The sequence below is a fragment of the Curtobacterium sp. VKM Ac-1393 genome, from assembly GCF_015350995.1.
Classification (GTDB): domain Bacteria; phylum Actinomycetota; class Actinomycetes; order Actinomycetales; family Microbacteriaceae; genus Curtobacterium.
Window position 1 is genome coordinate 112,865 of sequence record NZ_JADKRW010000007.1, and the last position, 114,198, is coordinate 227,062.

A 114,198-nucleotide genomic window follows, 5' to 3' on the forward strand; every position below is an offset into this window, starting at 1 on the left:
TCGCGCGCCTCCGCGTTCGATCGTGTGCTCCGCGCCGCGCCTCGTGACGCCGACTTCTCGGTCGTCGACGGCCTGCGGGTCCCGCTGCTCGGAGCGCTGATCGCCGAGCGCAACGGGCCCCAGTGCGTGCTCGTGATCACCGCGACGGGGCGCGAGGCCGAAGCCGTCCGCGACGCCCTCGGCAGCTACGTCCCCGACGCCGACGTCCTCGAGTTCCCGGCGTGGGAGACCCTGCCGCACGAGCGCCTCAGCCCCAGCGCGCAGACCGTCGGCACCCGCATCGCGACCCTGCGCCGGCTCGCGTCGTGGTCCGCTGCCGATGTGGCCGACCGCCGCACCACCATCGTCGTGGCGAGCGTCCGGGCCGCGCTGCAGCCGATCGCGGCGAACCTGACGTCGCTCGCGCCCGTGCTGCTCCGCACCGACTCGCGCGGCAACGACCTCGCCGCGATCGCCGCGAAGCTCGTCGACATGGCGTACGCCCGCGTCGACCTGGTCACCCGCCGCGGAGAGTTCGCGGTGCGCGGCGGCATCCTCGACGTCTTCCCACCGACGGCCGACCACCCCGTCCGCGTCGACTTCTTCGGCGACGAGATCGAGGCGATCAAGGCGTTCTCGGTCGCCGACCAGCGCACGACCGAGGACGACCTCGGCTCGGTCGAGCTCACCGCCTCGCGCGAGCTCCTGCTGAGCGACGACGTCCGGCAGCGGGCACGCGAGATGCTCCACGAGTTCCCGAACCTGTCCCAGATGCTCGCGAAGATCGCCGAGGGGATCCCGGTGGAGGGCATGGAGTCGCTCGCCCCCGCGCTCGTGCAGGACCTCGTCCCGATGACCTCGTACCTGCCCGAGGACGCCACCATCGCGGTGTTCTCGCCCGAGCGGGTGAACGGTCGTGCCAACAGCCTGGCCGAGACGAACACCGAGTTCCTGCAGGCTGCCTGGAGTGCGGCGGTGGCCGGAGCCCAAGCCCCGATCGACCTCGACGCCGGCAACTTCCTGACGGTCCAGCAGCTCAAGAACACCCGTGGGCAGCGCACGTGGTGGACGGTGTCGCCGTTCGATTCCGGCCTCGACGAGGGCGACGGCGCCCGTGTCCTCACCGACGCCGAGGCGGCGAACGAGGCCGGCGAGTACATCCGCGTCCGCGCCGAGGCCGTGCCGAGCTTCGCGGGCAGCGCCGACGGTGCGATCGCGCACGTCAAGGCGCTCACCGATGACGGGTGGGCGGTCGTGGTGACCGCCCAGGGCCAGGGCCTGGTCGAACGGGCGGTGCAGGTCCTCGCCGACGCCGGGGTCGCAGCCCGTGCCGAAGCCCTGCCAGCGCCTCCCGAACCGGGTGTCGCCATCGTCACGACCGCCACCGTCGAGCACGGCTTCGCCATCCCGGATCCGCGCATCGTGGTGCTCAGCGAAGCGGAGTTCTACGGCCGCAGCGTCCAGCAGGGCGCGCGCACCGTCAAGAAGCTGGCGAGCCGTCGCAAGAACGTCGTCGACCCGCTGCAGCTCAAGCCGGGCGACGTCGTCGTCCACGCGACGCACGGCATCGGCAAGTTCGTGGAACTGGTGAGCCGCGAGGTCAGCTCCGGCGGCCGCAACGCGGTGAAGACGCAGCGCGAGTACCTCGTGCTCGAGTACGCGCCGTCCAAGCGGAACTACCCCGGTGACAAGCTCTTCGTGCCGACCGACCAGCTCGACCAGCTCTCGCGGTACGTCGGTGGCGAGTCCCCGACCCTGTCGAAGATGGGCGGCTCGGACTGGTCCGCCGCCAAGTCGAAGGCCCGCAAGGCCGTCCGCGACATCGCCGTCGACCTGGTGAAGCTGTACTCGGCGCGGATGGCGTCGAAGGGGCACGCGTTCGGCCCGGACACCCCGTGGCAGCGCGAGCTGGAAGAGGCGTTCCCGTTCGCCGAGACCGCCGACCAGCTCACCACCATCGACGAGATCAAACGCGACATGGAGCGGCCCATCCCGATGGACCGCCTGTTGTCCGGCGACGTCGGCTACGGCAAGACCGAGGTCGCGATCCGTGCGGCGTTCAAGGCCGTGCAGGACGGCAAGCAGGTCGTGATGCTCGTGCCGACGACGCTGCTGGTCCGCCAGCACATGGAGACGTTCCAGGAGCGCTTCGCCGGGTTCCCCGTGCACCTGCGCGCCCTGAGCCGGTTCCAGTCCGAGAAGGAGTCGAAGGAGACCATCGCCGGGCTCGCCGACGGCACCGTCGACATCGTCATCGCGACGCACCGGATCCTGTCGCAGGGCATCACCTTCAAGGACGTCGGGCTCGTCATCATCGACGAGGAGCAGCGGTTCGGTGTCGAGCACAAGGACCAGCTGAAGAAGTTCAAGACGAACGTCGACGTCCTGGCGATGTCGGCGACACCGATCCCGCGGTCGCTCGAGATGGCGGTCACGGGCATCCGCGAGATGTCGACCCTGGCCACCCCGCCCGAGGACCGCCACCCCATCCTGACGTTCGTCGGGCCGCAGTCCGATCTGCAGGTCGCCGCCGCGATCCGCCGCGAGCTCCTGCGCGAGGGCCAGGTGTTCTACGTGCACAACCGCGTGCGGGACATCCAGGGTGTCGCCGCGCACCTGGCCGAGATCGTGCCGGACGCCCGCATCGCCGTGGCGCACGGGCAGATGTCGGAGAGCACCCTCGAGCAGGTCATGGTCGACTTCTGGGAACGCCGGTTCGACGTCCTGGTGTCGACGACGATCATCGAGACCGGCCTGGACATCGCGAACGCGAACACGCTCATCATCGACAAGGCCGACAAGTACGGGCTGTCGCAGCTGCACCAGCTGCGTGGCCGTGTCGGACGCGGGCGGGAGCGCGGGTACGCGTACTTCCTGTACGACTCCGAGAAGCCCCTGTCCGAGACCGCACAGGACCGCCTCGAGACCATCGCGGCGAACAACGAGCTCGGCGCGGGCATGCAGGTCGCCATGAAGGACCTCGAGATCCGCGGCGCCGGCAACCTGCTCGGTGGCGAGCAGTCCGGGCACATCGCGGGCGTCGGGTTCGACCTGTACCTCCGGATGATCGGCGAGGCCGTGTCGCAGTTCCGGGGTGACGTGGCCGAGGGGCAGACCGAGCTCCGGCTCGAGATCCCCGTCGACGCCCACATCCCCGAGGACTACGTCGAGTCCGAGCGGCTCCGGCTCGAGGCGTACCAGAAGCTGTCGGCGGCCTCGGCCCCGACGGCGCAGCAGGACGCCATCGACATGGTGCTCGACGAGCTCACCGACCGCTACGGGCAGCCGCCGCAGGCCGTGCAGACGCTGGTCGAGGTCTCCCGCCTGCGTCGGATGGCGCAGCAGGTCGGCCTGTCCGACGTCGTGGTCATGGGCTCGAACCTGCGCGTGGCGGGCAAGGAGCTCGCCGACTCGTCGCAGGTGCGGCTCAAGCGGATGTTCCCGGGCGCGAAGTGGTTCCCGCAGCAGAACGCGGCGAGCATCCCGATGCCGCGCCCGAACGACCAGGCGCTGCCGGACGACGCACTGATCCGGTGGGTGGAGAGCATCCTCACCGCCGTGTACGGCGCGACGACGCCGGCGGAGGCGCCGGCCGCGTAGACGGCGGTGGTCGCGAGCGGCGACGGACGGGAGGCACGGTGCGGGCTGGCACCGTGCCTCCCGTCCGTCATCGGCCGCGTGCACGGGCACGGTGCGTCGGGTGCTGACCCCATACGACGTCCTCGCTGTCGTACGACGTCGACTTTGTCGTTTCGGGTCGTCAGTGGTGCGCGCGCGGCCCGCGAGCCGCTACTCGGTCGCCTCGGCCTCGGACAGCTCGCGCCGTGCGCGGTACGACCGGGCCCGCAGCGTGACCACGACGGCGGACGCGACGATGGCGATGCCCGAGCCGACGAGGACGGCGAGCACGCCCTCGTCGAGGATCTCCTCGTTGCGCGCGAACGCGAGCTCGTTCATGAGCAGTGACACCGTGAAGCCGATCCCGCCGAGCACCCCGACGGTGATGATCGAGAAGAACGACAGCGACGAGCGGCCCGGCGAGCGGAACATCCGTGTGGCGACGACGCCGAACAGCGTGATCCCGATGACCTTGCCGACCGGCAGCGCGATGACGACCGCCCAGAACGTGGGGGAGAGCTCGCTGATGCCGACGGCGGGGATGACCACGGCCGCCGAGGCGAACGCGAACACCGGCAGGACGATCGCGTTCGACCACGGCTCGACGTTCTCGTGCAGGGTGTGGCCCGGACGGCGGGGGAGCACGAGCCCCAGCGCGACGCCGGCGATCGTGGCGTGCACGCCGGAGTGGTAGACGAGCCACCAGGTCAGGAGCCCGACGACGACCATCGCCACGATGACGAGCGTCTGCCCCGTGCGCCCCGGACGCAGCATCCGGCCGAGCAGCCAGAACGCCGCCAGCGCGACGACGGCACCGGCGAGGGCCAGGAAGTCGGTGTCGTGCGCGAACACGACGGCGATGATGATGATCGCGATGAGGTCGTCGAGCACGGCCAAGGCGAGCAGGAACACCCGGATGCCGGACGGCAGCCCGCGACCGAACATCGCGAGGACACCGAGCGCGAAGGCGATGTCGGTCGCCGTCGGGATCGGCCAGCCGTGCGTGTACGGCGTGCCCGCGGTGACGAGCAGGAAGACGCCCGCGGGGACGAGCACGCCGCCGACCGCCGCGATGGCCGGCACCACGGCGGTCTTCGGGTTCGACAGCTCGCCGTCGACGAGTTCCTGCTTCAGCTCGATCGCGACGAGCAGGAAGAAGACCGCGAGCAGCCCGTCGCTGATCCAGTGTGCGATCGACAGGTCGAGGCCGACGGCGCCGAGCGGCAGGTGGGCGTCGAGCAGGCGTTCGAGGCCGGGGCCGACCGGGGAGTTCGCCACCACCAGGCCGAGCACGGCGGCGGTGAGGAGCGCGATGGCGCTGAAGCGGGGGGAGCGGACGAGGGACGACATGGATCTCCGTCTCGAGGGGTCGGGTGAGTGTCCGTCGACCAGACTTCCCGACACGCCACCGCCAGTGTACGTGAGTGGGACGATGACCCGATGACCGCCGTACCCGACCTCGTGACCGTCGTCGACCGCCTGCTCGCCGAGGACGGCGGATGCGTCTGGAACCGGGCGCAGTCCCACGCCACCCTCGCCCGGTACGCCGTCGAGGAGTCCTACGAGCTCGTCGACGCCATCGACGACGGCGACCCGGCCGACGTCCGCGAAGAACTCGGCGACGTGCTCTACCAGGTCGTCCTGCACGCCGGGATCGCCGAGCGGGCGGGGGAGTTCACGCTCGAGGACGTCGCAGCCGGGGTCCGCGACAAGATGATCCGTCGGCACCCGCACGTCTTCGGCGACGAGACCGCCGACACCGTCGACGAGGTCGTCCGGGTTTGGCGTGCGGCGAAGGCGGCGGAGAAGTCGGCCAGGACGAGCGCCCTCGACGGTGTCCCGCGCGCGATGCCGCCCCTGGAACGGGCCGTCAAACTGCTGGAACGCCTCGACGAGCGCGGTGCGGCCGACACTGCGGTCGCGTCCGTGGTGGCGGCCGACCGGGAGGCCCGTGGTGCGTCGTCCGCGCCCGCTGCGGTCGACGGCGCGGGTGGCGTCGACGGCGCGGGTGCGGTCGACGGCGCGGGAGCGGTGGACGCCGCGTGGGGGATCGCCTTGCTCGAAGAGGTCGCGGGAGCCGTGCACGACGGCATCGACCCGGTCGCGAGTCTGCGTGCCGCGGTGGCCGCGCTCGAGGAGGCCGGCCGCGCTGCGGAGTGATCGCGTGCGTGCAGCTCAGGACGAGAGAAGGGCGCCCTCCTAACCCGAAAAAGGAGGGCGCCCGTGAGCGGGTGGCCGCACCCCCAGGGAGAGGTGCGGACGCAGAACCCGCTCGAGCCGCGGGGCACACTGCAGCACGGTGCCCACGCGATCGGTTCGGAGAGTGGATCAGGCACGCTCCGAACCGAGGTACTGCATCCAGTATGCCAGTGCAACGCATGCCGCGCAACCCGAACACCTGCGTCTGTCAGAATCGACCACATGGCAACGACCGTGACGGCACCCCGTGGCATGCGTGACTTCCTCCCGGCGGACAAGGCCCGGCGCGAGCACGTGCTCGGTGTCGTCCGCGACGTCTACTCCCGGCACGGGTTCGACGAGATCGAGACCCCGGTGGTCGAGGATGCCGCGCGGCTCCACTCCGGCCTCGGTGGCGACAACGAGAAGCTCGCGTTCGCGGTCATGAAGCGTGGGCTCGGTGCCGAGGACCTGCAGGCCGCCCAGGCGCCGCTCGACCTCGCCGACCTCGGGCTCCGGTTCGACCTGACCGTGCCGCTGGCCCGGTTCTACGCCTCGCACCGCGCGGAGCTGCCCTCGGTGTTCCGATCGGTGCAGATCGCGCCGGTCTGGCGTGCCGAGCGTCCGCAGAAGGGGCGCTACCGCCAGTTCGTGCAGTGCGACATCGACATCCTCGGCGAGCCCGGGCAGCTCGCCGAGATCGAGCTCATCCGCGCCACGACCGCGGCCCTGGACGCCCTCGGGGTGACCGGCACGACGATCCGCATCAACGACCGGCGCATCCTGCTGGCCCTGCTGGGGTCGTGGGGGATCACCGACCCGACGACGGCCGACCGCGCGCTGATCACGATCGACAAGCTCGACAAGATCGGCCCGGACGGCGTCGCGGCCGAACTCCGCACCACCGTCGGACAGGAACTGCCCGGGCTCGAGGACACCATCCGCGCACTCGAGGCCGCTGACTGGACCTCGGCAGCGGGCTCGGCGTGGCTCGACGCCGAGGCGTTCGCCGACCTGCTGCGCCTGCGCGAAGCCCTGCCGGGCGTCGACCTGCGCTTCGACCCGACACTCGTGCGCGGCATGGGGTACTACACGGGCACGATCTTCGAGGTCGCGCACCCCGACTTCGGCTACAGCCTGGGCGGCGGCGGCCGGTACGACGGCATGATCGGCCGGTTCCTCGGGCAGGACGTCCCCGCGGTGGGCTTCTCGCTCGGCTTCGAACGGCTCGTCGACCTCGTGACACTCCCGGAGTCCGCCGAGTCCGACGCCGTGGTGCTCGTCTACGACAAGGACGTCGACCCGGTCCGTCTCGCGGCGCTGAAGACCGAGGCGCTCGGCTCCCACCGTCGGGTGCGGCTCGAACGGCGAACCAAGAACACGAAGAACCTGCTCGCCGGGCTCGCGGCGCAGGGGTTCTCGGCCTTCGCGACCGTCGGCGCCGACACGACGTCGCTCGAGGGTGTGGAGTTCCGCCCGCTCGACTGAGTCGTCGACGGAGTCGTCCACACCCGGCGTCACGGTCGACGTCGTGTTCACCTCGGCTCGCTAGGATCGGACCCGCAAACACCACAACCAATGTGTAGGGAGTACCCCGTGGCCCTGATCGATGCCGTAGGCGCACGCGAAGTCCTCGATTCCCGAGGCAACCCGACGGTCGAGGTCGAGGTCCTCCTCGACGACGGCGTCGTGTCCCGCGCGCTCGTCCCCTCCGGTGCCTCCACCGGTGCGTTCGAGGCGTACGAACTCCGCGACGGCGATGCCTCGCGCTACGGCGGCAAGGGCGTGCTCAAGGCCGTCGACGCCGTCCTCGACGAGATCGGCCCGGCGCTCGAGGGCTTCGACGCCACCGACCAGCGCCTCGTCGACGCCGCGCTCATCGAGCTCGACGGAACCGAGAACAAGTCCCGCCTGGGCGCGAACGCGATCCTCGGTGCCTCGCTCGCCGTGGCCCGTGCAGCGGCCGATTCGGTCGACCTGCCGCTCTTCCGCTACCTCGGCGGCCCGAACGCGCACACGCTGCCCGTCCCGCTCATGAACGTCGTCAACGGCGGTGCCCACGCGGACACCAACGTCGACATCCAGGAGTTCTTCCTCGTGCCGTACGGCGCCGAGTCGTTCTCCGAGGCACTCCGCTGGGGCGTCGAGACCTACCACGCCCTCAAGGGCGAGCTGAAGAAGCAGGGCCTGGCGACCGGCCTCGGTGACGAGGGCGGCTTCGCGCCGGAGCTCGCGTCGAACCGTGCGGCGCTCGACTTCCTGCTGACCGCGATCGAGAAGGCCGGTTACACCCCGGGCAAGGACATCGCCGTCGGCCTCGACGTGGCGTCGACCGAGTTCTTCCACGACGGCAAGTACTCGTTCGAGGGCAAGCAGCTCTCGAGCCAGGAGTTCACCGCGTACTTCGCCGACCTCGTCGCGAACTACCCGCTCGTCACCATCGAGGACCCGCTGGCCGAGGACGACTGGCAGGGCTGGTCGCACCTGACCGCCGAGCTCGGCGACAAGGTCCAGATCGTCGGCGACGACCTGTTCGTCACCAACCCGAAGCGTCTGCAGCGGGGCATCGACGAGAAGGCCGCGAACTCCATCCTGGTGAAGGTCAACCAGATCGGCACGCTCACCGAGACGCTCGACGCGGTCTCGCTCGCACACCGTCACGGCCTGACCTCGATCCTGTCGCACCGCTCCGGTGAGACCGAGGACACCACGATCGCGGACATCGCGGTCGCGGTCGACGGTGGCCAGATCAAGACCGGCGCCCCGGCTCGCTCGGACCGCGTCGCGAAGTACAACCAGCTGCTCCGCATCGAGGAAGAGCTCGGCGACGCCGCGGTGTACGCCGGTCGCTCGGCCTTCCCGCGCGCTGCTGCTCTGTAACCAGCACCTCCGAGGTACCGAGACGCCGTCCTCCTCCGGGAGGGCGGCGTCTCGTCGTGTGCGCACCGCGATCGCGTCCCTCCGTGCCCCTCCGTGCCGGGGTCAGGACCCGCCGCGCGCGCTGCGTCGAGTGGTCACGAGTCGTCGGCTGGCCCGGGTCTGGCCGACAGGACGTGACCGCCGGACGCACGCCGGGCGGTGTGTCGTGACCACTCCGTGTGCAGGCCGGACGGTGCGGACTTGCACAGCGCCTCCCGGTCGAGCGACACCCCGCGGAACCGGAAGCCGTCGTGTGACGCCGTCGTGTCCGCCTGACGCCGCGAAGTCGTCGAGACGCCGCCGAATTCGGGGGGCGTGTCGACGAGACGCCGGCGTCTTCGTGGTGGCACGCAACCTCGAAGACGCCGGCGTCTTCGTGGTGGCACGCGACCACGCGCCGGGCGCGAGACGCTGAGAGGGCGCCGAACGGCCGCGTGCCGGGCGCACGCACCGCGCGACCCGGGTTATCGTCGGGACGTGCCCAGCCAGAAGCCCCGCGTCCGCCGCGTCCCCGTGGCGATGCCCGACGGCAGCACCGCCGAGCAGCCCTGGTACCGCTCGATCCACTTCTCCGGCTTCAGCCTGCTCATGCTCGCGATCATCGTGCTCTTCGTCGTGGTGCTCGCCCCGTCGCTCCGCACGCTCATCCAGCAGCAGGAGCAGATCGCCCAGCAGCAGCGCGAGGTCGCGAGCCAGAAGGCCGACGTCACGCAGAAGAAGAAGGACGTCGCACGCTGGGACGACCCCGCGTACATCGAGGCGCAGGCGCGCGACCGGCTGCTCTACGTGTACCCGGGCGAGGAGAGCTACCTCGTGATGGGCGCCGAGGACCGGGCGACCGAGTCCACGCCGACGACGGACTCCGGCACCCCGGTCAGCGCGAAGGTGCAGACGCCCAAGGTCGACTGGGTGCAGGCGATGCTGTCGTCGGTGCTGCAGTCCGGGCTCACCGACGAGACCGCTGCCGACCTGGTGGCACCGGACGTCTCCGGCACCGGCGAGAGCAAGTAGTCCCGAGCCCCGGCACCCGTCCGGCACGACGGTGCGAGGGATGCCGGGTCTCCGGTAGGCTCACGTTCCCGTGACGACCCCTCCCTTCGACCCGCCCTCCGACCGCGACGTCCAGGTCGTGTCGGCGCAGCTCGGCCGACCGGCGCGCGACGTCATCGGGATCGCGGCACGGTGCGTCTGTGGCAACCCCACGGTCGTCTCCACGAAGCCCCGGCTGTCGAACGGCACCCCGTTCCCGACGTTCTACTACCTGTGCCACCCCGCGGCCACCGCTGCGGTCAGCACCCTCGAGGCCAACCAGGTGATGCCGGAGCTGGCAGCACTGCTCGAGGACGACACCACCGCGGCCGCGTACCTCGCGGCCCACGAGTCCTACCTGGCCGATCGCGAGTCGATCGAGCACGTCGACGAGATCGTCGGCATCAGCGCCGGTGGCATGCCCACCCGTGTGAAGTGCCTGCACGCCCTCGTCGGTCACGCCCTCGCCGCCGGACCCGGCGTCAACCCCATCGGCGACCTCGCGCTCGAGCGCGCGGACTGGTCGCCCTCCCGGTGTGAGTGCCGGGCGTATGATGACGGTGCAGACGCTGGAGTCGGGGCGGGTGGCGGCGAAGTCTGACTCGACTCCGAAACCCCCATCCAAGGAGATCATCCCCCGTGCCCAAGATCCTCGTCGTCGGCGGCGGTTACGCCGGTTTCTACACCGCATGGAAGCTCGAGAAGCACCTTCGCCAGGGCGAAGCCGAGGTCGTCATGGTGGACCCGCTGCCGTACATGACGTACCAGCCGTTCCTGCCCGAGGTCGCCGCCGGTTCGATCGAGCCGCGTCACGCGGTCGTCTCGCACCGTCGTCACCTCAAGAACACCCGCGTCGTCACCGCGAAGGTCACCAAGGTCGACCACGCGACGAAGACCGCGACCATCACCCCGACCGAGGGCGAGGCGTGGGAGGAGTCCTACGACCAGATCGTCATGACCGCCGGCGCGGTGTCCCGCACGTTCCCGATCCCGGGTGTCGCGGACGAGGCCATCGGCCTCAAGACGATCGAGGAAGCCGCGGCGATCCGAGACAAGATCCTCACGAACTTCCACAAGGCGGCGAACCTGCCGGCCGGTCCCGAGCGTGACCGCCTGCTGACGGTCGTCGTCGTCGGTGGTGGCTTCGCCGGCATCGAGGTGTTCGCCGAACTCCGCTCGTTCGCCACGGACCTGCTGAAGAGCTACCCGCAGCTGTCCTTCGACGAGACCCGCTTCCACCTGGTCGAGGCGATGGGCCGCATCATGCCCGAGGTCTCGCTCGAGACCTCGCACTGGGTGCTCGAGAACCTGGCGCAGCGCGGTGCGAACGTGCACCTCGAGACCCAGCTGGCCTCGGCCGTCGGTGGCGTCTGCGAGCTCAAGACGAGCGACGGCGCGATCGAGAAGATCGAGTCCGACCTCATCATCTGGACCGCCGGCGTCATGGCGAACCCGATGGTCAAGGGCACCGACTTCCCGCTCGAGCAGCGTGGGCGCATCCGCGTACAGCCCGACCTGCGCGTCGTCGACGACAACGGCGTGATCGCGGACGCCTGGGCCTGCGGCGACGTCGCAGCCGTGCCCGACCTGACCGGTGGCGGCGTCGGCGGCTTCTGCGTGCCGAACGCCCAGCACGCCGTCCGCCAGGCGAAGCAGCTCGCGAAGAACCTCGTCGCGACCATCCGTGGCGAGGCGACGACCGACTACAAGCACGAGAACCTCGGCGCCGTCGCGGGCCTCGGTCTCGGCATCGGCGTGTTCCAGTCCGGCAAGTTCGCCATGAAGGGCTTCCTGGCGTGGGGCGCGCACCGCGGCTACCACGGCCTGGCGATGCCGTCGTGGGAGCGCAAGCTGCGCGTCGTCGGCGACTGGGTCGGCGGCTTCTTCCTCGGCCGTGACATCGCGTCGCTCGACGACCGTGAGACCCCGCGCGCCGCGTTCGAGGCCTTCGCGTCCCGTCCGAAGCCCGCGGCCGAGTCCCCGGCTGCCCCGGTCGAGGCGGCGAAGCCTGCGACCGCTCCGGAAGCGGGCAAGCCCGCCGGTGCCGCAGGCCCCGCGTACGGCGAGCCCGCCAAGGACGTCTCGAACGAGGCCGAGCCCGTGAAGGCCGAAGCCGCAGCGGACGCCAAGTAGCACCAGCAGCACCACGCAGAGGCGGTCACCCTTCGGGGCGGCCGCCTCTCGTCGTCGAGCGCATCGGTAGGCTGTTGCGGCCCGCCCCCGTGGCCCAATCGGTAGAGGCATGCGACTTAAAATCGCCGAGTTGTGGGTTCGAGTCCCACCGGGGGTACTGACGACCGGGAAGACCGGGCTGCCGTCTCGCAAGACTTAGGTTTGCCTAACCTAACTTCTGTCCATATGCTCAGAGAGTTAGGTAAGGCTACCCAAACTTGGAGACCACCCGAATGCACCTGTCCTCTCCTCGCACCCGGCGGTTCGCTGCCGGCGCGACCGCCGTTGCCCTCGGCGCCACGATCGCCGCGGCCGCCGCGCTCGGCGCCACCCCCGCGAACGCCGCCTCGGCCGATGTCACCGACGCCGCGCTGTCCTGGAGCCTCAGCAACGAGGCCAACGCCGGCGCCTACTTCGGCGGCTGCAACTTCCTGTCCGCCGGCGTCGCTGGCGACACGGGAGCCTCGGCGCCGTGGACCGCGACGAACCCGACGCCCGGGTACGCCGCCTCGGCCGGCAACGTCTCGATCGCCTACCCGACGGGCGCGGGCGGCACGTCGACCCCGACCTTCGCGACGAAGTGCCAGACCGGCGACGGCGTCACGGTCCGACCGGGCACCACGACCGCCGGTGTGTTGACGCTCGCCGCCGGCACCGGGACCGTCGACGCTGCTGCCGGCACCGCCGACATCGCCTGGGACGGCGGCTTCACCGTCGGGTTCTACGGCGGCATGACCTACTGGTCCGCCGAGGACCCCGAACTGCACGTCGCGGCCGACGGCACGGGAGCGCTCACCGCGACGGTGTCCGGGTACGCCGCGTCGCGCGACGGCGGCAGCTGGGCGCCGCTCACCCCGCGCACCGTGCACCTCGCCACGCTGACCGACGTCGACGTCACGAGCTCGGGCATCACGGTGAGCCCGGACTGGCAGGGCGTCGAGCCCGCGTCGGCGACGAGCCTGAACAAGACGAACGCCGACTGGGGCTCGTGGCCGGCCGACTTCGTCGACTTCCAGAACGAGACCGGGCAGAGCTCGTACTGGTACACCTCGGGCACGAACGACGCGGCGGCCAAGAAGCCGCAGCCGATCTCGATCGCCTGGACGGCGGCCGAGGCGCCCACGCCGGAACCCACCACACCGGTCACGACCGAGCCGGCCGAGCCCGGCACGCCGGAGCCGACGGCCGAGCCCGGCACGCCGGAGCCCACCACCGAGCCCGGCACGCCGGAGCCGACGACCGAGCCCGGTACGCCGGAGCCCACCACCGCACCCACCACGCCGGCTCCGTCGATCAGCACCGGCAGCAGCACCACGTTCACCGTCGGCGACGCGGTGCCGCTGCGCGCCGATGGCCTGCCGGCAGCGACGGAGTACTCGATCGTCCTGCACAGCGACCCCGTCGTCCTCGGTACCGTGACCACCGACGCGGACGGTGCCTTCGCGACCTCGGTCGTGATCCCGGCGGACACCCCGGCCGGCGCCCACACCATCGCGGTGGAGTCCTCCGACGGCACCGCCGTGGTCTCGCTCGCCATCACGGTCACCGCTGACGGCGCCGTCGTCATCGACCCGGTCGACACCACCACGGCCGTCACCACCGGCGCAGCCGTGAACACCGGCGGCACCGTCTCCGGCGGCAACGCCGCCGCCTCGGCCCTGCCCTGGATCGGGCTGTCCGCCGTCGGCGTCGTCGCCCTCGGCTCGGTCGCGTTCATCGCCTACCGCCGCCGCGTCACCCAACAGGACTGACGCACCGGGATCCGTGGGGTGGTCGACCCGGCCACGCGGATCCCGGCACCCACCTGTCGGTCGGGAGGCGCGCCTCCCGTCCGACAGGTCCGTCACCACCCCGGGAACGGAAGATGGCCACCCCACGCACCCGACCGCGCACCGCGCTGCTCTGGACGATCGCCGTGCTCGCCGCGGCGACCGTCGTCGTCGGCGTGGTGGGCGTCGTCACGGCGACGACCGGTTCCGCATCATCGACGGCGATCACGGGCACGTCGCTCGACGGCAAGCAGGTCACGCTCGACCCGGGGGAGTCGGGCGCTGCGGCGGCCGCCTCGAACGCGGTCGCGGACACCGGCGAGCAGCTCGTGGTGCCGGCCGTCGGACTCGACGTCCCGCTCGGCGAACTCGATGCGGTCGACGGCCAGATCACCCCGCCGGGGTTCCGCGAGGCCTACCGGGTCCGCAACCTCGGAGTACCGCTCGCGGACCGCGCGGACGGCACCGTGTTCGTGGTCATGCACTCGTTGCGGAACGGCGCGATCGGACCGGGCAACCTGCTCATCGACGTCGACGGGCAGCGTTCCCGGGTCGCGGTCGGCAGCACGGTCCGGGTCGGCGACGCGCGGTACACGGTGACCGGGTCCGAGCGGATCACGAAGGCGACCGTGGCCGCCGATGCCGACGTCTGGGCGGACGAGCCCGGGCGGCTCCTGCTCATCACCTGCCTGCAACGGCCGGACGGTTCTGCCTCGGTCGACAACGTGGTCATCGAAGCCACGCTCGATCGCTAACATCGCCTGCGTGGTCGGACTCGGAAGCGCACTCGCGAACCTGCGGAACGCCCTCCGCCAACCCGAGGCGCACGTCGAGGTCGTGGACGGCGAGACGGTGCCGGTCGGCATGCTCCTCGGCACGCTCGGGGCACTGCTGCTCGACGCCGGCAGTTCCGTCACCGACGTCCGTTCTGCGCTCGAGAAGGCCCGCGACGCCGCCGGGGTCGGGCCGACCCTGGCGATCGGGGTGCTGCCCGCACTCGTGATGGTGAGCGAGACCTCGACGGGTGCGGCGACGATCGTGAACGCCGAGGGTGTCGAGTTGTCGTCACGGCAGGCGGCACGGGCCAACCGGGTGGTGCTCGGGCTCGAGAGCGGCTCCATCGCCCTCGCCGAGATCCCCGCACGCGTCCGGGCCATCCGCGCCGGCACGGTCCCGCCCCCCGCGCTGCCGTGGATCCTCGGCAACGCGCTGACGTCCGCCGGGCTCGCTGTCGTCTTCCGCTGCCCGTGGTGGGCCATCGTCCTCGCACTCCTGGTGGGTGCCCTCGTCGGCGTCATCGGTCTGCTGCTCCGCCGCTTCCGCGAGGCCGTGGCGATCATCCCGTTCCTGGCGGCCTTCGTGTCGACGGCCATCGTCGGGCTCGTCGCCGCCGGCACCGGGTTCGAGCAGGTACCGCTCTTCGCCGTGTGCGCCCCCGTGGCCGTGTTCGTCCCCGGCGCCCTGATCACCAACGCGCTGCTCGAGCTCACCGCTGCCGACATCGTCACCGGGTCGTCGCGGCTGGTCCAGGGGCTCATCATGCTCGGCTTCATGGCAGCCGGCATCGCCTCGGGCAGTGCCTTGACCGGGCTGCACGTCGATCCGTCCTCAGCAGCGCTCGTCGGCGAGGTCGCGGCCGTCGGCACGGACCTGGCCGGATGGGAGTCGGTGCCGTCGTACTGGGTGTCGTGGTTCGCCGTCGTCGTCCTGGCCGTCGGCCTCGGCCTGGTGTTCCGCTCGGGGTGGCGGCTGACGCTCGTGTCCGTCGCGGTCATGGTCACCGCCTACGCCCTGGTGAGCGGGACGACGCCGGTGTGGGGCAGCGTCGTCGCGACCGGTGCGACGGCGGCGCTGCTGTTCGTCGCCACACGGTTGCTCGAGCGGCTCGTGCCGGCGATCCCGGCGACGGTGTCGTTCTTCCCGGCGTTCCTGCTGCTCGTGCCGGGGACTGTCGGCCTGGTGGCGGTCGCGACGTTCGACCCCGAGTCGCTCGCGACGCCCCTGGCGACCTTCGTCAGCCTGTGCATCGGGACGAAGATCGGCGGGCTGCTGCCGGGCCTGTTCGCCCGGAACGCGCCGAGCCGCGGGGTGGACGCGACCGGCTGACGGCCTGGAGGCGCGGGGCGGGGCCGCCACGGGCCTCCCGTCCGACGCCGCGCACCTGCAGAGCCCGCTACGGCTCGATCAGCCGGTCCGCCGCCTGGTCTGCCGCCGCCGTCGCCTTCGCGAGGTAGTGCACCTTCTTGCCCGTCGCGTTGTAGGGCACCTCGTCGACGAAGCGGTACCGCCGTGGCCGCTTGTACCGGGCGAGCCCGGGGTGCGAGGCGGTCCACTCCTCGAGCGCGGCGGCAGCGGCGACGTCGTCGTCCGGCAGCCGCGACGGCGCGCGCACGACGTAGGCCGTGACGACCTCGCCCCACCGCTCGTCCGCGATCCCCACCACGATCGAGTCGGCGACGCCCGGGTGCTCCTGCAGCGCGGCCTCGACCTGCACGGGGTGCACGTTCTCGCCGCCGGAGATGATCATGTCGTCTTTGCGACCGACGATCGTCACGCGTTCGTGCTCGTCCCACGTGGCGAGGTCGCCGGGGTAGAACCATCCGTTCGCGAACTTCTCCGCCTCGAGGCCCGGGTTGCGGTACGAGTAGCCGGACTTGACGGTGCGGACCGCGAACTCGCCGATCTCGGAGCCGTCCTTCGGCACGGTGTCACTCGGTTCGGCCAGGCGGTCCTCGTAGACGCGCACCACCGCGACGTCGTCGTCGGTCGACGCGCGGCCCGTCGACCCGGCGCCGTCGGGGAAGTCCTCTGGGCGCAGGAACGTGTTCCAGAAGGTCTCGGTCGTGCCGTAGCCGTTGAAGATCCGTGGGGACAGGAGCTCCTGGTAGCGGAGCGCCGCGGCTCGGTCGAGCGGGGCGCCCATGGTGACGATGCCGTGCAGGGACGACAGGTCGCGGGGTCGTCGTTCCTGCGCGTCCGCGAGCTGGACGAGGTTCGGCGGTGCACCGATCAGGAACGTCAGGCGTTCGGACTCGACCAGGTCGAGCACCCGCTCGGCGTCGAAGTGCCGCAGCGTCGTGAGCTCGGCACCGACGTAGAACACCGGGTTCGGGCCGCCCGAGTACAGGCCGCCGCGGTGGAACAGCGGCGACATGTTGAGGGTCTTGTCGAACGGGCTGAGCGGGAAGTGCATCACGACGTCGTGGGCGCTGAGCACCTCGACCAGGCTCGGCAGGGGTACCGGCTTCGGCCGCCCGGTCGTGCCGGAGGTGTAGAGCCGGGTGGTCTCGTCGTACGTGCTGCGTGGCTCGGTCGCAGCGAGTTCGGCGGGCGTGACCGGGTCGGCGGCGAGGAGGGCGGTGAACGCGACCCGCGCATCGCGTGCGGGCTGGTCGCCGTGCGTGTCGTGCGTGTCTTGGTCGTCGCGTGCGGCGTGCTCGTCGCCACCGACGACGACCAGGTGGTCGGGACGGTGCGGCGAGGTCTCGAGCGCGCGGGCGATCTCGGCAGTGCGGCTGACGTCGTGCACCAGCACGACCGGTGCGGAGTCCTCGATGATGAACGCGACCTCGTCCGGGGCGAGCCGGAAGTTCGTCGGCGAGAACACTGCGCCGATCCGGTGGCACGCCAGGTACAGCATCGCGAACTCGGGGGAGTTGAACAGCTCGACCATGACCACCGACCCACGGCCTGCGCCGTGCCGCACGAGCCACCCGCCGAGGCGGTCGACCGCGTCGCCGAGCTCCGCGTAGGTCCACGACCGTCCGGTGTCCGGCTCACGCAGTGCCGGTCGGTCCGCGAAGCGGTGGGTGTTCCGCGCGAAGCCGTTCGCGTACGTGAAGCTGCCCTCGAACACCTCGCGGAACCGTGTCGCGTCGTAGTCGGATCGAGTCTCGGTCATCGTCGCTCCCTGGGCGGTCGAGCAGTGCGTCACGCACCGTTCGTCACTGTATCCGCCGTGTGGGGCGTGCGGACGGGAGGCTCGGTGGGCGGCCCCGTGGGTGGCGCGGAACGGCTGACGGGAGGCCCGGTGCGGGTCAGGCGCGCGCGTCCGGCCGCGCGGTGCGCGCCCAGAACCAGGCCCCGACCGCCCCCGCGACGCAGGTCGCCCCGATCGCGCCGAGCAGGAGCGGCGAGGCGTGCGTGCCGGACGGACCCGAGTAGACGGCGGCCGTCAGGGTGACCGCGACGACGGCCAGGCCCACGTACCGGCCGCGTGATGCCGCGAGCAGTGCGCTGCCGGCCGACCCGGCGAACGGCAGGAGCGTCGCGACGACCGCACCGACACCACCGACGCACAGGGTGATCGCGAACTCCGAGGTCAACGAGGTCCAGAACCCACCGCCGGCGGTCACACTGTGCAGCACCCAGCCGGTGGCGGCGAGTCCGAGCAGGGCGATCGTCCGCCAGGTCGCGCTCCGGGCACCGCCGATGATCCCGGACCCGAGTCGCAACGCGGCGGTGTCGAGGTCGGGACGAGCCGACGGGACGAGCAGCACGCCGACGATCAGGGCTGGGGAGAGGTCAGCAGCCCGCGTGACACCGCAGGCCACGAGGGCTGCGAGCACGAGCCACGACGACACCCGGAACCCCACCGCGCGGTGGTCGGGGCCGGCCGCCCACCGCGTGGCGATGACGACAGCGGCGGTCAGCACGGCCGTGCCGAGCAGGACGGCGATGGCGAGACGGACGTACCGCGCCTCGAGGGAGACACCGACACCGAGGAGTGTGCACACCGTGGTGGCGCCGATCGCGATCGCGACGGAGGCCCAGGTCGGCAGGACGTCGTCCGTGCGCGTGCGCTCCGTACGAGCGCGGTTCCGGCCGAGCAGCCCGGCGAACGGCGACCGGATCCGGCCACGGGCCGCGGCGGCGACCAGCGCGAGCGGTGCGGCGATCAGCACCAGGAAGCCGGCGGCGACGGCCGAGGCCACGAGCACGGTCCGCCACGAGAACGCGGCCTGGATCGTCGGGACGGTGCGGTCGTAGGTGGTCGCCGCGGTCCAGTCGCCCGCGGAGCCGGACCAGTCGCGGTGCCCGCCGCCTGCCGCTCCGGGGGTGCCGGTGCCGGTGCTGGTGCCGTGCGAGCCGGAGCCGGCGCTGCCGGATCCGGCTGCCGTGCCGGAACCGTCGTCCGGGCCACCGGTGCCCGTTCCCGTCCCGGCTCCGCTGGTGGGGTCGTCGGACTGGTGGGTGCCGTCATTGCCGTGGCTGCCGGACGGGTCGGCGGCGCCGGTGGGCGGTGTCCCCGACGCGCTGCCGTCGCTTCCATCGCTGCCGGAGCCCGTGCCGTTCGTGCCCGGGGTGCCGGTCGGGGTGGTCGAGGTGGACCACACGGTGACCTCCACGGCGGCGGACGACCGCGAGTAGTTGCCGGCGGCGTCGTGCTGCGTGGCGGTGAGGTCGTGCGCACCGGCGCGGAGCAGCGACCCGGCCGTCGAACACGACCACGACCCGTTCGCGGCGACCTCGGCACGGCAGACCGGAGCACGGTCGACGTAGACGGTCACAGCGGCCCCGGGCTCCCCGGACCCACGGACGACCGTCGCCCGCGATCCGATCCGGTCGCCGTCGTCGGGGGCGGTGATCCGCGGTGCCGCCGGAGCCGAACGGTCCACCGCGATCCGGACCGGGGCCGACGAGGCGCTGCGGAGGTCCGAGCGGTACCCGCGTGCGGTGCTCGCGGTCTGCGAGGCGGTGACGGTGACCGTCGCGTCGGACCGCAGCGCGAGCGAGGCCACCCATCGGCCGTCCGGACCGACCGGGGCGGTCTGCTGCGTCGACGACCCGGAGACCGTCAGCGTCACGGTGGACCCGGGGAACCCGGTGCCGGAGAGCGCTCCGCTCGTCGGGTGGTCGGACGCGATGGTCGGCGGCACGATGACGTCGGACGCCGGAGCGCTGGCCGAGGGCTGGCCCGCAGCGGTGAGGTCACGGACCGTGAACACCTGCCCGGGCCCGGAGCGCACTGTGCCGAGGCAGGACCACGACCCGTTCGCCAGCACGCCGGTCGAGCAGCCGGTCGAGCCGGTGGACGCGGGGCCGGTGACACGGACTCCGTGTCCCGGGGTGCCGGTGCCGTGGAAGCGCGCCGTGCTGCTCGTGACGTCGCCCGGGTCGGCGATGGTCGTGGGGACCGACGGGCGGCCCGTGGACGCGGGCGGCGGTGTGGGGGTGCCGGGGCGCCCGCTGCTCGGCGGGCCGACGAGTTCGCTCGGCGCGGGGGTCGCCGTGGCTGCGGTGCTCGTCGTGCGCGCTGCGCTCGAGGTGCTCGCGAGTGCGGGGGCTGCGGCGGCGGCCAGCAGCGCGGCGGCGAGGACCGCCGTGGCCGAGGCGACCGCGACGAACCGGGTACGACGACGAGGGCCGTCGCCCCCGACGGCCCGCTCGTCCCCGTTGTCCCCGCGCGTGCTCACTGCACCCCATCCCACGTGATCCGGGCCGCTGGGTCAATACACCTCGCGGATGATGTCCCGCATCCGGTCGTCTCGGGCCGGCAGCCCGAGCGCCCGGTGTGCGTGACTCGGGAATCGCCCGTGAACCCCGGCCCCGGGCGAGAGCAGCACGTCGGCGTCGGTAGACTTCTCGACGGCCGTTCAGGCCACGCAGTACCGCGGATCCGACGCGAAAAGGAGTACCCCCACATGGACACCGGACTCGTCACGACGCTCATCGTCGTCGGAGTGGTGGTGGTGATCCTGGTCATCATCGGGATCTACCTCTGGGTGACGTACAACTCGCTCGTCACGCTCAAGGTCCGGGTGGACGAGGCCTGGAGCGACATCTCCGTGCAGCTCAAACGGCGGGCAGACCTCATCCCGACGATCGTGGACACGGTCAAGGGGTACGCCACCCATGAGAAGGCCGTCTTCGACGACGTCACCAAGGCGCGCTCCGAGACGCTCACCGCGGGGGACGCCGGCACCGCCTCGGCCGCCGAAGGACACATGCAGAAGGCGCTGAAGAGCGTGTTCGCCGTCGCCGAGGGGTACCCGCAGCTGCAGTCAAGCCAGAACTTCCTGCAGCTGCAGTCCGAGCTCGTCGACACCGAGGACAAGATCCAGGCCTCGCGACGGTTCTACAACGGCGGCGTGCGCGAGCTCAACACGAAGATCCGGGTGTTCCCGAACTCCACCTTCGCGAAGCGCCGCGGCTTCGACGAGGCGACCTTCTTCGAGACGGCCGAACCCTCGGCGATCGCCGAGCCGCCGCGCGTCCAGTTCTGAACGATCCGATGCGCCGTGGCCTGACGGACCGGCTGTTCTCGACGCACCCGCCGCTGCCGGACCACATCGCCCGGCTCCGCGCCAACGCCGAACGCTTCTGAGGCGTCAGGCCGACGCCGCGTCCAGCTGCTCCGCGGCCGTGGCGGCGGTCTCCGGGGCATCGGCGTCGTCGACGGCTCCGTGCGGCACGAGCAGAGTGCCGAGCGCACCGGCGACCGCGGCCGCTGCCGTCCCGCGGTCGGTGACCTCGATCGTGTCGAGCCCCTGCCAGGCTGCTGTCCGACGGAGTGTGTCGGCCAGGCGCTCGGGGTCCAGGTGCTCGCCGGGCTCCTGCCACGCCGTCCGGACCCGCAGGACGCCGCGCTGCCGATCGCTCTTCAGGTCCACCCGCCCGACGAGCCGGTCGTCCTGCAACACGGGCAGGACGTAGTAGCCGAACACCCGCTTCGGGGCCGGCGTGTAGATCTCGATCCGGTAGTGGAACCCGTACATCCGCTCGGCCCGCCGTCGGAACCACACGACCGGGTCGAACGGACTGAGCACCGCGTCGGCGACGAGCTGCCGGGGCACCCGCGCCTCGGGGTGGAGCCACGCGCGCTCCGCCCAGCCCTCGACGCGCACGGGCAGGAGTTCGCCGGCGGCGGTGAGCTCGGCGATGGCGGTCGCGGTGTCGTCCGACCGCAGCCGGTAGTAGTCGGCGATGTCCGCACGGGTGCCGACCCCGAGCGCGCGGGTGGCGTGCCGCACGAGTTCGAGCACGGCGGCGGCGCGTGGCGGAGCGGTCTCGAGGAACCCTGCCGGCAGCACGTGCTCGGGCAGTGCGTAGACGCGCTCGAACCCCGATCGACCGGCGCTGACCACCTCGCCCCAGCGGAACATCTGCTCGAGGCCGAGCTTCACGTCGCTCCATCCCCACCACGGCCCGCGTCGCACGTTCGACTCGTGCTCGACCGCGCTGGCCCGCATCGGCCCCTCGGCCCGGAGCAGTGCGTGCAGCTCCCGCCGGACCCCCGCGGTGCGGGTGACCCCGTCGATCCGGGTCGGACCGGCGTCGCGCTCTCGGAGCGCGTCCATCCGCCACCGGAACAGCCGGAGGTCGTCGCGGGGGATGAGTGCCGCCTCGTGCGCCCAGTACTCGGTGTACGGGCCGGTGCGCTCGAGGGTCAGGCGGTCGAGCGTCGACCGGTCGTACGCACCGAGGCGTGCGAAGAGGGGCAGGTAGTGGCTGCGCTCGAACACGTTGACCGAGTCGATCTGCAGCAACCCGAGGCGTGCGAACGCAGCGTTCACCGCGCGCGTCGAGGCCTCCGTCGCCGGTGGCCGACCGAAGCCCTGCGCGGCGAGTGCGACGCGGCGGGCTTCGGCGGCGGAGAGCGATGACCTGACCATGCGGCGACGCTACCGAACCCCGCCGACAGCGGGGCGTCCGAACGTATGCCGTATCTGGAACGCGAGGACGTGTGGATCGCTAGGATCGGCCCATGGCCTGGGGAAAGAAGACACCACACACGGATCCCGTCGTCGTCGATGACGCGGTCCCGCCCGGCATGCGGATCGCCGGCGCGTGGTCGTGGCGCATCCTCGTCGTGCTCGGGGTCGTCGCGGTCTTCATCTACCTCGTCACGCTGTTCAGCGAGATCCTCATCCCGTTCCTCATCGGCATCGTCGTCGCCGCGCTCCTGGTCCCGCTGTCGAACTGGATGCAGCGCCACCACGTGCCGAAGTGGGTCGCCGTCATCGTCAGCCTGGTCGGCGGGCTCGCCGCGGTCGGCGCGCTCATCTGGCTCGTCGTCGACCAGATCGCCGCCTCGTACCCGTCGCTCCGCGACCGCACCCTGTCGCAGTACGACAACATCCGCGACTTCGTGCTCGGGTCCGGCCTCGGGATCAGCCAGAAGGACCTGAACTCGTACCTCAACCAGGCGACTGACTGGCTGCAGAGCAACTCCGGATCGATCCTGTCGGGTGTCGCCAGCGCGGGGTCGTCGCTCACGCACATCCTCACCGGCCTGTTCGTCGTCATCTTCACCGTGATCTTCCTGCTCATCGACGGCAAGAACGTCTGGCGCTGGACGGTCCGGCTCTTCCCGAAGAACGCCCGGAGCGCGATCGACGGTGCGGGTGTCGCCGGTTGGACGACCCTGACGAGCTTCATCCGCGTGCAGATCTTCGTCGCGTTCGTCGACGCCGTCGGCATCGGCCTCGGGGCGGCCATCCTGCAGCTCCCGCTCGTGGTGCCGATCGCCGTCTTCGTGTTCCTCGGGTCGTTCATCCCGGTCGTCGGCGCCATCGTCACCGGGTTCCTGGCGGTGTTCGTCGCCCTGGTGTTCAACGGGTGGGTCGCCGCGGTCTGGATGCTCGTCGTCATCCTCATCGTGCAGCAGGTCGAGGGCCACATCCTGCAGCCGCTCGTCATGGGCAGCGCCGTCAAGGTGCACCCGCTCGCCGTGGTCCTCGGGGTCACCGCGGCCTCGGGGCTCGCCGGCATCGCGGGCGCGTTCTTCGCGGTCCCGCTCATCGCCACCGTGAACTCGATGGTCACCGCGATCGCGAGCGGCCGGTGGAAGACCATGGACTCCGACCACATCCGCGAGGCCAAGCAAGAGGCGCACGACGCCACCGTCCGGTCGAAGCGCCGTCGGAAGATCCTCAAGCTGCGGAACCGTCGCGGCGACGTCCCGAAGCCGGGCACCGACGAACAGCCGACCGCGGTCAAGGGAACGGCAGGCTGAGGCTGAACGATCCCTCGTGTCACGGGTTCGCTGCGGACGCCCGGAGCGACGATGATGGGGGAGTGACCGACACCAGCGCCTCCCAGCACACGCTCGCCGCGATCCCCACCCTCGCGGACATCGAGACGGCGCGCGAGACCATCGCGGGTGTCGCGCGCGTCACCCCGATGGAGACCTCGCAGTTCCTGGCCGAGCTGCTGGGGTCGCCCGTGCACCTGAAGTGTGAGAACCTGCAGCGCACCGGCGCGTACAAGGTGCGCGGCGCGTACAACCGCCTGTCGACCCTGTCGGAAGAGCAGCGCGCCAAGGGCGTCGTGGCGGCCAGTGCCGGCAACCACGCCCAGGGCGTCGCCCTCGCGGCCCGCGAGCTCGGCATCCCCGCAACGATCTTCACCCCGGTCGGCGTCGCGTTGCCGAAGCTCCAGGCGACCCGCCACTACGGCGCCGAGGTCGTCCTGCGCGGTCACTCCGTCGAAGAGGCCCTGAGCGCCGCCAAGGACTTCGCCGCGCACACCGGAGCCGTCTTCATCCCGCCGTTCGACCACCCCGCCGTGATCGCCGGTCAGGGCACCCTCGGCCTCGAGATCATCGACCAGGTGCCCGACGTCGACACCGTGGTCGTGCCGATCGGCGGCGGTGGCGTGATCTCCGGCATCGCCCTGGCCGTGAAGGGCATGGCCGAGCGGCTCGGACGCCCGATCAGGGTCATCGGAGTGCAGGCCGAGAACGCTGCGGCCTACCCGTCGTCCATCCGCGCCGGTGAGCCCGTGACCATCACGACCAAGCCCACCATCTCCGACGGCATCGCGGTCGCTCGACCCGGCGACCTCAACTTCCCGATCATCCGCGACCTGGTCGACGAGATCGTCACGGTCTCCGACGACGACACCGCTCGTGCCCTGCTCGTCCTGCTCGAGCGCGCGAAGCTCGTGGTCGAGGCCGCCGGCGCCGTCGGGGTCGCCGCGATCATGTCCGGTGCCGTGCGCGACACCGGCCGCACCGTGGTGCTGCTGAGCGGGGGCAACATCGACCCCCTCATGATGGAGCGCGTGATCACCCGCGGTCTCGTCGCCGCCTCGCGCTACATCGGCATCCGCATCATGCTGCCGGACCGTCCCGGTCAGCTCGCCCGGGTCGCCCAGGTGATCTCGGACGCCGGCGCGAACGTCGTCGAGGTCCTGCACACCCGCCACGGCCAAGGCCTGGTCATCAACGAGGTCGCCCTCGACCTGTCGATCGAGGCACGCGGTCCCGAGCACGCCCAAGAGGTCATCCAGCGCCTGCACGAGGTCGGCTTCCGCCCCGAGCTGCTCGAGCACTAGCTCCGCGACGATCCACGAGTCGTTCGACGCGTGTCGCGTCGCAACCGTGGTGCGCGGCGGCGGGCGGGGCCGTGGGCGCGACCAGCAGACGGACAGGAGGCCCGTGGCGGTGTCGCCCCGGGCCTCCTGTCCGTCAGTGGTGCTGCCTACGGCTCGTAGCGCTCGATCTTGACGACCTCGACCGCGATCTCCTTGCCGTTCGGCGCGGTGTACGTGGCCTTGTCGCCGGCCTTGAGGCCGACGATCGCCGCGCCCACCGGGCTGACCGGGCTGTAGACCGTCAGGTCGGAACCCTCGGCCACGATCTCGCGGCTGCCGACCAGGAACGTCGACTCGTCACCCGCGATGACGGCGGTGACGACCGTGCCGGGCTCGACCGTGCCGTCGAAGACGGCCTCGCTGACGGTGGCGTGCTTGAGGAGGTTCGTGAGGACGCGGATGCGGGCCTCGATCTTGCCCTGCTCGTCCTTGGCGGCGTGGTAGCCGCCGTTCTCCTTGAGGTCGCCCTCTTCGCGAGCGGCCTCGATGCGGCGCGCGATCTCGGCACGGCCCTCGCCGCTCAGCTCGTCGAGCTCCGCCTGGAGGCGGTCGTGCGCCTCTTGGGTCAGCCAGGTGACCTGCGTGTCGTTGCTCATGTTCTGTCCCTTCGACCATGAAAAAACGAGACCGGCCGAGTGGTCGGTCTCGAGAGGCGAATCAGGACAGTCTAGGGAACCCAGCAGTCGTGGATCAAGCCGGTCACACCACGCGTCGTGGTGGTGACCTCGGTGCTGATGCTGCGGGTGCGCTGCTCGGACGGGGCGAGGGTGATCTCCTTCCAGCCCACGATCGAGTAGCTCTTGTCGAGGACCTGCACGGCGCACTTCGCCCGCACACCCGGGTCGACGGAGACCTGCGAGTGCACGACGGTGCTGTGCTGGGACAGGACCTCGTAGCCCACGACGTCGTCGGTCAGCCCGCGGTCGGACTGGTCGAGCCCCGCCCAGATCACCCATGCGGCGAAGACCACGACGACGGCGATCGCCGCGGTGATCGCGACGACCTTGCTGCGGCGCGCGCGGGCCGGGGTACGGCCGTAGCGGTCGTCGAGGGTGGCGGCGTGGTGCTGTTCGGACAGTTCGGGGCTCCCGGGGTGATTATCCTGATCCCAGGGTAGTTCACGTCTCGCTGTGCACTCCCCGCCCCTGTTCGTCCTCCGCTCGCCCACGCTCACCCCACGTGAGGAAGTCCTGTGCCGTACCGCCTGCTGGCCGTCCACGCCCACCCCGACGACGAGTCGAGCAAGGGGGCGGCGACCGCGGCGAAGTACGTGGCCGACGGGCACCAGGTGCTCGTCGTCTCGTGCACCGGGGGCGAGGCCGGCGACATCCTCAACGAGCAGCTCGGCGAGCCCGCGACGAGCCGTGCGCACCGCGACATGGCCGGGTACCGCCGCGGTGAGATGGCCGCCGCGCAGGCCGCGCTCGGCATCGACCACCTGTGGCTCGGGTACCACGACTCCGGTCTGCCCGACCCCGAGAAGGGCGAGACGGTCCGTCCCGGCACCTTCTCGACCGTGCCGCTCGAGTACAGCACCGAGGCGCTCGTCCGCGTCATCCGTCGGTTCCGCCCGCACGTGCTCGTCACCTACGACGAGAACGGCGGGTACCCGCACCCCGACCACATCCGCACGCACGAGGTCTCGATGGCGGCGTGGTCCGCTGCCGCAGACCCGTCGGCGTACCCGTCGGCCGGCGCACCGTGGTCCATCGCGAAGCTCTACTACGAGCGCACCATGAACCCGCGGCGGTTCCGGACGATCTTCGAGGCGCTGCAGGACCGCGACCCGGACAGCCCCGCGATCGAGCAGCTGCGCGAATGGGTCGAGCGGTTCGCCGACCGACCCGACCTGGCCACCACGCACGTCGACGTGCACGAGTACTTCGACCAGCGCGATGCCGCGCTCCGTGCCCACGCCAGCCAGGTGGCGCCGGACAGTGCGTTCTTCTACTGGCCGAACGACCTCTTGGCCACGGTGTGGCCGACCGAGGACTACCAGCTCGTCGAGGCCCGCGTGCCCACCGAGCTCCCGGAGACCGATCTGTTCGCCGGGATCCCTGCCGACAAGGAACCGACCCCGTGAGCACCATCGCGGCGGCACTCGCCGCCACCCCCAGTCCCAGCCCCAGCGTCGTGCCGGACGTCAACGTCACGCCCGGTGTCGTCGGGTTCATCGCGATCGCCCTCGTGGCCATCGCGACGATCTTCCTCGTCGTCGACATGACGCGGCGCATCCGGCGGACCCGCTACCGCTCCGAGATCCGCGAGCGTCTCGAGGCGGAAGCGGACGGCACCGCGGTGGACGAGCCGGCGACGGACGAGCCGGGACGGCGTGCGGCCGAGGACGGCCGAGCCGACGTCGGGGACGACACCGAGCGCGGTTGACGCGACCGCACGGCGGACTGGAGGCCCGGTGCCAGCTGGCACCGGGCCTCCCGTCCGTCAGCGCACCGGGTCCAGGGCGACGATGAGCACGCCGACCCACTGCGCGCCGAAGGCCACGACCGTCAGGGCGTGGAACACCTCGTGGAAGCCGAACTGGGTGGGCACCGGGTTCGGCCGCTTGAACCCGTAGACCAGCGCGCCGACGATGTAGGCCACGCCACCGGACAGGATGAGCACCGTCATCGGGACGCTCGCGGCGAAGAACTGCGGCAGCAGTCCGAGCGCCGCGCACCCGAGCACGAGGTAAATCGGCACGTACAGCCACCGGGGTGCGTTGATCCACAGCACACGGAACGCGATGCCGAGCGCCGCGCCGGACCACATCACCCAGAGCACGACCACCATCAGGGTGTGCGGCAGCGCGCAGATCGCGATCGGTGTGTAGGTGCCGGCGATGAGCAGCAGGATGTTCGTGTGGTCGATGCGCTTGAGCACCGCCTTGACCGTCGGGCCCCAGGGGAACCGGTGGTAGGTCGCGGAGACCCCGAACATCGCCAGGGACGTCGCCATGAACACCGCGCTGCCGACCTTCGCCGCGGTGCTGTCGGCGAGTGCGATCAGGACGATGCCCATCGCGACGGCGAACGGGAACGCGCCCAGGTGGATCCAGCCGCGCCAGGCGGGGCGGGAGTCCTCGGTGGTCGTCGCGGCCTCTTCGGTGAACGGGACGTGGGGGAGGGTGGCGGTCTCGTGCTCGTCCTGCATGTGCCGACTGTAAGCCCCGTGCCCGAACGGATGCCACGAGTTCTGGGGGAGCCGCACTCGGGTCGCTCCGACCGACGGTGCACTACGCTCGGTGCGTGACCGGCAGGGTGGGATGGGCAGGACGTGGGATCCTCTACCGCGCCTACCAGAGCCGCATCCGCCGCCAGATCGAGGGCAGCGCGAAGCCGAAGCACGTCGCCATGATCGTCGACGGCAACCGTCGGTGGGCGAAGCAGCTCGGCCTCGAGTCCGCCGCGCACGGCCACCGCGCCGGTGCCGCGAAGATCCCCGAGTTCCTGACCTGGTGCGACGAGCTCGGCATCGAGGTCGTGACGCTCTACCTGCTCTCCGCCGACAACCTGACCGGGCGTGCCGGAGCGGAACTCAGCGAGCTCGTCGGGATCATCGGCGACCTGGCCGGCGTGCTCGCGGACACCACGGACTGGCGCGTGCAGCACGTCGGCTCGAACGAGGGGCTGCCCGAGTCGCTCGTGTCCGCCCTCGCGCAGGCCGAGGAGCGCACCGCCGGCCGGAGCGGACTCCACATCAACCTGGCCGTCGGGTACGGCGGGCGCCGCGAGATCGCCGATGCCATGCGCAGCATCGTGGAGTCGCACGGCGCGGACGGCGGCACGATCGACACCCTGGCCGAGGTCCTGACCCCCGAGCTCATCGGCGACCACCTGTACACCCAGGGGCAGCCCGACCCCGACCTGGTGATCCGGACCTCGGGCGAGCAGCGGCTGTCCGACTTCATGCTGTGGCAGAGCGCGCACAGCGAGTTCTACTTCGTCGAGGCGCTCTACCCCGACCTGCGCGAGGTCGACTTCCTGCGGGCGGTCCGCGACTTCGGGTTGCGGTCGCGACGCTTCGGCGGCTGACCCGGCTGACGCGGCTGATCCGGCCGACCCGGCTGGCCACGGCCCGCGTCGCGTCGGCGGAGAGACCGGCGTCCCAGTAGGCTCTCAGGGTTCGACACTGTGAAAGGTGCACCCCTGTGAACATCGACGAGTACGCCGCCGGCTTCTCCGAAGACCCCGGCTACCTCGACCACGCTGCGTTCGGCCCCGTGCAGACCGCCGTGCTCGAGGAGCAGCGCGTGCTCGGCACGATCCAGGCGCACATGCGCTTCGGCGCGATGGAGACCCTCGACGAGCAGGACGCCCGCGTCCGCACGATCGCCGCGCGGCTGGTCGGCCGCCGCGAGGACCAGGTCGTCTCGCAGACCGCGACGACGCCCGGTCTGCTGCACACCGCCTTCGGTCTGACCGGCGGCGTGCTCGTGTCCGCCGACGAGTACCCGTCACTGCCGCTCGCGCTCGCCAGCGCCGCCTCGGCCACCGGCGGCCGGGTCCAGCCCGTCGTCATCGAGTCCGGTGCCGGGTGGATGACGCCGTCGCTGATCCGGGAGCGCCTCACCGACGACGTCACCGCCGTCGCGGTCTCCCTCGTCGATTGGCGCACCGGGTACCTGGCCGACCTCGCCGGCATCCGCGAGGTCATCGGCGACCGCCTGCTGGTCCTCGACGCGATCCAGGGCTTCGGCGTGGTCGACGCCCCGTACGAGATCGCCGACGTCGTCGCGACCGGCGGCCAGAAGTGGTTGCACGCCGGCTGGGGCACGGGCTTCACCGCCTTCAGCGACCGTGCCCTGAACCGTCTGCGTCCGGCCCTGTCCGGTCCGCACGGCACGACCGGCTGGCCCGTGGACGTCCCCGCCGTCCGCCCCGGTGCCGCCGGCTACCAGATGACCCGCATCGACCCGATCGCACAGGCCCGCCTGGCCGTGTCGCTGGACCGGCTGGTCGAGGTGGGTGTCGGGGCCGTCCAGGAGCGCGTCTCGGAGCGGGTCGAGCGCGTGTTCGCGATCGCGGACGAGTTCGGCCTCGAGGTCGAGTCCAGCCGCGACCCGCGCGAGCGCGCCGGCATCGTCGTGCTCCGTCCGGCCGAGGGGCGCCTGACTGCGCTGTCCGCGGCCCTGCACAACCACGGCGTGACCGCGACGACGCGCCTCGGCGTCGCACGGGTGTCGGTCTTCGCGTCGACGACGGACGAGACGCTCGACATGTTCCGGGACGCCTGCGTCTCGTACGCGACGCTGCAGTAGCCGCGCGCCACCGCCGGACGGGAGGCGCGGGGCGGGTGCGCCACGGGCCTCCAGTCCGGCGGTCGGCCACGTCGACTGCCGGAGTCACGTTGTTCACGTGACCGTAACGCCGGAAACCGCGTGTCGGTGGCGGGGTGTCGGAGGGCGGACGTACGTTGTCCCCATCGGGCACCGCGCCCGATCGAAGCGGCCACAGTCGGTGCTTCGGGACCCGCTCCACGGCCGCGTTCGAGGACATGGACCGGGCTGCTCGCGGCCCGGGGATGGAGTGGTCGTGACCTCTCAGAACGTCTCTCGCGGAACCCAGCACCAGCACACCGCGGACTCGTCCACGTCGGTCGCCCAGCGCACGTACGTGCTCGACACATCGGTGCTCCTCAGCGATCCGCGGGCGTTGTTCCGCTTCGCCGAGCACGCGGTGGTCCTGCCCGTGGTGGTCGTCAGCGAACTCGAGTCGAAGCGCAACGACCCGGAGATCGGGTACTTCGCGCGGCAGGCCCTGCGGCTGCTCGACGAACTGCGCATCGAACACGAACGGCTCGACTTCCCGATCGCGATCGGGGACGGCGGTTCGTTCCGCGTCGAGCTGAACCACTCCAACCAGTCCGTTCTGCCGTCCGGGCTGCAGCTCGGCGACAACGACTCCCGGATCCTCGCCGTCGCCTCGAACCTCAAGAACGACGGGCTCGACGTCGTCGTCGTGTCGAAGGACCTGCCCCTGCGCGTCAAGGCCTCGTCGATCGGCATGGCGGCCGAGGAGTACCGGGCCGAGCTCGCGGTCGACTCCGGCTACACCGGCATCGCCGACCTGCAGGTCTCCGGCGAGCAGATGTCCGACCTGTACGAGAAAGAGGAGATCCGGTCCGTCCAGCTTGACGGCGTGCCGGTCAACACCGGTGTCGTCATCCACTCCGAGCGCGGATCGGCCCTCGGCCGCGTGCACACCGCCGGTTCCGTCGCCCTGGTCCGTGGCGATCGCGAGGTCTTCGGGCTGCGCGGCCGGTCCGCCGAGCAGCGGCTCGCGATCGACGCCCTGCTCGACTCCGAGATCGGCATCGTGTCCCTGGGCGGCAGTGCGGGAACGGGCAAGTCCGCGTTGGCCCTGTGCGCCGGGCTCGAAGCGGTCCTCGAACGGCAGCAGCACAAGAAGATCATGGTGTTCCGGCCGCTGTACGCGGTGGGTGGCCAGGACCTCGGGTTCCTGCCCGGTGACGCCGGCGAGAAGATGAACCCGTGGGCGCAGGCCGTCTACGACACCCTCGGTTCGGTGGTGTCGGACAACGTCCTCGACGAGGTCGTCGAACGCGGACTGATCGAGGTGCTGCCGCTCACCCACATCCGCGGTCGGTCCCTGCACGACGCGTTCGTGATCGTGGACGAGGCCCAGTCGCTCGAACGGAACGTGCTGCTCACGATGCTCTCCCGCATCGGGCAGAACTCCCGAGTCGTGCTCACCCACGACGTCGCACAGCGCGACAACCTGCGGGTCGGACGCCACGACGGCATCGCGAGCGTCATCGAGCGGCTGAAGGGCCACCCGCTGTTCGCCCACGTGACGCTCACGCGGTCGGAGCGGTCCGCTATCGCCGCGCTCGTGACGGACCTGCTGGACTCGCCCGACCTGGTGTGACGCCCGGCTGTTCCCCACCCGCGAAAGCGACAGATCTCCGCAAACAGTTCGTGGAGATCTGTCGCTTTGGCGGAGGGGCAGCGCTGAGGGCTCAGTGCGGAGAGCTCAGTTCGGGTGGGTCATGGACAGGACGTCCAGTGCCGCGTCGAGCTGCTCCTCGGTGACCTCGCCCCGCTCGACGTGTCCGAGCGCCACGACGGCCTGGCGGACGGTGATGCCCTCGGCGACGGCGTACTTCGCGACCTTGGCGGCGGCCTCGTAGCCGATGACGCGGTTGAGTGGGGTGACGATCGACGGCGACGACTCGGCGAAGGCCCGCGCGCGCTCGAGGTTCGCCTGCAGGCCGTCGATCGTCTTGTCGGCCAGCACCCGCGAGCTGTTCGCCAGCAGCCGGATCGACTCGAGCAGGGCCGTGCCCATGACCGGGATCGCCACGTTCAGCTCGAACGCACCGGATGCTCCGGCCCACGCGATGGTGGCGTCGTTGCCGATCACCCGCGCGCCGACCATCAGGGTGGCCTCGGGGATGACCGGGTTGACCTTGCCGGGCATGATCGAGGAGCCCGGCTGCAGGTCGGGGATGTGCAGCTCGCCGAGCCCGGTGTTCGGACCCGACCCCATCCAGCGCAGGTCGTTGTTGATCTTCGTCAGGCTGACCGCGAGCACCTTGAGCGCCCCGGAGGCCTCGACCAGCGCGTCGCGCGCCCCCTGGGCCTCGAAGTGGTCGACGGCCTCGGTGATCGGCAGGTCCGTGTCCGCCGCGAGCTGGGCGATGACCCGCTGCGGGAAGCCCTTCGGCGTGTTGATGCCCGTGCCGACGGCCGTGCCGCCGAGCGGGACCTCGGCGACGCGGGGGAGCGTCGCGGTGACCCGCTCGATGCCCAGGCGGATCTGGCGTGCGTAGCCGCCGAACTCCTGCCCGAGGGTGACCGGGGTGGCGTCCATCAGGTGCGTGCGGCCGGACTTCACGGCGTCGGCCCACAGGGTCGCCTTCGCCTCGAGGGACTCGGCCAGGTGCTCGAGCGCCGGCACGAGCGACCGGAGCAGGGCTTCGGTCACGGCGACGTGCACCGAGGTCGGGAACACGTCGTTCGACGACTGCGACGCGTTGACGTGGTCGTTCGGGTGCACCGCGGTGCCGCCGATGTCCGATGCCAGGGTGGCCAGGACCTCGTTCATGTTCATGTTCGACGAGGTGCCGCTGCCGGTCTGGTAGACGTCGACGGGGAACTGGTCGTGGTGCTGGCCACCGATGATCAGGTCGGCTGCCTTCGCGACGGCCTCGGCCACGGCGGGCTCGACGATGCCGAGTTCACCGTTCACGATCGCCGCTGCCCGCTTGATGCGGGCGAGCGCCACGATCTGCGCCGGCTCGAGCCCGGTGCCCGAGATGGGGAAGTTCTCGACCGCGCGCTGGGTCTGGGCGCGGTACAACGCCGACTTCGGCACCCGCACCTCGCCCATGGTGTCGTGCTCGATGCGGAACTCGGTCTCGGTGGTGTCGGTCACGTCGTCGTGGTCCTTCCTGGGGTGCTCGCCGGACGCGGTCGCGTCGGGGGACTGCGGCGGCGCACGAGGGCTCCGTGGGTCACGGACCCGGCGCCGGGCGTCGCGTTCGACTGTACCGGTGCGACGGATGTGGGACGTGCGGGTGGGGTGCCGACCGGGCGGGGTGCCGACGGGGCGTCAGGCGTTGCCGACCACCGTGTCGATCGTGACCTCGCCCGTGCCGAGGTCGTAGGTCGCGCCGACCACGGCCAGCCGGCCCTCGGCGATCGCGTCGGAGACCGCACCGGAGCGCTCGAGCACCTGGCGGAGCGAGGCCTCGAGGTGGGCGGCGCCGATCGCTTCCTGCGGGAGCTCGGCATCGGTGGCGCGGACCTTCTCGACGCTCGGGGCGATGGCGTCCACCAGGACCTGCAGGTGCGGCGCGGGGACCGGCTCACCGGAGCGTGCGGCCGCGACGGCACCGCACCGGGTGTGGCGCAGGACGACGACGAGCGGGGTGCCGAGTGCGACGACCGCGAACTCGATCGACCCGAGGACGACGTCGTCGACGATCTGCCCGGCGTTGCGGATGGCGAACAGGTCGCCGATGCCCGCGTCGAACACGTGCTCGAACGGCACGCGCGAGTCGGAGCAGCCGAGGACGGTCGCGAACGGCGACTGCGACCCCTGGAGCTCGGTGCGGCGATCGGGGTCCGTGCGGCCCATGCGGCGCTTGTCAGCGGCGAAGCGGGCGTTGCCGTCGACCAGCAGGCGCAGGGCGTCGGAGGGGGTGGCGGCGGCGCGGTCGGGCATGGGGCTCCTCGGATCGGGTCGGATCAGGTCGAGTGGTCGGGCTGCGGGGCGTCCGGCAGTGGGGTGTCCCAGTGGACGCTACTGCGAGAACTGCTTCGCGACCGCCGTGGCGACGGTCCGGTACGACGCGTCGTCGGCGGTGCCGGAGAGCACGATCGTGTTGGTGCCGAACGTCGAGACGAGCGAGTACGCGTGGTTGCCGGCGTCGGACCCCTCGGAGCGTCGGTCGTACACGGTCCACTTCGTGTCGCCGATGACCCGGGTGCCGGTGGACGGCCGCTGATCGAGCTGGTTCGACACCCACGAGCCGTTGGCGTCCACACCCTGCTGCAGGCTGAGGTACTGCTTGTCCGGTGTCACGAACCCGACGGTCCAGACGTCGACGTCGTCCGCGGTCTTGTCGGAGAAGTCGGCCCGGTTCGACGTGAAGCCGCTGGGCAGGTCGGGGGCGGCCAGCGTGACGTCACCGACGTGGGCGTCGGCCGCGATCTGCTGGTAGTCGACGGTGCGGTCGACCGTGGTGTTCGGCCGCACGACCACGGCGACGAGGAACAGGACGATGCCGAGGGACGCGATGAGCGCGATGACCAGGTTGAAGGCCGTCTGGTGCTGCCGACGAGCGGTCCGTGCGGCGTCCTTGCGCGCCCAGGTCTCCTCGGCCGTCTCGGGGCGACCGAGTTCGGCGACGATCGGGCGACCGTTCGCGTCGGTCATCGGGAGGAGCCGTCCTCGGCACTGCTGGCGGCGCGGGCAGCGTCGAGCCGTGCACGTGCGCCGACGAGCCACTCTTCGCAGCGGGCGGCCAGGGCCTCGCCGCGTTCCCAGAGCGACAGGGAGCGCTCGAGGGTGGCGGAGCCCTGTTCGAGCTCGCTGACGACGCGCACGAGTTCGTCGCGGGCTGCTTCGTAGCTCAGCGACTGGACGTCGGTCTGCTCGGGTTCCTGCTGGGATGGCACGACTCGATCCTACCGAGGGTCCACCGACGCACGGTCGCGCCCGCTGCGCCTGGGGAGAACACCGCCCGGTAGGGTCGCGCCATGACGGATCTCCCCGAGGGCGTGGACTGGTACCCGGCACCGCAGCGGACCGGTGCGGACGACGGCGGGCCGCTGAACCGGCCGCCGCTCGCGCTCGTGTTGCCCGGCGGCGGGTACGGCATGCACGCTCCGCACGAGGGCGAGGGGTACGCCCGCTGGCTCAACGGGATCGGCGTCGACGCGGTCGTGTTCGCGTACCCGCTCGCCCCGCATCGGCACCCGGACGCCGTGGTGGCGACCCGTGCGCTCGTCCGCGACCTGCGTGCCGGACGCTGGGCGGGCCTCCCGTCCGATCCGCGGATCGTCGTGATCGGTTCGTCCGCGGGTGGGCACCTGGCGGCCCTCGTGTCGAACGCCCCGACGCCGGCCGAGCGCGCCGTGTCGGACGTCGACGACCGTCCCGACCTGGCGCTCCTCTGCTACCCGGTGACCTCGATGACGGACCACCCGCACGGCGGCAGCGCCGACAACCTGCTCGGGCCGGACGCGAGCGTGCGCGAGCGGTCCGCGGTGGACACGGATCTGCTCGTCGACGACCGGACACCACCGACGTTCCTGTGGCACACCGCCGAGGACGCCGACGTCTCCGTCACCCACTCGCTGTCGTACGGACGCGCGCTGGCGCGGCACGGGGTGCCCTTCGAACTGCACGTGTTCGAGCGTGGTTCGCACGGGATCGGGCTCGCTGCGGGCCTCGGACCGGCCGAGGCGTGGAGCACGCTGGCGACGACCTGGCTGCGCGACCGCGGCTGGTGAGCACGCGTCCGGCAGACGGCCGGACCGGTCGGACCGTCAGACGTCGTCAGGACCCGACCCCGAACCGTCCGGACCCGGCCCGTCCGGCTCGAGCGTGCCGGTCGCGGTGCCCGCGCCGAGCGTGACGTGCACCGGGGTCTGCCCGGCCAGGTCGGTGGACGACCGCACCACGCCGCCGTCGGCCCGCTGCACGATCGCGTAGCCGCGCCGCAGGGTGTCGCGCGGCGACAGCGCCCGGAGCCTGGCCGTCAGGTGGCCGACCTCGGAGTGCCCCCGCTCGAGACGACGGTCGAGCAGTTCGCGCGAACGGGAGAGGTCACGGGCGACCTCTTCCGCACGGGTGTCGACCAGCCAGGCCGTGGACGCGAGCGCCGGGCGCGACCGGAGCGCCGCGATGCGGTCGGCCTCGACCGCGAGGGTCTGCGACAACCGCAGGCCGATGCGCGCGCGGGCCTGCCGGACGTTCGCGAGTTCCTCCGCGACGTCGGGGACGACCCGCTTGGCGGCGTCGGTCGGGGTGGAGGCGCGGAGGTCGGCGACCTCGTCGAGGATGGGGCGGTCGGCCTCGTGCCCGATGGCCGAGACGATCGGCGTGCTCGCCGCTGCTGCTGCGCGGACGAGCCCTTCGTCGCTGAAGCCGAGCAGGTTCTGGAAGTCGCCGCCACCGCGGGCGATGATGATGACGTCGACCGTCGGGTCGGCATCGAGCTCGAGGATCGCCGCCGTGACCTCGCCGACGGTGCGCTCGCCCTGCACGGCGGTGTGGACGGTGCGGAACTCGACCTGCGGCCAGCGGAGCTGCGCGTTGCGCTTGACGTCCTTCTCGGCGTCGGAGTCCTTGCCGGTGATCAGGCCGATGCGGTGCGGCAGGAACGGCAGCCGCTTCTTGCGCGCCGGGTCGAACAGGCCCTCTTCGCCCAGGGTCCGGTGCAACCGTTCGAGCCGTTCGAGCAGGTCACCGAGGCCGACGTGCTTCATCTCGACGACCTGCATGGTCAGCGAGCCGCCCTTGACCCAGTAGTTCGGCTTGACGGCCGCGACCACCCGGTCGCCCTGCTTGATGTCCGCCGGCACCCGGGAGCGGACGCTCGACCAGATGGAGAACGACACCGTGGCGTCGACCTCGACGTCCTTGAGCTTGCCGTAGACGTTGCCGCCCGCGACGTTCCACTGCGTGATCTCGCCCTCGATCCACGCGGTACCGAGCCGGTCGATCCAGTCGCGGAGCTTCGCGCCGAGGAGCGCGACCGGCCACGGGTTGTCGGCCGTCGGCGGGCCCTGTTCGATCGCCATGTCGCTCCTTCTCGTGCTGGACGTCCATCGTGCCCGACACCGGTGACAGCGGGCGAGCGGCGGGTTCTCCACAGACGGCGCCCGTGCCCAGGTCGCGTGCGTCCCGCTCACCTATCATCGGGGACGTGACGATCACCAACGGCCACACGGTCCCGCTCGCCCCACCGCGGGTGCACGCGGCGCGCGGACGACTGCGCGACGAGCCGGTCGCCGGCCCGAAGAAGGTGCTGCTGGCTGCGCCCCGTGGCTACTGCGCCGGGGTCGACCGCGCGGTCGTCGCCGTCGAGAAGGCGCTCGAGCAGTACGGCGAGCCCGTCTACGTCCGCAAGCAGATCGTCCACAACGTCCACGTCGTGTCCACCCTCGAGCAGCGCGGTGCGGTGTTCGTCGACGACGTCGCCGAGGTCCCGCGCGGTTCGCACGTCGTCTTCAGTGCCCACGGCGTCTCACCCGCCGTCGTCGCCGGTGCCGCCGACCGCGACCTGCACGCCATCGACGCCACCTGCCCCCTGGTCACCAAGGTCCACCGCGAGGCCACCCGGTTCGCCAAGGCCGAGCGCACCATCATCCTCATCGGACACACCGGCCACGAAGAGGTCGAGGGCACGATGGGCCACGCCCCCGACCGCACGATCCTGGTCAACGGACCGGACGACGTCGCCGCGCTCGACGTCCCCGATCCCGACAACCTCGTCTGGCTGTCGCAGACCACGCTGAGCGTCGACGAGACGATGGAGACCGTCCGCCTGCTGCGCGAGAAGTACCCGACCATCCAGGATCCGCCGTCGGACGACATCTGCTACGCCACCCAGAACCGCCAGGTCGCGATCAAGAAGGTCGCCCCGGGCACCGACCTGGTGATCGTCGTCGGTTCCGCCAACTCGTCGAACAGCGTCCGACTGGTCGAGGTCGCGTTGGAGCACGGCGCGAAGGCCGCACACCGCGTCGACTACGCCGAGGAGATCCGCCAGGAGTGGCTCGACGGCGTCGCCACCGTCGGCGTGACGAGCGGTGCCTCGGTGCCCGAGGAGCTCGTCGCCGAGGTCCTCGAGCAGCTCGCCGACGCCGGGTACGGCGCCGTGGAAGAAGTCGTGACCGCACACGAAGACCTGATGTTCTCGCTCCCCAAGGAGCTCCGCACCGACGCGTCGGGCAACCCGACGCGCGCGCTCGGCGGGCGTCGGGCATGAGCGGCTCGGACGGCTGGGGCTCGGTACCGCAGCGTGAGCCGGGTCACGTCGACGACACGGCAGCTGCCGGCCAGGAGGCCCGGGGCACGTCCTCGACGACGGCCGCCGGTGCCGCGAGCGGCCGGGTCCACGGCCGCCCCGCCCCCGCGTACGGCGAGTACGCACCCGAGGGCTGGGTCAACCCGGTCCTGGTCGAACAGGAACGTCAGGAGCGCGAGCAGCAGGAGCGCGACCGCCGCCAGCAGGCGGCGAGCCAGGCCGGGCGGGACGGCGCGACCGCGTACAAGTCCGGTGCCGGCGCGCCGACCGGCACCCTGCCTGCCGGTCGACCCGGCGCAGCCGGTGACCCGGCCACGGGTGGGCAGCAGCGTCCAGCGACGGCGAGCCGGTTCGGCCGGACGCCCGCCGACTTCGTGCTGACCGTGGGGCTGCTCGCCTTCGGGCTGATCTCGGTCGTGCAGTCACTCGCGGTGACCAACGTCGCGTCCACGGTCCGTCGGACCCTCGAGACGCAGTACACGGCGCTGGACGACCCGAGTGCGCTGAGCGGTGCAGCGATCATCGGCGCGATCACGAACGTCGTGGTCTTCGCGCTGGTGGCGTGGTGGTCGATCCGGCGGCTCCGGGCACGCAAGCGGACGTTCTGGGTGCCGATCGTGGGCGCGGTCGTCGCGACGTTCGTGAGCACCATCGCGTTCGTCGTCGTGGTGTTCCAGGACCCGCAGTTCGTCGACTTCATGATGCGCCAGGCCGGCGCCTGACCCCAGCCGGGCTGGCTCAGCCTGCCAGGGCTCAGCCGGCCAGGGCTCAGCCTGCCAGGAACGCCGCGACGGCGCCGTGCAGTGACGCCAGGTCCTCGACGTGCACGAGCTCGCGGATCGAGTGCATCGACAGCAGCCCGACGCCGATGTCGATCGTCGGGATCCCGAGCCGGGTGGCCGCGATCGGGCCGATGGTCGAGCCGCCGGGGATCGTGTTCACGTTGACGAACGGCTGCCACGGCACGCCGGCGGTGTCGCACGCGGCGGCCCAGACGGCCTCGCCCTTGGCCTCGGTCATGTAGCGCTGGTTCGCGCTGATCTTCAGCAGCGGACCGGCACCGGGGCGCGGACGGTTCGTCGGGTCGTGCTTCTCCGGCTGGTTCGGGTGTACCAGGTGGCCGGCGTCGCTCGACAGCAGCCACGAAGCGCGGAACGCCCGGGCGGCCTCGGAGCGCGTGGCGCCGAGGCCCTCCTGCACGCGGCCGAGGACGTCCTCGAGGAACGGGCCACCGGCACCGGACGGCGTCGAGGAACCGATCTCCTCGTGGTCGAACGCGGCGAACACGGGGATGTGGTCGCCGTCGACCGGGGCGTCCACGATGCCGCGGAGCCCGGCGTGCACGCTCGTCAGGTTGTCCATCCGGCCCGAGGCCAGGAATTCGCGGTCGATGCCGATGCGCGCGGGCGTCTGGGTGTCGGCGAGGAAGAGGTCCCACGACACGGCTTCGTCTCCGAGTCGAGCGCGCAGCCACTCCACGACCGAGGTCCCACCGGCGTCGCCGTCGACCCCGACGATCGGCAGGGTGTGGCGTTGCCGGTCGATCTCCTTGCCGTCGTTCACCCCGCGGTCGAGGTGGATCGCGAGGTTCGGGATGCGGGCGACGGCGTCGGTGCTGACGAGCCGCACGCTGCCGTCGGCGTCGACGACCCGGCCGGCGATCCGCAGGTCGCGGTCGAACCACGTCGACAGGAGGGCGCCGCCGTAGACCTCGACGTTCAGCTGCTCCCACCCACCGGTGCGGACACCGGGGTTCGGCTTGATGCGGAACCCGGGGGAGTCGGTGTGTGCGCCGAGGATCCGGAACGGGGTGGTGCCGGTCGCGCCCTCCGGCAGCCGCCACGCGATGACCGCACCGTCGCGGACCACCACGTACGCGCCGGGATCGGTCGGCCAGGCGTCGAGCTCGGACAGCTCGGTGAACCCGGCTGCGACGAGGCGGTCGCGGGAGGCCGCTGCCGCGTGGAACGCGGTGGGCGACTCGGTGACGAACTGGGCGAACTCGGAGGCGATGGCGTCGACGGTCACCCGACCATCGTGGCACGTGACGAGCACGGCGGAGGTGAACCGTGCCTCCCGGCCGACCGTCGAGACGCCGGCGTCAACGCAGGACGCCCCCGGAAACGCGAGACGCCGCCGGAATCCGCGGTGTTGTGCGGACACGACGGCGTCTTGCGACGGGCGCGACGGGCGCGACGGGCGCGACGGGTCGGACCCGATCAGCCCTTGGTGTGACCGGCGGAGCCGAGCACCTTCGCGGCCTCGGCCACGCGAGCCGCCATGGCGGACTCGGCGACCTTGCCCCAGGCGCGGGGGTCGTACTGCTTCTTGTTGCCGACCTCGCCGTCGATCTTCAGGACGCCCTCGTAGTTCCGGAACATCGAGTCGGCGATCGAGCGCGTGAACGCGTACTGCGTGTCCGTGTCGATGTTCATCTTGATGACGCCGTTGCGGACGGCCTCGTGGATCTCGTCGTCGGTCGAGCCGGAGCCGCCGTGGAAGACGAGGTCGAGGGGGTTCTCGCCCGTGCCGTGCTTGGCCGCGACCGAGGCCTGGATCTCACCGAGGAGCTCGGGCCGGAGCTTGACGTTACCGGGCTTGTAGACGCCGTGCACGTTGCCGAAGGTCAGCGCGGCGATCCAGCGGCCCTTGTCGCCCAGACCGAGCGCATCGACGACCTTCTCGACGTCGTTCGGGGTCGTGTACAGGGCGTCGTTCGTGCCCTCGTGCTCGACGCCGTCCTCTTCGCCGCCGACGACGCCGATCTCGACCTCGAGGATCGCGTTGATGTTCCGCGTCTTCTCGAGCATGGTCTTCGCGATCTCGATGTTCTCGTCGAGCGGCACTGCCGAGCCGTCCCACATGTGCGACTGGAAGATCGGGTTGCGCCCGGCGCGGACCTCTTCCTCGCTCGCCGCGATGAGCGGCAGGACGAAGCCGTCGAGGGCGTCCTTCGGGCAGTGGTCGGTGTGCAGCGCGACCGTGATGTCGTAGTTCTTCGCGACCTCGTGGGCGAACTTCGCCATCGCGAGGGCACCGGCGGCGCGGTTCTTGATCGTCTGGCCGGCGAAGTAGTCGGCGCCGCCCGTGGTGACCTGGAGGATGCCGTCCGAGCCGGACTCCTGCAGGCCCTGGAGGACGGCGTTGATGGTCTGCGACGAGGACACGTTGACCGCGGGGTACGCGAACTTGCCCGCCTTCGCGCGTTCGATCATCTCGGCGTACTGTTCCGGCGTTGCGATGGGCACGTGGATCTCCTTCGACTTCGGTGATGTCCCAGCCGATCGTAGTCAGCCGGACTGGAGGGACGGTGCGGGTTACGCGGTCGACTCACGTCCGTCGTGCACATGCGTGCACGGGCCCGGTGTCCGGACCGCGGGTCGGCCGCCGGTCGGTAGGCTCGGGTCGTGACTCCCTCTACGGAAACCGGCTCCCTGTTCCTCCAGCCCGACCGCAACCTGGCCCTCGAGCTCGTGCGTGCGACGGAGGCCGCCGCGATCCGTGCGCAGCCGTGGGTCGGGCGCGGTGAGAAGAACCTCGCCGACGGCGCCGCGGTCGACGCGATGCGCAAGTTCCTCGGCACCGTGAACTTCGACGGCGTCGTCGTCATCGGTGAGGGCGAGAAGGACAACGCCCCGATGCTCTACAACGGCGAGCACGTCGGCAACGGACACGGCCCGGCCTGCGACATCGCGGTCGACCCGATCGACGGCACCTCGCTCACCGCCGCCGGCCGCCAGAACGCCATCTCCGTCATGGCCGTCTCCGACCGTGGTTCGATGTACGACCCCTCCGCCGTGTTCTACATGGACAAGATCGCCGCCGGCCCCGAGGGTCGCGGTGTCCTGGACCTCGAGAAGCCGATCGGCGACAACATCCGCGCGCTGGCGAAGGCCAAGGGCAAGGACCTCGAGGACATGGTCGTCGCCGTGCTCGACCGACCCCGCCACGACGAGCTCATCCGTGCGATCCGCGCGACCGGCGCCGGCACGCGGCTGCTGCTCGACGGTGACGTCGCCGGTGGCATCGCCGCCGCCCTGCCCGGCTCGACGATCGACATGTGCGTCGGCGTCGGCGGCACCCCCGAGGGCATCATCACGGCGTGCGCGATCAAGGCGCTCGGCGGCGTGATCCTCGGCAAGCTCCAGCCGAAGGACGACGAGGAGCGCGAGCGCGCCATCGCCGCCGGCCACGACCTGGACAAGGTCCTCGACCAGGACGACCTGGTCACCGGCGACAACACGTTCTTCGTCGCCACCGGCGTCACCGACGGCGTGCTGGTCGACGGTGTCCGTCGCTCGCGCGGGGTCATCCACACCGACTCGCTCGTGCTGCGGTCGCGCTCGAACACGATCCGCCGCATCCAGGCGGACCACCGTGCGGAGAAGTGGTTCTAGGCAGAACGCCCATCCGCCGTCTGGGGGCGTCGCCGGTCCGCCGGCGGCGCCCCGTTGCATAGGCTCGACGCATGACTGTCACCACGGCACGGATCGTCGGACTGGACACCGCGGGCATCCGCACCCTGCGTGCGCAGGCGGACGGAACGACCGACCGACTGCCGCACGTCGTGCCCGTGGCGCCTGACCTCGGGGTGATCCTCGCCGACGACGAGGGCTCGATCCTCACCGCGCCGGCGCTCGCCGAGATGGGGTGGACGGACGACGACGTCCTGCGTGCGGCCGTCGCCGCCGCGCAGGAGCAGGCCGGCGGTGACGTCGCGGTGATCCAGCCGGGCACGATCGTCATCCAGGACCCTGACCTCGCCGTCGTGCTCGTGCTCGCACCGCAGACGTTCCAGGGCATCGAGTTCCGAGGCAGCGCTGTGGTCTTCCCGGTGGCGCCGACGACGTTCATCGTGACGGGAGACCAGGACGAGGACGGGCTCCAGGTCGCGGCCGGTGTCGCCCAGCAGATCCTGGCCGACGACGAGGGCGACGTCCTGAGCGGACCACCCATGGTGCTGCGCGCTGACGGGTGGGTACGGTTCGAGCACCCGTCGCTCGACGGGGAACTGCGGACCATCCGCGCGCTGTGGACGTCGACGGCCGCGAACCTGCAGCAGGACGACCTGCAGGCGTCGTTCGATCTCCGGGGTGAGCAGGTCCACGTCGCTGCGGTGTCGGTTGCGCGGCTCGCCGAGGACTCCCCGGCTTTCTCGTACTCGTCGTGGACCCAGGACGTCGAGACGATCGTCGCCGCGGTCGACACCGTGGTGCTCGTCACGCTCGACGGCCAGACGCAGCCCGTGCCCTTCGGTCGGCTCCGGGAGTTGGCGTCCGACCTGATCGACGAGCTCGACGTCCGCCCCGCCCGGTACCGGCTCCGAGGGTTCCCCGACCTCGGTGCCATCCGCGCAGCCCTCTGACGCCGCGGCCGCGTCGGGGGCACGCGTCCACGTCGATGTCCCCTGATATGGTCACATTCGCGCGCCTGTGGAGAACAGGGCGAGAGATCAGACCTGGGGAGGGATGATGGGGCGGCCGTCGGGGTGGGACGTGGTCGATCAGGGTGATGATCCGGTCAAGGGTGATCCGTCGACGTTGCGGATGATGTCGCGGGAGTACCAGCGCATCTCCGACGCAGCGGATGACGCCTCGACCCGGCTGAAGTCGGTGAAGGGGTCGGGGTGGCTGACCGACTGGGAGGGTGAAGCGGCGGACGTGTTCGTCGACGCGATCGAGGACACCCCGTCGGACCTGACCAAGCTCGTCGATTCGTACGAACTCGCCGCGACGGCCCTGTCGGGGTGGGCGGACTCGGTCGATGACACCCAGTACCGGGCTGATGGTGCGTTGGCGGATGCGAAGGACGCCTCCGGGGACCTCGCCGCGGCGCAGGACCGGCTCGCCGACGCGCAGTCGACGTTGTCGCACTACCAGTCGGCGTCGTCCGACCTGTCGAAGGTCGCGGACGAGTACCCGGCCGGGTCCGAGGTGCCGGACGGGGTGGACGTGCCGACGCCGGCGCAGTTGCGGGCGGCGTCCGACAACGCCTCCGTCGCGCAGGGCTCCGTGTCGTCCGCGCAGGGCGACATCGCGGCGGCGCAGTCGCGGATCGACGCGGCGAAGCGGCTCGTCGCGGATGCCAAGGGTGACTGGCAGGACGCGGAGCAGCGGACCGCGACGAAGATCGGTGAAGCGGCTGACGCGGGGCTCGGGAAGCAGTCCACGTGGGACAAGATCTTCGGGTCCGAGGCGTGGGAGACCATCGTGTCGGTGGCGAAGGTCGTCGTGGCGGTGGGTGGGATCATCGCGATGATCATCCCGGGGCCGTGGACGTTGATCATCGCGGCGATCGCGCTCGTGGTGTTGGCGGACACGTTGTACAAGATGAGCAAGGGCGAAGCCGACGGGTGGGACCTCGCGTTCTCGCTGCTCGACTGCGTCCCCGCGGCTGGCGCCCTGGGGCGGTTGGCGAGCATGGGCAAGTACGCGCGCGGCATGGGCGGCATCTCGCGCGCCGGCGGACGGGTCCTCGCCGCGGGGCGCTCGGTCGTCGGGAAGGTCACTTCTGCGATCCCGTTCGGGCGTCGCGTCGAACTGCCCCTCGGCGTCAAGGTCAAGCCGAACGGGCGGACCCTTGCGAAGACCGCGACCAAGGACGAGAAAGCAGCCTTCGGAGAGCAGCAGATGCACGACCTCTACGCTCGTTCCGGCTTCGAACGGATCGACACGAAGGGCAGCACCAATGCCAACGGGCTTGACGGTGTGTACTTCAACAAGAAGACCGGCGACTACGAGATCGGCGAGGCGAAGTTCTCGAAGCACGATGACGCTGCTCCGAACGGCCTGTTGAAGAACACCAAACTGAGCGGTCGTCAGCTAAGTGATCAGTGGATCGACTCTCCAGCGGGGCGGGATGCCTTGACTCGATTGGAACGAGCCGTGGACGAGCGCCACTTCGACGCGATCCAGAAGCTGCTCGACGAGGGAAAGCTCCCCCGAAGTGTCGTCGTCGTCGGACATGATGGAGGTTCAACACGATTCATGGTCGATACGGGTGGAAAGGTGATCCCCTGATGCCGCTTTTCCGGCGCAAGACTGCATTCCGGCAGCGGGCCGCCGAGTTCGATGCGCGATACTGGCAGAGCGCCATCGAGGTGACCTCGACCAATTGGGAAGGGCGCAAGGCTGCCGCGCAGCGAGCAACCGATCCCACGAAGCGATTGAGCGCCGTTCGTGGCGAGTGGCACATGGGCCTCCGTTACCTGGCCGCGCAGTACTCCGCGGGCGTCGGCTTGGACGTCATCGGGGATGTCGCTGAATCGGTGGCAGATGCGTACTGCACGTGGGTCGACCTAGCGTCCTCCGACCAGAAGCCGTCGCCCAGCCTCGGCGACGGAAACGAGTACTACATCAGCGTGCTGCGGCTTCTCGGCATCACGATGGGCTGTGGCCGGACGACTCGTGCGCGGACGGTCCTCGAGACGGTGGTTCGGCAGGGGGTGGACCCGCTGTTCTCGGCGCTTGCGTCTGCGTCCGGACTTCAGCACTCCTGGGATCAGAACAAGCCTTCGACGCCGCGGTTCGCGCGGCCCCTGCTCACGGCGCTCGAGCAGCCAGTCGAAGCCGGCCGTGCAATCGAGACGTACCTCGCAGACTGGCCGTCGCGGATGAAACCGATGGATTGGATGGGATCGCTGGAAGCAGTCTCCCCGGGCGACAGCTACGGTGCGGGATTCGTCGGGTATTGGGCGCTGGAACTGCCGGCGATCGCGAAAGCGACCGACATGCACCTCGATGAGATGAAATCGCCCTTCCTGCCACTCGATCTCCTGTAGGAGGAGGGGCGCTGCGGGCCACATCTGAAATGACCTACCAGACGGCCCGACGCCGGTGGCGTTCTCGCTCGATGCCGCCGTTCACCGAGGCGTCACTGACAGTGTGCTGCGCTTGCTCTGGCGTGTGGTGGGTTGCTCAAGGCCGGACAGTGCGACAGCACATCAGGCTGTTCGGCGGGTCTGACGCGTGGCCGATCGGGCGGATCGCAACGGAGTGGGACCGCAACGCCGAGGCCGTCCGCGCGTTCCCCGGGCACTTCCACACATGAGCCGGCGCCCCGATGAGGGTCCGGTCGCAGTCAGGAGACCGACGCGTCGTCCTCGTCCGCCCACAGCGGGTCGCTGACGGTCCTGGGCAGCGGCGCCCCGGGCGACGCAGGCCACGGCAGCCGCGTGACCGGCCAGTTGGAGGCGAAGAGCTCACGCCGCCCGGCATCGAACTCCTGCACCGTCTTGAGCTCGTCGTAGACCAGGGCGTACGCGGCGCGCAGGTTGTCGAAGTAGTCGTCCCACGAGTCGAACAGGGTGAAGGCGACATCGGAGACCAGGCCGACCGACGACCAGGCATCGTCCTCGCTCAGGAGCCCGGCTGCGTACGCACCTCGGACGGCGGTGACGGCGTTCTTGACGTCCATCGACCAGAGGAGCTTCGGCGGGCGGTCCGCTCGGTGTTCGAGCAGGCTCGACCCTGCCCACGGGTCGGTGCCGAGCAGTGAGGACAGCCGGGTGAGCCGTGCCTCGCCCTCGGCGGAACGGCTCAACGCGAGGAACTGCCACGACGCGCTCTTCGGACCGAGCAGGTCGAGCGCGAAGACCTGTGCGTCTCGCCCACTCGCGATCTTGTAGGTCTCGTCGAGCTCCCGGCGCAGGAACGTCACCGCGGGCAGCGGGATGGTGACGAAGGGCGACGGCGTGGTGTCCTGCAGGTACTCGCCGCCGAGCTCCACCCGCGAACCGTACGGGGCGAGCGACGCCGGCCACCAGCGCTCGTGGAAGTCGCCGAACGAGGCGAGCGCCAGCTGCTGGAGTCGGCGCTCGGGCAGCTCGCGGGCACGGGTGCGCTCCCGGTACCGCCGCTGTTCCCGCACCGGCAGTCCGATGTCACGCAGCGAGACGATGAAGGTCAGGACGAACCACACGACGACGGCGATCAGGAAGCAACGCCACACCGCCTGGATGCCGTACCCGAAGTGCTGCCGGACCTCGTACGGCGCGAGGATCGAGATCAGGAGCACGGCAAAGAACGCGACGATCGCGATCGCCATGATGATCCACGCTGCGGCGCGGTCTCGTCGTCGCCCGGTCTGCTTCCGCGCCTTGGCGACCACCGCCCGGTGCCGCCAGCGTGGACGGACCGGGAACTCGCGGTCGCCGGGATGGTTCTGCAGTGCTTCCCCCATGACGGACGATCGTAGCGAGCGGACGGTCAGTCCTCGTCGACCGCCCCCACCAACTCCGGCGCCGTGAGCAACCGCGGCTCGTCCTCGATCGACGCCGGGTCGGCGATCACCTTCGACTCGTCGAGCAGCGACAACCGACGGGCGCTCGGCAGCACCTGCCGCTCAAGCGACCCCACGAACCGGTTGTAGTCGACGACGGAGCCCCTGATGGAACGACCGAGCTTGTCGACGTGCCCCGCCATCGTGGACAGCCGGCCGTAGAGCTCGCGCGAGACCCGGAAGAGCTCGTGCGCCTCTTGGGACACGACGTCCTGCTGCCACGAGAACGCCACGGTCTTCAGCACGGACCACAGGGTCACGGGAGAGGCGAGCGCGATGCGCTTGCGGAACGCGTGGTCGAGCAGGCCTGGGTCGGCGGCGAGGGCGCTCGAGATGAGCGACTCGGACGGGATGAAGGCGACGGTGAGCTCGGGGGAGGCGTCGTACCCGGTCCAGTACTCGCGCGCGGCCAGGGCGTCGACGTGCGCGCGGAGCGCCTTGACGTGCTGTCCGATGAGGGCGTCGCGGCGCGCCCCCTCGGCGCCCGTGGCCGTCGCCGGGATCTCGGCGGCCTGCAGGTAGGCGCTGAACGGCACCTTGGCGTCGACGGCGATGGTCTTGCCGCCGGGCAGGTGCACGACCATGTCGGGCCGGGCGGTGCCTGCCGCGGTGGTGACCGAGGACTGCACGTCGAAGTCGACCCGTTCGAGCAACCCGGCGGCCTCGACCACGTTGCGCAGCTGCGTCTCGCCCCACACCCCGCGGGTGCTGTTCGACGACAGGGCGCTGGCCAGGGTGTCGGCCGTGGCACGCAGGCGTTCCTCGGACTCAGCGGCCGACCGGAGCTGCGCGGACAGGGCGCCGTACTGCTCGCTGCGGGACTGTTCGAGCTCGGCGATCTTCGTGCGCATCACGTCGAGGGTCTGGGCGACGGGGCTGAGGGCGGACAGCACCTTCGACTCGTTCTGGTTCCGGGCGGAGTCGGCGCCGTGCATGCGCTGCACGAGGTGCTCGAGCTCGGCGGAGCGCCGTTCGAGGGAGTCGACCTGCCGGCGGTACTGGGCGTCCTGCGCGTCGAGGCGTTCCTCGGCGTCGCGCCGGACCTCGTCGAGCCGCGTGCGGAGTGCCTCGGCGCTGGCGCGCGATGCGGCGGCGTCGACGCCGGCGCGCGACCGCGCGAGTGACCAGGCGACGACCGCACCGACGGCGATGCCGATCACGAGACCGATGACCAGGGCGAGGATCTGCATGTCGTGACCTTGGCAGGACCCACCGACACCGGGCCTCCCGGCCTGCCGAGACGCGCCACGGGACCGACGTGACAAGCCTCGAATCCCATGTCATGACATTAGGGCAAACAGGGTGTACAGTCGTGAACGTCCGCCGATGAAGCCGCACGGAAGGTCCACCGCGTCGCATGACGAACCACGCTCCCCACGCCTACGACGTGATCACGATGGGACGCGTCAGCGTCGACATCTACCCGCAGCAGACCGGCCCGCTCGAAGACGTCACGACGTTCTCGAAGTCCGTCGGCGGCAGCGCCACGAACGTCGCCATCGCTGCGGCCCGCCACGGTGCCGACGCGGCGGTCATCACCCGCACCGGCAACGACCCCTTCGGTCGCTACATCGCCCGAACCCTGCCTGAGTTCGGCGTCGCGAACGCCTTCGTCGAGACGGTCGAGGGTCTGAACACCCCCGTCGCGTTCTGCGAGATCTTCCCGCCGGACGACTTCCCGCTCTACTTCTACCGAGCCCCGAAGGCGCCGGACCTGATGATCACGGCGAAGTCGCTGCCGCTGCACGAGATCGAGCGGGCGAAGATCTTCTGGACCACGGTGACGGGCCTGAGCGAAGAGCCGAGCCGCAGCGCACACCACACCGCGTTCCAGGCGCGGAGCGCCGCCGACGCCGCAACAGCACTGCACACCGTGCTCGACCTGGACTACCGCTCGATGTTCTGGTCGAGCCCCGAGGCCGCGACGCGCGAGGTCGCCGTCGCCCTCGAGCACGCCACGGTCGCCGTCGGCAACCGCGAGGAGTGCGAGGTCGCGGTCGGTGAGACCGACCCGGTCCGCGCCGCCGACGCCCTGCTCGAGCGTGGGGTCGAGATCGCCATCGTGAAGCAGGGCCCGAAGGGCGTGCTCGCGAAGACCCGCGACGAGTTCGTCGAGTTCCGCCCGCACCACATCGACGTCGTCAACGGGCTCGGCTCGGGCGACGGCTTCGGCGGCGCGCTGACCCACGGCCTGCTGCAGGGCTGGGGCCTCGAGCGGATCCTCGCCTTCTGCAACGCCGCCGGCGCCATCGTCGCGACGCGGTTCGAGTGCTCGACCGCGATGCCGACGAGCGACGAAATCGAGCAGTTCCTGAACGACAACCCCGCCGAGGGCACGACGAGCACCGAGGAGACACTCCATGCCTGAGATCAGCCCCGCTGACTTCCAGCGCCTCCGGGACATCCGCGCCGGACAGCCCGAACTGGTGCGGTCCGTGCTCGACGCTCGGCACAAGCGTTCCCTGCTCGCCGACGACGGCAAGCTCTTCATCGTCGCCGCCGACCACCCGGCACGCGGTGCCCTGGCGGTCCGGAACGACGAGTCCGCCATGGCCGACCGCTACGACCTGCTCGAGCGGCTCGTCACGGCGCTCGGTCGCCCCGGGGTCGACGGGGTGCTCGGCACGCCCGACATCCTCGAGGACCTGGCACTGCTCGGTGCCCTCGACGGCAAGGTCGTCGTCGGGTCGATGAACCGCGGCGGGCTGCGTGGTGCGACGTTCGAGATGGACGACCGCTACACGGCGTACTCGGCGCAGGCCATCAAGGACTCCGGGCTCGACTTCGCCAAGCTCCTGGTGCGCATCGCGCTCGAGGACTCGGGCACGGCCCCGACGCTCGAGGCCACGGCTCGTGCGGTCAGCGAAGCCGCCGCGCTGCAGCTGCCGATCATGCTCGAACCGTTCATGTCCGCGTGGCAGGACGGCCGGGTCGTGAACGACCTGACCGCCGACGCCGTCATCACCTCGATGGCGATCGCCGCGGGCCTGGGGGAGTCCAGCGCCTACAGCTGGTTGAAGATCCCGGTCGTCGACGACATGGAGCGGGTGATGGCGGCGACGACGCTGCCGACGCTCCTGCTCGGCGGCGACCCCGCTTCGCGGCCTCTGGAGACCTACGCGAAGTGGGCTGACGCCCTGGCCCTGCCCGGCGTGCGCGGCCTGGTCGTCGGCCGCACCCTGCTCTACCCGCCGGACGGCGACGTCGCCGCCGCCGTGGACGTCGCCGCCGGTCTCGTCCACAGCCAGGAGGCCCGGGGCGGGTTCTCCACAGATCCTCGCGTCCCAGCCGCTCGGCTCGCGGGCGCCACCACCATGGACTCGTCCATCTCGGAAGGAAGCAACGCATGACGCTCACCGACACGACCACCACCACCGTCGGGCACTGGATCGGCGGGGCACGTGTCCCGTCGTCGTCGGGGCGGACGGCACCGGTGTACGACCCGGCGCTGGGCGTCGCGACCAAGCAGGTCGCCCTGGCCGACGAATCCGAGATCCAGGCCGCCATCGCGAGCGCCAAGGCGGCGTTCCCGGCGTGGAGCAACCTGTCGCTCACCAAGCGCCAGCAGATCCTGTTCTCGTTCCGCGAGATCCTGAACCGCGACAAGGGCGAGCTCGCCGAGATCATCACGAGCGAGCACGGCAAGGTCATCGACGACGCCCTGGGTGAGATCGCCCGTGGGCAAGAGGTCGTGGAGCTCGCGACGAACATCCCGAGCCTGCTCAAGGGCGAGTTCTCCGACCAGGTCTCGACCGGTATCGACGTGTACTCGATCCGCCAGCCGCTCGGCGTCGTGGGCATCATCAGCCCCTTCAACTTCCCGGCGATGGTGCCACTGTGGTTCCTACCGATCGCGATCGCCGCCGGCAACACCGTCGTGCTGAAGCCGTCCGAGAAGGACCCGAGCGCCGCCATCTGGCTCGCCGAGAAGTTCTCCGAGGCCGGACTGCCCGACGGCGTCTTCAACGTCCTGAACGGCGACAAGCTCTCGGTCGACGGTCTGCTCACGAGCCCCGACGTCGAGTCGATCTCGTTCGTGGGCTCGACGCCGATCGCGCAGTACGTCTACGAGACCGGCACGAAGCACGGCAAGCGCGTGCAGGCCCTGGGCGGCGCGAAGAACCACATGCTGGTGCTGCCGGACGCCGACCTCGACCTGGTCGCGGACAACGCCATCAACGCGGGCTTCGGTTCCGCCGGTGAGCGCTGCATGGCGATCTCGGTCGTCGTCGCCGTCGAGCCGGTGGCCGACGAGCTCATTCAGAAGATCAAGGACCGCGCGGCCACCCTGCGCATCGGCGATGGTCGTCGCGGATGCGACATGGGGCCGCTCGTCACGAAGCAGCACCGTGACAAGGTCGCCTCGTACATCGAGGTCGCAGAGCAGGACGGTGCGGTGGTTGTGGTGGACGGCCGCAACGTCCGACCCGACGGCGACGAGAACGGCTTCTGGCTGGGCCCGACGCTGATCGACCAGGTCCCCACCACGAGCCGCGTCTACACCGAGGAGATCTTCGGCCCGGTGCTGAGCGTCGTCCGCGTCGCCACCTACGAAGAGGGCCTCGAGCTCATCAACAGCGGTGCGTACGGCAACGGGACCGCCATCTTCACCAACGACGGCGGCGCCGCCCGTCGGTTCCAGCGCGACGTGCAGGTCGGCATGATCGGCATCAACGTCCCGATCCCCGTGCCGGTCGCGTACTTCTCGTTCGGCGGCTGGAAGAACTCGCTGTTCGGTGACCATAAGGCGTACGGCGCCGACGGCGTGAGCTTCTTCACCCGTCAGAAGGCGATCACGAGCCGGTGGCTCGACCCGTCGCACGGCGGCATCAACCTCGGCTTCCCGTCGAACAACTGACCCGCAGCATGGCGAACGAACAGCACCAGCACGACCAGTGGTTCATCCCGGCGGGCTCCCGGCCCGAGGCCGGCTGGACCGACGTCGTCGACGGGCGCATCGCAGGATGGGCGCACACCGGGCTCCGGACCGGCACCCTGACGGACGGCGACCCGACCGGCACGCGCGAGCTGCGCCTCCCGGCCGACGCCGTGGAGCGCATCGTCGTGCCGCTCGCCGGGGCGTTCCACGTGGCCTACGCGGGCGCTGCCGGCGACGGCGAGCAGGAACTGCAGGGGCGGGGGAGCGTCTTCGAGGGCCCCACCGACGTCCTGTACCTGGGATCTGGCACCGCGGCGACCATCACCGGTGCCGGCCGGTTCGCGGTCGCCGAGGCGCCCACCCACACCGTCAAGCCGACCACGTACGTGGCTCGGCAGGACGTGCCGGTCGAGCTCCGCGGCGCCGGGCAGTCGAGCCGCCAGGTGCACAACTTCGGCACCCCGGCCGCGCTCGACGCGGACAAGTTCATCGTGTGCGAGGTCATCACGCCGGCCGGCAACTGGTCGTCGTACCCGCCGCACAAGCACGACACGAACGTGCCGGGCGAGGAGTCGAACCTCGAGGAGATCTACTACTACGAGTCCGCCGTCGCACGCGGTCTCTCCGCTCCGGCCACCGCCGACCCGTTCGCGCTGCACCGCACCTACGCCTCGGACGACCGTCCGATCGACGAGTTCCGTCAGGTGCGCACCGGCGACGTCGCCCTGGTGCCGCACGGCTGGCACGGCCCCGCCATCGCCGCCCCCGGCTACGACATGTACTACCTCAACGTGATGGCCGGGCCCGACCCGGAGCGCGTCTGGAACATCACCGACGACCCGGCCCACGGCTGGGTCCGTCAGGCCTGGGAGAGCGAGCAGCTCGACCCGCGCCTGCCCTACGAAAGGAAGCACGCGTGACCACCACCACGCGCCGGATGACCGTCGGCCAGGCACTCGTCGAGTTCCTGGCCAACCAGTGGACCGTCGACGGCGACGTCCGTGAACGCACCATCCCGGGGATCTTCGGCATCTTCGGGCACGGCAACGTCGCCGGCGTCGGACAGGCGATCAAGCAGCTCCACGTCGAGCAGCCTGGCCTGCTGCCGTACCACCAGGCCCGCAATGAGCAGGCGATGGTGCACGAGGCCGTCGGCTTCGCCCGCATGCACCGCCGTCGTGCGACCTTCGCCGCGACGGCCTCGGTCGGCCCGGGCGCCGCCAACATGCTCACGGCTGCGGCGCTCGCGACGACGAACCGGTTGCCCGCACTGCTGCTGCCGTCGGACACCTTCGCGACGCGCACCACCGACCCGGTGCTCCAGCAGATCGAGCTGCCGCACGACACCTCCCTGCAGGTGACCGACGCGTTCCGTCCGCTGTCGCGTTACTTCGACCGTGTCGAGCGCCCCGAGCAGCTGTTCTCGATCGCGCTCGCCGCGATGCGGGTGCTCACCGACCCGGCCGAGACCGGAGCCGTGACGATCGCCCTGCCCGAGGACGTGCAGGCCGAGGAGTTCGACGTCCCCGTCGCGTTCCTGCAGCCGCGTGAGTGGCACATCCGTCGGCCACTGCCCGAGCACGGGCCGCTGGCACGTGCGGTCGCGGCGATCCGGGGTGCGCAGCGTCCGGTGATCGTCGCGGGCGGCGGCGTGCTCTACTCCGACGCCACCGACGAGCTCCGCGCCTTCGTCGAGGCCACCGGCATCCCGGTCGGCACCTCGCAGGCCGGCGGCGGCTCGCTCGTCTGGGACCACCCGCAGTACCTCGGTGGCATCGGCGCGACCGGCACGGCCGCCGCGAACGCCGTCGCCGCGCAGGCGGACGTCGTGATCGGGATCGGCACGCGCTACAGCGACTTCACGACCGCCTCGCGGACCGCGTTCCAGAACCCGGACGTCACGTTCGTGAACGTCAACGTGGCCGCGTTCGACGCCTACAAGCACGGCTCGCAGCTGCCGCTGATCGCGGATGCCCGGGAGGCCCTGGTCGCGTTGACCGCGGCGCTCACGTCGGCCGGGTCGTCACCCACAGAGCCCGCGTACGTCGTCGACACCGCGTACGCCGCGGAGATCGCGTCGCTGAAGGCCGCGTGGGACGCCGCCGTCGACGGCGCGTTCGCGCCGTCCGGCGCGGACCTGCCCGGCCAGCCGGAGATCATCGGCGCCGTGCAGTCGGTGTCCGACCCGCGCGACGTCGTCATCCAGGCGGCCGGCTCGCTGCCCGGTGACCTGCACAAGCTCTGGCGCGTGCGGGACGCCCTCGGGTACCACGTCGAGTACGCGTTCTCGTGCATGGGCTACGAGATCGCCGGCGGCATCGGCGTCCGTCGAGGTGCCCCGGACCGCGACGCGATCGTCATGGTCGGCGACGGCAGCTACCTCATGCTGCACACCGAGCTCGTCACCGCGGTGGCCGAGGGCATCAAGATCATCGTCGTGCTCATCCAGAACCACGGGTACGCGTCGATCGGGCACCTGTCCGAGACCGTCGGATCCGAGCGCTACGGCACGAAGTACCGCTACCTGGACGAGTCGCAGTCCTTCGACAACGGCGACCCACTGCCCGTCGACCTCGCGGCGAACGCGCGGTCGTACGGCGTCGACGTCATCGAGGTCCAGCCGGGCCCGAACAGCATCGAAGACCTGAAGGCCGCGGTGCGCCAGGCGAAGGCGAACGACCACACGACCCTCGTGCACATCAACTCGGACCCCCTGGTCTACGGCCCCGACGGCGACGGGTGGTGGGACGTGCCCGTGGCGCAGACCTCGACCCTGCCGAGCACGCAGACCGCCCGCGCCCAGTACGAGCAGCAGGTCGCCGCCCAGCGTCCACTGCTCGGCTGAGCGCCACCGTCCACCACACGCACCACACCCAGAAAGCAGACGACGCCGTCATGACCGACACCGCCACCGCCACCGACGCCATCCGGATCGGCACCGCCCCCGACTCGTGGGGCGTCTGGTTCCCCGACGACCCGAACCAGGTGCCGTGGAAGCGCTTCCTCGACGAGGCGGCCGCCGCCGGGTACGAGTGGATCGAGCTCGGGCCGTACGGCTACCTGCCGACCGACCCGTCGCAGCTGTCCGACGAGCTCGAGTCGCGCGGGCTGAAGCTGTCCGCCGGCACGGTGTTCACCGGGTTCCACAAGGGCGAGGACCAGTTCCAGCGTGCCTGGGACCAGGCCGTGGCGGTCGCCGGGCTCGCGGCGAAGCTCGGTGCCCAGCACCTCGTGACGATCCCGGACCTGTGGCGCTCGGACGCCACGGAAGAGGTCCTCGAGTCGCGCACCCTGACCGACGAGCAGTGGGACCGTCTCGGCAAGGGGCACGACCAGCTCGGCAAGGCGCTGCTCGAGGAGTACGGCGTCCACCAGCAGTTCCACACCCACGCGGACAGCCACGTCGGCACCTACAAGGAGACCGTGCGGTTCCTGTCGGAGACGGATCCGGCCTACACGAACCTCTGCCTCGACACCGGACACTTCGCGTACTACGGCGGCGACAACCTCAAGCTCATCGCCGAGCACCCGGAGCGCATCGGGTACCTGCACCTCAAGCAGGTGGACACCGACATGCTCTTCGACGTGCTGAAGAACGACGTGCCGTTCGCCACCGCCGTGTCGCAGGGCATCATGACCGAGCCGCCGCACGGCACCCCGGAGCTCGCCCCGATCATCGAGGCCGTCGCGAAGATCAACCCTGAGATCTTCGGCATCGTCGAGCAGGACATGTACGGCTGCTCGGTCGACGCCCCCGGCCCGATCGCCGAGCGCACCTTCCAGCACATCTTCGGTTCCACGTCCGCCGCGCGCGTGTCCTGACCGGCCACCAGCAGCCGTCCACGCAGCGTCATCTACCCCAGGAGCACCGCCATGAGCACCACTGACAACCTCCGCGTCGCCGTCGTCGGCGCGGGCGCCATGGGCAGCGACCACATCCGTCGCATCACCACGACCATCGCCGGCGCCGACGTCGTCGCCATCGTCGACCCGGACACCGGTCGTGCGACGGCCGCTGCGGCGAAGGCACCCGGCGCGATCACCGCGGCGTCGTTCGAGGAGGCGCTCGACGCAACCCCGATCGACGCCGTCATCGTCGCAACGCCGGGCTTCCTGCACGAACCGGTCCTGGTGCCGGCGCTCGAGCGCGGCCTGGCCGTGCTCTGCGAGAAGCCGCTGACGACGTCGGCTGACGACTCCCTGCGGATCGTCGAGCTCGAGCAGCAGCACGCCGATCGCCCGCGGATCCAGGTCGGCTTCATGCGCCGCTTCGACAAGGGCTACCAGGAGCTGCGTGCCCTGCGGGAGTCCGGGGCCAACGGTGCCCTGCTCGCGCTGCACCACGCGCACCGCAACCCGACGACGCCGCCGAACTTCAGCGAGTCGATGCTCATCCACGACTCGGTGATCCACGAGATCGACATCATCCCGTTCATCACGGGCGAGGCGATCACGAGCGTCGAGGTGAAGAAGCCCCGCAAGAACTCCCTCGCGCCGGCCGACCTGCCCGAGCCGCAGTTCGTCCTGTTCACCACGGAGTCCGGCACCATGGCGATCGTCGAGATCAACGTGAACGCCCAGTTCGGCTACCAGGTCACCACCGACGCGGTGTTCGAGTCCGGTGTCGCGTACATCGGCCGCGAGACCTCGCTCAACCTCGTGTCGCAGGGCGTGTCCGGCCAGGGCGTCACGCCGTCGTTCGTCGAGCGCTTCGGCGCCGCCTACGACGAAGAGGTGCAGCGCTGGGCCGATGCCGCCCGCTCCGGTGGTATCGACGGCCCGAGCGCCTGGGACGGCTACACCGCGTCGGTCGTCGCCGAGGTCGCCGTGCGTGCGCAGCAGACCGGTGCGCTCGAGCAGGTCGCCTACGCCACGGCGAAGCCGGCGTTCTACGAGACGGCCTGATCCATGCCGGAGATCGCGCTCGACCCCACGCCGTACCACCACGACCTGTCGCTACTGGAGTTCCCGCAGAAGGTCGCCGACCTCGGCTACGAGTACCTGCAGCTCACCCCGCACAAGGACTTCATCCCGTTCTACCGGCACCCGACGGCCGACGACGACCTCGTCGACGCGTTCGCCGCGGCGTGCACCACGGCCGGTGTCCAGGTCGCGTCCGTCCTGCCCGTCCTGCGCTGGGCCGGCCCGGACAAAGAGGCCCGCGAGGCCGCCGTCAAGAAGTGGAAGCGGGTCATCGAGATCACGAAGCGCCTCGGCGTGGACACGATCAACACGGAGTTCTCCGGCCGTCCCGAGCGTGCCGAGGAGTCCGAGGACCAGTTCCACTGGGCGATGGAGGAGCTCCTGCCGATCATCGAGGACTCCGGCATCCGCGTGCTCATCGACCCGCACCCCGACGACTTCGTCGAGGACGGGCTCGAGGCACTCCGGGTGATCCGCGGGCTGAACTCGAAGAGCATCGGGTTCGTCTACGTCGCCTGCCACACGTTCCACTACGGCGGGAACATGGACGAGATCATCGACGCCGCCGGCGACTCGCTGCAGCTCGTGCACGTCGCCGACGCCTACGACCACCACCGGTCGCACGGCCTGCGCTACATCACCAACCCGCCCGGCAACCCGGTCCGCGTGCACCAGCACCTGCCCGTCGGCCAGGCGGACGTCGACTTCGACGCCTTCTGGGCCGCCCTCGACCGCGTCGGCTTCACGGCGCGCGAGGACACCGTCGCGGTGTCGAGCGTCTTCGCCGAGGACGAGAACGCCGATGCGGTCTCGCGCTTCCAGCTCGACACGATCAAGAAGGGACTCACCCGATGACGACCCCCGTGCAGACGGCCACCGAGACCCCGACGCCCACCGGCGCCGACGTCCGACCCGTCACCCTGCAGGCCGCGGAACAGACCGTGACCGCCCTGTGGAACGACTCCGCCGACCCGCGCGAGCTGTCGACCGCGATCCACGAGTACGGCGCCGTCGGGGCGACGTGCAACCCGGTGATCGCGTACACCTGCATCAAGCAGGACCCGGAGACCTGGGTGCCGCGCATCCGCCAGATCGCCGCGGAGCACCCGACGGCGGGGGAGTCCTGGATCGGCTGGAAGGCCGTCGAGGAGCTCTCCATCGCGGCGGCCGGGCAGTTGCTGCCCGCGTTCGAGGCGTCCGGCGGCCGCAACGGTCGCCTGTCGATGCAGACCGACCCGCGCTTCCACCGCGACGCCGACGCCCTGGTGGAGCAGGCCGTGCGGTTCTCGCAGCTCGCCCCGAACATCATCGTGAAGATCCCCGCCACCGAGATCGGCATCGCCGCGATCGAGGAGGCCGCCTACCGCGGGGTGTCGATCAACGCGACGGTGTCGTTCACGGTGCCGCAGGTCGTCGCCGTCGGTGAGGCCATCGAGCGTGCGCTCGACCGTCGTGCCGCCGACGGGCTGCCCGACCAGGAGTTCGGCCACGTCGTCACGCTGATGGCCGGCCGGTTCGATGACTGGCTGAAGACCGTCGTCAAGCGCGACCACGTCCTGGTCGACCCCGGGATCCTCGAGTGGGCCGGCGTCGCCGCGGTGAAGAACGCCTACCGGGTGTTCCAGGAGCGTGGCTTCCGCTCGCGCGTGCTCGTCGCGGCCTTCCGGAACGCGCTGCAGTGGTCGGAGTTCCAGGGCGGGGACCTCGTCGTCTCGCCGCCGTTCCAGTGGACGAAGGACATCAACGACAACGCGTTCCCGTTCCGTCCGGACGCCATCCACGACGAGGTACCTGCTGACGTCATCGACGCCCTGCGTGCCGCGACGCCCGAGTTCGCCCGCGGGTACGACGTCGACGGCATGACCATCGACGAGTTCGACCGGTTCGGTGCCACGGTGACGACACTGCGCCAGTTCCTGGACGCCGACGCACAGCTCGACGCCCTGGTCCGCGACATCATCGTCCCCGCCGCATGACCGCCGTGGACACCGCCGTGGACGCCGCCGCGCCGGTCAGCATCGGCGTCGGCCTCATCTCGGTCGGCTGGATGGGGCGGCTGCACTCCCGCGCCTACCGCGCGCTGCCGGACCACTTCCCGGAGCTCGGCGTGCAGCCCCGGCTCGTCGTCGCCGCGGACCCGATCGAGGCCGCACGCGACCAGGCCGTCACCCGCCTGGGCTACGAGCGGGCCGTCGCCGACTACCACGAGGTCCTCGCCGACCCGGCCGTCGACGTCGTGTCGATCTGCTCGCCGAACTTCCTGCACCGCGAGATGGCGGTCGCCGCTGCCAAGGCCGGCAAGCCGTTCTGGATCGAGAAGCCGATGGGCCGCTACGCCAGTGACTCTCGCGAGATCCACGAGGCCGTCCAGCGCGCGGGCGTCATCACGAGCGTCGGCTTCAACTACCGGCACGCCCCGGCGATCGAGCGGGCGCGCGAACTCGTCCGCAGCGGTCGCCTCGGCCGCATCACGAACGTGCGCGGCTCGCTGCTCGCCGACTACTCGTCCGACCCCGCGGCGCCGCTCACCTGGCGCTTCGAGCGGGAGCGCGCCGGGTCGGGCGTCCTCGGCGACCTGCTCTCGCACGGCCTCGACCTGGCGCAGTACGTCGTCGGTCGGATCGCCAGCGTCAGTGCACTGGCCGAGACGTTCATCCAGGAGCGCCCGAAGCCGGCCGCGGGCATCGTCGACCGGAGTGCCGCCGCCACCGGTGCGCTCGGCCGCGTCGAGAACGAGGACTACGCCGCCCTGCTCTTCCGCTTCGAGGACGGCGCCGTCGGCACCATGGACTCGAGCCGCGTCATGCGGGGCCCGCACGCCGAGTACACGCTCGAGGTCTACGGCACCAAGGGCTCCGTGCGGTGGGACTTCCAGCGCCTCAACGAGCTCGAGGTGTACCTCGACGGGCAGGAGGTGGACGGCTACGCCACGCACTACGTCACCGCGGGTGACGGCGAGTTCGCGCGCTTCCAGCCCGGCGCCGGCACGGCCATGGGCTACGACGACCTGAAGACGATCGAGGCCGCGCAGTTCATCGCGAGCGTGCGTCGCGGGGAGCAGCTCGCGCCATCGGTCGCCGACGGCCTGGCCGCTGCGTCCATCGTCGAGGCGGCGGAGGCCTCGCTCGCCGACGGTGCGTGGCACGACGTCGCGCGCGTCGACGGACCGCTCACCTACGCGGCGGCGACCCCCGTGCTCTAGACGGTCGCGGACGACGGACGGGAGGCGCGGTGCCAGCTGGCACCGCGCCTCCCGTCCGTCATGAGGTATCGATCCGTGTTACTTTGTCAGGACAAAGTCCCGAACTGCAGGAGGCACCATGCCGCTCGTCCGTATCGACCTGACCACCGGCCGCACGCCCCAGGCGGTGCGCGCAATCGCCGACGCCATCCACCAGGCCATCGTCGACGTGTACGCGATCCCCGTGCGCGACCGGTTCCAGGTGATCACCGAGCACCCGGCGCAGCAGATCATCGCCGAGGACGCCGGCCTGGGGTTCGAGCGGACCGAGGGCGTCGTCATGATCCAGGTGTTCACGCAGCGCGGGCGGGACCAGGCGGCGAAGCAGGAGCTCTACCGGGCGATCCACGACGCGCTGGCGGCGATCGGTGTCGCGTCCGAGGACGTCTTCATCGGCTACGTCGAGAACGGCCCCGAGGACTGGTCCTTCGGCTTCGGCCGCGCCCAGTACGTGACCGGCGAACTCGGCGTGCCCGCCCCCGCCTGAGCGCGCCCGCCGGCCCGCCCCCGTAACGCCCGCCCGCCCGTCCCGAGGTTCCGAAATCTCGGCATCTCGAGGCGTCCAGCGGCCATCCGTGGAACCTCGGCGTCACGCGTGCGGCGAGTCGTGGAACCTCGACGTCAGGCGGTCAGCACGAACTGCCTACTTGTCGACGAGGGTGACCTCGAACGAGTAGCGGTCGGGGCGGTAGCAGTGCACGCCGTGCTCGACCGCGCGCCCCGAGGCGTCGTACGCGGTGCGGCTCATGGTGAGCACGGGGTCGCCGTCCTCGATCTCGAGCAGACCGGCCTCTTCGTCGGTCACCGCACGGGCCCCGATCCGCTGCTTCGCCACCCGCATCGTCACACCGCGACCGCGGAGCAGCTGGTAGAGCCCGTGGTCCTGCAGGTCCTGGTCGGTGATCTCGAGGAACTCCGGCGGCAGGTAGTTCTCGAGGATCGCCATCGGGACGTCCTCGGCGAACCGCACGCGGCGGATGTGCGCCACGGTCGTGCCGGGTTCGATGCTCAGCGCCGCTGCGACCTGGTCCGAGGCGGGGACGTCGTTGCGCTCGAGGAGCTTCGTCGCCGGCGCCTGCGACCCCTGGGCCAGGTCGTCGTACAGGCTCGTCAGCTCGACCTTGCGGGTCACCGGGCCGTGCACCACCTGCGTGCCGATGCCGCGGCGACGGACGAGCAGGCCCTTGTCGACGAGGTCCTGGATCGCCCGGCGGATCGTCGGGCGGGACAGTCCGAGGCGCTCACCGAGCGCGATCTCGTTCTCGAGACGTGCGCCGGGAGGCATCACGCCGGAGCGGATCGACTCCTCGATGCGCGAGGCCACCTGGAAGTAGAGGGGCATGGGACCCGACCGGTCCAGGTCCATGAACAGGTCGGACGGCAGCTGGCCTTCGTTGGTCATCGCGGTCCTTCGGGGGATTGCGGGTTCGGCAGCGATGCCGAGGGATTGTCGTGACAATACCACCGGGGGCCCTGCTCCCCGGTGTGCCACTCCCGTCAGCGCTCGACGACCACCTTCAGCTTGGCGAGCCCCTTCTCGAAGTCACCGCCGAGGAACGTGTCCATGTTGACGAACACGCCCATCACGCGGGACATCAGGTTCTGGGGGCTCGTCATCGACCAGACGACCCGCGTGCCGCCGTCTCGCTCGAGCTCGTCGAGCCGGAACACGACCGCACTCGACGACCGGAACGGCGCGGTGAACCGCAGGTCGACGTCGACCTCGGTGGCATCGATCCGTGTGACCGCCATCGATCCGGCGCCGGCCTTGCGGTTGCCCTTCCAGGCGTAGGCCGAGCCCACCGCCCCGGGTTCACCGCCGTACGTGCGCTGGAGCGCCGGGTCACGGCCCTCCCACGGCGACCACTCGACCCAGCGGTGGAGGTCCGCCAGGTGCGGCAAGATCGCTGCGGGGCTAGCCGTGATGACGGTCTCGCGTTCGATCGTGGTGGGCGCTGCCATGCGCAGAGCGTAGTGCCGTGGTCGACGGCGCGACAGGGACCTTCGGCCCGACCCGCTCAGCCGGCTCAGTCGGCGAAGACCGACTCGCCGGCTCAGTCGGCGAAGACCATCGGGCGGTTCGACAGCCGCGGCTGCGGCACCGAGGCCTTCGGCTTCTCGGCACGGGCCCGGACCGGGGCGATCGTCACGCGGGTCGCTGCCCCCAGAGCCTCCACCGTGTCGGTGCCGTGGTGGCCGGCGGCGTGGATGACGATGGCGGCGCACGCCTCGGCATCGGCGGCGGCGTCGTGGTGCTGGAACCCCTCGAACCCGGCGGCCATCGCGGCCACGGGCAGTCGGTAGGAGTCGAGCGTGTAGGTCTTGCGGGCGACCGCGAGCGAGCACATCGAGTGGTGCTCGGCGAGGTCGATGCCGGTGGCCGAACACCCGCCGGCGATGACGCCCATGTCGAACCGGGCGTTGTGCGCGACCAGGACGTCACCCTCGGCGAAGGCCACCAGGTCGGGGTACTGCTGTTCCCACGTCTTCGCGCGGACGACGTCTTCCGCGACGATCCCGTGGATCCGGGTGTTCCACTCGAGGAACGCGTCGTGCCCGAGCGGCGGGCGGATGAACCACGACGCCCGGTCGACGACCCGGCCCGCGCGGACCTTGACGAGTCCGACGGAGCACGCGCTGGCGGGCGAGCTGTTGGCGGTCTCGAAGTCGATCGCGGTGAAGTTCAACGGCACGGTTCCGATCGTTGCACGGGGCGCCGACATCGCCGGAAGCCGCCTCGGCGTTGCGGCCGACGCTCAACGGCGCCGTGCCGAGCGGGACCCGCTGCGCCGACGACGTGCCGTCGCCCGCCAGGTCGCCGTCCGACGGGCACGTTCGCGCTGCCAGTACGGCGCGAGCAGCGTGCCCACCATCTCGAACGCCACCGCGACGCCGTCCAATCGCCAGCGCAGCGGCAGGCTCTCGACGTGTTCGGTGAGCCCGGCGGTCAGGTCGCCGGTGATGACGGGGAACCCGGAGTCGCGGGGGAGAGGGATCCCGCGGAACCGGTCCTCTTCGGCGTAGTCGATCGTGTCGTCCTCGGGGTCGTAGACGACCAGCACGTCGGCCTCGAGCTCGGCCATCGCGTCGTGCAGCTGCTCGAGCTCAGCGCGAGAGGCCCGCTCGAGTTCGGTGAGGGTCTCCGGCGCGAAGCGCTGCCGCAGACCCGGCGCTCCCATGCCCACCGAGTGCACACCGCGCTCGTCGCGTTCGAACCACATCGACGTCCTCCTGTCCCGTCGCCCGGTCCGGACGACGGGGACCACGCTGCCAGAACCCGTCGAGACGTGTTCCGGGCGGTAGCGTGCGCGCATGGGGAACGACGGAGACGATCAGCCGCTCGTGCTGGTGCTCGCCGGGGCCGGCTACGGACAGCAGGCACCGTTGCTGTGGTGGTCACAGGCCATCGCGTCGGCGGCCGGGTGCGAGGTCGTGGCACCGGCCTGGAACATCGACGACGACGCCGGGGCCGACCCGGTGGCGTTCGTCGAGGCCGCGATCGGGGCTGCGCTGGGCGATCGCCTGCCCGACCTGGTCATCGCGAAGTCGTTCGGGTGCTTCGCCCTGCCCTGGGCGATCCGGAACGACATTCCCGGGGTCTGGCTCACGCCGGTCCTCACACACGACGACGTGGCCACGGCGCTCGCCGCCGCCACCGACGCGCACGACGCGATCGGGGGTGGAGACGACACCATGTGGCGGCCCGAGCGGGTCTCGGGGACTGCTGCGCGCCTCCAGACCGTCGACCGTGCCGACCACTCGCTGCAGGTGGCCGGCGACTGGCGGGGCTCGCAGCGGCTGCAGGCCGACGTCCTCGACGTCGTCGAGCGTCGCGTGGTCGCCCTGGCCTCCCAGCAGCAGCCGGACTAGGTTCACGACATGGGGGAACCGCGGGACATGGACGAGCTGCTGGCGCAGGCGGAGCGCGTCGACGCAGCACCGCACACCACGCGGCGTGCCGTCGGGTTGGCCACCGCGCTCGTCGCAGCCGGCGCCGCCGCCGCGATCGTGGCCACCGGATCGGCCCGCGGCCTCCTCGCCGCGATCCTGTGGCTGATCACCCTGGGCGGGTCGCCACCGCCGGATTGACGGACGGACTGGAGGCCCGGGTCGGCTCCGGCGCGCCGCCGCCGGTAGGCTGTTCTTCCGTGGCTCTCACCATCGGAATCGTCGGTCTCCCGAACGTCGGCAAGTCGACCCTGTTCAACGCCCTGACCAAGAACCAGGTCCTCGCCGCGAACTACCCGTTCGCGACGATCGAGCCGAACGTCGGGGTGGTGAACCTGCCCGACTCGCGGCTCGACCAGCTCGCTGAACTCTTCCACTCGGAGAAGACCGTGCCCGCGCCGGTGTCGTTCGTCGACATCGCCGGCATCGTCAAGGGTGCGAGCGAGGGCGAGGGGCTCGGCAACAAGTTCCTCGCGAACATCCGCGAGGCCGACGCCATCGCGCAGGTCGTCCGCGGCTTCACCGACGACGACGTCGTGCACGTCGCGAACAAGGTCTCCCCGAAGGACGACCTCGAGGTCATCAACACCGAGCTGATCCTCGCTGACATGGAGACGATCGACAAGGCGCTCCCGCGGTACGAGAAGACCGTGAAGCTGAAGCAGGCCGAGCCGATCGTGCTCGAGACCGCTCGCGAGGCCCGTGCCGCGCTCGAGCAGGGCACCCTGCTGTCTGCCACCAAGATCGACCTCACGCCGATCGCCGAGCTCGGACTCCTGTCGGCCAAGCCCTTCATCTTCGTGTTCAACGTCGACGAGGCGATCCTGACCGACGACGCCCGCAAGGCCGAGCTGGCCGCGCTCGTCGCCCCCGCCCGGGCCGTCTTCCTCGACGCCCAGGTCGAGTCGGAGCTCATCGACCTCGACCCCGCCGACGCCGCCGAACTGCTCGAGTCGACCGGCCAGACCGAGTCCGGACTCGACCAGCTCGCGCGCATCGGGTTCGACACCCTCGGGCTGCAGACCTACCTGACGGCCGGTCCGAAGGAAGCCCGTGCGTGGACGATCGGCAAGGGGTGGAAGGCGCCACAGGCTGCCGGCGTCATCCACACCGACTTCGAGAAGGGCTTCATCAAGGCCGAGGTCATCTCGTTCGACGACCTGGTCGAGACCGGCTCCATCGCCGAGGCCCGCGCTGCTGGCAAGGCCCGCATCGAGGGCAAGGACTACGTCATGCAGGACGGCGACGTGGTGGAGTTCCGCTTCAACAACTAGCCTGGAGTACGTGCTCGCTGATCAGATCCTAGCCAAGGTCGAGAAAGCGGAAGAGTTCCTTCAAATGGCCGAATTCGCGATCGACCTGTCTGCGTGGGACGCGGCTTGTAGCCTTCTTTGTACTGCGGCTATCCATGCGAGTGATGCTCTAATCATGTCTGCGGGCGCAGTAATGCAGGGGAGGGCGGAGCATAACGCCGCGGTCGCCGTTCTCGGCCGAACGGTCGGCAAAGATGCGGGCTCACAGCTCGCTTTCGCTCTCAAATATAAAGCGAAGAGTCAGTACGAGGCACGGCGTTGCAGTAGAGTCGAGGCCGTGGAATGTCTGAAGCGTGTCACTCGGCTCGTCGAAAGGGCAAGATAAATGGATGAACCCCGTACTTGTTTCGTAATCGGACCCATCGGAAGCAAGTTTGCCCCCATTGGTTCTTCAGCTCGAGCGACCTACGAGGATGCCTTAGAGGTATTCGAAAAGGTGATTCAACCGGCGTGTGCTACAGAGGGTTTAGAGCCGATCCGAGCAGATCAAATTGCATCCGCTGGTGAAATAAGTGCTCAAATCTTTCGCCACCTGCGCGACGATGATGTAGTTATTGCAGATCTCAGTGGTGCCAATGCGAACGTAATGTACGAACTTGGATTACGGCACACGCGGTCGCTACTCACGGTGCAGATCGGCGAGTATGGGCAGCTGCCGTTTGACATTGCGGCAATACGTACAATCCAATTCTCGAGGTCAGAGCGCGGTTTGATCGATGCTCGGAACGATCTGATTGCAGCCCTAACTGCCGGAGCGGTGGATGACTTTGAGGAGGTCACGGCAACTCGACTGTGGTCCGAGCTGATCGATGTTCGTGTAGCCCCTCGCGAAACGACTGCTGACGAGGCTTCTTCTGATCTCGAGGAGGAGGGCTTTGAAGATGTGGGCTTCTTGGAGCGGATTGTTGACATCGAGGGCCGTTTTCCGGTCTTGAACGACCTCACAGAAGAGATTTCGGCCACCATCGTGGGCATGGGTGCACTGGCGGAATCGGCCACCGCCGATCTGACCAATGCGAACAGCTTGAACATGCCCACTAGTGCGAGGTTGGGTATGGTTGCTCAATTCGGGCGCAAACTGGAACCAGGCGCGAAGGCATTGTTAGAGCAGACCGCGCGTTTTAGCGTCGAAATGACGGCCATTGATGCGAACGTCAATGGAATCCTGACCTTCATTCAGCACACAGAGTCGCTGGAAGCAGATTCGTACCGACCCTTTCTTGAGTCCCTCCAAGGTACGGCAAAGGCGGCACGGGAGGCGACTGAGGGGATTACGCAGTTTGGCGGATCCGTCGATGTACTTAAGGGTATGAGCATGACGCTTCGACGTCCGGTAGATACAATCTCCTCTGCTGTTCGTACCATGGTGCAGGCGATGGCTCTGGCAGATACATGGGAAACGCGAACGGCCCAAATCCTCAAGTCGAAATATTCGGGAGCGTAGTAGTTAGGGTTCGCTTGGGTCGTGCGGAACGCATTCCCCCGCGATTTTGTGTCGCGCCGTCTTTTCTCGATGTCGGCGTTCTCAGCAACGCTTGTAGTCAGTGGACTTCAACAACTCGTCCGGGTATCGAGTGAATGCGCGTCGTCACCAACTCTCCGGGTCTAGAGATGCTTCAGTGGCGTTGAGCGGAAGGGACCTTAGGGCAGACACGACCTCGTCAGCGGTAAGTGTTCCGGTCTGCCACCGCGTCAGCATTAGTACAATTCTTCCGCAGGATTGGTAGCCTGTTGGTGCTTTTCCGCTCGCCCATATTGCTGCCTCGGCAGCGACGATGACTGGCCGATCTTTTTCGTCGGCACGAAGCCGAGCGCGACGGAGGGCTGTTAACTGCTCAAGTGGTTCAATGATTGTGCCCGCTCGAAGGTCTTTCATATACTGTGTGATACTCAAAAACGAGTCAGCTAAAGCTTCTGTGAGTCGATCTGAATAACGATCGTTCCGCTCGAATCTGAAGACGAAGAAGGCGACCGCTCCTGCCAATATTGCACCGAAGAATGTTGCGGCTAGGTTGGACCAGAACGCCGTCGCGTCGAAGGCGGTGAGGGTGTTCCGGAGTTCGTTTAGTGATTTCACGAGGTCATCCATGTCGTTCATGATTGAACGTTAGCTTGGAATTCCCTACCTCGGTTCGTGTCTGTACGAACAACGTGTTCGCTGCCGTGAATTATTTCGGGTCGCTGGGTGCACCCCTGGTGTCGGTTTCCCGCGTGTTCGACGACGGGGAAGGGGGTAGCGCCTCGAGACGGGCCGGGTCCGGTCGCGGCGGCTCTCGCGGCGTCCGAGGAGAAGTTGTCTGCGCACGGCCTAAGTCAACGCTCACTCGTCGATGGCGTAGCGGCTCGCGTCGGATCCTACAGGTTGTCCGAAAGTTCCGCGAGAAGACGCTTCTTCCGCGCCTTCTCGATGTTTGGGTCTATCTGCTGGATGAACTCAAGCTCGGCAAAGCCGTCTCCTTGGCGACGGTTCTGAGGCGGTTCGAGCGCTTCGATCAAGAGCGCTTCGAGGGTTGAGATCACAAGATCGGCGTCGAGATCGGTGTCGGGTGCGTCTTCCAGCTCGCCGTTGGCGCCCACGGGACGAACCCCGAACCAAGAGAATCGGTCCCAGCGTCCGCTCAACCGATCGCGGGTGTGCTCACGCAGACGCTTGCCCATTCGAGGCTCGGTCACACGACCCACGTACACCAAGCGACTGCCGTCGTACAAGATGTAGACGCCCTCCTGGCTACTGAAATCGACCGCGGCGCTGCCCGTTAGCTGAACTCCCAGCATGGTTGGCGCGGAAGGCGCCCAGTCAATCTCGGCTCGACGCCAGAAGAGTCCGAACGCGTTCAATAGCCCACGCTCATCCTCAGAGACGTCCGCTGTTCCGGTGTCCTCAAGCGCGACGACTGGCGTTTGCGCTGCAGAGGAGGGAACCGGCTTGTCCTCCTTAGCGGCCGGCGGGTAACGGAAGACCCCTCTATCCAACTTCTCAACCTCGGACCGAAGCGGTTCCTGCGACAAGTACGATGCAACCGCCGTGTGTGGGGTTGCACCAACCTTCGAACGGAGATTGCCGTCGAGAATCGCCTGCGCGATCTCAGAGGTTCTCATCGGTTCGCCCTGCTCAGCGAGCACCTTTTTGATTGCTTCGCTCCAGCCCAGATTCTGCACGCGCCCACAGTATCGTCCCTGTGCTCGAGGGGCGAGGCCCGGCAGTGTGACCTGACCGATGTAGGTCCGTGCGTGCGACTAAGCCTGAAAGGCGAACTCAGGCACGCGTTCGATACGTGGGTTTCGCGATTGTCCGAGGTCGGCCCTGTCCGGTGAGGCCGTAGCATTCAACACCGTGAGTGAAACTGAGTCGGAGCCGTCGGCGCGCGACGCGCCCTCGGAGTCCAAGGATCACCGTCCCTGGCTGTACGTGATGGCTGGCGCAGTTGTGCTGGTAGGCATTGTTGTCCTGCGCGGAAGTCTTCCCGCTCCGGCCGGTTTTCCGGCTTTCACGACCTGGCCACCAACTCTCGCGCCAGCGGGCGCAACACTGATGGTCGGCGGTCTGGCCGGAGTAGTCGCGCTGGCGGCATCCGTCAGCTGGCGCAAGCAGCGGGCACGCGATGAGGTTGTGGAGCAACGGAGGCGCGAGAACGACCGCGCGTACGAGACTTGGAAGACTCAAGCTTCTCACTATGACACGTTGGCGGTCTCGGTGATTCAGCAGTTCGTGGGTTCGATCGACTTGCAAGCTATGGCGGCGGACCGGGGGAGAGCGGTCCTGTGGGGCTCGGCAGCAGTCGTCCGTGCTCTAGAGCAATGGGACGTTGCAGCGATCAGCGCACGCGAGAAGCAGGCGGAGAGAGGTCACGGGGATCTCGATGATATGAAGAAGGGAGAGCTGTGGACCGCCTTGGCACACCTCATCCGAACGATGAGGGGGGAGCTTCCTGGTGACCTACGAGAGGTCCTTCCCAATCGGACGGTCCTCCGCGCCGTCTTCGGCGACTTCCGGTACCTCGATGACCACGATTTGCTGCCAAGCACCGTCCTGGACGCCGTGGACGAGTAGGAATTTCGCGCCTCGTGTTTGGGCAGGCAGCTGGTAACGGCCGCCCGTCTGGCAGCCAGATCCGAAACCTGCGGACCGGGGTGGAGTTCCGCTTCAACGACTGACCTCCCGCTGGGTCCGTCGTTCGCCAGGATGAGCGCATGACGACCGCGCAGGCAGCGTGGTACGACGACAGCTCCGGAACTATGCGGTTGTGGGACGGGTCCGCTTGGACGGAGGAAGTGCAGCCTCAGGCTCCGGCGGCGTCGGGCGTCGGCGGGGTGATCGGCCGGATCCAGGCCGAGGCCGCTTCGGGTGGTCAGCCGCGTCCGGCACAGAACGGGATGAGCTAAGTCGTGCTGCAGGTAGTGCTCAAGGCGAAGTTCTTCGGCACGGGTTCCGGCAACATGATCGAGCTCGAGGAGGCGATCAACGCCCAGGCGGCCCTCGGGTACCGGCTCCACACGAACACCACTGCCTCGTCGGGCACCACAGGGTTCGGCGGTGGAGACCGAGCGCAGGCCATCATGGTGTTCAAACGGATCGACTGAGTTGGTCCCGCCCGGATCAGCAGACCGGGCTCAGTCGACGAGCGCCAGGATCACCGCCGGGACGCGGTGCTCGATCGCCTCCCAGATGATCTCCTTGCGCGCCTGCCGGTAGTCGTGCGAGAGGATGTTTCGCGTCTTCCTGACAGCGGCAAGCGACAGATCGGACGGAAGCCGGGCTTCCCTGTCGGCGGGAAGCCGTCCGAGCAGGTCGTCGAAGTGGATGATGACGGCCTCGGCGGCTCGGTACGTCAGGCTTCGAGTTGCGTCGAACTCCACGCGACCGTGTTCGACAATCTGCGAACATTCGGCGAGCAAGTCGAGAAAGCTCGCCTGCAGCGACGGCCAGCGGTCTGCTGAGTCGGCTGAGTCGCGATCGACGCGTTGCCGTGGGGTGAACCGGGGCGGTGGGGTCACAGCGGCACTGCTTCGTCGAGCACGTGCGCGAAGTGCTCGTCACCCTCGAGGTCGTCGGTGAGGACGTCGACGTCGAAGCCGGTGATGGTCTCGACTTCGTGGGCGAAGCCGCCGAGGTCGAACAGCGATGCGGCTGGGGTCAGGTGCACGAGCAGGTCGATGTCGCTGTGCTCGGTGTCCTGCCCGCGGACCGTGGAGCCGAAGACGCGAACGTTCTCGAGGTGGAACCGCTTTGCCTCGTCGAGGATCGCGTCGGCGTAGACGGCGAGAGGGATGCTCGGGCGCGTTTGCGCAGCAGTGAGGATCCGCTGGAGCGACTCGAGCCGCGGCTGCTTGCGTCCGCTCTCGTACGCGGAGATGGTCGGCTGCTGCATCCCGGCGGCGGCGGCGAGGCTGGTCTGTGAGAGGCCCAGATCCTCGCGGGCAGCGCGGATGAGTTCTGCTGCACGTTCGACTCGCACGGGCACCTCCTCTATAGCTCTCGACTATAGATGCGTCGCACTCGCTCGGGAAGGTGCGCGGTGGACTAGATTCGGCTCGTCCGAGTGCCCAAGGAGGCCCCATGTCGTACGTCGTCGACTTCGTGAACGTGTCCACGGTGGGTCTGGAGTCCTCGCCGGTCGCCGATGCACTCGCCGGACTCCGTGCCAACGAGGCGCGGTACTTCGCGAACAAGTACGACCACCTGTTCACCACGCACGCCGCAGCTGACGTGCCGGACCTGGTCGGGTACGTGCGGCGGGTCCTCGACGAGGAGCGCGGACTGGTCATCGCGTCGCCGCCGCTCGAAGCGACGGAAGTCCTGGTCGACGGCGTGCGCTGGACGTACGTCTTCTACGAGTCCGGCCTGGCGATCAACGTGCTCTACACGCTCGAACCGGGCGGCAAGCGTGCAGTCGGCTTCAAGCTCTCCGACGGCATGGACGTTCCCGAGGAGCTCGCGGACAAGTTCAAGTTCGCGCGGCAGAAGTCGAAGCTCGCCGGCACGATCCGCGGCTCGTTCTTTGTCGTCAAGGGCGAGTACTGACGCGCCACCGCGACGCGCCACGCACGACGAAGCGCCGCCGGGACAGCCCGGCGGCGCTTCGCGTTCGTACTGGTGGAGCCTAGGCCGCGAGGGCCATCTCGCCCGCCTGCACGGACTGTGCCTGCAGCAGGGTGCGGCTGGCCTCACCCGCCCAGGAGCGGCCCGGGACGGTCCAGCCGGCCTCGCCGACGGCGTCCAGACGGGTGCCGCGGGTCACGAAGGTCTGCAGGTCGTCGGCCGCAATGCGGACGAGGTACTCGCGCTGCGAGCGGTCGTCACGCACGGGGAACTCGGCGATGCGGTCGGGGGTGATCGTCGGGGCCGCGAGTGCGGTCCCGAACACGGTGATTCGTTCGTTGCTGGTCATGGTGCTGTACTTCCTGGTCATTCGGCGCCGGGGCGACTCGGTGTCGGCGGACGTCTCAGTCCGGCGCGACGCATCGAGTGCGGGGCGCGCACGTCGAGTTTCAACGTGCTGCTGATCCGTTCGGATCGAGCGGTGGTCTCGGTTGGAATGCGACTCGGGTGAGCCGGTCTCGAGACGTTGGTGTGCGCGAGTCAGATGGGTTCGCTGCAGTGCACCAACCAAGAACTATACGCACCCGAGGCGAAGAAGTCCAGCGCAGGCCAGGAAGACGGTTCAGGAAGCCAGGAACGTGTCCCACCGACGCCCGCCGGCGGCCACGTTGCCGGAGCCGTCGAGTCGCGCGGCGGCGGAGGACGGCTTTCGCGCTGCCTGGGAGTGGATGAGCCCGTCGAACTCGGCGGAGAACCCGAGGCGGGGCAGTGCGGTGGCGACGGCGTGCAGGTCGTCGGTGGACCACCGGGAGAACCCTGCACCGGAGACGTCGAGCGACGTGGCGACCTCGAGCAGGTGTCCCTCCACGTCCACCGCGGGGTCGACGGAGGTCCACATGTGCCGCTCGATGACCTCGCTGACCCGTCGAGCGCGGCCGGCGTCCCATCCTGCACCGAGGGCGAACACCGAACCGACGGCACCCCCGGCGTCCTCGAACGGCACGTTGTGGGCGTCGAACGAGTGCGTGACGCCCAGGTCGTGCAGCATCGTCGCGACGAACAGCAGCTCGTGGTCGGGCGCGAGGTCGACGGTCGGGGCGAGCAGGACCGCCCACGCCCACGAGCGCAGGCAGTGGTTGACGAGCGCCGGCGACGACCAGGTGCGGACGACGTCCAACGCCCGTGCGGCGACGGGGGAGGGCGGGGTGAGCAGGGCTTCGACGTCGAGCGACATGGCACGACAGTAGCGGTGCGACGGAGCCGTAACGGCGCGGAAACCTGCCGGGCCCGAGCCGGAAACAGCGCACCGTTAGCTTTCGGATCACTGAGTACCCGCTCAGCACCCGACCTCCTCCCGAAGGATCTGCACCCATGCAGCACCGCCTCCGGCTGCGCCCCCGCGCGACGATCGTCTCCTCGACGCTCGTCGCCGCCGGGGCGATCGGCCTCGCCGCCCTGACCGCCGCACCGGCCCAGGCGGCACCGACCGCGACGACCGCCACCATCGACGCCCCCAGCTCCGCGACCGTCGGAACCCCGTTCGACGTCGACCTGACGATCCCGGCGACGGCCGACGTCTACGCGTACGAGATCACCCTCGACGCCGGCGCGGACTCCGTGTCGTACGTCGACGACAGCGTCACCGGACCGGACGGCGGCTTCGACAGCGTCGAGCAGGACGGCGACGCCCTGACGATCGTGCACACCCGGCTCGGGACCTCGCCGGCGCTCGGCGGCGACCTCGCTGCCTCGATCGGCCTGACGCCGACCGCACCGGGCAGCGTCGACCTGGCGATCACGAGCATCACGCTCGTCGGATCCGACGGCACCTCGATGACCCTCACCGACCCGGCGAGCACCACGATCTCGATCGCTGCAGCGGCGACCGCGTCCCCGACGGCCACGCCGACCCCGGGCGCCACCGCCACGGCCGACCCGGGCACCGGCGCGGGCGACCCCGACCCGACGACCACCCCGGTGGTCTCGGACCCGACGACGGGGGCCACCGCCGTCGCAGCTCCCGGTGGGGGCCGCCCCACCGGCGGTGAACTCGCCTGGACCGGCGCCGACGTCGCCCCGTGGATCGCCGCTTCCCTGGCCCTCCTCGCTGCCGGCGGGACCCTGATCACCCTGCGCGCGCGCCGCGCCCGCCGCGACCGCACCGGAGCAGCCGAATGACCGCCACGAAGCCGGCCGCCAGCACGCAGGCCGCCACGAAGCCATCCACCAGCCGGAAGCGCTCGGCCGTCGCCGGCGCCTCGCTCATCGCCCTCGTCGGCACCGTCCTCGCCGCGACCCCCGCGATCACGGCCGCAGCAGCTCCGGCCGCGGTGGACGCCAGCCCCGCCGCGATGCTCGCGCCGTACTACACGGACCTCGATCTGACCGGCGACGACCAGGTCGCCAAGGCCGACCTGACCGTGCTCACCGATCACCTCGGCGCGACGGCCACGAGCGCCGACTGGGCGACGGTCAGCGCCGCGGACACCGACGGCGACGGCACGATCACCGTCGCAGACCTCGCGGCCCTGTCCCAGCGGATGATCTACGACGACGGCCCGTTCACCCTCGTCGAGGCGTCCACCATCGACATGCAGGCCGCGATGAACGCCGGGGTCACCACCTCGGTCGCGATCACGCAGGACTACCTCGACCGCATCGCCGCCTACGACCGCACGAAGGTCGACGGCGCGACGACCGGCCGCGCGCTCAACTCGATCGTCACGACGAACGCCGAGGCCCTCGCTGCCGCGAAGACGGCGGATACCGAGCGTGCCGAGCACGGCATGACGAGCATGCTGCTCGGCGTGCCGATCGCGGTGAAGGACAACTACGACACCAAGGACATGCCGACCACGGGCGGCTGCGGCTGCTGGGACGACAACCAGACCGACACCGACGCCTCCATGGTCGCCGGGCTGCGCGGTGCCGGTGCGGTGATCCTCGCCAAGGCCAGCCTCGACGAGTTCGCCTACGGCTTCGTCTCGGAGTTCTCCTCGAACCAGCCCGCCGGCTCGTCGCTCCTGGTCGCCAGCCCGTACAACACGGCACAGACCGCCGGCGGTTCGAGCGGTGGCACCGGCGCGGCGATCGCGGCGAACCTCGCCGGCATCGGGTTCGGCACCGACACGGGCGGTTCGATCCGCATCCCGTCGACGTACAACCAGCTGGTCGGTATCCGTCCGACGGTCGGCCTGGCCAGCCGCGACGGCATCATCCCACTCGCGCTGTCGCAGGACACCGGTGGGCCCATCGCCCGCTCGGTGACCGACGCGGCCGTCGCGCTCGACGCCGTGACCGGCGTGGACGCGGCCGACCCTGTCACGAGTGCGCAGGCAGGCAAGGTGCCGACCTCGTACACGTCGTCGCTCGATGCCGGCTCGCTCAAGGGCGCCCGCATCGGCTACGTCACGTCGATGGTCGGCACGAACGCCACGACCAAGCGCCTGTTCGACGCGTCCGTCGCGAAGCTGCAGGCTGCCGGCGCGACCGTCGTCCCGATCACCGCGACGACCGCGTTCAACCGGGTCCTGTCCGAGGGCAGCGGCAGCACGAACGAGTTCAAGCACGACCTGGACCAGTACGTCGCGAAGCACCTCGACCCCGACGTGACCGCTCGGTCGCTGCAGGGCATCCTGGCCTCGGGTGAGTACGTGCCGAGCCGCAAGTCGACCTACGAGTCCCGCGACCTGATCACCGACACGCAGTACCAGGCGTGGGCCGGGCCGACGGGTTCGCACACGACGCAGCTCGCCACCGGCAAGCAGCTCGTCACGCAGATGCTCGACGACCAGGACCTCGACTCGCTGATCTACCCGTCGGGTACGCCCTACGGCACGCAGTCGACGAACATGCGTCTGAGCCCGAACACCGGCATGCCGGCGATCACCGTCCCGATGGGGCAGGCGACCGCAGCCGACGGCACGATCACCGGTGCCGGCGTGAACCTCGAGTTCCTCGGCCGCTCGTTCGACGAGAGCACGCTGATCGGCCTCGGCTACGCCTTCGAGCAGGAGACGAAGGCGCGCACCACGCCCGCGCTCTACGGCGCGCTCGGCTGACGACGGTCGCCTTCCTGGAATAGGCATACTTTTCCAGGAACGTGACCACGTGCAGACGGGAGGCCCGGTGCCAGCTGGCACCGGGCCTCCCGTCCGTCTGCTTCGTCAGTTCAGGGTCGGGGTGTCCTCTGGCACGACGCCGTCGGCGTACAGGTCGGTCGCCAGGTCGCGGAGCGCGCGCAGCGCGACGCGCTGCGTGAGCGGACCGTAGGAGATGCGGGCGACGCCGAGCGCCTCGTACTCGGCGGCCGGCAGGGCACCCGGCAGGCCGATGACCGACAGCTTGCCGCGGCCGAGGCCCGCGACGAGCTGCTCCACGACGCCTCGGTCGGTCGCGCCGGGCACGAAGACCAGTGCCGCGCCGTTGTCGAGGAACGCCTTGCCGCGTGCGATGGCGTCCGCGATGCTCTCGTCGATCGGACGGTCGCCGCCGCGGGCGATCGCGTCGGTGCGGGCGTTCAGCTGGAAGTCGACGCCCTCGGCCTGCGCGGCGGCGGTGATCGCGGCGACCCGGGCGACGGCCTCGTCGAACGGGCGCAGGCGGTCCTCGACGTTGGCGCCGACGATGCCGGCGCCGATCGCGCGCCGGATGGTCTCGGCGGGGTCCTCGTAGCCGTCGTCGAGGTCAGCGGTGACCGGCAGGTCGGTCGCGGCGGCCACGATCGCGGCGCCCGACAGCGCGAGGTCGAGCGGCATCCCGCCGTCCTCGTAGCCGTACGACGCGGCGATCGAGTGCCCGGCGGTGCCGATCGCCTTCGTGCCGGGCAGGTCGCTGACGACCTTCGCGGTGATCGCGTCCCAGACGTTCACGACGCGGAGGATCTCCGGGGCTTCGTGCAGCTGCTTGAGGGTGGTGGCCTTGTCGGCGGTGCTCGTGCTCATGGGACCGACAGTAGGCGGGGCGACGCCCCGCGTCCCAGGGTGCGCGGAAGACGACGCTGGATGACAGGCGGGCTCGCGCCGGGCCTCCCGATCGGTGCATGCTGGGACGCATGGCGAGCGACGAGCAGGACCCGGTCGGCACGCTCCGCGGGGTTCGCACGAGCATCAAGTGGACGCGGTACGCGCCCGACGTGCTGCCGCTGTTCGTCGCCGAGATGGACCACGACGTCGCGCCGGAGATCCGGCAGGCCCTGATCGAACGCGTGTCGCAGTCGGACCTCGGCTACCTGGACGGACCCGGGCCGCTCGCGCCCGCGTTCGCGCAGTTCGCACTCGACCGCTGGGGCTGGGAGATCGATCCGGCCCGGATCCACCTGGCCACCGACGTCAGCGTCGGCATCGTCGAGTCGCTGCGGCTCGCGCTGCCCGACGGCGGCCGCGTTGCGATCACGCCGCCGGTGTACCCGCCGTTCTTCGAGCTCGTCGACGAGGCCCGATGTCAGGTCGAGGAGGTTCCGCTGCTCGAGCAGTGGGGGCAGTACCGGCTCGACCTCGAAGGGCTCGAGCGGGCGTTCGCCAGCGGGGTCGGGGTCTTCCTGCTCTGCAACCCGCACAACCCCGTCGGCCTCGCGCACGACCGGGCAGACCTGCTCGCGATCGCCGAACTCGCGGCGAAGTACGACGTGCTCGTCATCAGCGACGAGATCCACGCACCCCTGACGCACCCCGGCGTGCAGTTCACCCCGTTCGCAGCAATCGCCGAACAAGTCGGGGCCCGCAGCGTCTGCGTGACCTCGGCGAGCAAGGGGTGGAACCTCGCGGGCGTGAAGTGCTCGATCATCGTCGCGGGGGACGACCGGACCGCGGCGCTCCTCGACACCCTGTGGGAAGAGGTCGCCTGCCGCACGAGCATCCTCGGGCTGCACGCGAACCTGGCGGCGTTCACCGTCGGGACCACCTGGCTCGACGAGGTGGTGTCCCAGATCGTGGCGAACGACCGGCTCCTCGCGAAGTTGCTCGCCGAGCACCTGCCCGGGGTCGTCTACACGCGGCCGCGCGCCGGGTACCTGGCGTGGCTCGACTTCCGCGGGATCGGCCTCGGCGACGACCCGGCCGTGCCGCTGCGCGAGAACGCCTTCGTCGCGCTGAACTCCGGGCTCGGGTTCGGGAGCGAGGGGCGTGGGTTCGTCCGCCTCAACCTGGCGTGCTCACCGGAGACCCTGCGCGAAGCCGTGTTCCGGATCGCCTCGGCGTACCCGTCGAGTGCGCAGGAGGGGCTGGTCTGGCACGTCGCGTGAGCGCTCGGGTCAGTCGATGTACTGGTTGCGCCCGACGACGCGGATCTGCAGGTCGTCGGTGCGGTCCATCGCCAAGATCTCGCGGGCGACGAAGCCCACGGCCGGCCAACGGTCGACCTCGGTGACCATGAAGCCGTCGATGAACACCTGCCACGCGCCGCGTTCACGGACCGCCTGCACCTCGTACGTCGCCATGCCGCGAGCGTACCGAAACGGCGCTGTCTTCAGCGAAGTTCGAGCGTCATGTGCACGTCGGCGCGGACGTAGGGGCTCGGGACGAGCTCGTCGTCGCGCAGGTGCCGGAAGCCGAACGCCTCGTACAGGTGCACGGCGCTGGCCAGCTGCGCGTTGCTCTCGAGGTCGATGCGGTGCGCGCCGAGCTCCCGGGCCCGGTCGATCGCTGCGGCGATGAGCTTCCGGCCGGTGCCGTGCCCCTGGTGTCCGGGCGCGACGGCCATCTTCACGAGCTCGAACACCCCCGGGGTCGTCGGCACGATGCCGATGCACCCGATCACCTGGTCGTCGAGCCGCGCGACGAAGACGGCGCCACCGGGCTCGACGACGTGACCGACGGGGTCGCCGAGGAACTTGCGGTCCTCGTCCTCGAGCGCGAAGAACTGCGTGATCCAGGCCTCGTTGAGGACGCGGAACGCCTCGGCGTCCGCAGGGGTGGCGAGGTCGGCGATGGTGACGGTGGAGGTCGCTTCGGGCATGGCTCCATCCTCGGACCCGGATGAGGTAGCGTCCAATACTCGTTCGCTTCGATCGATAGGCTGCATGCATGGATCGGGACCCGGACGTCGACCTCCGCCAGCTCCGTGCGTTCCTCGCGGTGGCGGACGAACTGCACTTCGGGCGCGCTGCCGAACGCCTTCGCATCGCGCAGCCCGCGTTGTCCCAGCAGATCCGCCGCACGGAGCGCGCACTCGGCGTCGACCTGTTCGTCCGCACGAGCCGCAGCGTCGCGCTCACCGCGGCCGGCACGGTGCTGCAGGGACGCGCACCGTCGTTGCTCGGGCAGGTGCGCCGCGACCTCGACGAGACGGTCCGGGTGGGGCGGGGTGAGGCCGGCCGGCTCGACGTCGGGTTCGTCGTCTCCGCGCTGCCGCTCGGCCCGATTGAACGGGTGCAGGCGTTCCGTGCGCGGTACCCGCTGGTCCGCGTGGAGCTGACCGAGGGCTACTCGTCGACGCTCCTCGCCCGGATCGTGCGAGGAGAGCTGGACCTGGCCGTCGTGCGCGATCCGGATCCTGACCCCGCCGTGCGGCTGCTGCCGTTCCGGACCGAGGCGTTCGTCGCGGCGGTCCCACGCGGACACCGGCTCGCCGACCGGACGGCGATCCGAGGCACCGAACTCGTGGACGAGCCGTTCGTGTTCTTCCCCGCCGTGGCCGGTTCGCTCGCGACCGAGCGGAACCTCGCCCCGGTCACCGCCGGTGGTCGGCGGCCAGAGGTCGTGCAGGAGGCCACGACCTGGGCTACCGTCCTGCACCTGGTGGGCGCTGGACTCGGCGTGACCGTCGCTCCGGAGAGCGCCGCGCTCGCCGCGCCGGACACCGTCGTGCTGCTGCCGCTGACCGACAGTGACCACCGCAGCGAGCTGTCGTGGGCGATGCGCGCCGACGACGACCGCGAGATCCTGCGGAACTTCGTCGAAGCCGATTGAGTGACGCCCGGCAGGAAGCGCTCCGCTCAGCCCAGCGCGAGCACGGGCGCTCGGTGGTCGCCGAGCTCGTCGACGTGCCACGGCCGTGCGCCGCGCAGGGTCAACCCGAGCTGCACGAGCACGAACCCGACGTGCGGCTCGACGTCCGGGTCCCACGGCCCCTCGACCCCGAGGCCGAACGCACCGAGTTCATCGTCGGCCTCGTCGCGCAGGGTGAGACGCCAGCGGCCGTCGCCGAGTTCCTCGACGACGGCCCAGCGGGCGGTGCCGAAGCGGCTCACGCCGACTTCATGATGTCCGCGGTGAAGTTCTGCACGCGCTGCAGCAGCGAGGCGCCGCGCATCGCGATGGTCGCCGGCGGGTTCAGGTGCGGGGGAGCGGTGCGGATGAGCATCGAGCACCCGAGGTCCTCGCAGATGTAGGTGCCGATGGTGTTGCCGTTGCGCCCGGCCTCGCCCGCACGGGGGGCCGAGAACAGCCGCACTTGCGTCGCCGGCTGGGGCGAGTGGCAGAACGAGCACATCGCGGCGATGCCGGCGCGCAGGGATCCACCCGCGGACCGCACGATGATGCCCACGGGGCGCTCGTCGATCCAGGACACGATGTACCCGCGGCGGGCGGCCTGCGGGTCGCGCCAGCCCAGGAACTCGCGCTCGTCCCAGAGCATCTCGTGCAGGCCCGGGATCGGTAGCTGCTCGAGCTCGTCGGGGGTGGCGTTGACGAACGAGGATCGGATGTCGGCTTCGGTCAGTGGCTTCACGGTCCGATCACCATATGCCTCGCCCCCGACACGTGCTCGCTCACGACAGCCTGGAGGCCCGGATCGCCCCGAGCGCGCCGCTCTCGTCCGCCACCAGGACGGCCCGGCGCAGGGCGTCGCGTCCGACACGTCGGGCTGCGGCGTCGTCGGCGGCGAACTCCACGAGGACGCGCGTCGAGCGCGCCATGGCGCGCGCCCCAGGCACCCACGGGACCGCACGTTCGATCGATTCGGCGACCGCGACCGCAGCAGCGTGGTGCTGGGTCAGGTGGGCGCGTTCGTGGGCGACCACGGCCTCCAGTTCGTCCGTCCGCAACCGGTCTGCGAGGCCGGTGCTGACCAGCACCCCACCGCTGCGGCCGGGGACGGCGCAGGCCAGCGCGTCGTCCGCCTCGACGACGGCGACGGGTGTGCCGTCGATCTCGCGGTGCGGGGCGACGCCGGAGCGCATGGCCTGGCGGACGGCCTCGTGCTCCGGGCCCGGGCGGACGCGGACGGCGACGACGAACGCGATCACCGCGAGCAGGGCGACGCCGACGTTGAAACCGTGGCCGGGGGAGCCGTCGCCGCCGAGCAGTTCGGTGACCGGGCGGTCGGCGAGCACGACGAGTGCGATGCCGGCGACGAACCCGACGACGCCGAGCAGCACGGCGAGCGACCAGCAGACCAGGGCGGTGCGCGGACGGTCGATGGTCCAGGCCGAGCGGGTCAGCACCCGCGGCGCGAACACCACCACCGCGAGGGCGAGGACGATGAGCGCGATGCCGGTGACGACCACGGGACGGTGCCGGTCAGGAGCGTGCGCGGGCGTCGAGGGCGCGGCGCAGGGCCTCGAGGTCGTCGGTGGCGAGCGAGCCGGTGAACTGCAGCAGCGCTGCTTCACGGTCGGCCGAGGCGGCGAGCGCACTCGACATGAGGGACGCGGTCTGTTCGTCGCGACTGTGCACGGCGCGGAAGCTCAGCGGAGCGTCGTCGTGCTGCTGCCGCTCCACCTGGCCCTTGCGGCCGAGCCGGTCGAGCACGGTGAGCACCGTGGTCAGCGCCGGCCGGGGCTCCGGGAAGGCGTCGAGCACCTGGCGTGCGGTGAGCCCGTCGGACGCGGAGCGGAGTGCGTCGAGCACCGCTTGCTCGAGCTGCCCCCTGGGGCGTGATCGCTGTCCGGCCATCCCCGCATTCTACGAGATGTCGAAGGCCGGCACGCGACACACGTTCGTAACGCGGTCTCGGTATGCTCGGCGCGGACAACTGAACACACCGGCCGCTCATCCGTCGCGGGAGACGCCGTGCAGTGCCCCTGGGTACGTCGTGCCCTCGGGTACACCGCGCCCCCGGGCGCACGCACGGCACCGAAGGAGCAATCCCCCCGTCAATCTCTCAGGTCCCACACCGCAGCGGACAGGCCACTCTGAAAAGCAGACGCTCAGTCGTCTCGCCCACGGTGAAAGCCGCCGGACCTCACGGGCCGCGGTGAAACTCTCAGGCCCATGACAGAGGGGGAGTTCCACCCGGCGATCGTCGCCGGGTCCTGCCGATGCCAGGAGAACTCCGCCATGACTCCGACGCCACTGCGTTCGTCCCCGCTCGAACCCGCGCACGAAGCCGCCGGTGCGACCTTCACCGACTTCGCCGGGTACCGCATGCCCGTGCGCTACTCGTCCGACCTCGCCGAGCACCACGCCGTGCGCCAGTCGGCCGGGGTCTTCGACCTGTCGCACATGGCCGAGATCGGCGTCACCGGTCCGGACGCCGTCGGGTTCCTCGACCACGCGCTCGCCGGAACGTTCGGTGCGATGCCGCTCGGCCGCGCGAAGTACTCCCTGCTGCTCGCCGAGGACGGCGGGATCCTCGACGACCTCGTGGTGTACCGCACCGACGACGACGTGTTCCTCGTCGTCGCGAACGCCTCGAACCGCGACGTCGCGGTCGCCGCCCTGTCCGAGCGCACGGACGGCTTCGACGTGGCGGTGTCGGACGACTCGGACAGCACCGCCCTCGTCGCGATCCAGGGCCCCGCGGCCGCCGGCACGCTCGACGCCCTCGTCGTCGCCGACCGCCTGCAGCCGGAGAGCCCTCTCGACGACCTCGGCTACTACCGCGCCCTGCACGCCGTGTTCGACGGCTCCGAGGTGCTCGTCGCCCGCACCGGGTACACCGGCGAGGACGGCTTCGAGCTGTACAGCGCCCCCGAGGTCGCCCCGGCGATCTGGGACGCCCTGCTCGAGGCCGGCGCCGACCGCGGTGTCGTCCCCGCCGGGCTCGCGGCGCGCGACACCCTGCGGCTCGAGGCCGGCATGCCGCTCTACGGGCACGAGCTCGACACCGACGTCCGCCCCGCCCAGGCCGGCCTCGGCCGCGTGGTCGCGAAGACCGGGGACTTCGTCGGCGCGTCCGGTGTCGCACCGTCGGACGACGCCCGCGTGCTCGTCGGGCTCGTCACCGAGGGGCGCCGCGCCCCGCGTGCCGGCTACGACGTGGTGCACGACGGCACGGTCGTCGGCACCGTCACCTCGGGTGCCCTCTCGCCGACGCTCGGCCATCCCGTTGCGATGGCCTTCGTCGACCCCGCGCTCGCTGCCGAGGGACAACTCCTGCACATCGACGTCCGCGGAACGGCCATCCCCAGCACCGTCACCGCGTTCCCCTTCTACCGCCGCCCTGCGAAAGGCTGATGCCATGACCGACCAGACCACCCTGCAGTACACCGCCGACCACGAGTGGCTCCTCGTCGAGGGCGACACCGTCACCGTCGGCATCACCGACCACGCCGCCGAGCAGCTCGGTGACGTCGTCTACGTCGAGCTCCCCGCCGTCGGCACCGCCACCACTGCGGGCGAGCAGATCGGTGAGATCGAGTCGACCAAGAGCGTCGGTGAGCTCTTCGCGCCGATCGAGGGCGAGGTCGTCGCGGTCAACGACGCCGTGGTCGACGCCCCCGACACCGTCAACCAGGACCCGTTCGGCACCGGATGGCTCGTCAAGATCAAGGTCGACGGCACCTCGTTCCCCGAGGACCTGATGGACCACGACGCGTACCGGGCGTCCATCGCATGACCGGCCCCGACGACCAGCAGGCGTTCCAGAACCTGCAGACCTCCTTCGCCGACCGCCACATCGGCACCACCCCCGCCGACCAGCAGACGATGCTCGACGTCGTCGGTCAGCCGTCACTCGACGCGCTGGTCCGCGCCGCGATCCCGGAGTCGATCCACGCGGCCCCCGTCACCGACTCGGTGATCCCCGCCGCCGTCGGCGAGACCGAGGCGCTCGCCGAACTGCGGGCCAAGGCTGGGCGCAACACCGTCCGCCGCGCCATGATCGGCCTCGGCTACCACGGCACCCACACGCCCGCGGTCATCCAGCGGAACGTGCTCGAGAACCCGAGCTGGTACACGGCTTACACGCCGTACCAGCCGGAGATCTCCCAGGGGCGGCTCGAAGCGCTCATCAACTTCCAGACGATGGTCTCCGACCTGACGGGCATGGCCACCGCCGGCGCCTCGATGCTCGACGAGGGCACCGCCGTGGTCGAGGGCATGCTCCTCGCCCGCCGCGCGTCGAAGGTCAAGGGTGACGCGTTCCTGGTCGACGACGACCTGCTGCCGCAGACCCGCGCGCTGCTCGACCACCGCGCCGACGCCGTCGGCATCACGCTGCGTGCGTTCGACCCCGTCGCCGGGCCGACCGACGAGCAGCTCGACGGCGCCTTCGGCGTGATCGTGCAGTACCCCGGTGCCTCCGGCCGGATCGTCGACCCGTCGTCGATCATCGATCGCGTCCACGCCGGCGGGGGCATCGCCGTCGTCGCAGCCGACCTGCTCGCCATGACCCTGCTCGCCAGCCCCGGCGACCTGGGTGCCGACGTCGCCGTCGGGACGAGCCAGCGCTTCGGCGTCCCGCTCGGCTTCGGCGGCCCACACGCCGGGTACCTCGCCGTCCGCGCCGGCCTCGAGCGCCAGCTGCCCGGTCGTCTGGTCGGGGTGTCCTTCGACGCCGACGGTGCGATGGCCTACCGCCTGAGCCTGCAGACGCGCGAGCAGCACATCCGCCGCGAGAAGGCGACGAGCAACATCTGCACCGCGCAGGTCCTGCTCGCCGTCATGGCCTCGATGTACGCCGTGTACCACGGGCCAGAGGGACTGCGGTTCATCGCGAACCGGGTCGCCCGGACGACGTCGGCGCTCGCCGCGGTCGCCCGTGACGCCGGCCTCCAGGTGGTGCACGACGCGTACTTCGACACGCTCACCCTGCGGGCCACCGGTCGCGCCGGGGCGATCGTCGCTGCAGCGCAGGACGCCGACTACCTGCTGCACCAGGTGGACGAGGACGTGTTCCAGCTCTCCGTCGACGAGACGACCACGCCCGACGACGTCACCCGACTGGCGGGCGTGTTCGGGGCCGTGGACGTGACCGTCCCCGCGACCGAGGCAGTCGTGCGGGACGCGGCCACGGGCCTCCCGACCGGTCTGCTGCGCGAGAGCGAGTACCTGACGCACCCCGTGTTCAGCGCACACCGCAGCGAGACCCGCATGATGCGCTACCTGAAGCACCTGTCGGACAAGGACTACGCACTCGACCGCGGCATGATCCCGCTCGGCAGCTGCACGATGAAGCTCAACGCGGCGACCGAGATGGCCGCGGTGACGTGGCCGGAGTTCGCGGCCATCCACCCGTTCGCCCCGCGCGGTGATGTCGAGGGCTACCTCGACATGATCGGTGACCTGGAGTCCTGGCTGGCCGAGGTCACGGGGTACGACACCGTGTCCCTGCAGCCGAACGCCGGCAGTCAGGGCGAGCTCGCCGGGCTCCTCGCGATCCGCGGGTACCACCTGGCGAACGGCGACACCGAGCGCACCGTCTGCCTGATCCCGTCGAGCGCGCACGGCACGAACGCGGCCTCGGCGGTCCTCGCCGGCATGAAGGTCGTCGTGGTCGCCTGCGACGAGAACGGCAACGTCGACCTCGCCGACCTCCGCGCGAAGACGGAACAGCACGCCGACACGCTCGCGGCGCTGATGATCACGTACCCGTCGACCCACGGCGTGTACGAGCACGACATCCGCGAGATCTGCGACGCCGTGCACGACGCCGGCGGCCAGGTCTACGTCGACGGCGCGAACCTCAACGCACTGCTCGGCCACGCCCGCTTCGGCGACTTCGGCGGCGACGTCTCGCACCTCAACCTGCACAAGACCTTCTGCATCCCGCACGGCGGCGGCGGACCCGGTGTCGGTCCGGTCGCGGCGAAGGCGCACCTGGCGCCGTACCTGCCGGGGCACCCGTTCGCGCAGCAGGCCGACCGACGGCCCGCTTCGACCGCGGCCGACGACCGCCTGGCGCACGCCGGCGGCCCGGTCAGCGCGGCACCGTACGGCAGCCCGAGCATCCTGCCCATCACGTGGACCTACGTCCGGATGATGGGGCTCGAGGGCCTCACCCGTGCGACCGAGGCGGCCGTGCTCGGGGCGAACTACGTCGCGGCCCGACTGCGCGACGCGTTCCCGGTGCTCTACACGGGCGAGGACGGCCTCGTGGCGCACGAGTGCATCCTCGACCTCCGGCCGCTGCGCGACGCCACCGGCATCACCGTGGACGACGTCGCCAAGCGCCTGGTCGACTACGGCTTCCACGCTCCGACGATGTCGTTCCCGGTCGCCGGCACCCTGATGGTCGAGCCGACCGAGAGCGAGGACCTGGCCGAGCTCGACCGGTTCGTCGACGCCATGCTCGCCATCCGTGCCGAGGCTGCGGCCGTCGAGCGCGGGGAGTGGCCGGCCGACGACAACCCGCTCGTGCACGCTCCGCACACGGCGTCGTCGGTGATCTCGGGGGAGTGGGCGCACGCCTACACCCGCGAGCAGGCCGTCTACCCGCTGCCGGGCATCAGTGCGCGGAAGTACTGGCCGCCGGTGCGCCGGATCGACCAGGCGTACGGCGATCGCAACCTGGTGTGCGCCTGCCCGCCGGTGGAGGCGTTCGCCTAGCGACCCGCTCCCACCGGCGTGACGGGCAGGTGCTCCGCCCACCACGCGAGGACGTGCTCGAACCGCTGCACACGGTGCCACGGCGTGCCGGAGCGGGAGAGCTCGTGGCCCTCGCCCGGGAACACGAGGAACGACGCATCGACGCCCGCCCGCCGGAGGGCCACGAACTGGCGCTGCCCCTGCTCGATCGGGCAGCGCCAGTCCTGTTCCGAGTGCGCGACCATGAACGGGATCGTGACCTGCGCGGCGTACGTCAGCGGGCTGCGGCGACGCTGCTCCTCCGGGTCGGCGCCGACGTAGGCGTCGGCGAAGTACCAGCCGATGTCGGAACTGCCGGCGAACGAGTCCCAGGCGTTCACCGCACGCTCGCTCCACGCGGCGACGAACCGGTCACCGTGGTGGGCGGCGACCCAGCTCGTCATGAAGCCGCCGTACGAGCCGCCCATGATGCCGACGCGCGAGCCGTCGAGGTCGGGGCGTTCGAGCGCCGCGTCGAGCAGAGCGAGCACGTCGTCGACGTCGACGGTGCCCATCGCCCTGATGACCGCACGGCCGTGGTCGAGCCCGTAGCCACCGGATCCGCGCGGGTTGCCGATGACGACGGCGTACCCGGCGCTGGCGTACACCTGTGCTTCGTCGAAGAACGCCCAGGTGTCCTGTCCGAACGGTCCGCCGTGCACGACCCGCAGGACGGGGTGCGGGCCGTCGCCCTCGGGCAGGACGACCCAGCCGTGCACCGGTGTGCCGTCGGCCGAGGTGCCGGTGAGCTCCTCGATGCGGCGGACACCGGGGGCAGATGCCTCGGACCGGAGTGGGGCCGCGTAGTCGGTGAGGACCGTCGGGGCGGTGGCGGTGGCGGTGGCGGCGGCGGCGGTGGCGGCGTCGTCGTCGGAGGCGGTCAGGTCGACCACGTGCACCTCGCCGGGCGAGTCCGTCGTGGCAGCCGTGGCGACCAGGACGTCCCCGTCGACGTCGAAGCCCGAGACCACCAGACGGCCGCCGAGGACGACCTCGAGCTCGTCGAGTCCGAGCGGAGCCGTCGTGCCTGCGGGGACACGACGGACGGTGACGGTGCCACGGTCGAGCACCGCCACCAGGACGTCGTCGCCGTGGCGGACCGGCGTTCCGGAGACGTCGACCGTCTCGCGGGCGGTGACCCGGACCGGATCGGAGCCGGGCGTCGCGACCCAGAGCCCCTGGGGTTCACCGACCAGGCGTCCGTCGAGGTGTGACGCCCCGACGTAGTGGACGGTACCGTCCGGGGCGATCGCGATCGAGCTGACCGAGCCCTCGGTCCGGATCGCCAGTGCCATCGTGCCGTCGGTGGCGTCGACGCGGTACAGGTCGTCGTCGTGGGTCTCACGCGCACCGAGGTCTCGCGGGGCGACGACCAGGAGCGCGCCGCCGTCCGGGTACCAGGCCGGCGCCGAGACGGAGCAGGGGGCACTGGTCAGCGGGGTGTCCACCAGGGCGGCACCGGGGTCGGTGACGTCGACGACCACGAGCTGCTGCGGCTTGTCGAGCAGGTACCCCGTGCCGTCGACGTGGAAGTCGAGCCTCGAGATGAGTCGCGGCGCCTCGGCGTCCGCTGCCGGACGACGGTCACCGCCGGGGACCGCCGAGCCGTATCGTCCGGGCTCGGGGAACCGCGCGGTGACGGCGACACGTGTCGAGTCGAGGGACCAGACCGGCGCACCGGCACCGAGCGGCAGTGCGGTGACGATGCGGGCCTCGCCGCCGTGCACCGGTGCGACGGCGAGCTGCGGGTGTGCGACGCCGTGGTCGTCGTCGACGGACCGGAGGAAGGCGAGTGAGCGACCGTCCGGGGACAGGGCCGGTGACGAGTCGCGGTCGCCGGACGTCCAGCGGACCGCGCCCTCGGCGGTAACACGTTCGATGGTGCTGCGGTACGCGTCCTGGTCCAGGTCCGGACGCGAGACCGCGACGAAGGCCGCTCCGCCGTTCCCGGGGTCGCCGCTGACGGTGGGGGAGGACGGGACGTGGAGGTGGGGGATGTCGTTCGCGAGCACGGGTCCACGCTACGGCTGTCGGAGGTCAGGAGCACGGGTCCTGAGGAGGCCTCGGAGCAGGTGTTCCTTGCACAGAACTGTGTCGCAGTGCAACGAATTTCATGCAGATGCAACAAAAGCGCGAGGGCGTTCAGCAAGCGCGCGAATCTTGCATCTTCTCGCAAGGATCGTGCAAGTTGGTTACCGGCTTGTAACCGTTCGCTCCAGGGTTTGGAGGCTGCTGTCCACCTTGCCTACAGTGCAGATGTCAAACGCGCCCGGGCGACACCGCTGTGCCCTGCGCGTCCCATGCACCAGGAGGAACCTTGATCAAGAAGCGCGCCGGGCTTGCAGCCCTCGCCGTGCTCGGGGCCACAGCACTCGCCCTGACCGCCTGCTCCAGCAACAACAGTGGGGGTGGCTCGGGCTCGTCCAACGCCTCCGGCATCGTCACGACCAACGGCAGCGAGCCGCAGAAGCCGCTGATCCCGTCGAACACCACCGAGACCGGTGGCGGCAAGATCATCGACTCGATCTTCGAGGGCCTCGTCTCGTACGACGCCGACGGCAAGCCAGTCAACGAGATCGCGAAGAGCATCGACACCGACGACTCGAAGACGTTCGACGTCAAGCTCAACACGGGCTACACGTTCACCAACGGCGAGAAGGTCACCGCGGAGTCCTTCACCAAGGCCTGGAACTGGGCCGCGCAGAAGACGAACGCCCAGGGCGCCAGCTACTTCTTCGAGAACATCGAGGGCTACAACGCCGACAAGGACTCGGACCTCACCGGCCTCAAGGTCGTTGACGACGACGAGTTCACCGTCACGCTGAAGTCGGCCCAGTCGGACTTCCCGCTGTCGCTCGGCTACTCCGCCTTCGTGCCGCTGCCGTCCGCGTTCTACAAGGACACCAAGGCGTTCGGCGAGAACCCGATCGGCAACGGTCCGTACAAGCTCGACGGCAAGAAGGCATGGACGCACAACTCGTCCATCAAGCTCGTCACCAACAAGGACTACGAGGGCAAGCGCAAGCCGAAGAACGGTGGTCTGACGATCACGTTCTACGCCTCGCAGGACACCGCGTACTCCGACGCGCAGGGCGGCAACCTCGACGTCCTCGACGCCGTGCCGGATGCTGCCTTCGCGACGTACAAGTCGGACTTCCCGGACTCGAACGTCAACCAGCCGGCCGCCATCTTCCAGGCGATCTACCTGCCGTACTACCTCGACCACTGGAAGGGCGAGGAAGGCCAGCTGCGTCGCGAGGCCATCTCGATGGCCATCAACCGCAAGCAGATCACCGACAAGATCTTCGACGGCACGCGCACCCCGGCGAAGGACTTCACGTCGCCGGTCATCGCGGGCTGGAACGACAAGCTCGACGGTTCCGACGTCCTGGACTACGACCAGTCCGAGGCCAAGAAGCTCTGGGCCGAGGCCGACAAGATCTCGAAGTACGACGACACCCTCACCATCACGTACAACGCCGATGGTGGGCACGAGGCGTGGGTGACCGCGGTCACGAACTCGATCTCGAACACGCTCGGCATCAAGGCCGAGGGCAACGCGATCCCGACGTTCCAGGAAGCCCTGGACCTGCAGACGAACGACAAGCTCACGGGCGGCAGCCGCACCGGTTGGCAGGCCGACTACCCGTCGCTGTACAACTTCCTCGGCCCGACCATGGGTGAGGGCTCGTCGAACAACTACTCGCGGTACGACTCCAAGGAGTACAACGACCTGCTCGCCGAGGGCCGTTCGGCAGCCACCGTCGAAGAGGGCAACAAGTCCTTCGACAAGGCCCAGGAGCTCCTGTTCAAGGACCTCCCGGAGATCCCGCTGTGGTACTCGAACGTCACCGGTGTCTGGAACGCGGACAACGTGTCCAACGTGAAGTTCGGTTGGAACTCGGTGCCGCTGTACTACGACATCGAGGTCAAGAAGTAACACCGCTCTCCTCGAGAGCACCGCGCGGGCAGGTATCCTGCCTCGCGACCACCGGACGGGGGTTCGGGGACCGCAACGGTCCTCGAACCCCCGTACCTCGGCGGTAACACCTTCCCCACCACAGCGGGCGCCGCCGCTCGCACCGGACTCCGTGCCGACCCTCGGACCGTCCACCCCTCACCACAATGAACCTGATCGACATCGCTCCGGACCGGGCAGTGATCTGATGCTCTGGTACCTCGGCAAGCGCCTCCTGCAACTCATCCCCGTGTTCTTCGGGGCCACGTTCCTCATCTACTTCATGGTGTTCTCGCTGCCCGGCGACCCCATCGCAGCGCTGTTCGGCGACCGCCAGCCGTCGCCGCAGGTCATCGAGACGCTGCGCCAGCAGTACAACCTGGACAAGCCGTTCATCGTCCAGTACCTGCTCTGGATCGGCGGCGTCTTCCGCGGCGACCTCGGCGTGACCTACTCCGGTCTGCCGGTCAGCCAGCAGCTCGCCTCGGCGTTCCCGATCACCGCCCGCCTGGCGATCCTCGCGCTCGTGTTCGAGGCCGTCGCCGGCATCGTCGTCGGCGTCATCGCGGGTCTGCGCAAGGGCAAGCTGTTCGACGCCACCGCCCTGGTCGTGTCGCTCCTGCTCATCTCGGTGCCGACCTTCGTCGTCGGCTTCCTGCTGCAGTACGTGTTCGGCATCAAGCTCGGGCTGTTCCGGGTCACGGTGTCCGGCGAGGCCCCCTGGTCCGAGCTCGTCCTGCCCGCCATCGTGCTCGCCTCGGTGTCGTTCGCCTACATCGTGCGCCTCACCCGCGCCAGCGTCGCCGAGAACACCACGGCGGACTTCGTGCGCACCGCGACCGCGAAGGGCCTGCCCCGTCGTCGGGTGGTCGGCGTGCACATCTTCCGGAACTCGCTCATCCCCGTGGTGACCTACCTGGGTGTCGACATCGGCAACCTGATGGTCGGCGCGATCGTCACCGAGGGCATCTTCAACATCAACGGTGTCGGTGGCACGGTGTTCCGCGCCGTCAAGCTCGGCGAAGGCCCGACGGTGGTCTCCTTCGTCGCCGTGATGGTCATCATCTTCATGCTCGCCAACCTCTTGGTCGACCTGCTCTACGCCGTCCTGGACCCGAGGATCCGCTATGCCAAGTAACGCCGCACCCCGTTCGGCGACGCACTTCGTCGCCCCGCTCGAGGAGACCCCGCTCCAAGCGATCGACCAGGTCAACGAGGACGAGAAGACCCGTTCCCTGTGGACCGACGCCTGGGAGTCCATGCGGACCCGCCCGACGTTCTGGATCTCCTCGATCCTGATCCTGTTGATCATCGTCGTCGCGGTCTTCCCCGGGCTCTTCGCCCACGTCGACCCCCGGGCGTCGAACCTCGACAACAGTGACGGCGGACCCGAGGCCGGGCACATCCTGGGCTTCACGCGTCAGGGCTCCGACGTCTACGCCCGCGTGATCTGGGGCGCCCAGAACTCGCTCATCGTCGGCATCGTCGCGACGGTCCTGGTGTCGTTGGTCGGCATCGTGATCGGCGCACTGGCCGGTTTCTACGGCGGCTGGCTCGACACGATCGTGTCCCGCATCGGCGACATCTTCTTCTCGATCCCCACCGTCCTCGGTGCGATCGTGATCATGTCCGTCATCCCCGCGCGGAACGCGATCACCGTGGCGCTCGTGCTCGCGGCGTTCGCGTGGCCGCAGATCGCCCGCATCATGCGTGGTGCCGTCCTGAGCGCCAAGCAGGCCGACTACGTGATGGCGTCGGCGGCCCTGGGCGTCAGCCGGTTGAAGACGCTCGTGCGCCACGTCATCCCGAACTCGCTGGCTCCGGTCATCGTGGTCGCGACCGTCTCGCTCGGCTCCTTCATCGTGGCCGAGGCGACCCTGTCGTTCCTCGGCATCGGACTGCCGCCGTCGGCCCTCAGCTGGGGTCTCGACATCGGCACGGCGCAGACGTCGATCCGCACCAACCCGTCGACGATCTTCTGGCCGTCGGCCGCGCTGTCCATCACCGTGCTCGCGTTCCTGCTCCTCGGTGACGTGGTGCGCGACGCGCTCGACCCGAAGGCGAGGGCCCGCCGATGAGCGAGACGCTGACCAACCCCACCGGCCGACGCACGAACGCCGACGGCGCCCCGCTGCTCGAGATCCGCGACCTGCAGGTCGGCTTCAAGACGCAGTCCGGTCTCGTGCAGGCCGTGCGGAGCGTGGACCTCACCCTCGAGCAGGGTGAGCGCCTCGCCATCGTCGGCGAGTCCGGCTCCGGCAAGTCGACGAGCGCCCAGGCCATCATCAAGCTGCTGCCCGGCACCGGCCAGGTCACCGGCGGGTCGATCAAGTTCAACGGGCGTGAGCTCGTCGGGCTGAGCGACAAGGAGATGTCCGAGATCCGCGGGAAGGAGATCGGCTACGTCCCGCAGGACCCGATGTCGAACCTCAACCCGCTGTGGTCCATCGGCTTCCAGGTCGAAGAGGCCATCCGTGCGAACGGGATGGCGACCGGCAAGAAGGCCGTCCGTGACCGCGCGATCGAGGTCCTGAAGGAAGCGGGCCTCGGCGATGCCGCGACCCGCCTCAAGCAGTACCCGCACGAGTTCTCCGGCGGCATGCGGCAGCGCGTGCTCATCGGCATCGGTCTGTCGAGCCGCCCGCAGCTGCTCATCGCCGACGAGCCGACGAGTGCGCTCGACGTCACCGTCCAGCGCGTCATCCTCGACCACCTCGAGAGCCTGACCCGCGACTTCGGCACCTCGGTGCTGTTCATCACGCACGACCTCGGCCTCGCCGCCGAGCGCGCCGAGAAGCTCGTCGTGATGTACAAGGGCCAGGTCGTCGAGGCCGGTCCCTCGAAGGAGATCCTGGCCAACCCGCAGCACCCGTACACGCAGCGCCTCGTCGCCGCGGCGCCCTCGCTCGCGAGCCGTCGCATCCAGTCGAAGGTGCAGCACGAGCGCATCGAGATCGCCGACGCCGGCAGCGACGACGCCGAGCTCATCGCCCGGGCGCAGGAGCGCGAGCAGCGTCCCGCCGAGGACCTCATCGTGGTGAAGAACCTCGAGAAGATCTACAAGCTCCGTGGCAAGAGCCTCGCCACCCGCGAGCTCAAGGCCGTCGACGACGTGTCGTTCGCGATCCCGAAGGGCACCACCACGGCGCTCGTCGGCGAGTCCGGTTCCGGCAAATCGACCGTCGCCAAGCTGGTGCTGCAGCTCGAGAGCATCTCGAGCGGCACCGTCCAGTTCGACGGCATCGACATCGGCGCGCTGAAGGGCAAGGACCTCTTCGACTTCCGCCGCCGCGTGCAGCCGGTGTTCCAGGACCCGTACGGCTCCCTGGACCCGATGTACAACGTCGGGAACACGATCGCCGAGCCGCTCGCCACGCACAAGGTGGGCGACAAGGCATCGCGTCGGGCCCGCGTGCTCGAGCTGCTCGACCAGGTCGCGCTGCCGAAGTCGATGGTCAACCGCTACCCGAACGAGCTCTCGGGTGGGCAGCGGCAGCGCATCGCCGTCGCCCGCGCGCTCGCGCTCAAGCCGGAGGTGATCGTCCTCGACGAGGCCGTCTCCGCGCTCGACGTGCTCGTGCAGGGGCAGATCCTCGACCTGCTGACGGAACTGCAGACCGAACTCGGCCTGACCTACCTGTTCATCACGCACGACCTGGCGGTCGTCCGCCTGGTCGCGGACAACGTGTGCGTCATGCGCCAGGGCAAGATCGTCGAGAAGGCGACGACCGACGAGGTCTTCGCCGCCCCGAAGGAGCAGTACACGAAGGACCTCCTGGCCGCCATCCCCGGCGCCGGGTTCGAGTTCGGACGCTGATCCTGCTGGACACGAACGAGGCCGGCCGTCCCGTCGTCCTCCGCGCTGGTCGCGGAGGCGCGGTGGCGGCCGGCCTCGTCGCCGTCCTGGGCCTCTTCCTGCTGGTCGATGCGGCGGTGCGCGGCAGCTGGATCGTGGTGCTCGACGCCGTCGGACCGATCGCCGTGCTCGTCTGGGTCTTGTGGGTGCTCACCTACCGCCCGTGCATCCGCATCGACGACACGGCCGTCACCGTCATCAACCCCCTCCGCCGCACCGTGGTGCCGTGGCACGCGGTCGCCGACGTGAAGCTGCGCTGGCAGATCGTCATCGAGACGGTCGCTGGCCGACGCGTGCAGTGCTGGGGTGGCCCGTCGCTGCCCCGGCCGAAGCCGGCACGGCGCGGCGAGCGTGCCGTGCTGCGGCAGCCGGACGAGATGACCGTGCTGCTCGACCGCTGGGCGGAGCAGCGCGACGTCGCCGGAGACGGCGACGCCGAGCGCGGCTGGGATCGCCCAGCCGTCATCGTCGGCGCTGTCGCGCTGGCGCTGCTCGCCGTCTCGCTGCTGAGCCTGTGGCTGGGAGCCTGACGCGGCTCGCGATCGCGACGACAGGACGGACGGGAGGCCCGTTGCCAGCTGGCAACGTCCCTCCCGTCACGGCCGTCGTCCCGCTGGCGCGGTGCGCCGGTACCGGCGGAATGGGCCCACCTCCCGTCCGTCTGCGGGTCACGTCCACGACGTGACCCGCGTCGTCAGACGACCGCGCCGACCCGCTCGGTGAGCAGGTGCTCCTGGTCGGTCTGGATGCAGGCGACCCCGCGGCCGTGCACGTCCTGCAGGTGCGGGTCGACGGTGCGGCACTGCTCCTGCCGGCCCTCGTCGAGGAGCTGGTAGAGCGGGCAACGGGTGCGGAACCGGCAGCCGTCGATGCGCTCGGTGGGGGAGGGCAGGTCGCCGTCGAGCAGGATCCGCCCGCGGGCGGCCTCGGCGGACGGGTCCGGCACCGGCACCGCCGACAGCAGCGCCCGCGTGTAGGGGTGCTGGGGGTCGGAGAACACCTTGTCGCCGTCGCCGTACTCGACGATGCGCCCGAGGTACATGACCGCGACGTCGTCGGCGATGTGCCGGACGACGGACAGGTCGTGCGCGACGAACAGGTACGACAGGCCGAGGCGGTGCTTCAGGTCCTCGAGCAGGTTGATCACACCGGCCTGCACCGAGACGTCGAGCGCCGAGACGGGTTCGTCGAGCACCAGGATCTTCGGCTCGACGATGAGCGCACGGGCGATGCCGATGCGCTGCCGCTGGCCTCCGGAGAACTCGTGCGGGTACCGGTCGATGTAGCTCGGCTCGAGCCCGACGAGCTCGAGGACCTCGCGGACCCGGCGGCGGATCTCGTCCTTCGCGACGCCGTGCACCGTCAGCGGTTCACCGATCACCGAACCGATGTCGAGCCGTGGGTCGATCGACGCCATCGGGTCCTGGAACACGACCTGGATGTCGCGACGGATCGCCAGGCGGTCTTTCTTCGACAGCGACGCGGTGTCGACGCCGTTCACCCGGATGGTGCCCTGCTGCGCGCCGGCGAGCTCGAGGATCTCCATGATCGTGGTGGTCTTGCCGCAGCCGGACTCGCCCACCAGGCCGAGCACCTGCCCGCGCTTGAGCGTCAGGGAGATGCCGTCGACCGCGTGCACCTCGCCGATCTGCCGGCGGAACAGTGCGCCCTTGGTGAGCGGGAACGTCTTGACGACGTCGGTGAGCTCGAGGACCACGTCGTCGCCGTGGTCGACCGCCGCTTCGGGGATGTCCTCGGGGCGGGGGAAGATCTCCGACCGCTCGAGGGTGCCGGCCGCGATCTCGTCGCGACGGATGCACGCGGCGGTGTGGTCGTCGAGCAGCGAGCCGTTCCCGATCGTCGGGACGGTACCGGTCAGGACCGGGTTGTCGCCGCTCTGCGGCACCGTCGGGGCGATGAGCGCCGGCTCGCCGTCGCGGCAGGCGTCGATGACGGCAGGGCAGCGATCGGCGAAGGGGCAGCCGGTCGGCTTCTGCGTGAGCAGGGGCGGGCGGCCCTCGAGCGGGACGAGCCGTTCGGTGCGCGCCGCCGTCATGTTCGGCATCGAGCGCAGGAGCCCGATCGTGTACGGCATGACCGGTTCACGGAAGAGCGGCTCGACCGGTGCCGTCTCGACGATGCGGCCCGCGTACATCACGGCGACGCGGTCGGCGTTGCCGGCGACGACCCCGAGGTCGTGCGTGATCAGGACCACGGCGGCGCCGGTCATGTCCTTCGCGGTCTGCAGCACGTCCAGGATCTGCGCCTGGATCGTGACGTCGAGCGCGGTGGTCGGCTCGTCGGCGATGATCAGCTTCGGGTCGTTCGCGATGGCGATGGCGATCATCGCGCGCTGCCGCATGCCGCCGGAGAACTCGTGCGGGAACGCGTCGAGGCGCCGAGCCGGGTTCGGGATGCCGACGACGCGCAGGAGTTCCTCGGCGCGGGTCCGGGCGGCGTGCTGGGTGAGGGAACGGTCGTGCAGGCGCAGTCCCTCGATGATCTGCTGGCCGATCGTGTACACCGGCGTCAGGGCGGACAGCGGGTCCTGGAACACCATCGCGATGTCGCCGCCGCGCAGGCGGGACATCTCGCGGTCGTTCTTGCCGAGGAGTTCTTGGCCGTCGAAGCGGATGCTGCCCTCGACGTGGGCGGACGACGGGAGCAGACCCATCACGGCCATCGAGGACACCGACTTGCCGGAGCCGGACTCGCCGACGATCCCGAGGAACTCGCCGGGGGCCACCGTGTAGTCGACCCCGCGGACGGCGTAGACGGGCTTGGTCTTCGGGTTGAACGTGACCGACAGATCGGACACGGTCAGCAGCGGCTCAGTCACGGTTGGCTCCGGAGGTGGGGTCGATGGCGTCGCGCAGGGCGTCGCCGAGCAGGCTGGTCGAGAGCACGGTCGCGACGAGGGTCGCGGCGGGCAGGACGAACAGCCACGGGCGGGTGACGGCGGACTGGCTGCCGGCGGCGAGCAGGGTGCCGAGCGAGACGTCGGGGATCTGGATGCCGAAGCCGAAGAAGCTCAGTGAGCTCTCCGCCAGGATCGCGGCCCCGACGCCGAGCGTCGCGTCGATGATGAGCAGGGACGCCACGTTCGGCAGGATGTGCCGACGGATGATCGTGAACGCCGGGACGCCCATGAACCGCGCGGCCTTGACGTAGTCGCGTTCGCGCAGGGACATCGTCTGGCCGCGGATGACGCGGGCCATCACCATCCAGCTGAACACCGCGAGGCCGACGATGAGCGCCACCCAGGTCAGGTTCTTGAACACCGGGCTGAGCAGGACGAGGGCGTAGAACGACGGGATCACGAGCAGCAGGTCGATGACCCACACGAGCACGCGGTCCACGGTGCCACCGAAGTAGCCCGCGATCGCACCGACGATGCCGGCGATGAGCGTCGCGGCAGGCCCGGCGATGAGACCGATCAGCAGCGACTTCTGCAGGCCGACGAGCGTCTGCGCGTAGATGTCCTGGCCGATGTCGTTCGTGCCGAACCAGTGCGCGGCGCTCGGCGGCATGCCGAACGCCAGACCGTCGGAGTCGACGGCGTTCCAGTGGTACAGGTGCGGGCCGACGAAGGCCCACAGCAGGATGAGCAGCAGGGCGCCGCCACCGATGCGGGCACGCCAGGTGCCGAACACCTTGCGCCAGAGCGGTGTGCGGCCGCCCTTGACCTCGATGACGTGCGCCGGCGTGCCGGCGTTGCCGTCACCGGGGTCACCGGCGGTGGTCGTGGTCGTGGGGTCGAGAACAGACACGGGTCACACCCTCACTCGCGGGTCGAGCGCGGCGTAGAGCAGGTCCGCGAGGGTTCCTGCGATGAGCACGAGGATCGCCGTGAAGAGGATCGTGCCCGAGGCCGCGTTGATGTCGTTGTTGGTGATGCCCTGGACGAAGTACTCGCCCATGCCGTGCCAGCTGAAGACCAGCTCGGTGATGCTCGCCCCGGTCAGGATCAGCCCGAACGAGTACGCGAAGAACGTCGACATCGGGATGAGGGCGACGCGGACGCCGTGGCGCATGATGGCCGATCCACGCGTCCGGCCCTTCGACCGCGCGGTGCGGATGAAGTCGTTCGACAGCACGTCGAGCATCGCGGAGCGCTGGTACCGCGAGTACGTCGCGACGGCACCGATGGTCAGCGAGATCGTGGGTAACAGCAGGTGGATCAGCCGGTCGCCGAGCACGGGGAAGAACCCGCTCACCCCCGGCGTGTACTCACCCGTGAACCTGATCACCTGGGTGCCGAGTCCCTGGTTCAGCGTGGTCGCGAGGATCATCAGCACGACCGCGATGACGAAGGTCGGTGTGGCGAGCACCGCGAACGACAGGTACGTGGAGACCTGGTCGGACGTGCGGTACTGGCGGACGGCGTTCCACACGCCGAGCAGTACCCCGAGGATCGCGCCCAGTAGGGTGCCGATGACCAGCAAGCGCAGGCTCGTGCCGGAGCGGGCGACGATGTCGGCCGTCACCTCGGTGCCGCGCGTGCTCATGCCCAGCGATCCGTGCGTGATCAGGTTCGACCACCAGGTCCAGGTGCGGACGATCAGCGGGGTACCGGGATCGGCACCGAGCTTCCGCAGGGACTCGTCGATCGTGCCCTGCGGCACGGCCGGGTTGCGGCCCAGGAACCGGGCAGCCGGGTTCAGGGTGCTGCTGGCGAGGATGTAACCGAGGGTCGTCGCGACGATCGTCAGGACGATGTAGTTGACGATCCGCTTTGCGATGAAGGCAAGCATGTACTGGGACCTCGTGGGGTGCGGCCGTCCGTCCGGACGGCGTTGTCGGTGGCGACAGGTTAGCCGCTCGCGACGGAGGGGTGGGACTTCTGTTGTGACGCTATGCAACATTCGTTACGAGCATGTTTCGATTGCCCACACCAAGCCTTGTGCAGCCTTCGGATGTGACTAGGGTTCTCAACCAACAGGCGTGGCGGCGGGGGTCGTCGCGTTCCAGCGCGAACAGCGCGAACCACAACGAAAGGGAATCCTCGCCATGCGAAAGAGGATCAAGGGCATCGCCGTGCTGGCCACCGCTGCGGCTGCGGCCGTCGTGTTGGCCGGTTGCTCCGGCGGTGGACAGGCGGGCAACAGCAGCTCCGCGGTCGCCGAGTCGTCACTGAAGTCGACCGGCTGGACCGTCGCGGACCGTGCGGATGTCAAGGACGGCGGGTCGATCACCCTGCCGATCGACACCGCTCCGGCCAACTGGCAGCTCGCCAACCTGGACTCCGGGACGGTGGACGACACCACGATCTCGCAGACCTACCTGCCGGGCTTCATCCAGTTCAAGGAGAACGGCGAGTGGGAGGCGAACAAGGACTACGCGACCTCGGTCGAGCTGACCAAGGACTCGCCCCAGACCGTCGAGATCAAGATCAACCCGAAGGCCGTGTGGTCTGACGGCACCCCGATCAGCGCGAAGGACGTCATCGCCAACTGGAAGGCGCTGAACGGCACGAACAAGGCATTCGCGCCCCTCGCCACCAACGTGTGGGAGGACGTCGACTCGGTCAAGCAGGGCTCGGACGAGCGCGACGTCATCATGACGTTCTCGAAGACGAACGCCGACTGGGCGAGCGTCCTCGGCGCCATCTACCCGTACTGGGCCGTCGACACCCCCGATCACTTCAACAAGGCCTGGGCCAAGGGTCCGTACGCTGCCGACGGCAAGACGTACGTCTCCGGTGGCCCGTACATCCTGAAGTCCTTCGACGCCAACGGTGGCGTCGTCACGTTCGAGAAGAACTCGAAGTGGTGGGGCGACCCGGGCAAGCTCGACACCATCGTCTTCAAGACGGTCTCGCGCGACGGTGTCGCGCAGGCGTACGGCAACAAGGAGCTCGACGCGTTCAACCTGAACGGCAGCGCCGACAACCTCAAGACGGCGAACTCGCGCTCCGACTCGAAGATCGAGCGCTCGCTCGGCACCACGCAGCGGCAGATCACGCTGAACGGCACCTCGGACGTCTTCAAGGACCAGGACGTGCGCCAGGCGTTCGCCCAGTCCATCAACCGCAAGGTGCTCGCCCAGGCGATCCTGTCGCCGGTGAAGAGCCCGGGCGACGTGCTCAACAACCTCGTGTACCTGCCGGGTCAGCAGGGGTACAAGGACGACGTGTCGTCGGTCTACGGCTACAGCACGGACAAGGCGAAGTCGAAGCTCGAGGACGCCGGCTGGAAGGTCGGTTCGGACGGCTACGCGACGAAGGGCGGCAAGGAACTCGACGTCCGCTTCGTGATCCCGTCGGACAACCCGAACTCGGCGAACGTCGCGCAGCTCGTGCAGCAGCAGACGAAGCTCGCCGGCTTCAAGGTCACGATCGACACCGTGCCCTCGGACGACTTCTTCACGAAGTACATCACCACCGACGGCCGTGACTTCGACGCCACGTACTTCGCGTGGCAGGGCACGCCGTTCCCGATCTCGTCGCTCAAGTCGATCTACTACCCCGCCGACGCCGGCCAGAACTACACCGGTGTGACGGACGACTCGCTCGGCGCGGCATGGGACAAGGCGAACGCCGAGCTCGACGCCGATGCCCGCGTCAAGGACGCGCAGGCGATCGACAAGAAGATCGTCGCCGTCGCCGGCACGATCCCGCTGTTCGCCGAGCCGTACGCCTGGGGTGTGCGCAAGGACCTCGTGAACTACGGGCCCGCGCAGTTCCAGCAGTCGTCGGTCAAGTGGCAGGACGTGGGCTACACCAAGTAGTCCCGCGGTCGCACGACCCACAACGACACCCTCGACGTCACACGACGTCGGGGGTGTCGTTCTGCGTCGGGCAGTGCCTGCCTGCCGGGCGCCGGGACGCTACATCCGGGCCGCCGCGAGCGACGCCGCGATCCCGAGCACGACGAACGCCAGCACCGTCCAGCCGTGCACCCGGTGGGTGATCGGCGCCGCCGTCACGGTCGCCGGGGGCGGGCCGTCCTGCTGCGCCGGGACGGGCACCCGGGCCAGCATCTGCGCGGCCGCAGCGTCGACGTCGAGGTGATCCGGGCCTCCCGGTCGGCCCTGGACCTGCGCGGTGAGCCGCGCGGTCGGGCGGGTCGCGATCCAGACGCGGCGGACGCCCTCGCTCGTGACGACCTCGATGCCGTACTTGGTGCGCACCTCGGTGACCCGCGACCACGTGTACGTGCTGGTGCGCCGGACGTCGACGATGCGCAGGTGCTCCGGCGTCAGCTCGATCCGCGGGCGCCACAGGGCGGCCCACGCGACGAAGGCGACGCAGATGCTCGGTATCGGCACGAGCCAGGGGGTGCTGCCATCGAGCAGTGCCAGGGGGACGAGCGCCACCGCGACGACCCAGAGGACGATGGCGAGGCGGCGGAGGCCCGGAGCGACGATGGTGGTGTGCACCGGACGAGGTTACGAGATGCCTCCCCGGAGACGCCCGGGGAGCGGGTGTGACACACCAGCGCGTATCTCCGGACGACCCGATTCCCCGGGGAGGCAGATCCTTCACGGACCTCTCGTGGCGACAATGGTCCCCGCCCCCAGTTCGGGTGTCAATACCCCGACACGCCGGATTCAGGAAATCCCCACGCCGGTGACGCGCGAACCGGATTCAGGCGACCAGGAGCTCGATCTGCGCCCGGATCGTCTCCGCCGTCGGGAACCGCAGCCCGACCAGGCCGACGTGCCGCCAGCGCACGATGCCGTCCGGCCCGATCACGAACACCGACCGGCGGAGACCGAGGCCCGGGGCGCGCACGCCGTAGTCGCGGACGACCGAGCCGGCGGTGTCGCTCAGCAGCGGGAAGGTGAGGGACGAACCACGGGCGAAGGTCTCGTGCGAGTCGAGCGCCTGCGGGCTGATGCCCCAGACCACGGCGCCGAGGTCGTCGAAGCCGTCGAGCTCGGCCTGGTAGCTGCAGAGCTGGGCGGTGCAGACGGCCGTCGCGTCGCCGGGGTAGAAGGCGAGCACCACGGTCCGGCCGATCTCCGACGACAGGTCGTACTCGTCGTCGGTGCGGACGCCCTGGCGGACGATCATGCCCGGCAGGGTGAACGTCGGGGCGGACTCGCCGACCGCGGGGATGCTCATGCGCTCACGCTAGGGGTGCGGGGCAGTGGGTTGCCCCTCGGCGCGCTGGACGCGTCCTGTGGATGCGCTCCGTGGCTCAGGAGAACAACCGGGGGAACGCGTTCGCGACCCAGGGGTAGCCCACGAACACGGCGGCGTCGAGCAGGCAGTGCGTGATGATCAGGGGCATCAGGCGGCCCCACTTCGTGTAGATCCAGCCGAACACGACGCCCATCACGGCGTTGCCGACGAACGCGCCGAAGCCCTGGTACAGGTGGTAGCTCCCGCGCAGCAGCGCCGTCGACAGGATCACCTGCCACCGCCCCCACCCGAGGTCGCCGAGTCGGGCGTAGAGGTACCCGATCACGATCACCTCTTCTTGCAGGCCGGAGCGGATCGCGGACAGCAGCAGGACCGGCACCGTCCACCAGTACGAGTTCAGGGCGGCCGGGTCGACGTTCACCGTGATGCCGAGGGCGCGCCCGGCGAAGTACAGGGCGAGCCCGGGGATCCCGATGCACAGCGCGATGAGCGCCGGACCGCCGAGGTCGGGCTTCACCCGGAAGCGGTCGATGCCGAGCCGGGACAGGTGCGGGCGCGTCGTGTTCCACAGCAGGAAGCAGACGAGCGCGACCGGCGCCAGGTCGACGGCGATGCCGAGCAGCTGCCGCGCGAGGTCGACGTACTGCACCGTCGTCGACGACGTGTTCAGCGCCGTGGACTGCTCGCCGAGCGGGGTCGTCTGCGACAGGTCGTCGATGATCTGGAGGATCGAGTACAGCGCGCTGGCGCCCAGTGAGAGCAGCAGGACGATGGTGATCTCGACCCACGTTCGCCGTCGGCTCATCTGCTGTACTCCTGACGGTTGCGAACTACCGGTAGACTGGCGTGTCGGGCGTTCTGCCCGCGGGTGCGGTGCCGACAAATCACTGGCCCGACACTCTCCCAGAAATTGAAGGATGTCCTGTATGGCGCTCGCCACCCGGTCCGACCTGCGCAACGTCGCCATCGTGGCACACGTCGACCACGGCAAGACCACCCTCGTCGACGCGATGCTCACGCAGACCAACTCGTTCGACGCCCACTTCGAGGGCGAAGACCGCATGATGGACTCGAACGACCTCGAGCGCGAGAAGGGCATCACGATCCTCGCGAAGAACACGTCGGTGCTCTACAACGGCAAGCACGCGACCGAGTTCGGCGCGGACGGCCCCATCACCATCAACGTGATCGACACCCCGGGTCACGCCGACTTCGGTGGCGAGGTCGAGCGCGGCCTGTCCATGGTCGACGGTGTCGTGCTGCTGGTCGACGCGTCCGAGGGCCCGCTGCCCCAGACGCGCTTCGTGCTCCGCAAGGCGCTCGCGGCCAAGCTCCCGGTGATCCTGCTCGTCAACAAGACGGACCGCCCCGACTCCCGCATCGACGAGGTCGTCTCCGAGTCGCAGGACCTGCTCCTCGGCCTGGCGTCCGACCTGGCGGACGAGGTCGACGACCTCGACCTCGACGCGATCCTCGACGTACCGGTGGTCTACGCCTCCGGCCGCAACGGTGCCGCGTCGCGCAACAAGCCGAACGACGGCGAGCTGCCCGACAACGACGACCTCGAGCCGCTCTTCGAAGCGATCCTCCAGCACGTCCCCGCGCCGAAGTACGACGACCAGCACCCGCTGCAGGCCCACGTCACCAACCTCGACGCGTCGCCGTTCCTCGGTCGCCTCGCGCTGCTGCGCATCTTCCACGGCACGATGAAGAAGGGCCAGACGGTCGCGTGGGTCAAGCACGACGGCACCGTCGTCAACGCCCGCATCACCGAGCTCCTCATCACCAAGGCGCTCGAGCGCTACCCGGCCGAGTCGGCGGGCCCCGGTGACATCGTCGCCGTCGCCGGTTTCGACACGATCACCATCGGCGAGACCCTGTCCGACCCCGAGGACGTCCGTCCGCTGCCGACCATCACGGTCGACGACCCGGCGATCTCGATGACGATCGGCACGAACACCAGCCCGCTCGTCGGCAAGGTCAAGGGTCACAAGCTGACCGCCCGCATGGTCAAGGAGCGCCTCGACCGCGAGCTCATCGGCAACGTCTCGCTCAAGGTCCTCGACATCGGTCGTCCCGATGCGTGGGAGGTCCAGGGCCGTGGTGAGCTCGCGCTCGCCATCCTGGTCGAGCAGATGCGTCGTGAGGGCTTCGAGCTCACCGTCGGCAAGCCGCAGGTCGTCACCAAGCGTGACGAGAACGGCAAGCTGCAGGAGCCCTACGAGCACATGACGATCGACACGCCGGAGGAGTACCTCGGCGCGATCACGCAGCTCATGGCCGCTCGCAAGGGCCGCATGGAGAACATGACGAACCACGGCACCGGCTGGGTGCGCATGGAGTTCATCGTCCCGTCGCGCGGCCTGATCGGCTTCCGCACGTCGTTCCTGACCGAGACCCGCGGCACCGGCATCGCCAACGCGATCTCGCACGGCTACGACGAGTGGGCCGGCCCGATCCAGACCCGCATCAACGGCTCGATCGTGTCCGACCGCTCCGGTGTCGTCACGCCGTTCGCCATCACGAACCTGCAGGAGCGGATGACGTTCTTCGTCAACCCCACCGAAGAGGTCTACGAGGGCATGGTCATCGGCGAGAACTCGCGCGCCGACGACATGGACGTCAACATCACGAAGGAGAAGAAGCTCACGAACATGCGTTCGGCGAACGCCGACTCCTTCGAGTCGATGACGCCGTCGCGCCAGCTCTCCCTCGAGGAGTGCCTGGAGTTCGCGCGCGAGGACGAGTGCGTCGAGGTCACCCCGGCCGTCGTCCGCATCCGCAAGGTCGAGCTCGACGCGTCGGCTCGCCAGCGCTCGTACGCGCGCCTGAAGCGTCAGGACGCGTAAGCACGAAGCGACGCGTCGCGTCAGCAAGCGCACGACCTGAGGAGGTCGGGGGTTACGGTGGATGCCGTGACTCTCGACCTCCTCTCGCTGTACCAGGACCTGCACGCCCACCCCGAGCTCGGATTCCAGGAGCACCGCACCGCGGGCATCGTGGCCGACCGGCTCGCCGAGATCGGCGGCATCGAGGTGACCACGGGCGTCGGCGGCACCGGCGTCGTCGGTGTCCTGTCGAACGGTGCCGGCCCGGTCGTGTGGCTGCGGGCGGACATGGACGGCCTGCCCGTGCAGGAGCGCACTGGGCTGTCCTACGCCAGCCAGCACCGCGGCACCGACGAGGACGGCAACGACGTCCCGACGATGCACGCCTGCGGCCACGACATCCACGTCACGTGGCTGCTCGGCACGCTCGAGCGCCTGGCGGCGACCACGAGCGAGTGGCACGGCACGGTCGTCGGCGTCTTCCAGCCCGCAGAAGAGGTCATCTCTGGTGCCCGCGCCATGGTCGAGGACGGCCTGGTCGAGCGGTTCCCGAAGCCGGACGTCGTGCTCGGTCAGCACTCGGCCCCCGCACCGGTCGGCATCGTCGCGATCGGGTCCGGCCCGGTGATGGCGTCGAGCGACCGGCTCACCGTGACGTTCAACGGTCGCGGGGCGCACGGTTCCGCGCCGCAGGCCTCGCTCGACCCGGTCGTCACCGCCGCGTCGGCAGTGGTCCGGTTGCAGACGGTCGTGTCGCGCGAGGTCTCGCCGAGCGACGCCGGCGTCGTGACCGTCGGGAGCTTCCACGCCGGCACGCGCGCGAACATCATCCCCGACCAGGCGGTCATCGAGATCTCGACGCGTGCCCGCAACGAGGAGACCCGTGCTCGGATCATCGCCTCGATCGAGCGGATCGTCCGGGCCGAGAGCGACGCCGGTGGTCTGCCGGAGCCGACGATCGTGCGGTCGCCGGGTGCCGAGGTGACCGTGAACGACGCGGAGTCCGCCGCCCGCGTGCTCGCCGCCGTCAGCGCCGCCGTGCCGGGTGCACGCGAGCTCGAGATCGGGCTCGCGATGGCGTCGGAGGACGTGGGTCAGCTCGCGACCGCGGCCGGGGTCCCGCTCGTGTACTGGTTCACGGGCATCACCGACCCGGAGCTGTTCCGTCGCGGCGAGGACATCCCGAGCAACCACTCGCCGTTCTACGCGCCGCAGGCCGAGACCGCGATCCCGGTGGGCGTCGACGCCCTGGTGGCCGCGACACGCGCCTACGTCGCCTGACGGACGGGAGGCGCGGGGCGGCCCCGCCGCGCGCGTGATGGTCCCAGGGACAGGACGTTCACAGCCAACTCGCCACGGGCCTCCCGGCTCACCCGTTACGGTCGCGACATGCGTTCCCTCCGTACCCCGCTGATCGCCGCCGTCGCTGCCGGCATCGCCCTCGCCGGACTCACCGGCTGCTCGTCCGACGCCGTCAAGCAGGCGACGGATCTCGGATCCTCTGTCGCGTCGACGGTCGCGGACGGCGTCGCCGGCATCGACGGCAAGGCGATCCAGGACGGCATGTCCTCGGTGGCGGGTGGAATCGACGGTGCGCTCGACACCGCGCTCAAGGGCGCGAACGTGACCTCCGACGGCAAGGTGCCGGACGGGTTCCCGTCGACCGACGTGCCACTCGTCGACGGCACGGTGCTCGGCGGGGGAGCGGGACCGAACGGTTCCGGGTGGGTCGTGCAGGTCCGCGCCGGATCGGTCGACGACTTCGCTGCCGCGGCCCAGCAGCTCGCCGACGCCGGCTACACCGAGTCGGCGAAGCGCGCGGACTCGTCGAGCGCGTTCGGGATGTTCCGGAGCGACGCCTACCGCGTCGTGCTCACGTTCTCCGACGGTTCGGACGGCGTCACCGCGACCTACATCGTGACGCCCCGCTAGGCACGAACCCGTACGCTGGGACCCGATGTCGAAGGTCGCTGCCACCCGCCCCGAACGCGTGCTGTTCGTGCACGCCCACCCCGACGACGAGACCCTGTCGTCCGGTGGGACGATCGCCACCCTGCTCGAGCTCGGTGCCGAGGTGACCGTGCTGACGGCCACACGCGGTGAGCGCGGCGAGATGCTCACCGAGCGGCTCGCGCCACTGGCCGGCGACGGCCCCCGGGTCGCCGCACACCGCGAGACCGAGATCGCCGGGGCGCTCGCAGCCCTCGGCGGCCCCACGCACCTGTGGCTCGGCGGTCGTGGCGCCCGCCCGACCGACCTGCCGGAGCGCCGGTACACCGACTCCGGCATGCAGTGGGGCCCGGACGGACGGGCCACCGCTGCCGACGACGCCCCCGCCGACTCGTTGACCGCTGCCGACCTCGGCGAGGTCGTCGACGACGTCCGCGCCGCGATCCGGTCCACCGGTGCCGACGCGGTCGTGAGCTACGCCGACGACGGCGGCTACGGCCACCCGGACCACGTCCGCGTGCACCACGCCGCCCGGTACGCGGCCCGCGCCGAAGAGGTTGCGTTCTCGATGATCGTCTCTCCGGACGGCTCCGGGGCCGACGGCGCTGCCGACGTCACCGTCGACGTCCTGCCCGTCCGCGCGAAGCTCCGTGCCGCCGTCGAGCAGTACCGCTCGCAGGTCACCGTCGACCCGATGGACCCCGCCGACCCGACCGCCCTGTCGTGGGTGATGCCGCACGGCGTCCGCCAACACGCTCCCGCGGTCGAGGCCTTCCGGCACGATGCCGACCCGCAGCCGCCGGCACCGCAGACCTTCGCCGAGATGTCCGGCCAGGGCAAGGTCGCGGCGGTCGCCGTCTCGCTCGTGCTCGGGCTCGTCACCGGCGGCCTCGGCACCGTGACGCACCAGCAGACCATCGGCGCCGCGGCGTTCCCGATCGGCCTGGTGGTCACCACCCTGATCGTGGTCGGCCTGACCGTGGGCATCCGGTTGCTGTTCCGGTCGCGGGCGATGGTCGCGGCGATCGGCATCGGCATCCTCGTCGCCACGCAGGTGCTCGTCTCGGTCGGCGGGCAGGGTTCGCCACTCGTGCTGGCGAACGCCGCCGGGTACGTGTGGACGTTCGCCCCCGCCGTCATCGCCGCCCTCGTGCTCGCGTGGCCGGACCTGTCGGGGCTGCGGTCCCGGACGGCCCCGGGCCACGAGTAGACTCGAACCCGCTCGTCGAAGGGAGCACCCGAACCGTGACCTACGTGATCGCCCAGCCCTGTGTCGACGTCAAGGACCGCGCGTGCATCGACGAATGCCCCGTCGACTGCATCTACGAAGGCGACCGGTCGCTCTACATCCACCCCGACGAGTGCGTCGACTGCGGTGCGTGCGAACCGGTCTGCCCGGTCGAGGCGATCTACTACGAGGACGACCTGCCCGACGAGTGGGCCGACTACTACAAGGCCAACGTCGAGTTCTTCCAAGAGGTCGGCTCGCCCGGCGGTGCCGCGAAGGTCGGTGTGATCCACAAGGACCACCCGGTCATCATGGCCGAACCGCCCCGCGGCTGATCCGGAGCCGCACGTGGCGCTCGACCTGCCCGACTTCCCCTGGGACCAGCTCGTCCCGTTCAAGCAGCGCGCGGCGGCGTACGAGGGCGGCATCGTCGACCTGAGCGTCGGTTCGCCGGTCGACCCCACGCCCGAGGTCGTCCGGCGTGCCCTGGCCGAGGCCACGGACGCGCACGCCTACCCGCAGGTCGCCGGTACCCCGGCCCTCCGCCAGGCGATCGCCGACTGGTACGGCCGCCGGCACGGGGTGCAGCTGACCGAGGCGCACACGCTGCCGACGATCGGCTCGAAGGAGTTCATCGCCGGACTGGCGCTCTGGCTCGGCATCGGCGCCGGCGACACCGTCGTGTTCCCGGCTGCCGCGTACCCGACCTACGAACTCGGCGCGGCCCTGGTCGGCGCCGATGCCCTCGCCTCGGACGACCCGGCGGCGTGGCCCGCGACGACGAAGCTGGTGTGGCTCAACTCGCCCGGCAACCCCGACGGTCGGGTGCTGTCGATCGACGAGCTGCGCGTCGCGGTAGAGCGTGCGCGGGCACTCGGCGCCGTGATCGTCGGCGACGAGTGCTACGCCGAACTCGGCTGGGACCCCGAGTACGCCACCACGCCGACCCCAACGATCCTCGACCCCCGTGTCGTCGGCGACTCGGTCGACGGTGTGCTCAGCGTGTACTCGTTGTCGAAGCAGTCGAACCTGGCCGGGTACCGCGCGGCGTTCGTCGCCGGTGACGCCCGGATCCTGGCCGACGTGCTCGCGGTCCGGAAGCACGCGGGGCTCATGCCGCCGCTGCCGGTGCAGCAAGCCATGATCGTCGCGCTGGCGGACGAGACCCACGTGCAGCAGCAGAAGGCCCGCTACCGCGCGCGCCGGAACATGCTCCGACGGGCACTCGAGGACGCCGGCTTCCGCGTCGACCACAGCGAGGCCGGCCTGTACCTCTGGGCGACCCGCGGTGAGCCCGGGCTCGACACGGTCTCCTGGTTGGCCGACCGCGGGATCCTGGTCGCTCCGGGCACGTTCTACGGTGCGGCGGGCGGCGACCACGTCCGGGTGGCGCTCACGGCGACCGACGAGCGGATCGCGGCGGCAGCGCAGCGGCTCGCCAGCAGTCGGCGGCTCGGCACCGCGTAGCCCACAGCGCAATCGGGGGTTCCCACCACATCGTGACCATCGATGTGTGCACGAGCGACAGACGCCGCGATTAGGCTGTCACCGTGACTGACACTGCCAACGACGCTCAGAAGACGGCCACACCGCCCACGACGCCCGTGCCCGTGAGTCCCGCCGCCGAACAGACGGGCGAGACCGCGACGCTGACGTACCCGGGCGGCAGCGCGGAGTTCCCGATCCTGCCGAGTGTCGACGGCGCGTCCACGGTGGACATCTCGACGTTCAAGAAGCAGACCGGGATGAACACGCTCGACTACGGGTTCGTGAACACCGGGTCGACCAAGAGCGCCATCACCTACATCGACGGTGACCAGGGCATCCTGCGGTACCGCGGCTACCCGATCGACCAGGTCGCATCGAACTGCACCTTCCTCGAGGTCGCGTGGCTCCTGATCTACGGCGAGCTGCCCGACGAGTCCGAACTCGCCGACTTCGACGCCCGTATCCGCCGGCACACCCTGCTGCACGAGGACCTGCGCCGCCTGTTCGATGCGCTGCCGCACTCGGCGCACCCGATGTCCGTGCTGTCCAGCGCCGTCAGCGCGCTGTCGACGTACTACGAGGACGACATGGACGTCGACGACCCGGAGAAGGTCGAGCTGCAGACCGTGCGGCTGCTCGCCAAGCTGCCGGTCATCGCCGCCTACGCCCACAAGAAGTCCATCGGGCAGGCGTTCCTGTACCCGGACAACGGGCTGTCGTTCGTCGACAACTTCCTGCGCCTGAACTTCGGCACCATGGCCGAGACCTACCAGCCGAACCCGGTGCTGTCGAAGGCCCTCGACCGGCTCCTCATCCTGCACGAGGACCACGAACAGAACGCCTCGACCGCCACGGTCCGCCTGGTCGGATCGACGAAGGCGAACATGTTCGCGTCGATCTCCGCCGGCATCAACGCCCTGTACGGCCCGCTGCACGGCGGTGCGAACGAGGCCGTGCTCGAGATGCTGCAGCAGATCAAGGACTCCGGCGAGCCCGTGCAGCGCTTCGTCGAGCGGGTGAAGAACAAGGAGCGCGGCGTGAAGCTCATGGGCTTCGGGCACCGCGTCTACAAGAACTACGACCCCCGCGCGAAGCTCGTCAAGGAGTCGGCTGACGAGGTCCTCGAGTCGCTCGGCGTGCAGGACGACCTGCTCGACATCGCGAAGGAACTCGAGCAGATCGCGCTGAGCGACCAGTACTTCATCGACCGCAAGCTCTACCCGAACGTCGACTTCTACACGGGCATCATCTACAAGGCGATGGGCTTCCCGCCGCGCATGTTCACGGTGCTGTTCGCGATCGGCCGCCTGCCCGGCTGGATCGCGCAGTGGCGCGAGCTGAACAACGACCCGCTCAACAAGATCGGTCGCCCGCAGCAGCTCTACGTGGGCGCCCCGAAGCGGGACCTCCCCGCGCGCTGACGCGCGTCCAGTGCGCAGAAGACGACGGGTCCTGAGACAGGACCCGTCGTCTTCTGCTCACTCCGTGACGGACGGGAGGCCCGTGGCGGCGTGGCCACGGGCCTCCCGTCCGGCGCGTCCTACGCGTGGAGCGCCGTGTTGAGCTGGATGCCCTCGCCCTTGCGCTGCAGCGCCTCGACGGCACCGGACAGGCTGTTGCGCCGGAACAGGATGTTCGGGGTGCCGGACAGCTCGGCGGCCTTGACGGTCTTCGGCGTGCCGTCCGGGTTCGGGGCGGCGCCGACCAGGACGACCTTCGTGCCGGCCGTGACGTACAGGCCGGCCTCGATCACCGAGTCGTCGCCGAGCGAGATGCCGAGGCCCGCGTTCGCGCCGAGCAGCGCACGCTCACCGAGGGAGACGCGGTGCGTGCCACCGCCGGACAGGGTGCCCATGATGGAGGCCCCGCCGCCGATGTCGGTGCCGTTGCCGACGACGACGCCCTGCGAGACGCGCCCCTCGATCATGGCGTCGCCGAGGGTGCCGGCGTTGAAGTTCACGAAGCCCTCGTGCATGACGGTCGTGCCCGGTGCCAGGTGGGCGCCGAGCCGGACACGGTTGGCGTCGCCGATGCGGACGCGGTCCGGCACGACGTAGTCGACCAGGCGCGGGAACTTGTCGATGGCGTGCACGGCGATGCCGGCGCGCTGCAGCGACGGGCGCAGGCGGTTCAGGGATTCCGGGTGGACCGGGCCGGCGTTCGTCCACGCGACGATCGGCAGGTACCCGAAGACCCCGTCGAGGTTGATCGTGTTCGGCTGCACGTGCAGGTGGCTCAGCAGGTGCAGGCGCAGGTACGCGTCCTCGGTGCTGGTCGGGGCGGCGTCGATGGTGACCTCGGTCGTGACGGCCTCGATGCGGACCTCGCGCCGGGGATCGTCGCCCACGTGCACCTGCAGCCCGTCGGGGAACACCGCGTCGGCCGGCAGCGGGCCGAGGTGGGTCTCCGGGTACCAGGTGTCGAGGGTGGTGCCGTCGGCGGCGATTGTCGCGAGGCCGTGGCCCCAGGCGTGGGTCGGGCGGGCGGAGGCAGTCGTGTCGGTCACCGCACCAGGGTACCGACGCACCGGACGGGAGCACCGGACCGACCGGACGGACGCTGCGGACCCGCACCGTGCCTCCCGGACCGCCGTGCCGGGGGCCAGCGCAACGGGGGCGACGGCCGATAAGGTGACCGCATGCCGGAGCAGCTCGACCTCACCGCCTCGTCCATCGACATCACCCGTGCCATCTGCGACATCGAGTCGGTGTCGGGCAACGAACAGGCCCTCGCCGACGCGATCGAGGCGGTGCTCGCACCGCTGCCGCACCTCGAGGTGATCCGTGACGGCGACGCGGTCGTCGCACGCACGAACCTCGGCCGTGACCGCCGGGTCGTCATCGCCGGGCACATCGACACGGTGCCGCTCAACGACAACCTGCCGACGGAGTTCCGCACCACCGACGACGGCACGGACATCCTCTGGGGCCGCGGCACCGTCGACATGAAGGCCGGCTGCGCCGTGCAGCTCAAGCTCGCGTACGACCTGGTCGAACCCTCGGTCGACGTCACGTGGGTCTGGTACGACCACGAAGAGGTCTCGGACGCGCTGAACGGCCTCGGTCGCCTCGCCCGGACGCGGCCGGAACTGCTGACGGCCGACTTCGCGATCCTGGGGGAGCCCTCCGGCGCGCAGATCGAGGGCGGCTGCAACGGCAACCTCCGTGCCGAGATCCGCACGTTCGGCAAGCGCTCGCACAGTGCCCGCAGCTGGATCGGCGACAACGCGATCCACAAGACGGCGCCGATCCTGGCGACCCTGGCCGCCTACGAGCCCCGCACCGTCACGGTCGACGGGCTGGAGTACCGCGAGGGTCTGAACGCCGTCGGCATCAGCGGCGGCATCGCGGGCAACATCATCCCGGACGAGGCGATGGTGCACGTGAACTACCGGTTCGCGCCGTCCCGCTCCGCCGACGAAGCCGTGGCACACATCCGCGAGCTCTTCGATGGGTACGACGTCACAATCGTCGACCTCGCCGCCGGTGCCCGCCCCGGGCTCGACGCGCCGCTGGCGCAGGACTTCGTGTCGGCCGTCGGCGGCCCCGAGCCCCGCCCGAAGTACGGCTGGACCGACGTCGCGCGCTTCTCGGCCCTCGGGGTGCCCGCCGTCAACTACGGGCCCGGTGAGCCGGTCTTCGCCCACCACGACGACGAGCAGGTGCCGGTCGCGCAGATCACCGCGGTCGAAGCGGGCCTCCGTCGGTGGCTGACGGCCTGACGACGGCCGGGGTGTCCCGGTCGACCCCTGCTCGCGCTCGTTGGCGTGCCCGGTACCGGGTGGTGCCGTGGTGGGTCCGCATCACCGTCGTCTACGTGCTCGCCCGGTTCGTCACCGGGGTGATGATGCAGGCGTTCGCCAGCGTGCAGGCCGCGAACTCATTCACCGTCCAGCACCCGACGTACCTGTCGTTCGCGTCGATCTGGGACGGTGCCTGGTACCGCGTGATCGCCACCGGCGGGTACCCGTCGGTCCTGCCGGTCGACACGGCTGGACACGTGACCGAGAACGCGTGGGCCTTCATG

108 protein-coding genes, 1 tRNA gene and 1 riboswitch (2 of these 110 only partly in view) are annotated in these 114,198 nt (G+C 70.2%); of the genes, 68 read left to right on the forward strand and 41 right to left on the reverse strand.

What is annotated here, in order from left to right:
- Positions 1 to 3,579, forward strand: the 3' portion of a protein-coding gene (gene mfd / locus ITJ59_RS16030) for a transcription-repair coupling factor (protein ID WP_194652296.1). 30 nt of this gene lie to the left of the window's left edge; only the last 3,579 of its 3,609 coding nucleotides appear in the window; the start codon falls outside the window, past its left edge; the stop codon is at positions 3,577 to 3,579.
- A gap of 189 nt (positions 3,580 to 3,768) precedes the next feature.
- On the opposite strand, the gene nhaA is transcribed toward mfd, so the two are convergent.
- A complete protein-coding gene (nhaA, locus tag ITJ59_RS16035; protein ID WP_194652297.1) occupies positions 3,769 to 4,947 on the reverse strand; it encodes a Na+/H+ antiporter NhaA in 1,179 nt (392 codons plus the stop codon).
- Positions 4,948 to 5,037: 90 nt separating this feature from the next.
- On the opposite strand from nhaA, the gene ITJ59_RS16040 reads away from it, so the two are divergent.
- The 10 genes from ITJ59_RS16040 (at position 5,038) to ITJ59_RS16085 (ending at position 15,770) form a co-directional block, all read left to right on the forward strand.
- Positions 5,038 to 5,757, forward strand: coding sequence for a MazG family protein (locus ITJ59_RS16040; protein WP_194652298.1), 720 nt, complete (start codon positions 5,038 to 5,040; stop codon positions 5,755 to 5,757).
- A gap of 261 nt (positions 5,758 to 6,018) precedes the next feature.
- Positions 6,019 to 7,263 carry a histidine--tRNA ligase gene (gene hisS, locus ITJ59_RS16045; protein WP_194652299.1) on the forward strand — a complete coding sequence of 415 codons (1,245 nt, stop codon included), beginning with the start codon at positions 6,019 to 6,021 and terminating at the stop codon, positions 7,261 to 7,263.
- Between the two features lie 108 nt (positions 7,264 to 7,371).
- Entirely contained in the window at positions 7,372 to 8,655 is a 1,284-nt protein-coding gene (eno, locus tag ITJ59_RS16050) for a phosphopyruvate hydratase (RefSeq protein ID WP_194652300.1), read from the forward strand.
- A 516-nt stretch (positions 8,656 to 9,171) separates the two neighbouring features.
- Positions 9,172 to 9,705 (forward strand): FtsB family cell division protein, encoded by a 534-nt coding sequence (locus ITJ59_RS16055; protein ID WP_194652301.1) that lies wholly within the window; start codon positions 9,172 to 9,174, stop codon positions 9,703 to 9,705.
- Between the two features lie 70 nt (positions 9,706 to 9,775).
- On the forward strand, positions 9,776 to 10,324 hold the full coding sequence (locus ITJ59_RS16060; RefSeq protein ID WP_111084823.1) for a DUF501 domain-containing protein: 549 nt from the start codon (positions 9,776 to 9,778) through the stop codon (positions 10,322 to 10,324).
- A gap of 38 nt (positions 10,325 to 10,362) precedes the next feature.
- Positions 10,363 to 11,856 (forward strand): NAD(P)/FAD-dependent oxidoreductase, encoded by a 1,494-nt coding sequence (locus ITJ59_RS16065; protein ID WP_194652302.1) that lies wholly within the window; start codon positions 10,363 to 10,365, stop codon positions 11,854 to 11,856.
- An 83-nt stretch (positions 11,857 to 11,939) separates the two neighbouring features.
- A tRNA-Leu gene (locus ITJ59_RS16070) sits at positions 11,940 to 12,013 on the forward strand.
- A gap of 100 nt (positions 12,014 to 12,113) precedes the next feature.
- The gene (locus tag ITJ59_RS16075) at positions 12,114 to 13,646 is read left to right on the forward strand and encodes a hypothetical protein (protein ID WP_194652303.1); all 1,533 of its coding nucleotides are present in this window, start codon (positions 12,114 to 12,116) and stop codon (positions 13,644 to 13,646) included.
- Between the two features lie 113 nt (positions 13,647 to 13,759).
- The gene (locus ITJ59_RS16080; RefSeq protein WP_194652304.1) at positions 13,760 to 14,419 is read left to right on the forward strand and encodes a class F sortase; all 660 of its coding nucleotides are present in this window, start codon (positions 13,760 to 13,762) and stop codon (positions 14,417 to 14,419) included.
- Positions 14,420 to 14,429: 10 nt separating this feature from the next.
- Complete coding sequence (locus ITJ59_RS16085) at positions 14,430 to 15,770, forward strand: threonine/serine exporter family protein (RefSeq protein ID WP_194652305.1); 1,341 nt, start codon at positions 14,430 to 14,432, stop codon at positions 15,768 to 15,770.
- Between the two features lie 67 nt (positions 15,771 to 15,837).
- Here the strand turns inward: ITJ59_RS16085 and ITJ59_RS16090 are convergent, their stop codons facing one another.
- On the reverse strand, positions 15,838 to 17,565 hold the full coding sequence (locus ITJ59_RS16090) for a class I adenylate-forming enzyme family protein (protein WP_194652306.1): 1,728 nt from the start codon (positions 17,563 to 17,565) through the stop codon (positions 15,838 to 15,840).
- Positions 17,566 to 17,701: 136 nt separating this feature from the next.
- On the reverse strand, positions 17,702 to 20,080 hold the full coding sequence (locus ITJ59_RS16095; RefSeq protein WP_194652307.1) for an Ig-like domain-containing protein: 2,379 nt from the start codon (positions 20,078 to 20,080) through the stop codon (positions 17,702 to 17,704).
- Between the two features lie 228 nt (positions 20,081 to 20,308).
- Here ITJ59_RS16095 and ITJ59_RS16100 point away from each other — a divergent pair, with 228 nt between their 5' ends.
- On the forward strand, positions 20,309 to 20,890 hold the full coding sequence (locus tag ITJ59_RS16100) for a LemA family protein (protein WP_194652308.1): 582 nt from the start codon (positions 20,309 to 20,311) through the stop codon (positions 20,888 to 20,890).
- Between the two features lie 105 nt (positions 20,891 to 20,995).
- Here ITJ59_RS16100 and ITJ59_RS16105 read toward each other — a convergent pair whose 3' ends face one another.
- Positions 20,996 to 22,279 (reverse strand): winged helix-turn-helix domain-containing protein, encoded by a 1,284-nt coding sequence (locus ITJ59_RS16105; protein WP_194652309.1) that lies wholly within the window; start codon positions 22,277 to 22,279, stop codon positions 20,996 to 20,998.
- Positions 22,280 to 22,371: 92 nt separating this feature from the next.
- On the opposite strand from ITJ59_RS16105, the gene ITJ59_RS16110 reads away from it, so the two are divergent.
- Together ITJ59_RS16110 and ilvA are read left to right on the forward strand one after the other, a co-directional pair.
- Complete coding sequence (locus ITJ59_RS16110; protein WP_194652310.1) at positions 22,372 to 23,622, forward strand: AI-2E family transporter; 1,251 nt, start codon at positions 22,372 to 22,374, stop codon at positions 23,620 to 23,622.
- Between the two features lie 62 nt (positions 23,623 to 23,684).
- A complete protein-coding gene (gene ilvA / locus ITJ59_RS16115; RefSeq protein ID WP_194652311.1) occupies positions 23,685 to 24,944 on the forward strand; it encodes a threonine ammonia-lyase in 1,260 nt (419 codons plus the stop codon).
- Positions 24,945 to 25,090: 146 nt separating this feature from the next.
- Here the strand turns inward: ilvA and greA are convergent, their stop codons facing one another.
- Positions 25,091 to 25,579 (reverse strand): transcription elongation factor GreA, encoded by a 489-nt coding sequence (greA, locus tag ITJ59_RS16120; RefSeq protein WP_111084815.1) that lies wholly within the window; start codon positions 25,577 to 25,579, stop codon positions 25,091 to 25,093.
- A 71-nt stretch (positions 25,580 to 25,650) separates the two neighbouring features.
- Positions 25,651 to 26,151 carry a DUF4307 domain-containing protein gene (locus ITJ59_RS16125; protein WP_194652312.1) on the reverse strand — a complete coding sequence of 167 codons (501 nt, stop codon included), beginning with the start codon at positions 26,149 to 26,151 and terminating at the stop codon, positions 25,651 to 25,653.
- 24 nt (positions 26,152 to 26,175) lie between these two features.
- On the opposite strand from ITJ59_RS16125, the gene mca reads away from it, so the two are divergent.
- On the forward strand, positions 26,176 to 27,066 hold the full coding sequence (gene mca, locus ITJ59_RS16130) for a mycothiol conjugate amidase Mca (RefSeq protein WP_194652313.1): 891 nt from the start codon (positions 26,176 to 26,178) through the stop codon (positions 27,064 to 27,066).
- Positions 27,063 to 27,368, forward strand: coding sequence for a hypothetical protein (locus ITJ59_RS16135; RefSeq protein ID WP_194652314.1), 306 nt, complete (start codon positions 27,063 to 27,065; stop codon positions 27,366 to 27,368). Before mca ends, ITJ59_RS16135 begins: the two co-directional genes overlap by 4 nt.
- 57 nt (positions 27,369 to 27,425) lie before the next feature.
- Here ITJ59_RS16135 and trhA read toward each other — a convergent pair whose 3' ends face one another.
- Positions 27,426 to 28,133 (reverse strand): PAQR family membrane homeostasis protein TrhA, encoded by a 708-nt coding sequence (trhA, locus tag ITJ59_RS16140; RefSeq protein WP_194652315.1) that lies wholly within the window; start codon positions 28,131 to 28,133, stop codon positions 27,426 to 27,428.
- Positions 28,134 to 28,228: 95 nt separating this feature from the next.
- Here trhA and ITJ59_RS16145 point away from each other — a divergent pair, with 95 nt between their 5' ends.
- The 3 genes from ITJ59_RS16145 (at position 28,229) to ITJ59_RS16155 (ending at position 31,870) form a co-directional block, all read left to right on the forward strand.
- Positions 28,229 to 29,014 (forward strand): isoprenyl transferase, encoded by a 786-nt coding sequence (locus tag ITJ59_RS16145; RefSeq protein ID WP_323749533.1) that lies wholly within the window; start codon positions 28,229 to 28,231, stop codon positions 29,012 to 29,014.
- 116 nt (positions 29,015 to 29,130) lie between these two features.
- Positions 29,131 to 30,240 carry an aminotransferase class V-fold PLP-dependent enzyme gene (locus ITJ59_RS16150; RefSeq protein ID WP_194652316.1) on the forward strand — a complete coding sequence of 370 codons (1,110 nt, stop codon included), beginning with the start codon at positions 29,131 to 29,133 and terminating at the stop codon, positions 30,238 to 30,240.
- 268 nt (positions 30,241 to 30,508) lie between these two features.
- The gene (locus ITJ59_RS16155) at positions 30,509 to 31,870 is read left to right on the forward strand and encodes a PhoH family protein (RefSeq protein ID WP_194652317.1); all 1,362 of its coding nucleotides are present in this window, start codon (positions 30,509 to 30,511) and stop codon (positions 31,868 to 31,870) included.
- 105 nt (positions 31,871 to 31,975) lie between these two features.
- On the opposite strand, the gene ITJ59_RS16160 is transcribed toward ITJ59_RS16155, so the two are convergent.
- From ITJ59_RS16160 to ITJ59_RS16175, 4 genes are all read right to left on the reverse strand, one after another.
- A complete protein-coding gene (locus tag ITJ59_RS16160; protein ID WP_194652318.1) occupies positions 31,976 to 33,379 on the reverse strand; it encodes a class II fumarate hydratase in 1,404 nt (467 codons plus the stop codon).
- A gap of 177 nt (positions 33,380 to 33,556) precedes the next feature.
- The gene (locus tag ITJ59_RS16165) at positions 33,557 to 34,171 is read right to left on the reverse strand and encodes a carbonic anhydrase (RefSeq protein ID WP_194652319.1); all 615 of its coding nucleotides are present in this window, start codon (positions 34,169 to 34,171) and stop codon (positions 33,557 to 33,559) included.
- Positions 34,172 to 34,249: 78 nt separating this feature from the next.
- Positions 34,250 to 34,885 carry a DUF4245 domain-containing protein gene (locus tag ITJ59_RS16170; RefSeq protein WP_194652320.1) on the reverse strand — a complete coding sequence of 212 codons (636 nt, stop codon included), beginning with the start codon at positions 34,883 to 34,885 and terminating at the stop codon, positions 34,250 to 34,252.
- Positions 34,882 to 35,127 (reverse strand): exodeoxyribonuclease VII small subunit, encoded by a 246-nt coding sequence (locus ITJ59_RS16175; protein WP_194652321.1) that lies wholly within the window; start codon positions 35,125 to 35,127, stop codon positions 34,882 to 34,884. The genes ITJ59_RS16170 and ITJ59_RS16175 overlap by 4 nt, the downstream gene beginning before the upstream one ends.
- An 81-nt stretch (positions 35,128 to 35,208) precedes the next feature.
- Between ITJ59_RS16175 and ITJ59_RS16180 the strand changes: the two genes are divergently transcribed.
- Positions 35,209 to 35,964: an alpha/beta hydrolase gene (locus ITJ59_RS16180; protein ID WP_194652322.1), complete on the forward strand. Its 756-nt coding sequence runs from the start codon at positions 35,209 to 35,211 to the stop codon at positions 35,962 to 35,964.
- A gap of 36 nt (positions 35,965 to 36,000) precedes the next feature.
- Here the strand turns inward: ITJ59_RS16180 and xseA are convergent, their stop codons facing one another.
- A complete protein-coding gene (xseA, locus tag ITJ59_RS16185; RefSeq protein ID WP_194652323.1) occupies positions 36,001 to 37,257 on the reverse strand; it encodes an exodeoxyribonuclease VII large subunit in 1,257 nt (418 codons plus the stop codon).
- Positions 37,258 to 37,382: 125 nt separating this feature from the next.
- Here xseA and ITJ59_RS16190 point away from each other — a divergent pair, with 125 nt between their 5' ends.
- Positions 37,383 to 38,447, forward strand: coding sequence for a 4-hydroxy-3-methylbut-2-enyl diphosphate reductase (locus tag ITJ59_RS16190; protein ID WP_395873674.1), 1,065 nt, complete (start codon positions 37,383 to 37,385; stop codon positions 38,445 to 38,447).
- Positions 38,444 to 39,208 carry a DUF6264 family protein gene (locus tag ITJ59_RS16195; protein WP_194652324.1) on the forward strand — a complete coding sequence of 255 codons (765 nt, stop codon included), beginning with the start codon at positions 38,444 to 38,446 and terminating at the stop codon, positions 39,206 to 39,208. The genes ITJ59_RS16190 and ITJ59_RS16195 overlap by 4 nt, the downstream gene beginning before the upstream one ends.
- Before the next feature lie 46 nt (positions 39,209 to 39,254).
- On the opposite strand, the gene ITJ59_RS16200 is transcribed toward ITJ59_RS16195, so the two are convergent.
- Both ITJ59_RS16200 and fbaA read right to left on the reverse strand, forming a co-directional pair.
- On the reverse strand, positions 39,255 to 40,514 hold the full coding sequence (locus ITJ59_RS16200; RefSeq protein ID WP_194652325.1) for a M18 family aminopeptidase: 1,260 nt from the start codon (positions 40,512 to 40,514) through the stop codon (positions 39,255 to 39,257).
- Positions 40,515 to 40,705: 191 nt separating this feature from the next.
- On the reverse strand, positions 40,706 to 41,734 hold the full coding sequence (gene fbaA / locus ITJ59_RS16205) for a class II fructose-bisphosphate aldolase (protein WP_194652326.1): 1,029 nt from the start codon (positions 41,732 to 41,734) through the stop codon (positions 40,706 to 40,708).
- A gap of 159 nt (positions 41,735 to 41,893) precedes the next feature.
- Between fbaA and glpX the strand changes: the two genes are divergently transcribed.
- From glpX to ITJ59_RS16225, 4 genes are all read left to right on the forward strand, one after another.
- The gene (gene glpX, locus ITJ59_RS16210; RefSeq protein ID WP_123673052.1) at positions 41,894 to 42,883 is read left to right on the forward strand and encodes a class II fructose-bisphosphatase; all 990 of its coding nucleotides are present in this window, start codon (positions 41,894 to 41,896) and stop codon (positions 42,881 to 42,883) included.
- A gap of 71 nt (positions 42,884 to 42,954) precedes the next feature.
- Complete coding sequence (locus ITJ59_RS16215; RefSeq protein WP_194652327.1) at positions 42,955 to 43,851, forward strand: hypothetical protein; 897 nt, start codon at positions 42,955 to 42,957, stop codon at positions 43,849 to 43,851.
- A gap of 130 nt (positions 43,852 to 43,981) precedes the next feature.
- The gene (locus ITJ59_RS16220; protein ID WP_194652328.1) at positions 43,982 to 45,505 is read left to right on the forward strand and encodes a putative T7SS-secreted protein; all 1,524 of its coding nucleotides are present in this window, start codon (positions 43,982 to 43,984) and stop codon (positions 45,503 to 45,505) included.
- Positions 45,505 to 46,266: a PoNe immunity protein domain-containing protein gene (locus ITJ59_RS16225; protein WP_194652329.1), complete on the forward strand. Its 762-nt coding sequence runs from the start codon at positions 45,505 to 45,507 to the stop codon at positions 46,264 to 46,266. The genes ITJ59_RS16220 and ITJ59_RS16225 overlap by 1 nt, the downstream gene beginning before the upstream one ends.
- A 299-nt stretch (positions 46,267 to 46,565) precedes the next feature.
- Here the strand turns inward: ITJ59_RS16225 and ITJ59_RS16230 are convergent, their stop codons facing one another.
- The gene (locus ITJ59_RS16230; RefSeq protein WP_194652330.1) at positions 46,566 to 47,666 is read right to left on the reverse strand and encodes a DUF1266 domain-containing protein; all 1,101 of its coding nucleotides are present in this window, start codon (positions 47,664 to 47,666) and stop codon (positions 46,566 to 46,568) included.
- A gap of 26 nt (positions 47,667 to 47,692) precedes the next feature.
- A complete protein-coding gene (locus tag ITJ59_RS16235; RefSeq protein ID WP_194652331.1) occupies positions 47,693 to 48,955 on the reverse strand; it encodes a DNA recombination protein RmuC in 1,263 nt (420 codons plus the stop codon).
- A 167-nt stretch (positions 48,956 to 49,122) separates the two neighbouring features.
- On the opposite strand from ITJ59_RS16235, the gene iolC reads away from it, so the two are divergent.
- The 11 genes from iolC (at position 49,123) to ITJ59_RS16290 (ending at position 61,295) form a co-directional block, all read left to right on the forward strand.
- A complete protein-coding gene (iolC, locus tag ITJ59_RS16240) occupies positions 49,123 to 50,133 on the forward strand; it encodes a 5-dehydro-2-deoxygluconokinase (RefSeq protein ID WP_194652332.1) in 1,011 nt (336 codons plus the stop codon).
- The gene (locus ITJ59_RS16245; RefSeq protein WP_194652333.1) at positions 50,126 to 51,115 is read left to right on the forward strand and encodes a class I fructose-bisphosphate aldolase; all 990 of its coding nucleotides are present in this window, start codon (positions 50,126 to 50,128) and stop codon (positions 51,113 to 51,115) included. Before iolC ends, ITJ59_RS16245 begins: the two co-directional genes overlap by 8 nt.
- A complete protein-coding gene (locus ITJ59_RS16250; protein WP_194652334.1) occupies positions 51,112 to 52,623 on the forward strand; it encodes a CoA-acylating methylmalonate-semialdehyde dehydrogenase in 1,512 nt (503 codons plus the stop codon). Before ITJ59_RS16245 ends, ITJ59_RS16250 begins: the two co-directional genes overlap by 4 nt.
- A gap of 8 nt (positions 52,624 to 52,631) precedes the next feature.
- On the forward strand, positions 52,632 to 53,564 hold the full coding sequence (iolB, locus tag ITJ59_RS16255) for a 5-deoxy-glucuronate isomerase (RefSeq protein ID WP_194652335.1): 933 nt from the start codon (positions 52,632 to 52,634) through the stop codon (positions 53,562 to 53,564).
- Positions 53,565 to 53,581: 17 nt separating this feature from the next.
- Positions 53,582 to 55,489 carry a 3D-(3,5/4)-trihydroxycyclohexane-1,2-dione acylhydrolase (decyclizing) gene (gene iolD / locus ITJ59_RS16260; protein ID WP_194652439.1) on the forward strand — a complete coding sequence of 636 codons (1,908 nt, stop codon included), beginning with the start codon at positions 53,582 to 53,584 and terminating at the stop codon, positions 55,487 to 55,489.
- Between the two features lie 50 nt (positions 55,490 to 55,539).
- A complete protein-coding gene (locus tag ITJ59_RS16265; RefSeq protein ID WP_194652336.1) occupies positions 55,540 to 56,466 on the forward strand; it encodes a sugar phosphate isomerase/epimerase family protein in 927 nt (308 codons plus the stop codon).
- Positions 56,467 to 56,517: 51 nt separating this feature from the next.
- Entirely contained in the window at positions 56,518 to 57,549 is a 1,032-nt protein-coding gene (locus ITJ59_RS16270; protein WP_194652337.1) for a Gfo/Idh/MocA family protein, read from the forward strand.
- 3 nt (positions 57,550 to 57,552) lie between these two features.
- Positions 57,553 to 58,422: a sugar phosphate isomerase/epimerase family protein gene (locus ITJ59_RS16275; RefSeq protein ID WP_194652338.1), complete on the forward strand. Its 870-nt coding sequence runs from the start codon at positions 57,553 to 57,555 to the stop codon at positions 58,420 to 58,422.
- Complete coding sequence (locus ITJ59_RS16280; protein WP_228511660.1) at positions 58,419 to 59,543, forward strand: transaldolase family protein; 1,125 nt, start codon at positions 58,419 to 58,421, stop codon at positions 59,541 to 59,543. The genes ITJ59_RS16275 and ITJ59_RS16280 overlap by 4 nt, the downstream gene beginning before the upstream one ends.
- Positions 59,540 to 60,769, forward strand: coding sequence for a Gfo/Idh/MocA family protein (locus ITJ59_RS16285; RefSeq protein WP_194652339.1), 1,230 nt, complete (start codon positions 59,540 to 59,542; stop codon positions 60,767 to 60,769). Before ITJ59_RS16280 ends, ITJ59_RS16285 begins: the two co-directional genes overlap by 4 nt.
- Before the next feature lie 118 nt (positions 60,770 to 60,887).
- The gene (locus ITJ59_RS16290; protein WP_194652340.1) at positions 60,888 to 61,295 is read left to right on the forward strand and encodes a tautomerase family protein; all 408 of its coding nucleotides are present in this window, start codon (positions 60,888 to 60,890) and stop codon (positions 61,293 to 61,295) included.
- 156 nt (positions 61,296 to 61,451) lie between these two features.
- Here ITJ59_RS16290 and ITJ59_RS16295 read toward each other — a convergent pair whose 3' ends face one another.
- The 4 genes from ITJ59_RS16295 to ITJ59_RS16310 form a co-directional block, all read right to left on the reverse strand.
- On the reverse strand, positions 61,452 to 62,210 hold the full coding sequence (locus tag ITJ59_RS16295) for a GntR family transcriptional regulator (RefSeq protein ID WP_194652341.1): 759 nt from the start codon (positions 62,208 to 62,210) through the stop codon (positions 61,452 to 61,454).
- Between the two features lie 95 nt (positions 62,211 to 62,305).
- Positions 62,306 to 62,770: an SRPBCC family protein gene (locus ITJ59_RS16300; protein WP_194652342.1), complete on the reverse strand. Its 465-nt coding sequence runs from the start codon at positions 62,768 to 62,770 to the stop codon at positions 62,306 to 62,308.
- Positions 62,771 to 62,862: 92 nt separating this feature from the next.
- Entirely contained in the window at positions 62,863 to 63,501 is a 639-nt protein-coding gene (locus tag ITJ59_RS16305) for an exonuclease domain-containing protein (protein WP_194652343.1), read from the reverse strand.
- A gap of 63 nt (positions 63,502 to 63,564) precedes the next feature.
- Complete coding sequence (locus ITJ59_RS16310) at positions 63,565 to 64,029, reverse strand: hypothetical protein (protein ID WP_194652344.1); 465 nt, start codon at positions 64,027 to 64,029, stop codon at positions 63,565 to 63,567.
- A gap of 91 nt (positions 64,030 to 64,120) precedes the next feature.
- Between ITJ59_RS16310 and ITJ59_RS16315 the strand changes: the two genes are divergently transcribed.
- Genes ITJ59_RS16315 through ITJ59_RS16335 form a run of 5 tightly spaced genes read left to right on the forward strand, consistent with a single transcriptional unit; the run spans position 64,121 to position 67,513 of the window.
- A complete protein-coding gene (locus ITJ59_RS16315) occupies positions 64,121 to 64,678 on the forward strand; it encodes a hypothetical protein (protein WP_194652345.1) in 558 nt (185 codons plus the stop codon).
- A gap of 9 nt (positions 64,679 to 64,687) precedes the next feature.
- Positions 64,688 to 64,897 (forward strand): hypothetical protein, encoded by a 210-nt coding sequence (locus tag ITJ59_RS16320; protein WP_194652346.1) that lies wholly within the window; start codon positions 64,688 to 64,690, stop codon positions 64,895 to 64,897.
- 59 nt (positions 64,898 to 64,956) lie between these two features.
- Positions 64,957 to 66,030 (forward strand): redox-regulated ATPase YchF, encoded by a 1,074-nt coding sequence (gene ychF, locus ITJ59_RS16325; protein ID WP_194652347.1) that lies wholly within the window; start codon positions 64,957 to 64,959, stop codon positions 66,028 to 66,030.
- Positions 66,031 to 66,040: 10 nt separating this feature from the next.
- Positions 66,041 to 66,394, forward strand: coding sequence for a HEPN domain-containing protein (locus tag ITJ59_RS19790; protein WP_194652348.1), 354 nt, complete (start codon positions 66,041 to 66,043; stop codon positions 66,392 to 66,394).
- On the forward strand, positions 66,395 to 67,513 hold the full coding sequence (locus ITJ59_RS16335; RefSeq protein WP_194652349.1) for a hypothetical protein: 1,119 nt from the start codon (positions 66,395 to 66,397) through the stop codon (positions 67,511 to 67,513).
- A gap of 144 nt (positions 67,514 to 67,657) precedes the next feature.
- On the opposite strand, the gene ITJ59_RS16340 is transcribed toward ITJ59_RS16335, so the two are convergent.
- Positions 67,658 to 68,167 (reverse strand): hypothetical protein, encoded by a 510-nt coding sequence (locus ITJ59_RS16340; RefSeq protein ID WP_194652350.1) that lies wholly within the window; start codon positions 68,165 to 68,167, stop codon positions 67,658 to 67,660.
- A 257-nt stretch (positions 68,168 to 68,424) separates the two neighbouring features.
- The gene (locus ITJ59_RS16345; protein WP_323749534.1) at positions 68,425 to 69,228 is read right to left on the reverse strand and encodes an HTH domain-containing protein; all 804 of its coding nucleotides are present in this window, start codon (positions 69,226 to 69,228) and stop codon (positions 68,425 to 68,427) included.
- A 175-nt stretch (positions 69,229 to 69,403) separates the two neighbouring features.
- Here ITJ59_RS16345 and ITJ59_RS16350 point away from each other — a divergent pair, with 175 nt between their 5' ends.
- The 3 genes from ITJ59_RS16350 to ITJ59_RS16360 all read left to right on the forward strand — a co-directional run bounded on the left by ITJ59_RS16350 (position 69,404) and on the right by ITJ59_RS16360 (position 70,650).
- Complete coding sequence (locus tag ITJ59_RS16350; RefSeq protein ID WP_194652351.1) at positions 69,404 to 70,120, forward strand: hypothetical protein; 717 nt, start codon at positions 69,404 to 69,406, stop codon at positions 70,118 to 70,120.
- 140 nt (positions 70,121 to 70,260) lie between these two features.
- Complete coding sequence (locus tag ITJ59_RS16355; protein ID WP_194652352.1) at positions 70,261 to 70,452, forward strand: DUF2510 domain-containing protein; 192 nt, start codon at positions 70,261 to 70,263, stop codon at positions 70,450 to 70,452.
- Between the two features lie 3 nt (positions 70,453 to 70,455).
- The gene (locus ITJ59_RS16360) at positions 70,456 to 70,650 is read left to right on the forward strand and encodes a DUF4177 domain-containing protein (protein ID WP_323749535.1); all 195 of its coding nucleotides are present in this window, start codon (positions 70,456 to 70,458) and stop codon (positions 70,648 to 70,650) included.
- A gap of 30 nt (positions 70,651 to 70,680) precedes the next feature.
- On the opposite strand, the gene ITJ59_RS16365 is transcribed toward ITJ59_RS16360, so the two are convergent.
- Both ITJ59_RS16365 and ITJ59_RS16370 read right to left on the reverse strand, forming a co-directional pair.
- The gene (locus tag ITJ59_RS16365) at positions 70,681 to 71,064 is read right to left on the reverse strand and encodes a HepT-like ribonuclease domain-containing protein (RefSeq protein WP_194652353.1); all 384 of its coding nucleotides are present in this window, start codon (positions 71,062 to 71,064) and stop codon (positions 70,681 to 70,683) included.
- Positions 71,061 to 71,525, reverse strand: a complete 465-nt coding sequence (locus ITJ59_RS16370) for a helix-turn-helix domain-containing protein (protein WP_194652354.1) — start codon at positions 71,523 to 71,525, stop codon at positions 71,061 to 71,063. The genes ITJ59_RS16365 and ITJ59_RS16370 overlap by 4 nt, the downstream gene beginning before the upstream one ends.
- Positions 71,526 to 71,626: 101 nt before the next feature.
- Here ITJ59_RS16370 and ITJ59_RS16375 point away from each other — a divergent pair, with 101 nt between their 5' ends.
- Positions 71,627 to 72,091: a phage tail protein gene (locus ITJ59_RS16375; protein ID WP_194652355.1), complete on the forward strand. Its 465-nt coding sequence runs from the start codon at positions 71,627 to 71,629 to the stop codon at positions 72,089 to 72,091.
- Between the two features lie 79 nt (positions 72,092 to 72,170).
- Here the strand turns inward: ITJ59_RS16375 and ITJ59_RS16380 are convergent, their stop codons facing one another.
- The gene (locus tag ITJ59_RS16380; protein WP_131845315.1) at positions 72,171 to 72,458 is read right to left on the reverse strand and encodes a hypothetical protein; all 288 of its coding nucleotides are present in this window, start codon (positions 72,456 to 72,458) and stop codon (positions 72,171 to 72,173) included.
- 273 nt (positions 72,459 to 72,731) lie between these two features.
- Complete coding sequence (locus ITJ59_RS16385) at positions 72,732 to 73,343, reverse strand: cyanamide hydratase (protein ID WP_194652356.1); 612 nt, start codon at positions 73,341 to 73,343, stop codon at positions 72,732 to 72,734.
- Between the two features lie 137 nt (positions 73,344 to 73,480).
- Between ITJ59_RS16385 and ITJ59_RS16390 the strand changes: the two genes are divergently transcribed.
- Together ITJ59_RS16390 and ITJ59_RS16395 are read left to right on the forward strand one after the other, a co-directional pair.
- Positions 73,481 to 74,287, forward strand: coding sequence for a hypothetical protein (locus ITJ59_RS16390; protein WP_194652357.1), 807 nt, complete (start codon positions 73,481 to 73,483; stop codon positions 74,285 to 74,287).
- The gene (locus tag ITJ59_RS16395; protein WP_194652358.1) at positions 74,284 to 76,170 is read left to right on the forward strand and encodes an amidase family protein; all 1,887 of its coding nucleotides are present in this window, start codon (positions 74,284 to 74,286) and stop codon (positions 76,168 to 76,170) included. The genes ITJ59_RS16390 and ITJ59_RS16395 overlap by 4 nt, the downstream gene beginning before the upstream one ends.
- Before the next feature lie 105 nt (positions 76,171 to 76,275).
- On the opposite strand, the gene ITJ59_RS16400 is transcribed toward ITJ59_RS16395, so the two are convergent.
- Positions 76,276 to 77,052, reverse strand: coding sequence for an isocitrate lyase/PEP mutase family protein (locus tag ITJ59_RS16400; RefSeq protein ID WP_194652359.1), 777 nt, complete (start codon positions 77,050 to 77,052; stop codon positions 76,276 to 76,278).
- A gap of 110 nt (positions 77,053 to 77,162) precedes the next feature.
- Here ITJ59_RS16400 and ITJ59_RS16405 point away from each other — a divergent pair, with 110 nt between their 5' ends.
- Positions 77,163 to 78,350 (forward strand): MalY/PatB family protein, encoded by a 1,188-nt coding sequence (locus ITJ59_RS16405; RefSeq protein WP_228511662.1) that lies wholly within the window; start codon positions 77,163 to 77,165, stop codon positions 78,348 to 78,350.
- 9 nt (positions 78,351 to 78,359) lie between these two features.
- Here the strand turns inward: ITJ59_RS16405 and ITJ59_RS16410 are convergent, their stop codons facing one another.
- On the reverse strand, positions 78,360 to 78,545 hold the full coding sequence (locus ITJ59_RS16410; protein WP_123313312.1) for a hypothetical protein: 186 nt from the start codon (positions 78,543 to 78,545) through the stop codon (positions 78,360 to 78,362).
- A gap of 29 nt (positions 78,546 to 78,574) precedes the next feature.
- On the reverse strand, positions 78,575 to 79,063 hold the full coding sequence (locus ITJ59_RS16415; protein WP_194652361.1) for a GNAT family N-acetyltransferase: 489 nt from the start codon (positions 79,061 to 79,063) through the stop codon (positions 78,575 to 78,577).
- 68 nt (positions 79,064 to 79,131) lie between these two features.
- Between ITJ59_RS16415 and ITJ59_RS16420 the strand changes: the two genes are divergently transcribed.
- Positions 79,132 to 80,016 carry a LysR substrate-binding domain-containing protein gene (locus tag ITJ59_RS16420; protein ID WP_194652362.1) on the forward strand — a complete coding sequence of 295 codons (885 nt, stop codon included), beginning with the start codon at positions 79,132 to 79,134 and terminating at the stop codon, positions 80,014 to 80,016.
- 26 nt (positions 80,017 to 80,042) lie between these two features.
- On the opposite strand, the gene ITJ59_RS16425 is transcribed toward ITJ59_RS16420, so the two are convergent.
- From ITJ59_RS16425 to ITJ59_RS16440, 4 genes are read right to left on the reverse strand one after another with little or no spacing between them, the layout of a single operon-like run.
- Positions 80,043 to 80,297, reverse strand: a complete 255-nt coding sequence (locus ITJ59_RS16425) for a hypothetical protein (protein WP_111084959.1) — start codon at positions 80,295 to 80,297, stop codon at positions 80,043 to 80,045.
- Positions 80,294 to 80,776 (reverse strand): FBP domain-containing protein, encoded by a 483-nt coding sequence (locus ITJ59_RS16430; protein WP_194652363.1) that lies wholly within the window; start codon positions 80,774 to 80,776, stop codon positions 80,294 to 80,296. The genes ITJ59_RS16425 and ITJ59_RS16430 overlap by 4 nt, the downstream gene beginning before the upstream one ends.
- 40 nt (positions 80,777 to 80,816) lie before the next feature.
- Positions 80,817 to 81,554 carry a M48 family metalloprotease gene (locus tag ITJ59_RS19715; protein WP_194652364.1) on the reverse strand — a complete coding sequence of 246 codons (738 nt, stop codon included), beginning with the start codon at positions 81,552 to 81,554 and terminating at the stop codon, positions 80,817 to 80,819.
- A 13-nt stretch (positions 81,555 to 81,567) separates the two neighbouring features.
- Complete coding sequence (locus tag ITJ59_RS16440; protein WP_194652365.1) at positions 81,568 to 81,942, reverse strand: BlaI/MecI/CopY family transcriptional regulator; 375 nt, start codon at positions 81,940 to 81,942, stop codon at positions 81,568 to 81,570.
- Positions 81,943 to 82,171: 229 nt separating this feature from the next.
- A riboswitch (glycine riboswitch) is annotated at positions 82,172 to 82,277 on the forward strand.
- 49 nt (positions 82,278 to 82,326) lie between these two features.
- Here ITJ59_RS16440 and gcvT point away from each other — a divergent pair.
- From gcvT to gcvP, 3 genes are read left to right on the forward strand one after another with little or no spacing between them, the layout of a single operon-like run.
- Positions 82,327 to 83,445: a glycine cleavage system aminomethyltransferase GcvT gene (gene gcvT / locus ITJ59_RS16445; protein WP_194652366.1), complete on the forward strand. Its 1,119-nt coding sequence runs from the start codon at positions 82,327 to 82,329 to the stop codon at positions 83,443 to 83,445.
- 4 nt (positions 83,446 to 83,449) lie between these two features.
- The gene (gene gcvH / locus ITJ59_RS16450) at positions 83,450 to 83,827 is read left to right on the forward strand and encodes a glycine cleavage system protein GcvH (protein WP_194652367.1); all 378 of its coding nucleotides are present in this window, start codon (positions 83,450 to 83,452) and stop codon (positions 83,825 to 83,827) included.
- Positions 83,824 to 86,757: an aminomethyl-transferring glycine dehydrogenase gene (gene gcvP / locus ITJ59_RS16455; protein WP_228511663.1), complete on the forward strand. Its 2,934-nt coding sequence runs from the start codon at positions 83,824 to 83,826 to the stop codon at positions 86,755 to 86,757. Before gcvH ends, gcvP begins: the two co-directional genes overlap by 4 nt.
- Here gcvP and ITJ59_RS19720 read toward each other — a convergent pair.
- The gene (locus ITJ59_RS19720) at positions 86,754 to 88,787 is read right to left on the reverse strand and encodes a prolyl oligopeptidase family serine peptidase (protein WP_194652368.1); all 2,034 of its coding nucleotides are present in this window, start codon (positions 88,785 to 88,787) and stop codon (positions 86,754 to 86,756) included. The genes gcvP and ITJ59_RS19720 overlap by 4 nt on opposite strands.
- A gap of 305 nt (positions 88,788 to 89,092) precedes the next feature.
- On the opposite strand from ITJ59_RS19720, the gene ITJ59_RS16465 reads away from it, so the two are divergent.
- From ITJ59_RS16465 to ITJ59_RS16485, 5 genes are all read left to right on the forward strand, one after another.
- Complete coding sequence (locus tag ITJ59_RS16465) at positions 89,093 to 90,715, forward strand: peptide ABC transporter substrate-binding protein (protein WP_194652369.1); 1,623 nt, start codon at positions 89,093 to 89,095, stop codon at positions 90,713 to 90,715.
- A gap of 226 nt (positions 90,716 to 90,941) precedes the next feature.
- A complete protein-coding gene (locus ITJ59_RS16470) occupies positions 90,942 to 91,871 on the forward strand; it encodes an ABC transporter permease (RefSeq protein WP_194652370.1) in 930 nt (309 codons plus the stop codon).
- Positions 91,861 to 92,811 carry an ABC transporter permease gene (locus ITJ59_RS16475; RefSeq protein ID WP_194652371.1) on the forward strand — a complete coding sequence of 317 codons (951 nt, stop codon included), beginning with the start codon at positions 91,861 to 91,863 and terminating at the stop codon, positions 92,809 to 92,811. Before ITJ59_RS16470 ends, ITJ59_RS16475 begins: the two co-directional genes overlap by 11 nt.
- Complete coding sequence (locus ITJ59_RS16480; protein ID WP_194652372.1) at positions 92,808 to 94,550, forward strand: dipeptide ABC transporter ATP-binding protein; 1,743 nt, start codon at positions 92,808 to 92,810, stop codon at positions 94,548 to 94,550. Before ITJ59_RS16475 ends, ITJ59_RS16480 begins: the two co-directional genes overlap by 4 nt.
- A 62-nt stretch (positions 94,551 to 94,612) precedes the next feature.
- The gene (locus ITJ59_RS16485) at positions 94,613 to 95,119 is read left to right on the forward strand and encodes a PH domain-containing protein (RefSeq protein WP_194652373.1); all 507 of its coding nucleotides are present in this window, start codon (positions 94,613 to 94,615) and stop codon (positions 95,117 to 95,119) included.
- 164 nt (positions 95,120 to 95,283) lie between these two features.
- Here ITJ59_RS16485 and ITJ59_RS16490 read toward each other — a convergent pair whose 3' ends face one another.
- The 3 genes from ITJ59_RS16490 to ITJ59_RS16500 are packed head-to-tail and all read right to left on the reverse strand — an operon-like array spanning position 95,284 to position 99,343.
- Positions 95,284 to 97,428, reverse strand: a complete 2,145-nt coding sequence (locus ITJ59_RS16490; protein ID WP_194652374.1) for a dipeptide ABC transporter ATP-binding protein — start codon at positions 97,426 to 97,428, stop codon at positions 95,284 to 95,286.
- Positions 97,421 to 98,359: an ABC transporter permease gene (locus ITJ59_RS16495; protein ID WP_123340697.1), complete on the reverse strand. Its 939-nt coding sequence runs from the start codon at positions 98,357 to 98,359 to the stop codon at positions 97,421 to 97,423. Before ITJ59_RS16495 ends, ITJ59_RS16490 begins: the two co-directional genes overlap by 8 nt.
- A 3-nt stretch (positions 98,360 to 98,362) precedes the next feature.
- Positions 98,363 to 99,343 carry an ABC transporter permease gene (locus ITJ59_RS16500; protein WP_194652375.1) on the reverse strand — a complete coding sequence of 327 codons (981 nt, stop codon included), beginning with the start codon at positions 99,341 to 99,343 and terminating at the stop codon, positions 98,363 to 98,365.
- A gap of 256 nt (positions 99,344 to 99,599) precedes the next feature.
- Here ITJ59_RS16500 and ITJ59_RS16505 point away from each other — a divergent pair, with 256 nt between their 5' ends.
- Complete coding sequence (locus tag ITJ59_RS16505) at positions 99,600 to 101,318, forward strand: ABC transporter family substrate-binding protein (RefSeq protein ID WP_194652376.1); 1,719 nt, start codon at positions 99,600 to 99,602, stop codon at positions 101,316 to 101,318.
- Positions 101,319 to 101,417: 99 nt separating this feature from the next.
- Here ITJ59_RS16505 and ITJ59_RS16510 read toward each other — a convergent pair whose 3' ends face one another.
- The 3 genes from ITJ59_RS16510 to ITJ59_RS16520 all read right to left on the reverse strand — a co-directional run bounded on the left by ITJ59_RS16510 (position 101,418) and on the right by ITJ59_RS16520 (position 103,483).
- Complete coding sequence (locus tag ITJ59_RS16510; protein WP_194652377.1) at positions 101,418 to 101,969, reverse strand: PH domain-containing protein; 552 nt, start codon at positions 101,967 to 101,969, stop codon at positions 101,418 to 101,420.
- A 208-nt stretch (positions 101,970 to 102,177) separates the two neighbouring features.
- The gene (locus ITJ59_RS16515) at positions 102,178 to 102,657 is read right to left on the reverse strand and encodes a peroxiredoxin (protein ID WP_131845338.1); all 480 of its coding nucleotides are present in this window, start codon (positions 102,655 to 102,657) and stop codon (positions 102,178 to 102,180) included.
- 76 nt (positions 102,658 to 102,733) lie between these two features.
- The gene (locus ITJ59_RS16520) at positions 102,734 to 103,483 is read right to left on the reverse strand and encodes a CPBP family intramembrane glutamic endopeptidase (RefSeq protein WP_194652378.1); all 750 of its coding nucleotides are present in this window, start codon (positions 103,481 to 103,483) and stop codon (positions 102,734 to 102,736) included.
- 121 nt (positions 103,484 to 103,604) lie between these two features.
- Between ITJ59_RS16520 and typA the strand changes: the two genes are divergently transcribed.
- From typA to ITJ59_RS16555, 7 genes are all read left to right on the forward strand, one after another.
- The gene (typA, locus tag ITJ59_RS16525; RefSeq protein ID WP_194652379.1) at positions 103,605 to 105,527 is read left to right on the forward strand and encodes a translational GTPase TypA; all 1,923 of its coding nucleotides are present in this window, start codon (positions 103,605 to 103,607) and stop codon (positions 105,525 to 105,527) included.
- 66 nt (positions 105,528 to 105,593) lie between these two features.
- Positions 105,594 to 106,787 carry an amidohydrolase gene (locus ITJ59_RS16530; protein WP_194652380.1) on the forward strand — a complete coding sequence of 398 codons (1,194 nt, stop codon included), beginning with the start codon at positions 105,594 to 105,596 and terminating at the stop codon, positions 106,785 to 106,787.
- 108 nt (positions 106,788 to 106,895) lie between these two features.
- On the forward strand, positions 106,896 to 107,438 hold the full coding sequence (locus tag ITJ59_RS16535) for a hypothetical protein (protein ID WP_194652381.1): 543 nt from the start codon (positions 106,896 to 106,898) through the stop codon (positions 107,436 to 107,438).
- Between the two features lie 25 nt (positions 107,439 to 107,463).
- On the forward strand, positions 107,464 to 108,666 hold the full coding sequence (locus ITJ59_RS19255) for a PIG-L family deacetylase (protein WP_228511664.1): 1,203 nt from the start codon (positions 107,464 to 107,466) through the stop codon (positions 108,664 to 108,666).
- Positions 108,667 to 108,701: 35 nt separating this feature from the next.
- Positions 108,702 to 109,019, forward strand: coding sequence for a ferredoxin (gene fdxA, locus ITJ59_RS16545; RefSeq protein ID WP_123313334.1), 318 nt, complete (start codon positions 108,702 to 108,704; stop codon positions 109,017 to 109,019).
- Positions 109,020 to 109,032: 13 nt separating this feature from the next.
- Positions 109,033 to 110,151 (forward strand): succinyldiaminopimelate transaminase, encoded by a 1,119-nt coding sequence (gene dapC / locus ITJ59_RS16550; RefSeq protein ID WP_194652382.1) that lies wholly within the window; start codon positions 109,033 to 109,035, stop codon positions 110,149 to 110,151.
- A 143-nt stretch (positions 110,152 to 110,294) separates the two neighbouring features.
- Positions 110,295 to 111,593 (forward strand): citrate synthase, encoded by a 1,299-nt coding sequence (locus tag ITJ59_RS16555; protein ID WP_194652444.1) that lies wholly within the window; start codon positions 110,295 to 110,297, stop codon positions 111,591 to 111,593.
- 119 nt (positions 111,594 to 111,712) lie between these two features.
- Here ITJ59_RS16555 and dapD read toward each other — a convergent pair whose 3' ends face one another.
- Positions 111,713 to 112,678, reverse strand: coding sequence for a 2,3,4,5-tetrahydropyridine-2,6-dicarboxylate N-succinyltransferase (dapD, locus tag ITJ59_RS16560; protein WP_194652383.1), 966 nt, complete (start codon positions 112,676 to 112,678; stop codon positions 111,713 to 111,715).
- Positions 112,679 to 112,810: 132 nt separating this feature from the next.
- Between dapD and dapE the strand changes: the two genes are divergently transcribed.
- Positions 112,811 to 113,893: a succinyl-diaminopimelate desuccinylase gene (dapE, locus tag ITJ59_RS16565; RefSeq protein ID WP_194652384.1), complete on the forward strand. Its 1,083-nt coding sequence runs from the start codon at positions 112,811 to 112,813 to the stop codon at positions 113,891 to 113,893.
- Positions 113,878 to 114,198 carry the start of a hypothetical protein gene (locus ITJ59_RS16570; protein WP_194652385.1) on the forward strand. It continues 924 nt past the right edge of the window, so only the first 321 of its 1,245 coding nucleotides appear in the window; the start codon lies at positions 113,878 to 113,880; its stop codon lies beyond the right edge, outside the window. The genes dapE and ITJ59_RS16570 overlap by 16 nt, the downstream gene beginning before the upstream one ends.

Bases quoted from the DNA above. Each gene is read 5' to 3' on its own strand.
- nhaA (WP_194652297.1), bottom strand. From the start codon at position 4,947: ATGTCGTCCCTCGTCCGCTCCCCCCGCTTCAGCGCCATCGCGCTCCTC.
- ITJ59_RS16040 (WP_194652298.1), top strand. From the start codon at position 5,038: ATGACCGCCGTACCCGACCTCGTGACCGTCGTCGACCGCCTGCTCGCC.
- hisS (WP_194652299.1), top strand. From the start codon at position 6,019: ATGGCAACGACCGTGACGGCACCCCGTGGCATGCGTGACTTCCTCCCG.
- ITJ59_RS16080 (WP_194652304.1), top strand. From the start codon at position 13,760: ATGGCCACCCCACGCACCCGACCGCGCACCGCGCTGCTCTGGACGATC.
- ITJ59_RS16090 (WP_194652306.1), bottom strand. From the start codon at position 17,565: ATGACCGAGACTCGATCCGACTACGACGCGACACGGTTCCGCGAGGTG.
- ITJ59_RS16100 (WP_194652308.1), top strand. From the start codon at position 20,309: ATGGACACCGGACTCGTCACGACGCTCATCGTCGTCGGAGTGGTGGTG.
- ITJ59_RS16105 (WP_194652309.1), bottom strand. From the start codon at position 22,279: ATGGTCAGGTCATCGCTCTCCGCCGCCGAAGCCCGCCGCGTCGCACTC.
- ITJ59_RS16110 (WP_194652310.1), top strand. From the start codon at position 22,372: ATGGCCTGGGGAAAGAAGACACCACACACGGATCCCGTCGTCGTCGAT.
- greA (WP_111084815.1), bottom strand. From the start codon at position 25,579: ATGAGCAACGACACGCAGGTCACCTGGCTGACCCAAGAGGCGCACGAC.
- trhA (WP_194652315.1), bottom strand. From the start codon at position 28,133: ATGCAGGACGAGCACGAGACCGCCACCCTCCCCCACGTCCCGTTCACC.
- ITJ59_RS16165 (WP_194652319.1), bottom strand. From the start codon at position 34,171: ATGCCCGACCGCGCCGCCGCCACCCCCTCCGACGCCCTGCGCCTGCTG.
- ITJ59_RS16170 (WP_194652320.1), bottom strand. From the start codon at position 34,885: ATGACCGACGCGAACGGTCGCCCGATCGTCGCCGAACTCGGTCGCCCC.
- ITJ59_RS16180 (WP_194652322.1), top strand. From the start codon at position 35,209: ATGACGGATCTCCCCGAGGGCGTGGACTGGTACCCGGCACCGCAGCGG.
- xseA (WP_194652323.1), bottom strand. From the start codon at position 37,257: ATGGCGATCGAACAGGGCCCGCCGACGGCCGACAACCCGTGGCCGGTC.
- ITJ59_RS16195 (WP_194652324.1), top strand. From the start codon at position 38,444: ATGAGCGGCTCGGACGGCTGGGGCTCGGTACCGCAGCGTGAGCCGGGT.
- ITJ59_RS16215 (WP_194652327.1), top strand. From the start codon at position 42,955: ATGACTGTCACCACGGCACGGATCGTCGGACTGGACACCGCGGGCATC.
- ITJ59_RS16225 (WP_194652329.1), top strand. From the start codon at position 45,505: ATGCCGCTTTTCCGGCGCAAGACTGCATTCCGGCAGCGGGCCGCCGAG.
- ITJ59_RS16230 (WP_194652330.1), bottom strand. From the start codon at position 47,666: ATGGGGGAAGCACTGCAGAACCATCCCGGCGACCGCGAGTTCCCGGTC.
- ITJ59_RS16235 (WP_194652331.1), bottom strand. From the start codon at position 48,955: ATGCAGATCCTCGCCCTGGTCATCGGTCTCGTGATCGGCATCGCCGTC.
- iolC (WP_194652332.1), top strand. From the start codon at position 49,123: ATGACGAACCACGCTCCCCACGCCTACGACGTGATCACGATGGGACGC.
- ITJ59_RS16245 (WP_194652333.1), top strand. From the start codon at position 50,126: ATGCCTGAGATCAGCCCCGCTGACTTCCAGCGCCTCCGGGACATCCGC.
- ITJ59_RS16250 (WP_194652334.1), top strand. From the start codon at position 51,112: ATGACGCTCACCGACACGACCACCACCACCGTCGGGCACTGGATCGGC.
- iolB (WP_194652335.1), top strand. From the start codon at position 52,632: ATGGCGAACGAACAGCACCAGCACGACCAGTGGTTCATCCCGGCGGGC.
- iolD (WP_194652439.1), top strand. From the start codon at position 53,582: ATGACCGTCGGCCAGGCACTCGTCGAGTTCCTGGCCAACCAGTGGACC.
- ITJ59_RS16265 (WP_194652336.1), top strand. From the start codon at position 55,540: ATGACCGACACCGCCACCGCCACCGACGCCATCCGGATCGGCACCGCC.
- ITJ59_RS16270 (WP_194652337.1), top strand. From the start codon at position 56,518: ATGAGCACCACTGACAACCTCCGCGTCGCCGTCGTCGGCGCGGGCGCC.
- ITJ59_RS16275 (WP_194652338.1), top strand. From the start codon at position 57,553: ATGCCGGAGATCGCGCTCGACCCCACGCCGTACCACCACGACCTGTCG.
- ITJ59_RS16280 (WP_228511660.1), top strand. From the start codon at position 58,419: ATGACGACCCCCGTGCAGACGGCCACCGAGACCCCGACGCCCACCGGC.
- ITJ59_RS16285 (WP_194652339.1), top strand. From the start codon at position 59,540: ATGACCGCCGTGGACACCGCCGTGGACGCCGCCGCGCCGGTCAGCATC.
- ITJ59_RS16290 (WP_194652340.1), top strand. From the start codon at position 60,888: ATGCCGCTCGTCCGTATCGACCTGACCACCGGCCGCACGCCCCAGGCG.
- ITJ59_RS16295 (WP_194652341.1), bottom strand. From the start codon at position 62,210: ATGACCAACGAAGGCCAGCTGCCGTCCGACCTGTTCATGGACCTGGAC.
- ITJ59_RS16300 (WP_194652342.1), bottom strand. From the start codon at position 62,770: ATGGCAGCGCCCACCACGATCGAACGCGAGACCGTCATCACGGCTAGC.
- ITJ59_RS16310 (WP_194652344.1), bottom strand. From the start codon at position 64,029: ATGTGGTTCGAACGCGACGAGCGCGGTGTGCACTCGGTGGGCATGGGA.
- ITJ59_RS16315 (WP_194652345.1), top strand. From the start codon at position 64,121: ATGGGGAACGACGGAGACGATCAGCCGCTCGTGCTGGTGCTCGCCGGG.
- ITJ59_RS16320 (WP_194652346.1), top strand. From the start codon at position 64,688: ATGGGGGAACCGCGGGACATGGACGAGCTGCTGGCGCAGGCGGAGCGC.
- ITJ59_RS16335 (WP_194652349.1), top strand. From the start codon at position 66,395: ATGGATGAACCCCGTACTTGTTTCGTAATCGGACCCATCGGAAGCAAG.
- ITJ59_RS16340 (WP_194652350.1), bottom strand. From the start codon at position 68,167: ATGAACGACATGGATGACCTCGTGAAATCACTAAACGAACTCCGGAAC.
- ITJ59_RS16355 (WP_194652352.1), top strand. From the start codon at position 70,261: ATGACGACCGCGCAGGCAGCGTGGTACGACGACAGCTCCGGAACTATG.
- ITJ59_RS16375 (WP_194652355.1), top strand. From the start codon at position 71,627: ATGTCGTACGTCGTCGACTTCGTGAACGTGTCCACGGTGGGTCTGGAG.
- ITJ59_RS16380 (WP_131845315.1), bottom strand. From the start codon at position 72,458: ATGACCAGCAACGAACGAATCACCGTGTTCGGGACCGCACTCGCGGCC.
- ITJ59_RS16385 (WP_194652356.1), bottom strand. From the start codon at position 73,343: ATGTCGCTCGACGTCGAAGCCCTGCTCACCCCGCCCTCCCCCGTCGCC.
- ITJ59_RS16390 (WP_194652357.1), top strand. From the start codon at position 73,481: ATGCAGCACCGCCTCCGGCTGCGCCCCCGCGCGACGATCGTCTCCTCG.
- ITJ59_RS16395 (WP_194652358.1), top strand. From the start codon at position 74,284: ATGACCGCCACGAAGCCGGCCGCCAGCACGCAGGCCGCCACGAAGCCA.
- ITJ59_RS16400 (WP_194652359.1), bottom strand. From the start codon at position 77,052: ATGAGCACGAGCACCGCCGACAAGGCCACCACCCTCAAGCAGCTGCAC.
- ITJ59_RS16405 (WP_228511662.1), top strand. From the start codon at position 77,163: ATGGCGAGCGACGAGCAGGACCCGGTCGGCACGCTCCGCGGGGTTCGC.
- ITJ59_RS16410 (WP_123313312.1), bottom strand. From the start codon at position 78,545: ATGGCGACGTACGAGGTGCAGGCGGTCCGTGAACGCGGCGCGTGGCAG.
- ITJ59_RS16415 (WP_194652361.1), bottom strand. From the start codon at position 79,063: ATGCCCGAAGCGACCTCCACCGTCACCATCGCCGACCTCGCCACCCCT.
- ITJ59_RS16420 (WP_194652362.1), top strand. From the start codon at position 79,132: ATGGATCGGGACCCGGACGTCGACCTCCGCCAGCTCCGTGCGTTCCTC.
- ITJ59_RS16440 (WP_194652365.1), bottom strand. From the start codon at position 81,942: ATGGCCGGACAGCGATCACGCCCCAGGGGGCAGCTCGAGCAAGCGGTG.
- gcvT (WP_194652366.1), top strand. From the start codon at position 82,327: ATGACTCCGACGCCACTGCGTTCGTCCCCGCTCGAACCCGCGCACGAA.
- gcvH (WP_194652367.1), top strand. From the start codon at position 83,450: ATGACCGACCAGACCACCCTGCAGTACACCGCCGACCACGAGTGGCTC.
- gcvP (WP_228511663.1), top strand. From the start codon at position 83,824: ATGACCGGCCCCGACGACCAGCAGGCGTTCCAGAACCTGCAGACCTCC.
- ITJ59_RS16470 (WP_194652370.1), top strand. From the start codon at position 90,942: ATGCTCTGGTACCTCGGCAAGCGCCTCCTGCAACTCATCCCCGTGTTC.
- ITJ59_RS16475 (WP_194652371.1), top strand. From the start codon at position 91,861: ATGCCAAGTAACGCCGCACCCCGTTCGGCGACGCACTTCGTCGCCCCG.
- ITJ59_RS16480 (WP_194652372.1), top strand. From the start codon at position 92,808: ATGAGCGAGACGCTGACCAACCCCACCGGCCGACGCACGAACGCCGAC.
- ITJ59_RS16500 (WP_194652375.1), bottom strand. From the start codon at position 99,343: ATGCTTGCCTTCATCGCAAAGCGGATCGTCAACTACATCGTCCTGACG.
- ITJ59_RS16505 (WP_194652376.1), top strand. From the start codon at position 99,600: ATGCGAAAGAGGATCAAGGGCATCGCCGTGCTGGCCACCGCTGCGGCT.
- ITJ59_RS16515 (WP_131845338.1), bottom strand. From the start codon at position 102,657: ATGAGCATCCCCGCGGTCGGCGAGTCCGCCCCGACGTTCACCCTGCCG.
- ITJ59_RS16520 (WP_194652378.1), bottom strand. From the start codon at position 103,483: ATGAGCCGACGGCGAACGTGGGTCGAGATCACCATCGTCCTGCTGCTC.
- typA (WP_194652379.1), top strand. From the start codon at position 103,605: ATGGCGCTCGCCACCCGGTCCGACCTGCGCAACGTCGCCATCGTGGCA.
- ITJ59_RS16535 (WP_194652381.1), top strand. From the start codon at position 106,896: ATGCGTTCCCTCCGTACCCCGCTGATCGCCGCCGTCGCTGCCGGCATC.
- ITJ59_RS19255 (WP_228511664.1), top strand. From the start codon at position 107,464: ATGTCGAAGGTCGCTGCCACCCGCCCCGAACGCGTGCTGTTCGTGCAC.
- dapE (WP_194652384.1), top strand. From the start codon at position 112,811: ATGCCGGAGCAGCTCGACCTCACCGCCTCGTCCATCGACATCACCCGT.